Genomic DNA, 115,343 nt, shown 5'->3' with positions numbered 1-115,343 from the left:
ACTCCCGAAACCGTTAGGTTCGCCTTACCTCATCAGCCTAATCCGCCTCCGGGGCTTCCTGACCAGCGGGTACCCCCTCCGCACCCGGGGCGGCGACCGCCACGGGCCGCCAGGTCTCGGGAAGCCCCTCTCCCTCGGCCTTCCCGTTCCACCCCGGGGCCCACACGGCCGGAAGCCCGGCGGCGAAAAGGGGGTTGCGGTGGTCCATGAGCTGCACGCGTACCTGGGGCTCGGTGCACGCCCCCGAGTTGCCGCAGCGGGCCACCGGCTGGCCGGCCCGGACCCGGTCGCCGCGGCCCACCGCCAGGGACCCCCGCCGCAGGTGGCCCAACAGCACGTAGGCGCCCCCGCCCACGTCGATCACCAGGTGGTTGCCGAGGACCCCGGCCGGGCCGCGCAGCTCCCGCAGCGTGTTCTCCAGGACCGAGCCGAACAGCCAGGGCCAGGAGTTGCGGCTGCGGTGGTCGCGCTGGCGGCCGTGCGCGGCCACGACGGTCCCGTCGGCGGGGGCGTACACGGGCTGGCCGAAGGCCGGGAAGTCACCCGGCGGGCGGCTGAGCGGGCGCCAGCCGATGTCGGGCCGCGCGCCGCCCCCGGGTTCGGCGACCAGGCCCAGCGCGTAGGTCTGCCCGTAGGCGTGGCTGCCCTGGCTGGGCACGCCGTCCACGGGGCTGGTGAGCGCCATCCAGCGGCCCCGCACCGGCGGCCGCAGCACCCGGGGCGCGCGCCGCACGGTTCCCAGGCGCAGCTGTACCGCGAGCGCGAGGACCAGCAGAGCGCCGCCCACCCACCAGGACAGGCCGAGGTAACCGGCCAGGAGGGCGAGCGTGGCCGCCCACATCAGCGGCATACGGATCCGGGCGAGCAGGAGGGGCCATCGGGGCTCGGCCGGTTCGGGGGAGGCGGGGGGGCGGCGCGGGGTGGGAGAGGGCATCCTCCATTGTGGACGCCCCGCCCGCCCCGGCCGGACACGGGTCGCGCTACTTCCTGTCCTCCCGAGCGCGCTTGCGCAGGTACTCCGTGGCGGCTCCGGCACCCCGGTCGATCTTGTCGTCGTGGGCGCCGCCGGTGGCCTTCTTCGCGGCATCGGCGGCCTTGCCGACCAACCCCTGGGCCTTCCCGGCGTTGTCGTCGACGGCCTTCTTCAGCCGCTTGAACGCATCTCCGGTACCGGACATGGAATCCCCCCTCGATCCGTCCTGCTCCTGTCGCGATACCCGCTCCGCCCGCCGTTCATGCGGTCGCGGCACCCGCGAAAAAGGGAACCGAAGCGGCGTCTACCAGGTCAGATGCCCAGGATCAGGCGGGCGATGGAGAAGTAGATGAGCAGGCCGGTGGCGTCCACGAGGGTGGTCACCAGCGGTGAGGAGACCACCGCCGGGTCCACGCCCACCTTGCGGGCGAGCAGGGGCATGGAGGAACCGATGACGGCCGCCCACGTGCACACCGCGATCACCGAGCAGGACAGGACGAGGGCGATGTCGACGCCCACCAGCAGGAAGCCGATGGCCAGGGCCAGGGCGGCGAGAACGAAGCCCAGCAGGAGGCCGACCCTGGCCTCCTTCCAGATCACCGCGGGCAGGTCGCGCACCCGCACCTCACCGACGGCCAGGGCGCGCACGATCGCGGTGGCCGACTGGGCTCCGACGTTGCCGCCGGTGCCGATGAGCATGGGCACGAACACGGCCAGGGCGGTGACCTGCTCCAACGTCGCCTCGAAGGCCTGCATGACGTTGGCCGTCAGTGTGGCCGCCACGATGAGCAGCATGAGCCACACCGAGCGCGCCCCGACCAGGCGCAGCACGCCGACGGACACGTAGTGCTCGCCGACCGGGCTGGCACCGGACTGGCGGGCCATGTCCTCGGAGTCGGCCGCCTCGATGACCTCCAGGGCGTCGTCGAAGGTCAGCAGGCCCACGAAGCGGTCCTCGGAGTCGACCACCGCCAGGGAGACCAGGTTGGCCTCCTGCATGAGGCGGGCGGCGTCCTCGACCGGCTCCGAGGCGCGCACGCGCGGCGCGAACACGTCCACGATGTCCTTGAGCAGCCGGTCGTCGTCGCTGACCACGAGGTCGCGCAGGGTCACCGTCCCGACCATGCGGCGGCCGTCGCTGACCACCGGCAGGGTGTAGATGGTCTCGGCGTCGGCCCCCTTGGCGCGCACGACCTCCAGGGCGCGGCCCACGGTCAGGTCGCGGTGCAGGATGACCGTCTCGGGGGTCATGTACCGGCCGACGGAGTCCTCCGGGTAGCCCAGGAGGGCGGCGGTCATCTTGCGCTCGGCGGGGCTGAGTCCGGCCAGTGCCCGGGTGGCGATCTTGGCCGGTGCCTCGCCGATGAGACGGGCCCGGTCGTCGGGGTCCATCTCCTCCAGGATCTCGTGGAAGGCGGTGTCGCGCAGGCCCAGCAGGATGGCCTGCTGCTGGCCGGGGTCGAGTTCCTCGAAGACCTCCAGCTCGCGGTCCTTGTCCAGGAGCCGGAAGGGGATGATCGCCTCGCTGCCGTCCATGCGGGAGAGTTCGTCGGCGATCTCGTAGGGCCTGTGTTCGGCCAACCAGAGCCGGATACCGGTCAGGTCGTTGCTCTGGACCAGCTCGACCAGTTCTTCAGCGCGCTCGCCTTCTGACATGCGAAGCACCCCCTCGCCTTCTCCTACGCCCGCCGGGCAGCACCCGCGGACGGCACCAGTCCTCGCCACAAGCGGTGGGCCGGAGGTAGCGGCCCCGCTCCGGTCCCGTCGTCGCTGGCGTGGTGGACCGTGCGGGATCGCCCGGGGGCGGAGTAAGGACGGGCACGGCGGTCCGGACGTGTACGGACTGGCCGCCGTACGCGGGACGGGGAGCACCCCGACCCTACCCGTCGGGGCGGCCGGGCGTCGCATCGGCCGATCCCCGCCGGGGCCGGTCGCGCCCGCGCGCGGTGTCCGAATCCGTGGCGCGGGCGGCGGAGGGAGAGCGCGTGCGCCCGGAGAAGGTGCTGGCCAGCGCGGCGTCGGGGAGCGTCCGGCTCAGTCCCGCCACAGGACGACGAGGGCGCAGTCGTCGTTCTTGTCCTTGCTGAGGGTGTCCACGATCTCGTCGGCGCCGGTGGCGAAGCCGCGGGGCACGAGCTGTTCGGCGGCCCCGAGCAGGCGGTCGATGCCGGCGTCGAGGTCCTCCCCCGGGGTCTCGATGAGCCCGTCGGTGCAGAGCATGATGGCGTCGCCGTGGCGGAGCTTGCCGGTGACGGAGGCGTAGGTCATCTCGGGGATGACGCCGAGGACCACGCCCTTGGCCTCGGTGGTGCTCCAGACACCGCTGCCGCTGTCGTAGTGCAGCGCGGGCGGGTGTCCGGCGGAGGCGATCTGGTACTCGCCGGTGTCCAGGTCCACGCTCAGGTGGACGGCGGTCACGAAGCCCTCGCCACCGCTGTTGCGCATGAGGTAGTCGTTGCAGTGGGCGAGGAAGTCCCGGGTGGGCACCGCCCCGATGAGGCCGCTGAAGGCGCCGGAGAGCATGAGGGCGCGGGTCCCGGCGTCCACGCCCTTGCCGGAGACGTCCACGACGGCCACGTCCAGCCGGTTGTCCCGGCGGATGGAGACGACGAAGTCGCCGCCGAAGGAGGAGCCGCCCGCCTGGCGCAGGACGGCGGTGCGCCCCCAGCCCTCGGGCAGCCGGGGCATCCTGCCCTGGTGGCGGATGCGGTCGCGCAGGTCCAGGAGCATCATCTCGCCGCTGAGCCCCTGGACGCCGAGGCGCTCGCGGACCCCCGACAGGAGGTAGGACAGCACGGCGGTGACGCCGATGGTGACCAGCAGGCCGGGGCCCACCTGGCCGAAGTCGAGCATGAAGGCGACGAAGAGCAGGACCGCGGCGACCACGCCCAGAAGGAAGGCCAGGCTCTTGCGCTTGAGGAGCAGGCCGCCCGCCAGGACGGTGAGGATCGTGGAGCTGGGCGGGAACCAGCCGGTGGGGCCCCACACCGCGCCGACGCCGATGCCGACGGCCAGCACCACGAGGGTGATGAGGACCAGGCGGTAGCGGAAGAGCACCTTGCGCCGGAGCACCGCGATGAGCCGCTGCGCGGTGGAGCGCAGCAGCCGGGTGGTCTTGGCGGTCGGTGTGGGCTTCATGGATCCCCTGCGTTGCACACCCGCTCACCAGCGGGGGTCGGTTCTCGGACGGCACGGTCGGGTGGGCACGGGGGCCGCGTCGCCACCGGGCACGTGTACGGCGTGCGGGGGCGGTGGGGCACGCCCTGGCCGTGGTGGCGGAAGGCGCCGAGACGGGCGCCGCCACGGACGGCGGGGGCCCGCCACTGTGCACGAACTGTAGCGCGGGGGGTGTGGCCGTGGCACGTGCAACCAGCGGTGTTCTCCCCCCAAACCACGGATTTGGGTTCAGCCGATAACCGAGCGTGCGGAGTCGGGTACTACCCCGACACGGGGGAACGGCTCCGAATGCCGGGATGTTCCGTTCCCCGGGCACCGGCCCCCGGGGCCGAACGCCCCGGGAGAGCGGACCCGGTGGGACGGCCCGCGCCCCGGCGGCGCGGACCGCTCCAGGGTCTCACATGGGTTCGGCGCAGGCCAGGGACCCACGTCTCGGTAAGTGGGATAAGGCACAGGAGGAGAGAGCGCCCACAAACGGACACCGCACCCCAACGGTGCCGCCAGGGGAGCCAACGGGCGGGGGAACGCCGACGGCCCCGGCGCGGCGGCCGGAGGGCGCCGTGCGGGGCCGGGAGAAACGGACACCGGACCCGCGCGCTCGCGCGGATCCGCCAAGGACGGGAGGTCCCGGTCCCCCTCTAGGGGAGGGCCGGGAGGTCGCCGGTCTCCTCGTAGGAGGTCAGCATCGCGATGCGGCGGGTGTGCCGCTCCTCGTCGCTGTAGGGCGTGGAGAGGAAGACCTCCACGAACCGGGTGGCCTCCTCGCGGGAGTGCATCCGGGCGCCGATGCTGAGCACGTTGGCGTCGTTGTGCTCGCGCGCCAGGCGGGCGGTGTCCTCGTTCCAGGCCAGGGCGGCGCGCACCCCCCTGACCTTGTTGGCGGCGATCTGCTCGCCGTTGCCCGAGCCGCCGAGGACGATGCCCAGGGAGCCCTGGTCGGCGGCCACGCCCTCGGCCGCGCGCAGCACGAAGGGCGGGTAGTCGTCCACCGCGTCGTAGACGAGCGGCCCGGCGTCGACGACGTCGTGGCCGTGCTCCTTCAACCAGGAGGCGAGGTGTTCCTTGAGCTCGTAGCCCGCATGATCTGATCCGAGATAAACACGCACGGGACCAGTCTGGCAGGTCACGGCCGGAACGGGCACGGCGCCCCGCTCGCCGGGGCGAGACGGGGCGCCGTGGTGCGCGTGTCCCTCAGAGGGCGGCGGCGGAGGAGGCGGCGGCCGCGACGGCCAGTCCGATCGCGCCGAAGAGCACGATGGAGGCCACGGCGATCAGGTTGTACAGGACGATCGTCTTGATGTCCTTGCCAAGGGGACCGGCCTTGGAGACCGCGGGCTTGTTGCTCAACTCACACCTCTTCGGGTTCGACCAGGGATCATCCCATCCGAATTTTTCCACACCCCACAACGCGGTTGTCACCGGGGCCGATTCCCCGCGGGGACGTGCGCGGACCGTGAGTCCGGGCACACCCGGGCACGGGCCCCGCCGCCGGGCCGCGTCTGGACGGCGGGCTACATCTGGACGGCCTTGACCTCGCAGAACTCCTCCAGGCCCGCCAGCCCCCACTCGCGCCCGTTGCCCGAGCGCTTGTAGCCGCCGAAGGGCGCGCGCGGGTTGAGCGCGCCGCCGTTGAGCTCGATCTGCCCGGCGCGCAGGCGGCGGGCCACGGCCAGCCCCCGCTCGGGGTCTCCGGACCACACGGCCGCGTTGAGGCCGTACACGGTGTCGTTGGCGATCGCGACCGCCTCCTCCTCCGTGTCGTAGGGGATCATCACCAGCACGGGACCGAAGATCTCCTCCTGGGCGACCCGCATGTCGTTGCGCACGTCGGCGAAGACGGTGGGGCGGACGTAGTAGCCGCGCTCGCGCCCCTCGACCGGTCCGGGTCCGCCGGTGACCAGGCGGGCGCCCTCCTCCACGCCGAGCGCGATGTAGCCGCGCACCCGCTCCAGCTGGGCGGCGGAGACCAGCGGGCCCATCCGGGTGGCCTCGTCCTCGGGGTCGCCGGGAGTGTGTTTGGCGGCGGACTCCGCGGCCAGGGCGACCGCCTCCTCGTAGGAGTCGCGGTGCACCAGCATCCGGGTGAGCGCGTTGCAGCTCTGGCCGGTGTTGCGCATGACGTCGGCGACGCCGCGTTTGACCGCCTTGGCCAGGTCGGCGCCGGGCAGGATGACGTTGGGGGACTTGCCGCCCAGTTCCAGGGCGACCTTCTTGACGGTCTCGGCCGCGACCTGGCTGACCCGGGTCCCGGCGCGGGTGGAGCCGGTGAAGGACACCATGTCCACCCCCGGGTGGGCGGCGATGGCCTCCCCCACCACCGGGCCCGTGCCCGAGACGAGGTTGAACACGCCCGCGGGCAGCCCCGCGTCGTGCAGGACCCCGGTGAGGGCGTAGGCGCTGAGCGGGGCGACCTCGCTGGGCTTGAGGACGACGGTGTTGCCCGCCAGCAGGGCGGGGACGACCTTGAGCACGATCTGGTGGAGCGGGTAGTTCCACGGGGTGATGGCGCCCACGACCCCGACGGGCTCGCGCACGATGAGCGAGTTGCCCTCGCGTTCGCCGCCGAAGTAGCGCTCGCCGTGCTCCTTCACCAGGTCGAGGTAGGTCTGGAACATGAGGGCGGGCAGACCCGCCTGGACCTTGCGGGCGAACCCGGCGGGAGCGCCCATGTCGCGGGTGAGCTCCGCGGCGATGTCGTCGATGCGGGCGTTGAACAGTTCCAGGGCTTTGGCCAGGTGGGTGATGCGCTGCTCGGGAGTGAGCGCGGACCAGGCGGGAAGGGCCGCCGCGGCGGCCCCGACCGCGGCGTCGACGTCCTCGGCGGCCCCTGCCGGAACGGTGTCGATGACCTGCTCGGTCGCCGGGTTGACCACGTCCAGGGCCTCGCTGGAGACGGAGTCGCGCCAGGCGCCGTCGATGTAGAGGGATCGCATGACCCCACTGTCGCAGAACGGGATTCGGGTTGACCAGTCCGGGGTGCGGCGCCGGTGGTTTCCCCGATTCCCCGGAGCGCCGCCGCGACGCCCTGGGGCGTCGGCCCGCCCGGAGGAACCCGGCCCGGTGCGGCCGGTCAGTCCCAGTGCGGCGGGCGCTCGTCCAGCAGCCGCGCGATGGAGTCGTCCTCGGCGGAGTCGCCCCAGCCGGGGCCGCTCTCGTCGGTGGTGGTGTCGGGCAGGATGTCGAGGTCGTCGAAGAAGTCGACCCTGCGCTCGTCATCGGGTCCGGACACGGCTCACGTCCTTTCCTCACGGCGGGCTCCGACCCGCCTCCTGCGGTGTGGCGACTCCAGTGTGCACCGTCCGCGGCGGGTACGGTGCCGCCCGCCGCGCCGGAACCCGTCGGCACGGCGGGCGGCCCCGCGGCGACCGCGGATCAGTCGAAGACGGGGTTGCGGGTCCGGGTCCGCTTGAGCTCGAAGAACCCGTCGGTCCCGGCGACCATCAGCACGCCGTCCCACAGCTTCCCGGCGTCCTCACCCCGGGGGACGGGGCTGACCACCGGGCCGAAGAAGGCCGTGTCCGCGACCCGGACGACGGGGGTGCCCACGTCCTCCCCGACCAGCTTCATGGCCTCGCCGTGGGAGGCGCGCAGGGCCTCGTCGTAGTCGGCGGAGGCACCCGCCTCCGCCAGGTCCCCGGGCAGCCCGGCGTCGGCCAGGGCGGCACGGACGGTCTCGGTGGTGCGCGGCTCGGCGTTGTTGTGGAACCGGGTGCCCAGGGCCGTGTACAGGCCGCCAAGGACCTGCGGGCCGAAGCGCTGCTCGGCGGCCACGCACACCCGCACCGCCTCCCAGGACTGGTCGACGCTCCTGCGGTACTCCTCGGGGAGGTCGCGGCCCTCGTTGAGCACGCCCAGACTCATGACGTGCCAGTGCACTCTGACGGGCCGCACCCTCTCCACCTCCACCAGCCAGCGGGAGGTGATCCATGCCCAGGGGCAGGCGGGGTCGAACCACATGTCGGCGATCTGCTGCTCGCCCTCGGGGGCGGGGGTCTGCGTCATGGCTGTTTCCTCGCTTCACCGGAAAAAGGGGGCCGCCGCCCCCTGCTCGTAGGTGTGCAACCTTGTTCATCGGTTGCGCATTCCGGCCCGGCGCGTGGCAGGATCGTGGCGAGTGGAAGACGACCCGGCCCCGACGACGCTCCACCCAAGGCGGCGGACTCGCCGTGGTCGGCAACGATCCGGCCGGCGACGACGGCGGCCGTGGAGGGAGCGTGGCGTGGCGGGGAACCTGACACGGGACGAGGCTCGGGAGCGCGCGCGGATTCTGCGCGTGGACTCCTACGCCGTGGAGCTGGACCTGACCACCGGTGCCGAGACCTTCCGGTCCACCACCGTGGTCCGGTTCTCCTGCGCGGAGCCGGGGGCGCGGACCTTCGTCGAACTGGCCGCCCCCAGGGTGCTCTCGGCGACGCTGAACGGCGCCGAACTGGACCCGGCGGAGCTGTTCGACGGCGAGCGGCTCGTCCTGCCCGAGGTGGCCGCGGACAACGAGCTGACCGTGGTCGCCGACGCCGCGTACATGCGCACCGGCGAGGGCCTGCACCGGTTCGTGGACCCGGTCGACGACTCGGTGTACCTGTACACCCAGTTCGAGACGGCCGACGCGCACCGCATGTTCGCGTGCTTCGACCAGCCCGACCTGAAGGCCACCTTCGAGCTGACGGTGTTCGCGCCGCCCTCGTGGGAGGTCGTCTCCAACAGCGCCCCGGACGTGGAGCGCGAGGCGGCGGGCCGGGAGCGGGTGCGCTGGCACTTCCCGGCCACGCCGGTGATGTCCACCTACATCACCGCGCTGATCGCGGGCCCCTACCACGTGGTGCGCGACGAGCACGACGGCATCCCGCTGGGCCTGTACTGCCGCGCCTCCCTGGCCGAGCACCTGGACTCCGAAGCCCTGTTCGACGTCACCAAGAGGGGCTTCGACTTCTTCCACGGCCTGTTCGACCTGCGCTACCCGTTCGGCAAGTACGACCAGCTGTTCGTGCCCGAGTTCAACGCGGGCGCCATGGAGAACGCGGGCGCGGTCACGTTCCTGGAGGACTACGTCTTCCGGTCCCGGGTCACCGACGCGCGCTACGAGCGCCGCGCGGAGACCATCCTGCACGAGATGGCGCACATGTGGTTCGGCGACCTGGTCACCATGCGCTGGTGGGACGACCTGTGGCTGAACGAGTCGTTCGCGACCTACGCCAGCGTCTACTGCCAGGCCAACGCCACCAAGTGGACCGACGCCTGGACCACGTTCGCCAACGTGGAGAAGTCCTGGGCGCTGCGCCAGGACCAGCTGCCCTCCACCCACCCGATCGCCGCCGACATGGTCGACATCCAGGCGGTCGAGGTCAACTTCGACGGCATCACCTACGCCAAGGGCGCCTCGGTGCTCAAGCAGCTCGCGGCCTACGTGGGCGTGGACGCGTTCTTCGCGGGCGTGCGCGCCTACTTCAAGGAGAACGCCTTCGGCAACACCGAGCTGAAGGACCTGCTCAAGCACCTGGAGGCCGCCTCGGGCCGCGACCTGTCGGAGTGGTCGCGCGAGTGGCTGGAGACCACCGGCGTCAACACGATGCGCCCGGAGTTCGAGGTGGACGCCGAGGGCCGCTTCACCTCCTTCGCGGTGCGGCAGGAGGCCGCCGCCGAGCACCCGACGCTGCGCTCGCACCGCCTGGCGATCGGCCTGTACGACCGCACCGGTGAGGGGATCGTGCGCCGCGAGCGCGTGGAGCTGGACGTGCGCGGCGAGCGCACCGAGGTGCCCGACCTGGTCGGCACGGCCCAGCCGGACCTGGTGCTCATCAACGACGACGACCTCACCTTCACCAAGATCCGCCTGGACGAGCGCTCCCTGCGCACGCTGGTGGAGGGCGTCGGCGACATCCGCGAGTCCCTGCCCCGGGCGCTGGCCTTCGGCGCGGCCTGGGACATGACCCGCGACGGCGAGATGGCCGCCCGCGACTACGTCGCCCTGGTCATCTCCGGTATCAGCGGCGTGGGCGACGTCATGGTCGCGCAGACCCTGCTGCGCCAGGCCACCGCGGCCCTGCACATGTACGCCGACCCGGCCTGGCGCCCGCTCGGCTTCGAACAGCTCTCCGAGCGGCTGCGCGAGCTGCTGACCGACGCCGAGCCCGGCAGCGACCTGCAACTGGCCTACGTCAACGCGCTCGCGGGCACCGCGGTCGGCGACGCCCACCTGTCCCTGCTCCAAGGGCTGCTGGACGGCGCCATCACCGTGGACGGCCTGGTGGTGGACACCGACCTGCGCTGGACACTGCTGCGCCGCCTGGTCGCGGCGGGCAAGGCCGGTGAGGCGGAGATCGCCGCCGAGCTGAAGGCCGACCCGACGGCCACCGGCCAGCGCAACGCCGCCGGGGCCCGGGCCGCCATTCCCACCGCCGAGGCCAAGGCCGCCGCCTGGGAGCGGATCGTGGGCGAGGAGCTGGCCAACGCCGAGTTCCGCGCGGTGCTGCTGGGCCTCACCGAGCCGGGCCAGGCGGAGCTGTACCGGCCCTACGTGGACCGCTACTTCGCCCAGCTGGCCCCGGCCTGGGAGAAGTGGACCGGCGAGTTCGCGCAGACCTTCGCCGAGGCGGCCTACCCCGGCAACCTGGTGGAGGAGGCGACCCTGGAGCGCACGGACGCCTACATCGCCGAGGCCGACCCGGCTCCGGCCCTGCGCCGCCTGCTGGTCGAGGGCCGGGCGGGCGTGGAGCGCGCCCTGCGCGCCCGCGCCACCGACGCCGCCGCCGGCCGGCGCCGGGGGTAGTTCCGACCGGGCGCCCCGCCCCGCCGCCCGCGGGCGGTGCGGCGGGGCGTCAGAGCGTACGCCCCCGGCCCCTGCCGACCGGGCCGAGGGTGCGCCGGATGCGCGCCACCATGCGGGGGTCGGCGAGCAGTTCGTCCACGAGCACCGGCTCGCCCTCCCCGCTGGTGAGCGGGATCCGCCAGTTCGGGTACTCGTCGCGGGTGCCGGGCTGGTTCTGCATCCGCCGGTCCCCCACCACGTCGGTGAGCGCCACTCCGATCATCCGGGCCGGGGTGGCCACCAGGTAGGCGTGCATGGCAGCCACCACGGCGGCCGGGTCGGCCACCGGGTCGACGTCCTCGTCCAGCAGTCCGAGCTCCACCAGCGCCCGCCGCCACCGCTCCACCCGGGCCTCGGAGTCGGCGCGCTCCTCCTCCACCGGCCGGTTGAGCAGTCCGAGCCGGTCGCGCAGCTCCACGTGCTCGGCGGACAGGTACGAGGCCACGGGCGGCAGGTCGTGCGTGGCGACCGTGGCCAGGCAGTCCGTGCGCCACTGGCCGGGCGCGCGCGGCCGTCCGTCGGCGTCCTGCTCGAACCACAGCACGGAGGTGCCCAGGACCCCGCGGTCGGCCAGGTGGCCGCGCACCCACGGCTCCACGGTGCCCAGGTCCTCGCCGACCACGACGGCGTCGGCCCGCTGGGCGGCCAGGACGAGCGTGCCCACCATGCCCTCGTGGTCGAAGGTGACGTAGGTGCCCTCGGCGGCCGGGGCGCCCTCGGGTACGCACCACAGCCGGAACAGGCCCATGACGTGGTCCACGCGGATCCCGCCCGCGTGGCGCAGCGTGTGGGAGAGGACCTGGCGGAAGGGGGTGTAGCCCAGTTCGGCCAGGCGGCGGGGGTGCCAGGGCGGCTGGCCCCAGTCCTGCCCCTGTGGGTTGAACTCGTCGGGCGGCGCGCCCGCGTGCAGGCCGGGGACCAGGGCGCCGCCGTACATCCAGGCGTCCGCCCCGCCGGCCTGGACGCCGATCGCCAGGTCGTGCACGACGCCGACGCGCATCCCACCGGCCTCGGCGGTGGCCTGCGCCTGGGCGAGCTGCTCGTCGAGGATCCACTGGAGCCAGCGGTGGAACTCCACCCGCGTCCACCGGCGCAGCGCCTCCTCGCCGACCGCGCGCGAGCCGACGTCGCGCAGGGGTGCGGGCCAGGCGCGGTAGTCGGGCCCGTGCTCCTCGGCCAGGGCCGACCAGGTGGCGAACTCGACCAGCGGCTGGCCCTCGCCCTCCAGGAAGGCCCGCAGCGACGACTCCCGCCCCGGTGCCCGGGGCACCTCGAAGAGCACCTCCAGGGCGGCCCGCTTGGCCTTCCACACCGCGTCGCGGTCGAGCAGGTCGGCGGTGCGCCCCCGTTCGCGCAGCGGCCGGGCCAGGCGCTGGATGCCCTCGCGCTGGGCGGGGTCGAGCCGGGCGTACTCGGGGACGTCCTCGATCCGGATGTAGAGCGGGCTGGCGTAGCGGCGGCTGACGGGCAGGTAGGGGGAGGGTTCCACGGGGGTCAGCGGCTCGGTGGCGTGCACCGGGTTGATCAGGGTGAAGTCGGCGCCCAGGTCGCGCGCGCTCCAGTCGGCGAGTTCGGCGAGGTCGCGCAGGTCGCCGGTGCCCCAGGAGGCGCGCGAGCGCACGCTGTAGACCTGCGCCATGATCCCCCACAGGCGGGGGTTGTCGCGCAGCGCCCCGGAGTCGAGCCGGTCGGGGACCACGAGCAGGGGAGCGTCGTGCTCGGTCCCGTTGTCGGTGACGCGCAGGGTGTGCACCCCCAGCGGCAGGCCGGGGTCGAAGGGCAGCAGGGAGCCGTCGGAGGTCTCCACGACGCTGCGCGCCCCCTCTGGGAGTACCAGGTCGGGGGCCTTGCCCTCGCGGACGACCACCGCCGGGGGCAGCGGGCCCCGGACCGCGGGCACGGGCGCCTCCGGGTCCACGCCCAGTGCCGCCAGGACATGGCGGATGGTGTCGGGGCTGACCGGGACCCGCCGTCCCCGCCAGTCCTCGTAGGTCGTCGCCACTCCGTACTGCTCGGCCACACGTGCCAGCTGAACGTCCCTCACAGAATCCGATCATGCCCTACCGGGGTCGCCATACACCGGAGGCCGTACCGGCGTGGGGCCAGAACGTGCCCGAGGTCCTGGCCGATACCGGCCGACGGCCGGGCGCGGAGGGCGGCGCGGCGTCCGCGACCGGACCACGCGGCACGTACGGGCGGGTGACCTGCACAGGGCGTAAACCGATCGCTCCGGGTGCTGGGCGTCTGCATAATCAGGGTGTGCTCGCGAACTACCGGCGGCTCCTCGCCGTCCCCCACGTACCGTCCCTGCTGCTGTGGTCCCTGATCGCGCGCTTCTACGCCCCGGGGCTGATGATCGCGATCACGTTCCTGGTGGTGGAGTGGACCGGCTCCTACACCGTGGCCGGTCTGGTCGTGGGCGCCTTCACCCTGGGCATGGCCCTGGTGGGGCCGCTGCGCGGCCGGATGGCCGACCGGGGCGGCACCGACCGGCTGGTCGCGGTGTGCGGTGTGGTGTTCAGCGTGGGACTGCTGGGGCTGCTCCTGCTGCCGCAGGCGCTGTGGTGGCTGTCGCTTCCGCTGGCCCTGGGCACCGGGCTGTTCTCCTCCCCCGCCAACCAGGTCGTGCGCGCGCTGTGGCCCCGGTTGACGCGCGGACCCGAGCGGCAGGCGATCTACGCGGCCGAGGCCACCGCGCAGGAGCTCCTGTTCGTCTTCTCCCCCATCCTGACCGCCGGCACCGTGGCCCTCGCCGGTTCCCGCTGGGCGCTGCTGGTGCTGTCGGTGCTGGCGCTGCTGGGCGCGCTCGGTTTCGCCGGGTCCCTGCGCCGTGCCGGGGTGACCGGCCCCGCACCGCTCGACGAAGGTGAGGTCTCAGGCGACGCGCGCGGAGGCGGCTCCGGGGACGCCCGCGGGGGCCGGAGCCTGCTGCGCCACCCGGCGCTGACCGCGCTGTTCGCCATGTGCCTGCTCATGATCAGCGGGATCATCTCGGTGGACCTGGTCATCGTGGCGTGGGCCAACGAACTGGAGGCGCCGCAGTACGTGATGGTGCTGGCGTCGGTGTGGGCGCTGGGGTCGCTGGTGGGCGGCGCGGTCGCGGGCGGCCTGCGCGGACGCCCCCGGCTGGTGCGGCGCTCCTTCGGAGCGGTGCTGGGTGTGGCGGTCCTGGTGCCGTTCGTGCCGCCGGTCACCCACCTGCCGACCCCGCTGCTCGTCACGCCGCTGCTCTTCGTGTCGGGGCTGGCGCTGGCTCCGACCGTGGCCGCGGTGATGGGCCGCCTGGGCGACCTGGCCCCCGCCCGGCGGCGGGCCGAGGCCTTCGGGTGGATGTCCGCCGCGATGAGCGCGGGCGGCGCGGTGGCCGGTCCGCTGGCCGGTGCGCTGGTCGACCTCCTGGGCGTGGCGGGCGGTGTGCTGGGCGCGACGGTACTGCTGCTGGTGGCGGCGGTGCTGAGCGTGTTCGTACCGGAGCCGGAGGCGGAGGCCGCGACGGCTCCCGGGAGGGAACCGGAGCCGGCCGCGGAGCCCGCGGACTCCGCGGCCCCGTCCGATGGAGCCCGTTGACGGGACCGCCCCGGTCAGTCGTTCCAGCCGGGCGGTACCCGGTGGGCCCACGGACGGGCGCGTTCCAGCTGCGCCGACAGCGCCAGCAGGGTTCCCTCGCCGCCCATGCGGCCGGTGAGCATGACGCCGATCGGCAGCCCCCCGGGCGACCGGTGCAGGGGGACGTTGACCGAGGGCTGCCCGGAGACGTTGTAGACCGACGTGAAGGGCGTGAACTCGGTCATCAGCCGGAACTCCTCCTCCGGCCCGCCCCCGGTGAAGTGGCCGACGGGCACCGGGGGCAGGGCCAGCGTCGGGCAGAGCACCGCGTCGAGGGGCTCGGTGGCGGCGACCAGGGAGCGCACGCCGCGCTGCAGGCGAGCGCAGGCGGCGATGTAGTCGGGGACCGGGGTGGCCCGGGCGCGTTCGCGCAGCCACCGGTTGAGGGGGCCCAGCTCGGCCTCCCGGGCGGGGTCGACGGGGGTGGCCGAGGCCATCGCGGCCCAGACGACCTGGAAGTCCGTCATGAAGGCGCCGCCGAAGTGGGCGTCGACGGGTTCGGGGACCTCCTCCACGTGGTGGCCGAGGCCGGTGAGCAGGTATACGGCCTCCTCGTACGCGGCCAGGACCTCGGGGTGGACGGGGATGCCCGCGGAGCCGGTGGTGGCGTAGCAGCCGATGCGCAGCCGGCCGGGTCCGCGGTCCACGTGGTCGGTGAAGGTCCGGCCGGGGGGCGGGGCGGTGAAGTAGTCGCCGGGCCGCGCCAGGGCCATGGCGTCCAGGAGCAGGGCGGCGTCGCGGACGTTCCTGGTGAGGGGCCCGGAGGTGGACAGCCCGAGCAGGTCGGGTTTGAGCGGGGCACCGGAGATCCGGCCGCGGGTGGGCTTGAGTCCGAAGAGCCCGCACACGCTGGCGGGGATACGGATCGAGCCGCCGCCGTCACCTCCGTGGGCGACGGGGGCCAGTCCGGCGGCCACGGCCGCCGCCGCTCCCCCGCTGGAGCCGCCCGGGGACAGGTCGGTGTCCCAGGGGTTGCGGGAGGGCGGGGCGATCTCGTTCTCGGTGTAGCAGCTGGAGCCGAACTCGGGGGTGTTGGTCTTGCCGGTCAGGACCGCTCCCGCCCCGCGCAGGCGGGCGACCAGGTCGGAGTCGATCGGGGAGACGGCGTCGCCGAAGACCCGGGATCCGTGGGTGAGCCGGACCCCCGCCACCGGTTCGAGGTCCTTGATCGGCAGGGGGAGGCCCAGCAGGGGCGGAAGGTCTTCCGGAGTGTCGCTCATCACACGCTTCTGCGCGTAGCGGGCCTGTTTGAGAGCCTTTTCCGGAGTGACCGTAATGTACGCACCATAGCGGTGGTCGTACCGCTCGGTTCTCCTCAGACAGTGCTCAGTGATCTCAGTAGGGGACAGCTCACGACTGCGGACCATCTCCAGGAGGCGGTGGGCCGGAAGGTCATGGATCTGGGTCATGCCGACTCAGGTTAGCGGGCACGACACGGGGCACCACGGTGGGTGGAGACACCTCTCCAGAGAAGCTGGCCGAAAGGTCATCATTCCCCGTCCCCCGGGAGAGAACACGTATGCGGCCCGGGAAACAGGGGAAGAAAAGTGTGAGAAGTAATGCACTAGGACTCGGATATGGATCGAACTAACCTGTCCGACGTGGAATCGGCAACCAGAGTGAACGGCCATACCCCATCGTCCGAGGGCGAGGGCGGAAAAAAGCCTGAGTCCCTCTTTTTCCCCAACCAGGACAAGAAAAAGGACATTCCCACCGGAAGGGTCCTCTACGGTGCCCTCCGCGACAACCAGACCGCCCGCAAGTGGTCCCTGCGGGGCGGTGGCTCGGCCGTGGTCGCCCTCGTGGTCGGCCTGCTCACGACCGACTGGCGGATCGGCCTGACCTTCGGCATCCTCACGATGGTCGGACTGATGGTGTACTTCTCCCGGCGCGAGTCGGAGATCCCGCGCTGGCGCAAGCCCTCGGCCGCCCAGCGCAAGACCGAGGCGCAGCTGAAGGTGATGAAGCAGCTCGGCTACCGCGTGCTGCACGCCCGCGCCGTCCCCGGCGGCAACGGCCAGATCGACCACTTCATCGTGGGCCGGCGCGGCGCGTTCGCCATCGACTCCGAGTCGTGGGACAAGCGCCTGCCGCTGCGCAACAAGCTGGAGAAGCTCTACCACGGGCGGTTCAGCAAGAACGAGCGCATCGACGAGGCGCTGGAGGAGGCCAAGCGGGCCGAGGAGCTGATCAGCGCCGAACTGGGCCGCGAGATCAAGGTGCGCGCGTCGCTGGCCATCTACGGGCCCGGCATGCCCTGGGACAGCCACCGGCTGCGGGGCGTGGACATCATCACCGGCACCAAGGTCCGCAAGTGGCTGCGCAGCGGTCGCGACCGCCTCACCGAGGCCGAGATCGAGGAGATCTACCAGGCCGCCAAGAGGGCCCTGCCCCCAAGGTACTGACCCCACCCCACTCCGCTACCCCCGCGGGCCCGGGACACACCACAACGCCGTGGTACCCGGGCCTTCGCCGTCACCCGCACCCGCACCGAGCCGGGCGCGGCGCCGCGCCCGGGACCCCGGCCCCCTCCCCCACGTCTCACGATCCGGATGCCCCGTCTTCCACTTCGAGACCACACCGGTGTGCCGAACGACTACCATCGAGGGGAAACACCCGTAACGATGGGAGTCCACCCCATGCCAGCCCTACGCTCACGCACCGTCACCCACGGCAGGAACATGGCAGGCGCGCGCGCCCTCATGCGCGCCACCGGCGTGGAGCGCGAGGACTTCGGCAAGCCCATCGTGGCCGTGGCCAACAGCTTCACCGAGTTCGTCCCCGGCCACGTGCACCTGCGCGAGGTGGCCGAGGTGGTCGCCGACGCGATCCGCCGGGCGGGCGGCGTCCCCCGCGAGTTCAACTCCATCGCCGTGGACGACGGCATCGCCATGGGACACAGCGGCATGCTCTACTCGCTGCCCAGCCGTGAGCTGATCGCCGACTCGGTGGAGTACATGGTCAACGCGCACTGCGCCGACGCCCTGGTGTGCGTGTCCAACTGCGACAAGATCACGCCCGGCATGCTGCTGGCCGCACTGCGCCTGAACATCCCCACCGTGTTCGTCTCGGGCGGCCCCATGGAGGCGGGCAAGGTCACGGTGGTCGACGGCACCGCCACCACCGTCCGCAAGCTGGACCTGATCAACCCCATGATCGCCGCCGCGGACGAGAGCGTCTCCCAGGCCGAGCTGGACGAGATGGAGGAGGCCGCCTGCCCCACCTGCGGCTCCTGCTCGGGCATGTTCACCGCCAACTCGATGAACTGCCTCACCGAGGCGATGGGTCTGGCCCTGCCCGGCAACGGCACCGTGCTGGCCACCCACACCGCCCGCCGCGCCCTGTACGAGGACGCCGGACGCCTGGTCGTGGAGGCCGCCAAGCGCTACTACGAGGACGACGACGCCTCCGTCCTGCCGCTGTCCATCGCCACCCCGGCCGCCTTCGGCAACGCCATGGCGCTGGACGTGGCCATGGGCGGCTCCACCAACACCATCCTGCACCTGCTGGCCGCCGCCACCGAGGCGGGCGTCGACTTCGGCCTGACCGACATCGACGCGGTCTCCCGGCGGGTGCCGTGCCTGTGCAAGGTCGCGCCGAACACCGAGAAGTACCACATCGAGGACGTGCACCGCGCGGGCGGCATCCCCTCCATCCTCGGAGAGCTCGCCCGCGGCGGGCTGCTGGACACCTCCCTGCCCACTGTGCACGGCAGGACGGTCGGCGAGTTCATCGCCGACTGGGACATCGTCTCCGACACCGTCCTGCCCGAGGCGCTGGAGCTCTTCCACGCGGCCCCGGGCGGTCGGCGCACGACGAAGGCCTACTCGCAGAGCACCCGCTGGGACAGCCTGGACACCGACCGGGAGAAGGGCTGCATCCGCGCGGTCCGGCACGCCTACACCAAGGACGGCGGCCTGGCGGTGCTGTTCGGCAACCTCGCCCCGGACGGCGCGATCGTCAAGACCGCGGGCGTGGAGGAGGAGCTGTGGACCTTCTCCGGCCCGGCCAAGGTCTTCGAGTCCCAGGAGGACGCCGTGGACGGCATCCTCAACAAGCGGATCGAGCCCGGTGACGTGGTGGTCATCCGATACGAGGGGCCCAGGGGCGGCCCGGGCATGCAGGAGATGCTGTACCCGACGAGCTTCCTCAAGGGCCGCGGCCTGGGCAAGGCCTGCGCCCTGATCACCGACGGCCGCTTCTCCGGAGGGACCTCGGGCCTGTCCATCGGCCACGCCTCCCCCGAGGCCGCCGCGGGCGGCGACATCGCCCTGGTGGAGGACGGGGACGTGATCAGCATCGACATCCCCAACCGCAGCATCGTGCTGGAGGTCTCCGAGGACGAGCTGAACGCCCGCCGCGAGCGCCTGCTCAAGGAACTGGGCCGCTTCCAGCCGCGCGACCGCCAGCGCCCGTTGAGCGCCGCACTGCGCGCCTACGCGGCCATGGCGACCTCCGCCTCCACCGGCGCGGCGCGCGACGTGTCCCAGATCGAGCGGTAGGAAGGGGCGGCCCCGCGGGGCCGCCCCGCCTCAGGAGCAGCAGCCGCCCCCGCAGCACCCTCCGCCCGAGGGGGCGGGGGCGGCGGCCCGACCGCCCACCGCCACGGTGGAGAGCAGCCGGACCGTGTCCTGGTGCCCCTGCGGGCAGGCGGCCGGGTCCCCGGCCCGGGCCATCGGTCGGGAGAGCTCGAAGGTGTCGCCGCACTCGCGGCAGCGGAAGTCGTATCTGGGCATGAGACCAGAATACGACCGCCCCCCGGCCGGTGGCCGGAGGGCGGGGAGCCGCCGCGGGGACCGGATGGGACGCAGGGTCGCCGGTCCCGCCGGGTCAGGCCGCCAGGTGGGCCATGTACGGCTCCCACTGGGGGTCGCCGTGGAGGTCGCCGTTGATCAGGCGCCAGTGCGGTCCCTTGGGAACCTTGGGAGTCACGCGCAGCTCCCAGCCGAGTTCGTCCAGGAACTTGTCGGCCTTGCGGTGGTTGCACGGCTTGCACGCGGCCACGACGTTCTCCCACACGTGCGCGCCGCCGCGGCTGCGCGGGATGACGTGGTCGATGGTCTCGGCCTTCTTCCCGCAGTACCCGCAGGTGTGTCTGTCACGGCGCATGAGCGCCACCCGGGTGAGCGGCACTCTGCGGCTGTAGGGGACACTGATGTAGCGCCGGAGCCGGATCACCGACGGCACGTCGTAGGAACGCGTCGCCGAGTGCAGGATCGCCCCCGCGTCGTCCTGGTGGACGACCTCCGCCTTCTCCCGCAGCACGAGCAGGATCGCCCTGCGCAGCGGCAGTGTCGTCAGTGGTTCGAAGCTGGCGTTGAGCAGCAGCACGTGGCGGCGGGCGGTCCCTGTGCCACCCTCCCGGCTGCCCCGGGCGCTCATAGCGCCGCCCCGGCCGCCGTGCGCGGCCGTGTCTCTTCCCCGGCCAGCCGATCGGCCAGCCAGGAGACCTCCCTGTGCACCGATCCGAGGATCGGTGGTTCCGTACGCCTTGCCACACGGACCTCCCGGTGGTCCCGCCGAGTTGCGTCCCGCATTCAGTTTGCGTGGTCGGACCGCCCTGGCGCCACCCCAATTTCCGCCTGGCCGCCCGGAAACCGCCTGTCATCCCGTTTCCCTGTGCCCATTGTGCGCCGACCGCCGCCCCTTACACCCTGGCGCCGCGCCGGACACGCCGGGGTGGGCGCTCGTGGATAGAGTGCGAAGTATGCGTGAACTCCGCTACCCCCAGGCCGCACGGCTGGACATCATCGAGAACCTGCACGGCCACACGGTCGCCGACCCCTACCGGTGGTTGGAGGACGAGGAATCAGCGCAGACCAAGGAGTGGGCGACCGCGCAGGACGCCCTGTACTCCGAGGTCTCCTCGCGCTTCACCGCACGGGACTGGTTCGCCGGGCAGGTGCGCGCCCTGTTGGGTGCCGGAAGCGTCGGGGCGCCCGTGTGGCGGGGTGACCGCCGCTTCTTCGTCCGCCGGACCGCCGAACAGGAGCACGGCGTGCTCTACGTCCAGGACGGCGACGGCCCCGAGCGCGTCCTGGTGGACCCCGGAGCGCTCGACTCCCGGGGCCTGACCACCCTGGACTCCTGGCGGCCCGACCACTCCGGCCGTCTGCTCGCCTACCAGCTCTCCGAGGGCGGTGACGAGGAGTCCGTGCTGCGCGTCCTGGACGTGGACGGCGGAGCGCTGGTGGACGGTCCGATCGACCGCGCACGCTACACCCCGATCGCATGGCTGCCCGACTCCTCGGCCTTCTACTACGTGCGGCGCCTGCCGCCCGAGCAGGTCCCCGAGGGCGAGGAGAACTACCACCGCCGGGTCTACCTGCACCGCCTGGGCACCCCCACCGACCAGGACACCCTGGTCTTCGGCGAGGGCCGCGACAAGACCGAGTACTTCACCCCCGTCATGAGCCGTGACGGGCGCTGGCTGGTCCTGCTCGCCAACCGGGGCACCTCGGCCGCCACCGACGCCTGGATCGCCGACCTGTCCGAGGGCGACCCGGACCGTCCGCGCCTGGTCCCGTTCCAGGAGGGCGTGGACGCCTCCTTGTACCCGCACGTGGGGCGGGACGGACGGCTGTACCTGTTCACGGACCGGGACGCCCCGCGCGGGCGGCTGTGCGTGGCCGACCCCGCGGCGCCCGCCTACGGGAACTGGACCACCCTGGTTCCGGAGGACCCCGAGGCGGTCCTGGAGGGGTACGCGGTCCTGGACGGGATGGAGCGGCCCGAACTGCTGGTCGCCCACAGTCGCCACGCGATCAGCGAGATCACCCGGCACGACCTGACCACCGGGGAGCGCCTCGGCGGCCTGGACATGCCGGGGCTGGGCACCGTCGGCGGGCTCGTCGAGCGCCCCGAGGGCGGGCACGAGGCGTGGTTCGGCTACACCGACAACACCCACCCCTCCTCGGTGTACCGCTACGACGCGCTCACCGGGGAGGTTTCCCTGTGGGCCGACGCCCCCGGCGAGATCGACCTGCCCGATGTACGGGTGGAACAGGTCACCTACACCTCCCGGGACGGCACGGCCGTACGGATGCTGGTGGTCGCGCCCGACGCCCCCGCCGAGGGGCCGCGGCCGACCATCCTGTACGGGTACGGCGGTTTCCGCATCTCCCTCACCCCCGCCTACTCCGCGGTCGCGCTGGCCTGGGTGCGCGCGGGCGGCGTGTACGCCGTGGCCAACCTGCGCGGCGGCCTGGAAGAAGGAGAGGAGTGGCACCGGGCGGGGATGTTCGCCGACAAGCAGAACGTCTTCGACGACTGCGCAGCGGCGGCCGAGCACCTGGTCGCCACCGGCGTGACCGACCCCGAGCACCTCTCCGTCATGGGCGGCAGCAACGGCGGCCTGCTGGTGGGGGCCATGGTCACCCAGCGGCCGGACCTGTTCGCCGCCGCCGTGTGCTCGGCCCCGCTGCTGGACATGGTCCGCTACGAGCGGTTCGGGCTGGGCCAGCTGTGGAACGTCGAGTACGGCACGGCCGAGGACCCCGAGCAGCTGGGCTGGCTGCTGGGCTACTCGCCTTACCACAACGTGTGCGAGGGCACCCGCTATCCGGCGACCCTGTTCACCGTGTTCGACAACGACACCCGCGTGGACCCGCTGCACGCGCGCAAGCTGTGCGCGCAGATGCAGCACGCCACGTCGGCGGACCCCGACGAGCGGCCGGTGCTGCTGCGCCGGGAGTCGGAGGTGGGGCACAGCTCGCGCTCGGTGAGCCGCAGCGTGGCGCTCAACGCCGAGCAGCTGGCCTTCCTCGCGTTCCACCTGGGGCTCGACGTCGGCTGAGGCACCTCCCGGCGCCCGTGGCCTCCGCGGGCGCCAGGAGAGCAACGACACAGGAGCCGACAGCCCGTTTGCCCGGGAGCAATTGAGACAATCGGGATATTCCACCCAGGAGAACAGCACGAGAGGACCAAGGACGTGACACAGACCGAGGCCGGACCCGTCGGTACCGAGTCGGCGCCCCGGCGGCACGTGCACCTGGCCCAGGTCCGCTACGCCGACCTCGACCCGCAGCACCACGTGAACAACGTGCGGATGCTGACCTACCTGGAGGACGCGCGGATCTCGTTCCTGCGCTACGAGGGACTCGTGGACAAGAGCGAGGAGGTGTTCGGGGCCCTGGTGGTGGCCCGCCAGGAGGCCGACTACGTGGCGCCGCTGCTGCCCCGGTCCGAGCCGGTGCGCGTGGAGCTGTGGGTGAGCGGCGTGCGCAACGCCAGCTTCACCCTGTCCTACGAGATCCTGGACGACACCAAGGTCTACCTGCGGGCCAGGACGGTGCTGGTCGGCTTCGACGTGCCGACGCAGAGCGCCCGGCGGCTCAACGCCACCGAGCGCGCCTTCCTCGCCCAGTACTCCTGAGGTGGTGTCCCCCGGCGCGGCTCGGGCGGCCGGGAGGCGGGACCTCCGGTGTCTCCGCACCGTGCCTCTGCGGTCCTACCCGAGGGAGATGGTGACGGCCTCGCCGTCGTCGTCATCGCCGTCCTGGGAGGAGGCGACCGAGACCCGCGTGGGGTTGGCCACCTCCGGGGGCGCGGTCTCCTCGGGCACGTTCACCATGCTGTGCGCGGCCATGACCATGTACTCCCACAGCGGGCGCTCCAGCGCCTCGGGCAGGTCGAGGGAGTCCACGGCGTCGCGCATGTGCCTGAGCCACAGGTCCCGCTCGGTGGCACCGATGCGGAAGGGCACGTGCCGCATCCGCAGCCGGGGGTGCCCCCGCTGTTCGTTGTAGGTGCGCGGCCCGCCCCAGTACTGGATGAGGAACAGGCGCAGGCGCTCCTCGGCGGGGCCGAGGTCCTCCTCCGGGTACATCGGCCGCAGACCGGGGTCCCGGGCCACGCCCTCGTAGAAGCGGCGGACCAGGCGGGTGAAGGTCTCCTCACCGCCGACGGCCTCGTAGAACGTCATGCGCACGGGCTCGTCGCCCGCGCTCTGCTGGGAATCGCGCGCGGAAGTCATCGCCCCCAGGGTATGCGAACCGCCCGATCCCACAAGCGGTGCGGACGGGTGCGGGAACCCGTCCGCACGCGTCCGGGTCAGGTCCGCCCGGCCAGGACCCGCTCCTCCACGAAGTGGACCGCCTGGCCGAAGGATCCGTTCCTGAACGCCTGACGCGCCCCCTCACTCGCCCCTCGACGAGGATCTCCACGCCCGGGGCCGTGTGCTGCTGGGCGAAGGCGAGACAGCGCAGACCGGGTGGGGGCGCCGGGGGCTCGACCGTCTCGGTGCGGTCACCGGTGTTGGCGGCGACGGGCACCCCCTGAGCACTACCTCGTACCCGTCGGCCTGAGCACGACCGTGCCCCGGTCGGTGGAGCCAGCCGTGATCGCGGGGCTCGGCGGGGCGGTCGTCTACGACGCCCCGCACGACCCCCTCCCGGTCGGGATGCTCCTGCGCCTCGTGGACGGGGACGCCGTCGCCGGGTACCTGGTGTTCGGATTTGGCACCGACCGTAGAGGGGCCGGCACGTACGCCCCGGGAGGCCAGCCGCCAACGGTGGGTCCTCCTGGTCGTGATGACGGGAACCTTCGTCTCGATCACGGACTCCTTCATCGTCAACGTCGCCGTGCCCTCGATCCGGTCGGACCTCAACGCTAGTTTCGCGCAGGTTGAACTGGCGGTGGCCGGATACGTACTCGCCTACGGCCTCCTCCTCGTCACCGGGGGCAGGCTGGGGGACATCTTCGGTTACAAACGGCTGTTCCTGAGCGGAGTCGTCGTCTTCACCGTGGCATCGCTCGTCTGCGGCCTGGCCCCGGCCCCTCCACTCTCATCATGGCCCGTGTTCTACAGGCTGCGGGAGCCGCCATGTTCTATCCGCAGGTCCTGTCGATCATGCAGACCTCTTTCACGGGCGAGGCCAAGGCCAAGGCGTTCGCGATCTTCGGCGCGACGATCGGCGTCGCCTCCATCGCGGGCCAGCTCGTGGGCGGAGTGCTGATCAGCGCCGACCTCTTCGGTCTGTCCTGGCGGCCGATCTTCCTGATCAACCTGCCCATCGGCCTCCTGACCCTGATCGGCGCGCTCGTCTTCCTGCCCTCCACCCGCGGCACCGAGCGGCCCAAACTCGACCTGCGCGGTGTCGTGCTGCTCAGCTCCGCGCTGCTGCTGCTCACGGTTCCCCTGGTCGAAGGCCACACCAGCGGCTGGCCTCTGTGGCTGTGGGGTGTGCTCGCGGCTTCGGTGCCGGTGTTCGCTCTGTTCGTCCTCTGGGAGCGGCGTGTGAACCGGTCCGGGGGCGACCCGCTGGTTCCGCCCGGCCTGCTGCGGCTGCCCACGTTCGCCAGCGGCAACCTCCTGGCCCTGGCCTTCTTCGCGGGCAACGCCGGGCTGTTCTTCGTTCTCACGCTCTACCTCCAGAACGGCCTCGGTTACTCGCCCCTGATCGCCGGGCTGACGTTCACTCCCCTCGCGCTGGCCTTCGTCATCGCATCCCTCACGGCACCGCGTATGCAGAAGCGCGTCGGGCTGAGGGTGCTCACCCTCGGCTACACCGTCAACGCCCTGGGCACGGCCGCGCTCCTGGGGAGCGTGCTCGTGTTCGGCACCGACGTGAACGCCTGGATCCTCGTGCCCTCCCTGGCGGTCATCGGGTTCGGCGAAGGGCTGGGGGTGAGCCCTCTCTTCGGCGCCGTCCTGAAGGACGTCCCCGAGCGCGAGGCGGGAGCGGCCTCCGGCGTCGTGGAGACCACCACCCAGATCGGCATGTCCCGGGGAGTGACGCTGGTGGGGCTGGTCTTCCTCACCGTCCTGGGTACGGCGGAGGACCTGGCAATCCACACCTCCGCCTTCACCCTCGCCTTGGTGGTGAACCTCGTCCTGCCCTGACGGCCGTGATGCTCATGCCGCTCGTACTGCGAGCGCGGACCACCTCGGCCTGAGATCCGGGACCGTCGACGGTACGTTGCCCCGGCTGTCGCAAAGACCGTCAGGGTATTCTCAACCCCCAAGCGACTACCAGAAGTGACGAACGAGAACCGAGAGTCAGAATCGTGTCCGCTCCCCCGCGCGGGGAAACGTGTTGCTCTGGTCGCGCGAGTCTCCCGGAGCGCTGACAGATGGTCGACGCGGCCCCACCACAAGAATGCGGGGATATGGGATCCAACGCATCGAACACCTCCCGGACCGGCAGGAGGTGCGCGACCCGGGCGCACCCTCCGTCCCCGATCCCGCACCGTTGCCGACCGGACACCGGCGGGGGCCGTGCGGAGGCCGAACGCGACGCCACCGAGCACCGGTCGAAGTACGTGGTCGCCCGCTGCGAGCTCCCAGCGGGTCACAGCGGGGAACACCTGTCGTGGATCGACGGCGCCTCACCGTACCGGGGGGTGGAGACCTATCTCCTCTGGTCCGCCGCACACCCGTACCGGTGGCGGATCCAGCACATGCGGAGCTGTGAACGCACCGAGAGCGGCGAGGAGCAGTACCACCTCGGCCCCTGCCGTTTCCGAGGAGGCGCCGGACCCTTCCGGAGGCGGGTGATCGCGACGGGCGCTGGGAGCCACGCCCGTGGCACGGGCCCCTGGCGTCGGCCGCGCTCGCGCGTTCGGCCACCGGAGAGCCCACGCACCGGCGGGCCGTGCGTGCGCACGGTCCTCTCACCGGACCGCGCGCACGCACGGTGCTGAGCGCTCAGTCGCGGGTGAGCTTGCGGTGGGTCACGGCGTGCGGACGCGCGGCGTCCGGGCCCAGGCGCTCGATCTTGTTCTTCTCGTAGGACTCGAAGTTGCCCTCGAACCAGAACCAGGAGGCGTCTCCCTCCCAGGCCAGGATGTGCGTGGCGACGCGGTCCAGGAACCACCGGTCGTGGGAGGTGATCACGGCGCAGCCGGGGAAGTCCAGCAGCGCGTTCTCCAGCGAGCCGAGGGTCTCCACGTCCAGGTCGTTGGTGGGCTCGTCCAGGAGCAGCAGGTTGCCGCCCTGCTTGAGGGTGAGCGCGAGGTTGACGCGGTTGCGCTCGCCACCGGAGAGTACACCGGCGGGCTTCTGCTGGTCCGAGCCCTTGAAGCCGAAGGCGGCGACGTAGGCGCGGCTGGGGATCTCGACCTTGCCGACCTCGATGAAGGTCTCGCCGTCGGAGATGGTCTCCCAGACGTTCTTGCTGTCGTCGATACGACCCCGGTACTGGTCGACGTAGGAGATGTCGACCGTGTCGCCGACGTTGATGCTGCCCTCGTCAGGGGTCTCCTCACCGACGATCATCTTGAACAGCGTGGTCTTGCCGACACCGTTGGGGCCGATGACGCCGACGATGCCGTTGGGCGGCAGCGAGAAGCTGAGGTTCTCGATGAGCACGCGGTCGTCGAAGCCCTTGGTGAGGTTCTTGACCTCGACCACGGTGTTGCCCAGGCGCGGACCCGGGGGGATCTGGATCTCCTCGAAGTCCAGCTTGCGGGTCTTGTCGGCCTCGGCGGCCATCTCCTCGTAGCGCTGCAGACGGGCCTTGCTCTTGGTCTGACGGGCCTTGGCGTTGGAGCGCACCCACTCCAGCTCGTCCTTGAGGCGCTTGGCCTTCTTGGCGTCCTTCTGGCCCTCGACCTTCAGACGGGCCTGCTTGGTCTCCAGGTACGTGCTGTAGTTGCCCTCGTAGGGGTAGAACTGGCCGCGGTCCAGCTCCAGGATCCACGTGGCGACGTGGTCGAGGAAGTACCTGTCGTGGGTGATCGCGACGATGGTGCCGGGGTACTTGGCCAGGTGCTGCTCCAGCCAGTTCACGCTCTCGGCGTCCAGGTGGTTGGTGGGCTCGTCGAGCAGCAGCAGGTCGGGCTGTTCGAGCAGCAGCCGGCACAGGGCGACGCGGCGCTTCTCACCGCCGGACAGCTGGGTGACGGAGGCGTCGCCGGGCGGGCAGCGCAGCGCGTCCATGGCCTGGGCCAGCTGGCTGTCCAGGTCCCAGGCGTTGCGGTGGTCGAGCTGCTCCTGGAGCTTGCCCATCTCCTCGAGCAGGTCGTCGGAGTAGTCCGTCGCCATCTGCTCGGCGATCTCGTTGAAGCGGGTGAGCATCGCCTTGGTCTCGGCGACGCCGTCCTCGACGTTCTCCAGGACGTTCTTGTCCGGGTCGAGTTGGGGTTCCTGCGCGAGCAGGCCGACGGTGAAACCGGGCATGAGCCTCGCCTCGCCGTTGGACGGCTGCTCGATGCCGGCCATGATCTTCAGCAGCGTCGACTTACCCGCACCGTTGGGGCCCACGACGCCGATCTTGGCTCCGGGCAGGAACGACCCCGAAACGTTGTCCAGGACGACTTTGTCGCCGTGCGCCTTGCGCACGTTGTTCATGGTGTAGATGTACTCCGGCATGTCTCCAAGCCTAGGGCGTCGGGGCCAATGCCCCCGCCATCGCGAGGGCCTCCGCGCACCGGCGGGCGGGTGTCTCCGCGGCTCCGCCCCTGTCCGGGGACAGGGGCCCAGCGGTCCGGTCTCGCGCGCCTCACTCCTCGGGGCGGGCGCTCATGGTGTCCAGCCAGCGGGGCGTGAACTCACGCCAGCGCTCCACCGGCAGGCCCCAGGTCAGCGCCCGGCTCATCAGCAGGGCCATGGAGTAGCCCGGATCGGCGGTGAGGGCGGTGTCCAGCGCCGCGGCGGCCAGACGCTCGTCGCCGCGCTGCCAGGCCGCGACCGCCAGCAGGGAGGCGGGGGCGGCCCGCTGGTGCGGGGGCAGGTGGCGGGTCAGGCGGCCCCAGAGCTCCTGGTGCAGGGGGGCCGACCGGGCGGTGATGCGCGCCCACATCTCGTCGCGCACGCGGATCTGGGTCAGGTACACGCCCAGCCAGGCCATCTCCTCGGGATCGGCGCCGCCCCGCCCCTCCCGCTCGGCCCGCAGCGCGGCCAGGGCGGCGGTCAGCCCTCGGTCGGTGAGGGCGCCCCGCATGCCCTGTTCCAGCAGTCGCCGGGCGTACGCCTCGACCCGGCGGGCCGCGTCGTCCATGGCCACCCGGTCCGGGCCGTCCACGGGTTCGAGGACGGCCCGGACCCGTTCGGCCTCGGACGCGGTGGCGTGCAGGGGCTCCACCGGGACGATCCCGCGCAGGACCGCGCTGGCCGGGACGGGAGAGCTGTCGACGTTGACGGCCGTTCCCTCGGGCGGGCAGCAGTCGGGCCTGCGGCAGGTGTAGGACCAGTACCGGCCGCCGGTGACGCGCAGGGCGTCGATGACCGTCAGGGAGCGCTCGCGGGCGGCGGCCAGGATCCGGTCGACGTAGGGGGTGACCCGCGGGGGCGGCCCGTAGGCCACGACCATCACCGAGGTGCACTGCTCGGCCGCGGCGGCCTCGACGGGGGCGACGGCGCGGTCCAGCGGCCGGTCGGCCTCCTCCAGACGGTCCAGGTGGCCGCAGAATGCGGAGCGCACGCCCCTGCCCCGCACGGCGAGGACCACGAGTCCGGGGTCGGGGGGCTCACCCACCAGGTAGGGCAGGGTGGCGATGACGTCGGTCGGGTTGGTGAGGGTGAGGGCGGCCGCTGCGGGGCGGTCCGGCTCCCGCTGTGCGGGGACGGACCCTCCCGGCGGGGGCGGGCCGGCCGGGGGACGGTCGTGGGGGTCGGAGGAGTGCGGGGGGCGGTGCGGCTGTTCGGAGTGCATACCCTCACAGTCGGTGACGCGGGGGTCGCGGACAAGAGCCCGTCCGGGGCTGTGGACAACCCGGTCAGATCACGGAACCGACGGTCAGGGAAGCTCCGTGTGGTCGGTGGGGTCGATGTGCCCGCTGTGGCCGGGGATCTCACCGCCCCTGGGGCCGGGGATCTTGCCGCCCACCCCCGGGCGGCCGGCGGGCAGGCACACGCGGTTGCGACCGGTCTCCTTGGCCCGGTAGAGCGCGAGGTCGGCCGCGGTGAGCAGTTCCACCAGGTCGTTGCCGTGGTCACCGATGACGGCCACGCCGACGGAGATGGTGATGGACACCGGCACGTCGTCGACCGCGATCTCCATGCAGCCGACCTGGGAGCGCAGGCGCTCGGCGGCCCGCCAGGCCTCGGCGGTGTCCGAACCGGGAAGCAGCACCACGAACTCCTCGCCGCCGAACCGGCCGAGCAGGTCGGACTGGCGCAGCTGCTGGGAGATGGTGGTGGCCACGCCGAGCAGCACCTGGTCGCCGAACAGGTGCCCGTGGTTGTCGTTGACCCGCTTGAAGTGGTCGATGTCGATGATCAGCACCGCCGCCCGGCCCCGCGAGGAGCGGGCCCTGGCGATCTCCACCGACGCCTCCTGCTCCCAGGTCGGGGCGTTGAGCAGGCCCGTCTTGGGGTCGGTCCGGGCGGCCGTCTGCAGTTGGTTGTACAGCAGACTGCGCTGCAGCAGCAGCACGGGGGGAACCGCGATGACCAGCAGGAGGAGGGAGAGGTGGGCCAGGATCGCGACGGTGACGCCGACGCATAACTCGACGGCGTCCACGGTGAGGGCCTCACGGTCCCACATGGGCCGGAGGCGCTGGCCGGGGCCGCCGCTCATCCGCGCGGCCAGCACGACGATGAACGTGTTGAGGACCGTGTACCCGGTGCAGCACAGCAGCGCCATGAGCACCCCGGTGACGCTGCCCAGCGTCTCGTGTGCGTCCGAGGCCCCGCTCAGCCCGGCCATCAGGCCGCCGCCCTGGACGCCGTGCCAGGTCAGCGAGGCCAGGAAGCCGGACAGGGCGACGGCGGTCGCGTTGAACACCCTGCGGTGCACCAGCGCACGGCGGGAGCGCAGCTGCATCATCACGAAGACGGGGATCGGCAGGAGCAGGGCGTACAGGGGAGGGAGGAGGAGTATGGCGGGAAACCACCACGCGCCCAGCAGGTCGCGCGAGACGCCCGCGGGCAGGCCCAGCCTCCGGATGGCCTCCACCCCGAAGGCCGCGCAGACCACCAGGGCCGCGAACGTGACCGCATCCGGCCACGTGGGGGTGTACAGAGCGACGGCCACCCCGCACAGGAACAGGGTGACGGACAGGAGCAGCCCCATGTAGACGATCAGGCCGCGCGGTTGGTGCAGGAACGGCCAACGCGCCTGACTTCCGTGAGGTGGCGGCCCCGCGGTCCTCATCGGCCTCTCCGAGATACTCACTGCTGCACCCTCCCTCCCTGGTCACTCTCAGCCATCAGACTCTGACAACCGTCTCTGATGGGCCCCGCCCCGCGACGGTTCTCCCTTCGACGAGCCGGATTCGCCCCGCGTTCCCTTACGGTGCCACTCGGTCACGACCGTTGGGTAGCCGTGACCCCGAAAACTTGTTCGGCGTGTAGCACCGTCGTTACCGGAGCCAGTTTACATTACGTTGGGTAATATATTAATTGCTTATTGTATGGAACGCGTGGGCACGCAGGGACGCGCCCACGTCTGTGCCGGGGGCGCGAACTTGAGAGGGTTGGCGCCACAGGCGTTTTGGGGCATCCTTCCGTAGGGACCCGTGGCGGTAGCTGATCCATGGCACAGGGTGTCGACCGCCTGGCGCCCTGACCCGTCCCGGCCCTGACAGCACTCGACCCAAGGAGCACGGCATGGCCAAGCAAGTCACCTGGATCTGACCTATCGGTGCCCGGGGCGGGCGGCGACGCGCCGCCCGCCCCGGGCTGTCCGGCGGCGGGACGGCGATCCGACGCCGCCCGCCGGGAACGGCTCGCTCAGCCGCGTGTTCTGGCCACCTCGTAGGCCGCCCGGAACGCCCGGTACCTGGCCAGCTCGGCCTCCATCGGCTCCACCACCCGCAGTCCGGTGATCTCCCGGACCCGGGCCTGGGCCGTTCTCTCCACGTCCTCGCGCCGTTGGACCGCGGCCACCTCCACGAGGTTCCCGCAACCCACTCCGGTCAGCCAGCCCACCAGCAGGGCCGCGGCCACCACGACCCCGGAGTAGAGGGCGAACACCGGGTCGTCGAAGGCGCGCAGGCCGGTGATGCCGCCGCCGAGCCAGCTCACCAGGGCCACGACCGCCCAGGCCAGGCCCAGGCCGGCGGCGGCGAGCAGCGCGTACTGGGCCGTGCGGGCCATCCTCCACCACGACGGGCTCAGGTCGGGGTCCCCGACCGCGCCGGAGACCGCCTGTCCCAGCTCGGCCGGGAGCTCGGGCACCGCGCTGCGCGCGGCGGCGCGCATCCGGCGGCGCCACAGCCCGGGCATCCCCTCCGAGACGGCGTCGGCCGCCTCGCCCAGCGCGGTCTCCAGCTCGGCCTCGTGCGCGTCCACCGGACCGGCCACGCCGTTCTCGCTGTCACGGCGCAGGAAGTCCAGCTGGACCGCGGCGAGAGGGTCCTTGCGCAGGCGCACCGCCCGGCGGGCGACCGGCCAGCCGACCTGCCGCTTGCCGCGCCTGACATCGTTGGTCTCGGTGACGTCGGCGACCGCCGCCACACCGGCCGCGTTGGCCAGCCCCTCCTGGATCCGGGCCCGCACCTCGGCCGGAACGGTCTCGGGAATCTCGCCCTCGCCGTGGAACTCCCCGAAGGGCTCGATCACCTGGTCCAGGTCGGCGGCCAGCCGGTCGACCAGGGCCCGGCGCTCACGGACCGTCCCGGCGAGGAACTCGCGCAGCTCGCGGATGCCCTGACCGGTGACCGTGGAGGTGGTGAGCACCCGCGGGTGCACCCCCGACTCCGACTCCAGCAGGCGGCGCAGGTCGGTGAGCAGCTCCTCCAGCTCGTCGGGTTCGACCTTGTCGACCTGGTTGAGGACGGCGACGGTGACCGCGCCGTGCCCGGCCATCTGGGCCAGGTAGCGGTGGTGCACCGCGGCGTCGGCGTACTTCTGCGGGTCCAGCACCCACACGAGCAGGTCGACCGAGCCGATGAGGCGGTCGGCCTCGGCGGTGTGCATGCTGCGGACCGAGTCGTGGTCGGGGAGGTCGAGCAGGACCAGACCGGTCAGCTCGGAGTTGCCCGCGTCCAGGACGCTGGTGCGCGAGTGGCGGTAGCGGGTCGGGACGCCGAGCCAGCTGAGCAGGGCGTCGGCCCCCTCGTGCCCCCACACGCAGGCGTGCGCCTTGGAGGTGGTGGGGCGGGTGACGCCGGTCTGCGACAGCTGGAGTCCGCACAGGGCGTTGAACAGCGAGGACTTGCCGCTGCCGGTGCCCCCGGCGAGGGCGACGACGGTGTGGTCGCCGGACAGGCGCAGTCGCGCGCCCGCGTGGTCGAGCAGCTGCGCGGAGCGGGCGGTGAGCTCCTCGGGGAGGTCGTCGCGGCCCAGCTCGGTGAGGGTGGCCAGCGCGTCCAGGCGCTCGATCAGCTCGGCGCGGGTGGTGGTGCGGCCGGGTCGCCAGGTGTCGTGCGTGATGGGCCGGTACTCCTCGTCCTCCCCCGTGTCGTCGGCGGCCGCGTCCGGGCCCACGGCCCGGAAGGCGCCGGAGACCGCGGAGGGACCGGGGACCCGGCGGGGCAGCGGCTCGGGCTCCTCGGGACCGCTCCCGTCGGCCGGAGCGGCCGTCTCCGGAGAAGGCGCCGGTGCGGTCGCCGGGGCGGGAGCCCCGGTGTGCTCCGAGGCGGCGGGCCACTCCCCCGGCCCGCCGTCGGGGACGGGGCGGGCCGCGGCCCGCCCGTCCTCCCCCGACTCCGGGCCGGGGACCCACGTGGGCGCGCCGGGGCGGGCGCGTGCGGCGGAACCGTCGGAGGCGGCGGCCTCCCGCCCGGCGGACCCGTCCTCCTGGGGGGCCTGTTCCCGGGGGTCCTGCCGCTGTCCCACGATCGGGAAGGCACCGGTGGTGCGCCCGGCGATACGGGTGTCGTCGGCGGCCTCGGCGAGGCTTCCGACCCAGCCGGCGAGCCCGTCGGGGTCCTCCCGGTCGGCGTTCCCGGCCGGGTTCGCGTGCCCGGGCCGGGCCTGCCCCGCCGGTTCGGCGGTGTGCCGTGCGTGCCGCCCGGACCGCCGCTGCGCGGCCGGGGAGCCCTCCGGGTCACCCGGAGCGGCGCCCTCGCCGTCCGGCGTGTCCTCGTGGTGTCGAGGGGACTGACGGGGCGCGGAGGCACCGGAAGGGTCCGGGTAGCCCGCGATGCCGTCGTAGGCGGGTTCCTCGGCGGCCTCTCCGGGCAGGGCGTGCTCGGGGTGCTCGGGGACGGGCATGGTGTACCCGCGCCAGGGCCCCGCCTCGGACCGCGCCTCGCGCCGGGGGTGCTCGTCACCGTGGGCGCCGGGCTCGGGCCGCCCGTCGCCGTGGTCTTCGCCCCCGGCGCGCGCGCCGGTCTCGCGATCCGCCCGCGCGGGGTTCCACTGAGTCGTCATCGTGCTATCTCAAGGTTGTATGTGGCCTGGTAGAGCTGGACTGCGCTGTCCTCCGACGGAATCCCGGCCGAGGCCAGGGCGCTGTCGAAGGGAACGCGCTCGCGGTTGAGCAGCCCGAGGACACGCTCGCGCAGGTTGTCCCGTGCCGACGCGCCCATGCTACGCAGTGACTGGGCGCCGAACAGCCCCTTGAGCAGGCGCTGCGGGGACGGGCCGGAGGCTTCGGCCGCGTGGGCGCCGCCTCCGGAGCGGGACCGCTCGTAGCCGAGCAGGTCGATGATGAGGACGAGGGCGACGATGTCGTGGTCGAAGGTGACGAACCGGGCCACGGAGCGCTTGGTGGCACCGCTGGCGGTGGTCATCTCGGCGATCTCGCGCTGCCACTCGGCGATCTCCTGGCGGATCTGCTGCGCCAGCAGGCCCGTACCCGGCTGGTTGAGGGCCTTGGCGGCCAGGTCGCCTCCGCCGGGGATCTCCCGCCACCGCTGCTCGATCTCGTCGGTGGCGCGCTCGCAGCTGGAGACCACCAGTGCCTCCAGGGAGTCGCGGACGGCGCGCTCCAGGGCGCTCACCCGCTGGCCGCGCTCGGCGCGTTCGGCCCGGCCGCCGCGGCGCGCGCGCTTGCCGCGCAGGCGCAGGCTCCGGGCGAGTTCGCCCCCGGCGGTCACCTCCTGCCAGCGGGCCAGCAGGGATCCGCGCAGCAGGGAGCCGTCGCCCAGGCTGGTCTCGATCCGGTGGCGGGCGGTGGCGTAGGCGTCGTCCACCGCGGTGGTGAGCACGCGGCCGGTCTCGATCTGCGCCTCCACCTGGCGGGCGAGTTCGGGCACCCTCGACCGGAAGCTGTCGATGACCCCGATGAAGGTGCGCCGGGAGACGCGGTCGCGCTGTTCGGCCTCGCCCGCGACCTCGGCCAGGTAGTCACGGATGTGGTCGGCGACGTTGGAGGTGAAGCGCTCGCCCCGGATCTGGTCGGTCTCGGGGATGGCGAACCGGGCGGCCGCTCCGAGCCCGTTGGCCTCCAGCATCGCGCCGAAGTGGTCCAGCAGCTGGCGTCGGCCGCGGCGCGGCACCCGGGAGAGCACCACGGCGAGGGAGGTGTCGCGGTCCCGGGCCACCTGCAGGAACTCCCACACGCGGGCGTCGGCGTAACGCGTGCTGGTGGTGACGAACATCCACAGGTCGGCGGCGTCGAGGAACTTGGCCGCGAACTCGTGGTGCGCGGCGACCGCGGAGTCGACGTCGGGGGTGTCGAGGAGGGCCACGCCCTGGGGCATGGCCTCGGTGGCGGCGAGCACGAGCATGCCGTCCTTGCCCGGCATGGCCAGGCCCTGCTGGCGCACGCGCGGCAGGGACGGGATGAAGGAGGCCTCGCTGAACCAGTCGACGTCGGCGGGGTTGCAGGCCAGGACGGGGCTGTTGGTGGTGGGGCGGCGCACGCCGGTGGTGGTGACCTGCTGGCCGACCAGGCTGTTGACCAGGGTGGACTTGCCCGCACCGGTGGAGCCCGCGACCGCGATCAGCAGCGGGATGTCGGGGCGGCGCACCCGGGGCAGGACGTAGTCGGACAGCTGGGCCAGGACGTCTGCCTGAAGGGTCCGGCCCTCCTCCGCGTGGGGCAGCCCCTCGGCGAACTCCAGGTCCCGGATGTGTTTGCGCAGGTCCTCCAGGACCTGCTCGAAGCGGTTGTCGTCGGGTACGGGGGCACGGTGCTTGGCCGGTCCGGCGGGAACCGGCACGGTGGGCCCCCGGCGGGAACCGGCGTCCTCCTGGAACGCGGGCCCCGAACCCCGGGCGGGCTGGTCGGAGGTGGCGGCCGGTCCGGTTCCGAACCGGTCCGGGGCACCGGGTCCCGTGGTCCCCGGTGCTGCCGACGGCCGGGTCATGGTCGGTATGCCCTCCTCATCGGTGCTGACGGTCCCCCGCCGTGTACGCGGCGTACGCCCCGGACGGGTGTCTCACTGCATATCGCGCCCGGTCGCCAGTCGACGGGTCTCGAACTGGGTTCCCGTGTGCAGTATGTCAAGTTCCCGCGCTGTTTTGACCACTTCTCCGATGATCACCACCGCAGGGGGGCGCACTCCGGCCGCTCGGGCCGAAGCGGCGATGGTGGCCAGAGTACCCGTGATGGTCCGCTGCCCCGGCAGCGTCGCCTCCTGGACCACGGCGACGGGCGTGTCGGCCGGACGGCCGTGGGCGAGGAGGGCCTCGGCCACGGCCTCCAGGCGCTCGACCCCCATGAGGGCCACGACGGTGCCGTCGGAGCGGGCGATCCCGGCCCAGTCGACGGTGGAGCGCGGGTCGTCCGGCGCCACGTGCGCGGAGACGATGTGCACGTCCTGGGCCACGCCCCGGTGGGTGGCGGGGATGCCCGCGCTGGCGGGCGCGGCCAGGGCGCTGGTCACCCCGGGCACCACGGTGACGGGGATCCCGGCGGCCGCGCACGCGGCGGCCTCCTCCCCGCCCCGGCCGAACAGGAAGGAGTCGCCGCCCTTGAGACGCACCACGAACCTGCCCCGTCGCGCGCGGTCGACCAGGACGGCGTTGATCTCCTCCTGGCTCATGGAGCGGCCGTAGGGGATCTTGGCCGCGTCGACGATCTCGACGTCGGCGGGCAGGCGGTCCAGCAGGGAGGTGGGGGCGAGGCGGTCGACCACCACCACGTCGGCCTGCGAGAGGAGCTGTTGTCCCCGAACCGTGATCAGACCGGGATCACCGGGCCCGCCCCCCACCAGCGCGACGCCGCGCAGGCGCTCGCGGCCGCGGCGCGCGTCCAGGGTTCCGTCGGCGAGGCCGTCCACGACCGCGTCGCGCAGGCCGGCCGCACGGCGGGGGTCGCCGTCGGCCACGACGCCGACGGTGACGCCGCCCGCGGAGCCGCTGGCGGGGGTCCAGGCGGAGGAGGCGTGCCGGTCGTCGGCGCGCACGCACCACACGCGGGCGCCCTCGGCCTCCTCGGCGACGGCGGCGTTGACCCCCGGGTCGTCGGTGGCCGCGTGCACGAGCCAGTAGGCGGGGGCCTGGGGCCCGGCGACGTCGCCGGGCGCGTAGGGGCGCCGGTGCCAGGTCAGGTGCCCGGACGAGGCGAGGTCCTCCAGGGCCGCGGACACCTCGGGGGAGACGAGGGTGACCCGGGCGCCGGCGTCGAGGAGCACGGGTACCCGGCGTTGGGCGACCCTGCCCCCGCCGACGACGAGAACGTCACGGTCCTGCATGCGCAGGCCAAGGAGATAGGTCACGGATCGCGCCCCTTCGGTCGTCCGTACCGGCCCCCGGCGACAACGGCGGGGTGCTGGCGGCAAACGACACGCCAGCCGCCGGTGATGTCGGCGATTGCTCCAGATTACGTTGTCAGGCGGGTGTTGCACGGACGTAAACAGAGCCCTGTGGACAGTGTGAGTCCGCACGCACCCGGGACACGCACCGGAAACACGTGTGCGGTGGCCCCGCCCGCACCGGAACCGGCGCGGGCGGGGTCCGGATGGGTCAGTGGGCGGTGGACACGCCCGCGTCGTCGAACGTGGCGACGTCGCGCAGGGCGCGGGCCGCCCCCTGGACCAGGGGCAGGGCGAGCAGCGCGCCCGAGCCCTCCCCCAGGCGCATCTCCAGGTCGACCAGGGGGCGCAGGCCCAGGTGCTCCAGGGCCAGGCTGTGCCCGGGCTCGCTGGAGCGGTGTCCGGCGAAGCAGGCGATGACCGACTCCGGGGAGATCGCCGCGGCGGCGAGGGCGGCCGAACCCGCGATGACCCCGTCCAGCAGGACGGGGACGCGCAGGGCCGCGCCGCCGAGCACGAACCCGGCCAGGGCGGCGTGCTCCAGGCCGCCCAGCGCCGCGAGGGTGCCGATGGGGTCGGCCGGGTCGACGGGGTTGGCGGCGAGGGCGCGGCGCACCACGTCGACCTTGTGCTCGAACATGGCGTCGTCCACCCCGGTGCCGCGGCCGGTGGCCCGCGCGGGGTCGGCTCCGGTGAAGGCGCACACCAGCGCGGCCGCCGGGGTGGTGTTGGCGATGCCCATGTCCCCGGTGACCAGGCACCGGTTGCCCGCCGAGACCAGCTCGCGGGCGACCTCGATCCCGCCCTCCAGGGCCCGCAGGGCCTGCTCCCGGGTGAGCGCGGGGCCCTGGGTGAAGTCGGCGGTGCCGCGCGCGACCTTGCGGTTGAGCAGGCCCGCGGCGGGGGGCAGGTCCCCGACCACGCCCACGTCCACCACGGTCACCTCGGCGCCGACCTGGGCGGCGAAGGCGTTGACGACCGCGCCGCCGCCCAGGAAGTTGTGCACCATCTGGGCGGTGACCTCCTGGGGCCAGGCGGTCACCCCCTGGGCGTGGACCCCGTGGTCCCCGGCGAAGACGGCGACGGCCGCGGGCTGGGGCAGGGGCGGAGGGCACTCTCCCGCGAGTCCGGCGAGCTGGACCGCGACCTCCTCCAGGACGCCGAGGGAGCCCGGCGGCTTGGTCATCCGGTTCTGCCGGTCCCTGGCCTCCTCCATCGCGCGGGCGTCCAGCGCTCCGATGGCGGTGATGGTCTCCTCCAGAAGACTCGTGGGCTCCTGGCCGGGCAGCCCGCGGCGGCCGTAGCGGTCGTGGTGCACGGCCCAGGACAGGGGTCGCCCGGGGGCACGGGGGCCGGACTCCGGTGCGGTGGGGAACTCCTCGACGTAGCCCACGCACAGGTAGGCGACCACGTCCAGGTACGGGGGGAGGTCGAGGGCGCGGGCGAGTTCGCGCTCGTCGACGTGCGTGACCCAGCCGACCCCGAGCCCCTCGGCGCGTGCGGCGATCCAGAGGTTGTCCACGGCGAGCGCCGCGGCGGCGGAGGCGGTCGCGGGCCTGGCGTGGCGGCCGGGCGCGTGCGGCACGCCGCGGGCGGGGTCGACGGTGACGGCGATGTTGAGCGGCGCGTCGAGGACGGCGCGCGCTCCAGGGCCGGGCAGGACGCGGGCCCGCGTGCCGGGCGCGTGCTCCTCCCCCGCCGCGGCGAGGTCGCTGACGCGGGTGCGCAGACCCGGGTCGTCGACGACGAGGAAGTCCCAGGGCTGGGAGTGGCCGACGCTGGGCGCCTGGTGGGCGGCCTCCAGGACCCGGGTGAGGACGTCGTGGGGCACCGGGTCGGGGCGGAAGCCCGTCGGGACGTCGCGGCTCTCGCGGATGGCCCGGTAGACCGCGGCGCGCTCGGCTTCGCCGTAGGCGTGGTCCGGCCGTTCCCCGGACCGGGTCACGGGCGCCGGGGCCGTTTCGGGGGCGGGACGGGCCGCCTCGGGGGCGGGGCGGACCGGCGGGCCGGTGGGCTGCGGCTCGGGCGGAGGCGCGGCTGGTTCGTGTGCGTGCATGTTCTGCTCTGGTTCGGTGGTCGCGGGGCGCTGCTCCGCGTGTGCGGGGTCCGTGGCGGGCGCGGCGGGTTCGGTCCGCCCGCCGGCCTTCGAGGGGTGCCCGGCGGGGCCCGGCGGGGCGGGCGGCTCGGGCTCCGCCTCGGCGGGGCGTTCGCCGCCGCGGAAGGGGATGACGTTGGGACGCGTGCCGGACGGGGGCGGAGGGGGCGCGCCCGGATCCGGCTCCTCGGGGGCGGCCGGCCGGGCCGGGACCGGGTCCAGGGGGAGGGCTCCGTAGGCGGAGGCGGGGTCGGGCGCGGGTTCGGGGGGAGGCGCGGCCCGCTGGCGGAAGGGGTTGGCCGGAGCGCTCTGGGCTCCGCGCCCGGTCTCGGGCAGACCGTCCAGGAGGCCGCCAAGGCGGGGGCCCGCTCCTGGCGCGGATCCGCCGCCGCGCGGACGGGACGGGTCCTGTCCGCCCTCCTCGCCGCGCCGGGCGTCCTCGCGGTCATCCTTGGTCATGATCGCTCCCCGAAAGAGGTGTGTCGACGGCCCGTTTGATCCGGCATTGACCGGTAAGCGTAGTCTGCGGCTTTTACACCGTTACAGCGGGTCCCCCCGGGCCCCGGGTCACCGGTCCCGGTGCGGCCACCGGGCCCCGGGTTCCCACCAACTGTGCCAGAGTCCGTGTGAGCACGCGCGGCTCGCGGACCGGACCCGCCTCTCCGCCCCGGCCCGGAGCGGGCGTGTTCCTCCCCCGGCCAACGGACCCGGGCACGGGGCCGGCGGCTCACACGGGGAGCAGCCCCTCCAGGGCCCGGACGAGCACGCCGTGGGCCCGGGGCTCGCGGACCGCCACCCGCAGCCACTGCGGGCCCAGGCCGGGAAAGGTGTCGCCGCGCCGCACGGCCAGGCCCCGCTCCCGCAGGCGTTCGCGCAGGCGGTCCGCCCCCGGGGCGCGGACCAGCAGGAAGGAGGCGCGGGCGCCGGGCACCACGTGCAGTCCCAGCCCGCGCAGCCCGTCGGTGAGGTGGTCGCGGTACCCGGCCAGGCGGACCGCCCAGGCCTCGGCCTCGGCGACCGCCTCGGGTGAGCAGCACGCCTCCACCGCGACCAGGGCCGGGGTGGACACCGACCACAGGGGCTGGGCCGCCGCCAGGAGACCGACCAGCTCGGGCGGCGCGAGCAGATAGCCCGCGCGCAGGCCCGCCAGGGACCAGGTCTTGGTGAGGCTGCGCACCACCACCAGCCCCGGCAGGTCGTTCCGGGCGGCCAGCGACTCGGGCTCGCCGGGAACGCAGTCGGCGAAGGCCTCGTCCACGACCAGGACGCGGCCGGGTCGGGCCAGCCGGGCCAGGGCGCCGCCGGAGTGGAGCACGGAGGTGGGGTTGGTCGGGTTGCCCACCACCACCAGGTCGGCGTCCTCGGGGACCAGTCCGGGGTCCAGGGTGAAGTCCGGCCGCAGCAGCACCCGGTCGACGTCGTGCCCGGCGGCGCGCAACGCGGCCTCGGGTTCGGTGAACTGGGGGTGCACGACCACCGCGCGGCGCGGGTTCAGCGCCCGGGCCAGCAGGACGAAGGCCTCGGCGGCCCCGGCGGTGAGCAGGACCTCCCCGACTTCGCGGCCGTGCCGCCGGGCGACGGCCCGCCCGGCCCGGGAGGGGTCGGGGTAGGCGCCCAGGCCGGCCAGGGAGTCGGCGATCCGCCGCCGCAGCCAGTCCGGCGGGGCCTCGCCCCGCACGTTGACGGCGAAGTCGAGCAGCCCGCCCCCGAGCTCGGCGTCACCGTGATGGCGCAGGTCGTGGCCCGTGTCCATGTGCTCCCCCGCATCCCCGCTCTCCGCGAAACCACCGCACACTACGACATCACCGACCTGCCGCCGCCAGGGGGTCCGTCCCCCGCGGCGAATCCGGTCGTACCACCGGTGGCGTGGACCACCTTCCTGTGCGAGGGTGTCGAAGGCCCCGGCCTCAGCCGGCCGCCGCACCCCGGCGAGCCGCCGGACCCCCGGTGACCGGTCGGCCTCCACCCGGTCGAACGGAACCCGGACCGGGGACCGGGCACGGAAGGAGAACGGACACAGATGGACAGGCGCACGCTCCTGACCGGTGCCGGTGCCGCCGTCGGCCTGGCCGCGCTGGCCGCCGGCCCGGCCGGCCCCCGCTCCGCCCTGGCCGTCGAGGGCACGGAGCGGACCGTGCCCCGGGTCCTGGCCGAGCCCTCGCCTACGGGCGCACTCGTCCGTCCCGCCCTGCGGATGGACGCGGTCGCCGTCACCGCGCCGCCGGACGGGACCGGTACCGCGATCCGCTTCGAGACCGCCGAGGGGCTGGGCGCGTGGCGGCCGCTGCACCAGCACACCGGTGGCCGTGACGACCGGGAGCCGGTCGCGGCCGCGCTGGTACGCGCGCCGCGGGGGGCCATCGGGTACGAGGTGCGCTCCGAGGGGGAGGCGGCGGCGGTGAACCTGTACGACGGAGAGCGGTTGCGCCTCGGCGGCCCCGAACGCGCCTGGCTGGCGCCGAGCTCCGCGCACGGACCGGGCGTTCCGGCCGCGCTGCCCCTGCGCACCCGCGCGGGCTGGGGCGCCGACGAGTCCTGGCGCTTCGACGAGGAGGGCAACGACCTGTGGGCGCCGGTGTTCCACCCGGTGCAGGCGCTGACCGTGCACCACACCGCCATGGCGGCCGGGGACGACCACGCGGCGGACGTGCGGGCGGTGTACCACCTGCACGCCGTCCGGCAGGCCTGGGGCGACATCGGCTACCACCTGCTCATCGATCCCGACGGGGTGGTCTACGAGGGCCGCCACTCGGGCGGGGACGGGGTCCCGGTCTTCTCCGGTCCCCCGGCTCCGGGCCGGGCCCGGGCGGTGACCGCGGGGCACGTGTACGGCCACAACCACGGCAACATCGGCGTGTGCCTGCTGGGGGACTTCACCGAGGAACTCCCCACCCGCGCCGCCCTGGACTCCCTCGTGGCGGTGCTGCGCCTGCTGTGCGCGGTGACCGGCGTGGACCCGGCCGCGAGCGTGGAGTACGTGAACCCGGACACGGGTGCGGTCAGCCCGGGCGACGCCCTGGCACGGCACCGCGACTGGCTGGCCACCGGGTGTCCGGGCGACGCGTTCGCCGAGGTGTTCGACACCGTGGTCCGCCAGCGCGTCATCGCAGGCCGGGGGTAGTCCCGGCCCGGCCGGACGGGGGCGCCCGGCCCCGGGGGAAGGGGGACGCGGCACCCCGGAACGGCGCGTAGGGTGAGCGCACCGTGAACCGAGGGGGAGCACCGGCGTGACCACCGCCCAGAGCAGACCGATCCTGCCGTCCGTCATCCTGGAGACCGAGCACCTGCGGCTGCGCGCGTTCGTCGAGGAGGACATCGACGACGTGCACGCCTCCTGTGTGGACTCCGAACTGCAGCGGTGGATCCCGATCCCCCGGCCCGGCTCGCCCTACACCCGGGAGGACGCCGAGGCGTGGTGCCGCGAGGTGGCGCCCGGCATGCGCACCGGCGGCGAGGGCCAGCAGTGGGCCATGGTGGAGCGGCGGACCGGTCGGCTCGTGGGCGCGGTGGGTCTGGTGCGCACCCTGTGGGCGGCGATGACCACCGAGGTCGGCTACTGGGTCTCGCCCTGGGGTCGCGGCCACGGCTACGCGACCGAGGCGGCGGTGGCCGTCTCCCGGTGGGCGGTCGACCAGGGGTTCCAGCGGGTGGAGATCAAGGCGGCCACCGCCAACACCGCGTCGCGCCGGGTGGCGGAGCGGTCCGGTTTCACCTTCGAGGGCGTCGAGCGCAGCGCGATGCCGCTGCACGAGGGCCGGACCGACCTGGCCGTGTACAGCCTCCTGCCCGGCGACCTGGCCTGATCCGGGGCGCGCCGCGCGCGGCGGCACACGCGGCGGCGGGTCCGGGGTGGCCTATCCCCACACCCGGGAGAGCAGCCACGTACCGGTGGCCGTGTCGTGGCGCAGTTCGTACACCCCCTGCGACTGCGCCGTACCGGCCTCCACCCTCCAGTGCCTGCGTTCGGGCACCTGGGACTCGTGCGCGGGCGACCAGTCCATGCGCAGGGTGACCCAGTGCTCGAGGATCCTGCGCACCCCGTAGACCCTGCCGTCCCACGTGAACCGGGCCGGGCGCCCGTCGTCCTCGACGACGGACACCTCCGCCCCGTAGTACCGTCCCACGACACTTCCCCTCAGCATCATCGCCTCCTGAACAGCCCGGGAACACGTCGTCGGAACGCCCGCCCGTGGGGAAGACCCGAACCAGCATTCGAACGTGTGTTCTAAGACTAGCGAAAGCGCGGGCCCCCGGGGAACCATTTCGGCACGGGCCGCATCCCCACAGGTGACCGCGGGGACGCCCGGACCCGGGCGTCCACCGCCCGCCGGTACCCCGGGCGGCCCCGCCTCCGCACCCGGAGGTCCGCGGGGCCCGTCCGATCCGCGGGCACCGGCGTCCCGGCATCGGTACGCTGTCAGGCGCGAACCCCACCCTTCCTGTGAGGAACCCCCAACGTGACGTCGAACGGGAACCAGAGCGGCAAACCCCTGCGCGCGGGCGACCCGCGCGAACTCGACGGTTACCGCATCGTCAGCCGCCTGGGCCGGGGCGGCATGGGCACCGTCTACCTCGCCAGGGACGCCGCCGACCGCCCCGTGGCCGTCAAGCTCATCCACTCCGACCTGGCCGACGACGAGTCCTTCCGGCTCCGCTTCGCCCGCGAGGTCCAGGCGGCCCGGCGGGTGGCCCGCTTCTCCACCGCGGCGGTGATCGACGCACGGCTGGACGGCGACCCCCTCTTCATCGTCTCGGAGTACGTGCCGGGACCGAACCTGGACGAGGCCGTACGCGCGAGCGGCCCGATGGGCGGGGGCACCCTGGAGGGCCTGGCCATGGGCGTGGCCGCCGCGCTCACCGCGATCCACGGCTCCGGGGTGATCCACCGCGACCTCAAACCCGCCAACGTCCTCCTCTCCCAGGTCGGCCCCAAGGTCATCGACTTCGGCATCGCCCGGGCCCTGGACGAGAGCGACGCGGTCACCCGTTCCAGCCAGCTCATGGGCACCCCCGCCTACACGGCGCCGGAGCTGATCCTGGGCGAGCGGCCCGGCGCGTCCGCCGACATCTTCGCCTGGGGCTGCCTGGTGGCCTTCGCCGGAACCGGGACGGCCCCCTTCGAGGCCCCCACCGTGCCCGCCGTGCTGCACAACATCACCTCGGCGCCGCCGCGCCTGGAGGGCCTGGAACCGAACCTGCGCGACCTGGTCGCCGCGGCCCTGGACAAGGATCCGCGCAACCGCCCCACCTCCCAGCAGCTCCTGGCCAGGCTGACCGGGCAGGAGGCCCCGGAGGAGGTGGAGGTGAGCCGTAGCATCAGCACGGCGTGGGCTCCGCCGAGCAGTGCCCCGGTCCCCGGCCGGCCGCCGCTCACAGCGCAGCACACCCGGGCGGCCGGGGCGGAACAGGCCCAGCCGCCCGGCGCGGGGCAGCCTCCGGCTGTGGAGCAGCCCCCGGGTGCGGACCAGCGCCCGGGCGGGCCGGGCCCGCACCCGTCGGGCCCCCAGCAGGGGGTGCGCCACACCGGCCGCCCGGGCGGGGGCCAACCGCTTCCTCCGGCGCGGTTCGCCGCCCGGAACGGCCCCTCCGGCCCGTATCCGCCGCCGGGGCAGCCCGCGTACGGCGGGTACTCGCCGCCGGGAGGCCAGCAGACCTTCGCCGCCCGCTCCGGTCCCGGAGTGTCCGGGGACCCGGGCGGGCCCGGTGGGCGCGAAGCCGCCGGAGGACCCGGACAGCCGGCCGCGGTGCCCGGCGGCGCCCCGGCCGGCAGGGGCCGCGGCCGGATGCTCGTCCTGGGCGCCGCCGCGCTCGCGGTGGTCGGGCTGGCCGGGGCGGGCGCGGTGGTCCTGCTGGACCGGCCTCCCTCGGTTCCGGAGAACGTGGTCTCCATCTACGACACCGACTTCAGCACCAACGACGAGTGGAGCCGCGACGTCTACCAGCCCGGGGAGTCCGACGGCTACTGGGCCGAGCAGCGCGGCCTCCTGGTCCGGCTCGACCCGTCCACCCACGAGAGCCGCGGCGAGATGCCGCCGCTGGAGCAGGGCGTCCTGCTGCACGACAGCGTCCTGGTGAGCACCACCGCCTACGTGGTCGAGGGCCCCGAACAGGCGATGTTCGGCGTGCGGTGCTGGGACACCGAGGGCGAGGAGCACCGCACGCAGTACGAGGCCCTGCTGCGCTCCGACGGTCGGCGCGCGGAGATCCGCCGCATGCACGAGGCGGAGGGCGACCGCACCCTCGCCCAGAGCACGGACGTGGCCGGCTTCGAGCCCTATCCCCTCTTCGAGGAGTCCGCCCGGCCCCGGGGCTACGAGCCGGGCACGCCCTACCGGTTCGTCTCCGAGGAGGTGCCGCTCAACACCGTCACCCTGCTGTGCGCTCTCCGGGAGGACCGGGGCGGGGACCCGAGCATGGAGCTGTCCCTGTGGGTCAACGGGGAGCACGTGCTGACGACGGTGGACGACTCCCCCCTTCCCGGCGGCGGGGCACCGGGCGCGGACGGCTCCCCCGGAGGCGGGGACGACGCCGCGGAGGAGCTGGAGGACCACAGCCGGGTCGGCGTCGTCACCCGGCGCGGACCGGGCAACGAACAGGTCGGGGTGCTCTTCACCGAGTTCACGGTGTCCTACGTCCCGGAGGAGGAGTAGGCCCCGGGGCGGAGCCGCGGTCCGGACTGGCATGATGCCGGAAACGGACCCGGAAGGAGCAGTGGAGCCATGCGCGCCATCGTGATCGAGGAGAGCGGCGGACCCGAGGTGCTGCGGTTGGCCGACAGGGACGACCCCGTGCCCGGCCCCGGAGAGGTGCTGGTGGACGTCCGGGCCCGCGGGGTCAACTTCATCGACATCTACCAGCGCAGCGGCCTGTACGACGTCCCCCTCCCCTTCGTTCCGGGGATGGAGGCCTCCGGTGAGGTCGCCGCCGTGGGAGAGGGCGTCACCGACCTGTCGGTGGGCCAGCGGGTGGGCTGGGCGATGGCCCCCGGCGCCTACGCCGAGCGGGCCGTGGTCAGCGCCTCCCTGGTCGTGCCCGTTCCGGACGGGGTCTCCGACGACCAGGCCGCGGCCCTGCTGCTGCAGGGCATGACCGCCCACTACCTCGTCCGCTCGGTCCACCCGGTGGCCGAGGGGGACACGGTGCTGGTGCACGCCGCGGCGGGCGGCACCGGGCTGCTGATCACCCAGTTGGCCAAGGAGCGCGGCGCGCGGGTGATCGGCACCGTGTCCACCGAGGAGAAGGAGCGCGTGGCCCGGGAGGCGGGCGCGGACGAGGTCGTGCGCTACACCGAGACCCCCGTGGCGGAGGCGGTGCGCGAGCTGACCGGCGGCCGGGGCGTGGCGGCGGTCTACGACGGGGTGGGGCGGGACACCTTCGACGCCAGCCTGGCCTCGCTGCGCTCCCGCGGTGTGCTGGCGCTGTTCGGGCAGTCCTCGGGCGCGGTGGCGCCGGTGGACCCGCAGCGGCTCAACTCCGCTGGTTCGGTGTACCTGACCCGTCCCTCCCTGGCCCACTTCGTGGCCGACCGCGCGGAACTGCTGGGCCGGGCCGGCGACCTGTTCTCCCTGGTGGAGGCTGGTCGGCTGGACGTGCGCGTCGGCGGGCGCTACCCGCTGGCCGACGCGGGCCGCGCCCAGAGCGACCTGGCCTCGCGCCGGACCACCGGCAAGCTGCTGCTGGTCTGAGCCGGGCGCCGGGCGCTCCTCGCGGACCGCGGCGGGGGCGCGACGCGGTCCGCTCGCGGGGCCCGCAGGAGCCCGGGGCCGGCTGGTCTGGGCCCGGGGCCGAACGGAACGGACGGGGAGGGCCAGCGCCCTCCCCGTCCGTTCACGTCCCTCCGCGCGGCGGGGTCACCCCTCCTCGCGCGGGCCCGGCATGCCTCCGCCGAGACGGGCCCCGGCCCGGCGCACGTCGTCGCGCGCGTCGGCCACCGCGCGCTCGGCGGCCTCGGCGGCGTCCACCGCGGCCTGCTCGGAGGAGGACTTGGCCGTGTCCGGACCGGCGATCTGCGCGGGACCGCGCGCGCCCCCTTCGTCCCCCTTCTCCGTGGAGGGCGCCGACTGCTCTGTGCTGCCGGAGAAGGCGTGCGTGACGTTCTTGACGGCCTCGGTGAGCTCACCGGGGATGACCCAGAACGTGTTGCCCTCGCCCGCGGCCAGGCTGGGGAGGGTCTCCAGGTACTTGTAGGCGAGGAGCTTGGCGTCGGCGTTGTTGGCGTGCACCGCCTGGAAGACGCGCTCGACGGCCTTGGCCTCGCCGTCGGCCCGCAGGATGGCCGCCTGCTGCTCGCCCTGGGCCTCCAGGATGGCCTGCTGGCGGGCGCCCTCGGCCTTGAGGATGCGGGCCTGGCGCTCACCCTCGGCGTGCAGGATGGCCGCGCGCTTGTCGCGGTCGGCCCGCATCTGCTTCTCCATCGCCTCCTTGATGGTGGGCGGCGGGTCGATCGCCTTGATCTCGACGCGGTTGACGCGGATGCCCCACTTGCCGGTGGTCTCGTCCAGCACCCCGCGCAGCCGGGTGTTGATCTCCTCGCGTGAGGTGAGCGTGCGCTCCAGGTCCATGGAGCCGATGACGTTGCGCAGGGTGGTGACGGTGAGCTGGTCGATGGCCTGGATGTAGTTGGCGACCTCGTAGGCCGCGGCCTTGGGCGCGGTGATCTGGTAGTAGAGGACGGTGTCGATGTTGACGACCAGGTTGTCCTCGGTGATCACCGGTTGGGGGCGCGAGGTGAACACGTGCTCGCGCAGGTCGAACTTGGTGTTGACGCGGTCCACGCCCGGGATGAGGAAGTTCAGGCCCGGACCGAGGGTGCGTGTGTAGCGGCCGAAGCGTTCGATGTTGTACGCCCGGGCCTGGGGAACGATGCGGATCGAGGACAGGGCGGCCGCCACGACGATGACCGCGAGGATGACGAGGGCGATAGTGGGTTCCATGCTGTGGCACCTGGCCTAGGTCTGGGGACGTGGCTGTTCTCCGGGCAGCGCCTCACGCGGGTAGACCACGGCCGTCGCTCCGTCGATCTCCATGACGTCGACGCGCGTGCCCACCGGGATCACCAGGTCTTCGTCGATACAGCGTGCGGACCACTCCTCTCCCGAGAGCTTGACCCTGCCCTGGTCCCCGGAGATCTCCCGCAGGACTACGGCGGAGCGCCCGACGAGGGCCTCGGCGCCGGACCTGGCGGCGGGACCGCCGAGCATCTGGCGCTGCATGATCGGCCGGACGAGGTAGATTCCGGCCGCCGCGGTGGCGGTGAAGCCGATGATCTGCACGGCGACCGGCAGCCCGATGGCGCCGAGGAGGGCGGCGACCAGCGCCGCGACCGCGAGGAGGCCCAGCACGAAGGTGAGTGTGAAGACCTCCGCGACTCCCAGGCCGATGGCGATGATGAGCCAGACCAACCAGGCGTCCATGTCTGCGCGACCCTCCCGTGTGTTCGGGTATTCCTTACGCTACCCATACAAGCCCGGCGAAGCACGCGTTCCTTCGCGGCGTTCCCGGCACGTGACGCGCGGACGCGGTCCCCGGAGGGGACGGGGACGCGGCCCCCGGTGGTACCCGCTCAGGACCACCGCGGGCCGCGTCCGCCCCGCCCGTTCTACCGTCCGCCGGAGAACTGGTAGACGAGCTGGTAGGTGGGCCGGTTCTGCCAGGCGATCGGCCACATGCCGATGCCGCCGACCGCCTGGTGGATCACCGTGTCGGCGCACAGCTGGTCGCCGACGGGGCAGTGTTCGTCCCCCGGGTAGACCTCCCCCGCCGGGGTCCGGGCGGCCTGGGCGAGGGTGTCCAGCAGGACCGTACGGCAGGCCTCCAGGTCCCCTCCGCCGCAGTGGGTCCGCCCCAGCTCCCCCTCGACCGGCTGGCCGAGCACGGAGCGCAGGTCCTTGTGCGCGTAGGACCACCAGCCGTACTGGAACGCCGAACCGCGGTGGGGCTGGCCCTGGTTCACGCTGCCGGGCGCGCCTCCGCCGATGGAGCCCGAGGGCGACTCGTCGATCTGGACGGCCCGGGTGAGCCGGGTGTACAGGTCCTCGCCCAGCTCCGGTTCGAACTGGGCCCGCACCAGCAGCGGCCACCAGGCGTCGAGGGCGCGGACGGCGTTGGCGTAGGAGTAGTACCCGGCGTCACGGAAGGGCTCGCGGCGCAGCGAGCCGGCCTCGTGCCACAGCCGCAGCTCCTCCACGACCGGGGCCAGCTCGGGGTCCTCCACGGGCGCGGTGTCGATGACCTCCAGCAGCAGCGGCAGGACTTCCTGGGCGCGCAGGTCGGCGACCCCCGCCTCCATCATCACCCGGGTGAGGCTGGCGGTGGTGAAGCGGTGCCCGTCGTCGATGAGCGCGGACACCCGGCCGTCGAGCAGGTCGCCGCGGTGCACCGGGCCGGTCGACCAGCCGGAGGTGTAGCCGTGGGCGGGCTTGTTGTTCCAGTTGACGATGTAGTCCGGGTTGACCGCCTGGGGGTGGTCCTCCAGCGGGTGGTAGTCGGCGCCGTTGGCGTCCGGGTCCCAGCCGGACCAGCCCGCTCCGGAGTAGGGGTCGATGGGCAGGTTGGGGTTGGTGCCCTCGGTCCGGACCGGGTTGGCGCCGGAGTTGACGAAGGCGATGTCCTCGTCGTCCACGTAGTGCCAGTTGAAGGCGTAGCCGATGTCCGCGGAGGCCCCGGTGAAGGCCTCGGCGGAGGTGATCTCGTCGGGGTCGTTGAAGCGCTGGAAGCCGAGGATCGAGTCGACCTCGCGCATGTAGGTGGAGCGCAGCGTCGTGAACGCCACGGGCTCGCCGCCCACCGTCGCGAAGGAGTCCACCAGGCCGAACTCCGAGCGCAGGGAGGTCAGCGTGTAACCGCCCGCCGGGGTGCCGTCGGCGACCGTGGGCGACCACGCGTTGGTGACGCTCAGCTCCTCGAAGGGCACGCAGGTCCCCGAGGTGTCCACGTAGGCCCGCGAGGAGGTGGTGGGCTCCGAGCCGTCGGTCTCGCACAGGCTGACCGCGAAGGTGTCGGTGACGTCCTGGCCCGCGGAGGTGGCGCTCCAGGCGTAGTCGACGCCGCGGCCCATCTGGACGTAGAAGCTCACCCCCGCGAAGGAGGCGCCGCGCGCGTGGATGCCCGGGCCCCGCAGTTCCTGGAGCATGAGCAGCTGCGGGGAGAAGTAGCCGGTCTGGGGTCCCATCACGGCGACGGGGTTGCCGCTCTCGGTGTGCCTGCCCGAGACCAGCAGGGCGTTGGACATGCCGCGGGGGTCCGTGAGGCCCTCGGGCAGCACCCCGTCCTCGAACACGCCCTCGGCCGGGGACAGGTCCCCCTCCTCCACCATCTGTTCCAGCTCGTCACGCTGTTCCCGGGGCAGCTCCTCGACGGTGGGCGCCTCCTCCTCCGTCTCCGGCGCGGTCGCGGCCGGCGGCGCGGGCTCCTCGGCGGTGCCGGCGTCCAGCGCGGAGCCGTGCGCGTCGTGGACGATGTCGTAGGGCTCGACCGAGCCGGGGTCGGGCAGGACCTCGCCGACCGGGTCCTCGGGGGTTCCGGCGTAGGGGAACTCGCCCGGCACGCTGACCAGGGCCTCGGGGTCGTTCTCCGTGCGCCAGGCGGCGTAGAGCTCGGCTCCCTCCTCCGCGCCGTAGCGGTCCTGGAAGCCCGCCAGGGCCAGGGCGGCCCGGACCTCGCCCCCGCCTCCCCCGCCGAAGATGCCGCCGACCATGGCGGCGATGCCGACCACGTCGGTGGCGGTGAAGGGTTCGATCTCCCCCGCGTTGGTGACGGCGTCCTTGTGCCCGGTCAGGACGTACTCGCCGGGGAAGGAGCGGTTCCGGTCGGCCCGTGCGATGTAGGCGTTGACGCCCTCGAGGTAGGCGTCCACGTCGGCCAGGGCGCGCGCGCCGCGTTCACCGCTGGCCGCGACGCGGTCGATCTGGGCCTGCTTGTCCTCCTCGGTGTAGGGGGCGTTGCGCCACAGGTCCTGTTCCAGCCCGCGGTTGCCCTCGGCGCCCCCGGCGAAGGAGGTGAGCTCGCCCCGGCCGACCCTGCGAAGCACGTCCATGAGGAAGAGGCGGTCCTCGGCGGCGGCGTACCCGGCGCCGAACATGGTCCCCTCCCTCGTGGTGCCGTGGACGTGCGGGATGCCGTGGTCTGCGTCCCGGGTGATGGTGACGTCCTCGCGCGGCTGGTAGCGGCGCCCCACGTCGTCGGGGTCGACGCCGAACGTGGCGTCGAGGAAGAAGTCGTCCAGCCGCTCCTCGGTGAGGCCGTCGTAGTGGTGGACGAGGTTGTCGTACATGTCCAACTGGCTGGACGAGTGGCGGGGCCGGGTGCCGAAGACCTGGTGGCCGAGGATCTCGACGAGGGTGGCGCTGCCGTTCTGCCCGGGGGGCAGGACGTCCAGGCAGCCCGCGGGCGCGCAGTAGTCGGCGGGGTGCTCGGGGGCCGCCTGGGCGGCGGAGGCCGAGAGGAGTGTCGCGGTCACCGTCAGTGCGGCACCCGTGGCTCCGGCGCGCAGCCGTCGTGGAAGGGAGGGGAACAAGAGCTGTCACCACCTGGGGGTGCGGGCGATGGATCAGCGGCATGTTACGTACGGGTAGAAAATCGCGAAAGAGTTTCATATTTGATCGCAGCCCCGAGGGCCCCTACCAGAGGAGCCGCGCGTTTGGAGTGGCCTTCACCACACGCAGCGCAAACGAATCGGGTACTCCCGGAAAAGGCGGGAGCCGGGAACTCCGGAGTGGCCACATCCGGCCAGGACTTCCTCCGCCGCACCCGCCGAGCTGGGGCGCACCGGGCGCACAGGTGCGCCGGCCCCGCGGAACCGGCCCTCCCCCTCCAGGCGCTTTGACACAATCGCGGCATGAACCAGTACTCGAACCCCCACCCGGGCCAGGGCGAGCCGTGGCACCACTCCGGCGGCGAGACCCCCGGGTGGGGCCTTCCCCCCGAGCAGCAGGGCGGGGCGATGGTGCCCTACGACGCCCCGGGCGGCGGCTACCAGCCCGCGGTCCCCCAGCCCCCGGTCGACGACACCCCCCTCGGCACCATCGGCGAGATCGCGTTCTCCCAGCACACCGTGATCACCCCCGTCGGGCGCTTCCCCATCCGGGGGACGGTGTGGACGGTCAACGACATGAGCCGCACCGAGCGGTCGACCCCGACCTGGGCCGTGATCACGGCGATCCTGGTCTTCTGGTGGACCTGCCTGCTCGGGCTGCTCTTCCTCCTGGTCAAGGAGCAGAGGACCACCGGGCACGTCCAGGTCACCGTGCAGGGCCACGACAAGCACTACAGCACATCGATCATGGTGACCCACCCGGCCGTGGTGGGCCAGATCCACCAGCAGGTGAACTACGCGCGCAACCTGGCCTGAACCCGGGCGTTCACCTGGCCACCGCCGCGGCGACGGCCGCGGCCCCCAGGTGGACGGTCCTGGCCAGGAGCACGGCGCGGCGGATGTCGAGGGCGCCGGGGCGCGGCCCCTCCCCCATGGTGGGGCGGCGCTCCTCGCGTTCACCGTAGGTGTTGGCCCCGCCCAGGGTCCTGCCGAGCGCGCCCGCGAACGCGGCCTCACACTGTCCGGCGTTCGGGCTGGGGTGGTCGCCGCCGTTCCGGCGCCAGACGCGCCAGGCCGTGCGCACGTCGCCGCCCACCACCGGCGCGGCCAGCACGGCCAGGAGCGCGGTCAGCCGCGCCGGCCCCCATCCGGCGACGTCGTCCAGCCGCGCCGAGGCCGCGCCGAACCGCCCGTAGCGCTCGTTGCGGTGGCCGACCATGGCGTCGAGGGTGTTGACCGCGCGAAAGCCCGCCAGGCCCGCCACGCCGCCCAGGGCACCCCAGACCAGGGGGCCGACCACGGCGTCGGAGGTGTTCTCGGCGACCGACTCCACGACCGCCCGGGCGATTCCGGCCTCGTCCAGTCCCGAGGGGTCCCTGCCGCACAGGTTGGGCAGCAGCTCCCGGGCCCGCTCCAGGTCACCGCCCGTCAGCGCGTCGGCGACCCGCTCGGCCTCCCGGCACAGCATGCTGCCGCCGAGCACGGCCCACGTGGTCGCGGCCGTGGCCGCGGTGCCCCTGAACAGGGAACCCGCCGCCACCACGGGAAGCACGGCTCCGGCCGCGAAGAGGCCGCCGCGCGCCCGGGAGTCGCGGTAGACGCGCCTCTCCCACCACCCCGCGGCGCGCCCGTACAGGGCCACGGGGTGCCCCTTGCGCGGGTCGGGCACCACGCCGTCGAGCAGGAAACCCGACACCAGTCCTAGAGTTCGCACGCGAACACGTTAGTCGGGTCAACAAACCACCAAGCCCGAGCCGGGAAGGTTTATCACTCTCCGTAGCAACTAATACAGAGAGTAATCAACATCCACCCGTGGAGGTCCCATGCAGGTCACGATGGTCGCCCTACTGGTCCTCGCAGGTCAGTGGTGGGTCTTCTGATCCGGAGCAGCCAGGACTTCGCGAAACGCCAGCGGCGCAGCGCCGCACCACGAGTTAATCACCGGTAACGTGGAGAGGGAGGCCCATAGCGACCGGTTTGGTGGAGCGCGCGTGGTAACGAGAGGCAACTACGAATCACCGTAGTTAGTGAGGCTTTGCCCGCCCGTGGGCGACATCGGACGAATACCCTAGAATGTCTGCCCGGGACGCCACAGGCGCCACGCCACGGGGCTTACCCGACCGTAGGCACCCCCGCGGAGCCCCACCCCGCCCCGGCGCGCAGCACCCTCCAGCGACCACGGGTAACAGCGTGGTCACGACACGCCGTGGCGGGCGACAATTGAATCAGGCACCCGTAGCTCAGTGGATAGAGCACCGGACTTCTAATCCGATGGTCGCAGGTTCGAATCCTGCCGGGTGCGCCACAAAACCCCAGGTCAAACGGTATGAGCGAGGAACTCAAGCGAAGTCCTCGCCGTGTTTTCGAGGCTTGTGTGCTCCTGGTGTGCTCCCCAGTACAAGGTCAGTACAGGTGGGGGCGCACCTCGCGGAGCATTTTGCCGTTCCTTGCCCCCGGGGGCCTGGGCCCGTGTCCACCCGCCAGCGCCCATCCGGCGGGCGGATACGGCCCTGTACCGCCGTACCCGCCCCCGAGCTGCCCGCCAAGCCAGTCTGTCGGCCGTCCAGAGGCCCCGACACGGGCTGGATCACGGGCGGTGCCTCGCCCAGATCCAGGTATCGGTGCGCCCGCACACAGCCTGCGATGGTGGTCAACTGCTGTGTCGCTGCCCGGCGGTGGAGGAACCTCCGGGATGCAGATGAGCCATGAGAGCATGGAAACGCTCCTGGGAGGCGGCTTCGGTGCCGTCACCGATCCGGTACCAGACCGAGTGGGTCAGGGGCGGGCCGAACGTGATCGGGGGCACCGGAGCGGACAGGGTCCGTTCGGAGCCGATTGAGGACACACCCTCCACTCCGATGCCCAGCCCGACTGGAAGGGCCGGGCCCGACCAGCGGGCGTCGTGCCCGAGGTCCGCTCGTCCGGTACGCCGGTGCACACTGATCGTCTGAAGGACGCCCTGTGAGGTGAACTCCTTGACCAGCGTGGACAGGATCGACAGGTCCGGCTCCTCAGTCGGGGAGTGTCCAACCGCGAGTGTGATGCTCTCCTTCACCCCTTCGGGAACGCGGGTGACCAGCAGGGTTCCGGTGAACGGCCGAACCCGACCGGAGCGGAGACCGTCCGGCGGGCCGGTGAAGAGCAACCACGAGCTCGCTGGTGCGCGTTTGCGGGCCAACGCGGTCAGGTCCCGGGTGTCCCAGGCCAGCGTCGCGGGCTCCCCGGTTCCCCACAGAGCCGGCGCAGAGCCTCCCAGGGTCTGGGAGAGGAACTCCACCGAGCGCCCCAGCTGGAGCCCGGCGTCAGCAGGGTGCAGAACCTTCAGGTCGACCAGGAGCTGGGTTCCCCACTTCTGGTGCGTGTCCTGGAAGGCCGGATGCGGAACGTCTTCGGAGGCCGCGGTTGTATCGCGGACGAAACCGGCAGCCTTGTGCCAGGCCAGCGGAACCCCGGAGAACCCGTCGTAGTACCGGCCATCCGGTGCCTGGGCCACCCAGCGGGCCATGGGATTTCCCAGGACCGAACACAAGGCATGAGTGATCCGTGAACACGACGGGGTCACCAGTTGGAAGCCCCTCCCGGCCCTGCCGTGTTCGGCGATGGCGTCCACCAGCCATGTGGTGAGTGGAACCACCGGTCGGTCCTGGACGGCCACTGCGACCTTGTCCGTGGCAAGGGTGATGGCGGGGTGGTCGGTGGCACCGACCAACAAGGGGTCGTCACGGACCAGGCGGGACTCGGGCTCCCAGACGAGTCCTCCGAACTGGGACACGAGGGCGTCTGCGAAGCGACGGACCATCCCGGCGGTGTCCGCGTCCGTTGGACCCGTCTCGGCGCCGCGTGCCTCCACCCACCAGGGCTGGGCCGGTAGGTCGTCGGTGATTCCCTCGGTGAGCAGACGGTCGGCCTCAGCTGACAACGCAAGCTGTTGAGCGGCTTGGACGGCCGCGACCATCCGTCCCGACTCGTCGCGAAGCTGGATGAGCGCCCCGTCAGCGACAGAGCGCACGCGCAGCTTCGGTCCCGCCTGGACCAGAGCCTGGGTCATACCGCGCAGAGTGGGTGGCCTCTCGAGCAGGGCGACCACGTCATGTGTCATCTGAGTCCTCGGGCTAGAGACGGTCTGTTACATCGAGGCCCCTGTCGGCCGAGCCACCACGAGGCGCCGCCACACCGTAAGCGAAGGCCGTGCCGAAGTAGGTGGGCTCACCGGTCTCGGTCTCGACCCCCAAAGCCGTTTCGAGGTCTCTCAGCCCCTGCGCCAGACGTGGGGCATTGCCGTTATGGACCTCAGGATGGGGACGACCGAAGAAATCGTTCTCCGCCCAGATGTCGTGGTAGACACTCAGCTCGACCATCGTGTCCTCGGTCGCGACATCGACGGAGACACTGACCAGTTCGGGTTCACCTCTCTTACGTCCGTCGGGCGCGATCCAGTTTCCGGGGCCGAGGAGAACCAGCGTCTCCGGGTAGGCTTCCGGTCGACCCGTCGGCCGTGAGTCGCGAACCCGACCCGCCAAGGCAGCGGCCGTGAGGTCGCGGCAGTAAAGGATCCTGGACCGGTAACCGGTGTGCCCGACACCGTACTGGAACCAGTCCACGTCGACACTGTCGAGGTACAGCAGGTCCCGGTTCTGGAGAATTTCCGCTACTGATACCGCTGTGGTGCAGCCCACCTCAAGCCCATCCGAGCCCTCGTCGTGCTCGACCACCCACGTCCACGTGGCGGTGGCCTTCGGTGACCTCATCAACAGGGACATGATTCCTCTAATCGTCATTGACTGGCGGGTAGATCTGCGCATCATCTGGGAAGGTCATCACACCATCAGAAAAGTACACCCTGAAGGACGTGTCGAAGCGACGCGCGTTGGAAAGGATCCGATTCATCGCCTTTTCGGAGAGTTCGATCATGGGAGCGTTCACCTCCAAGATCCCGACCGTCCTCGTACCTTCCATGTCCGGGGGCAGCGTGCGCAGTTGCTTCCCGATCTTCTGGGTGTTGTTGACGATGGCACTTTCACGGATGGTCCCGTCTGTGACGTCGAGCCGTTTGATCTGGTAGGCGTACTGGCCAGACAATCCGTCTGACCTGATCAGAGCGTCGATATCGAAGTTCTGAGAGCTATCCGCGGTAGCTTGCTGGTCTTTCTTCTCCGCGAACTCGAGCCGCTCAGGTGCGTACCCATTCTGCAGGAGATTGTCCATGAAACGGAGTTCCGTACCTGCTGCGGGCACCATGTTCTGATTCGCGAAATCGGAGACGAACTCGTCAAATCTTCGAACCTGGCTCACCCGACCTTCCAGAAGAATGTCCGCGACCTGCTGCCCCAGGGTGGTGCCGTCGTTCTTGAGGGTCGTAATGATGTCGTCGACCTTCTGCCCATTGAGCCCCGCCGAGTCGAGAATGTCCCTAACACCATCCACCTGGCTGTCCAACATCGGACCAGTGGGCTTCTCGGCTGTGGGTGTGCTGGGCTCTGGCGGATTAGGGCCGTCAGGTCCGGCGGGACCCGGCGGCCGAGGCGGCTCAGGCGGTCCTCCGCCGGACGTTCCGCCAGTCGACGGTCCTCCGCTGGACTGTTCTGCCTGATTCGGCGTCTGATCCTCATGAATGGTGACCGGATCGCTGGAGTCATCACTTCGAGCGCCGCCGTCGTTGACGTTGTTCTCGACGTTGTGGTCGGCACGCGCCTCCATACCGTCCGGAGTGACCAGAACCGGGGAGTCGACATCCGGGTCTTGACCGTGATCACGCCCGTGGGAGTCCGAATTCTCTAGAGCGCTGATGGTCCACCGCTCCTCACCGTCGAGCCCGGCCATCTGGCCGTTGTCGGCGCGGTCCATGGAGTCGGCGACGTCCTCGTTGCGCCGCGCGATCTCAGCGAAGGCGGCGTCGATCTCCTCCGTGGTCGGATCGGGCCGTGCGCCCTCGTCCGCACGCTGACCAGGCGTGTCAGCGTTCGGTGAATCTGCTTCCTGCGGGGTGGTGGTGCCCTCCCCCGCAGGTCCGTCCGACGAACTCGACCTCTGAGGAGTGTCGCTGCCTGGTGTGGCGGGCTCTGGTGAGGCAGAGGATTCGGGTACAGGATCGGACCTGTGTTCCGGAGTCGGGCTCGGCTCCGTTTGAGGCCCCTGGTTCTGATAGGACTCCAGCTCACGCAGAGTCTCGTTCATGTCGCCTATACCGGCCGGGGCGTCGGAGCTGTCAGCCTCGATGCGGTCCGGTGCCGTCGGGGCGTCCGGATGGGTGCCGTCCGGCCGGAGAGGGGAGGTGGACATGTTGTTACCGGTGTTCGAAGAGCCATTCGGCCCCTCGGTGCCGCCTGCGTCGATTCCCCCGCTGATCGGGCCGTCACCGGTTCCGGCACCGCCCAGGATGCGCGATACCCGGGCGGCGATCATCGGCACGCCCACCACGGCTCCGACACCGGTGGCGCTCAGTGCCGCACCAGCCGCGATCATGCCGACGTTGGTGAGCACGGTGCCGAACACGTACCCGGGACGCTCGCCCAGTTCGGTCCACGGGAAGAAACCGTGGATCGCGTCCCCCCACGCGCCCCGGGCGGTGTCCCACCATTCTCCGGGGCTGTTCACCATCGCACCGGTCTGCGGGTTGTAGAAGCCGGTCATGGCTCCGAGCCCCGTCAGCGAGTCGCCCCAGTACGAGCTGAAGTTGTTCCACCAGCCGCCGTCCCACCAGCCCTCGGAGCCGTGGGCGCCGACCGCGCCTCCCATGTCCTCCGCACTGCCCTTGATGACGTCCCAGCCCCCGTGGACCGCGTCCACGTGCCACATGTGGTCGGTGCTTTGGGGTGTGCCCCAGGGGGTTTCGACGTCCTCGGGCGCCTCCTCGAAACCGTAGACGGCCTCACCGGCACCGGGTTGGGTCGTGCCCTCGGCATTGCCAGCGATGAAGGTGGTACCGCCGAACAGCGCGGTGATGGCGTTGGCGCACTCCCGTTCGGCCTCCTGGTACTGCTGGTGAAGCGAGTTCACGTGGTTGAGCAGGTTGTTGTGCTCCTCGACCTTCTCGCTCTCGCCGCCGAAGAAGCCACCCTCGTCCCAGTCGTCGTCGCTTCGGATCTCCGCGACGAGGTCTCGGGCGTCCTGACGGGCCTGGATCAGCTTGGAACGCAGTTCCCGTGCTGTCTCAGCGAAGGCCTCCAGGGCGGTGGCTGCCTTATCGAAGTCGGTTTCCACCTCGTCGCCTGTTGTGGCGACGGGGTTGACCGCCGCATACAGGGTTGAGGCCTCGGGTGCGCTGTAGACCTCCTGGAGCCCGGCCCATGAGGTCTTGATGCTCTGTCCTGATTCGGCGATGTTCTCGCCGTCTGTCCTGATGCCCCTGGCCGCGCTCTCCAGGAGCACGGTGTTCACGATGGGAACGGGGATCTCGTCTGGATTGATCAGGTCGTCACTCACTGAGCATTCACTGTCCGTGTTTGGTGGTGCCTTCAGTGGTCGCTGGGCCAGGGCCGGTCCGTATACCGCTTTCGGGAAGGAGTCGTCCCGTGTCCGTTATGTGGGACGGCAGCGTAGCGGAAAGTGTTCTTGGGAATGCCATACGGGTCCGGAGGAGGTTGTGTTACCAGGCATACCGATACCGAGGTGTGGTGTATGTCATTCCGTGCGCGACGGCTGCGTCCCGGGGCAAGGGGCGGCTACGGGATTTCTCCCGCGTTCGCCTGGGCTTCCTCGGCCATTTGGAGGTTGCCGTTGACGTAGTGCATGGTGGCCTCACCGGCACCCTCCACCGCACTGGCGCTCTTTGCCACCATGTCGCCGACTTCGGTGAAGTAGTGCTCGGCGAACTCTGAGAGGGCCACACCAACAGGGTCGCTGTTGGCCGCGCTGTTGGCCTCGTTCAGGTGTGTTTCCAGTGATGTCATGTGGCCGGTGAGCCCGTAGGTGCCGTCCTCGTCACCTATGTGTTCGGAGACACCAGAGAGTACACCGAACACCTGTTGCGGGTGGATGTTCCATGCTGTCACGTGGGTCTCCCTCCAAGCATTGATTGTGGGGGTAGTGGGTTCGGCTCTGGTTGCGATGCAGACTCTAGCGCCCTGGTTTCAACCCGTACATAACAGTTTCCAACCACCGGCCGTGCGATTTCGTCCGGCCCAGCGGTGGACAGCCCTGCACTGGTCGGATGTGGGGCACCGGATGCACCCCATACATGAATGGCGCTGGCCAGGAGACCTTTGATCCGATGGACTACCGGACCCGGGCATGAGGAAACCCCAGGCCAGCCGGGGTGAACCCGTGCGCTGGCCTGGGGTCGGTGGTTCCGTGTGGCTCCTGGTGTGCTCGCCGGTTCGGCTACCCGACCCTCACCGGAGCCGGGCCACGCAGCAGCGCAGCGGTGGCCTCGGCCGCCGCCTTGGCCACGTCCGGGAACACCGACTGGTAGGTGTCCTGGGTGAAGTGCGTGGTCGCGTGCCCCAGCTCGCTGGACACGATCTTCACGTCCGTTCCTGCCGCGAGCGCCAGTGAGGCCGCTCCGTGGCGGAGCCCGTGCAACGTAATCGGTGGCAGTCCAGCGGCCCTGGCGATGCGCAGGAACCAGTCACTGACCTGCCCCGGATGCCACCCCGAACCATCCTGACGGGTGAAGGCCAGACCGCTGTCCACCCACGCCGCCCCTGCTTTGAGGCGGGCTTCGTTCTGGAACCGCTTCCAGGCCCGCAGCACTTTGATGGTGTCCGTATCCAGAGTGATGGTGCGCTGGCCCGCCGCGCTCTTCGGGGTGGAGGTGATCGTCTCCCACGCGAGTTGCACGACCTGGACGCGGATGTCGACCTGCCCGTCCGTCAACCTCGTGTTGGCCCAAGGCAACCCGACCGCTTCTCCTCGCCGTAGGCCCTTAACCGCGATCAGGTGGAACATCGGGTACAGCCACGGGTACTTCCTCGCGTGCACCAGGAAGGCGCGGGTCTGTTCCGGGGTCCACACCATGACCTCTCCTGGCACGGTCCCGTCCTTGGCCCATTGGCGCACCCGGTCCGGTGTCCACACCAGCGGGCGCTTCCTCGGACACGAGGGCAACCGCACGTGTGAGGCGATGTTCACCGACACCGGCAGGTCCGGGCGGCGCACCGCCTCCGACAACGCACTCCGGAGAGTGGCGCGGATCCGGTGCTTGGTGGACAGCGAAATCACCCGGCGCCCCCTGACCGAGGCCCGCACCTGGGGGTCGTCGGATTCGCGGCACTCCAGGATGTGGCTGTTGGTTTCCTCGATGGCCGCGAACATGGCTTCGACGTGGCGGGCCTGGAGCTTGTCCAGCTGGAGCCGGCCCAGGTGTGGGGCGAGGTAGGTGCGGATGTGCCCGGCGTAGGAGGCCCGGGTTCCCGCGGCCAGATCGGGTTTGCCCGCCAACCACTCCCCCAGCCAGGCGGCGAGGGTGGGTGGTTCGGTGCGCACGTCCACCGCCATCGCCACCCGCTTGCGCACCTCCTCCAGATCGGGGAGTGGGCGGCGCTGCTTCAACGCCGCCTGGACCAAGTCAGCAATCTGCACCTCCACCACCGGCTCCCTCTCGGCCAAGGCAATGAGCGCCTTGACGTGCTCCAACCCCGCACGGGCCTGTTCCTGGGAAGCCAGACCGACCCGTCGGGCCTGGCGGCGCCCACCCTCACTGGTCGGGGGAAGCTCGTACTGGAACGCCCACGCCCCATGAGAGGGGTTCCAGCCCCCGTTCCGGCGCTTGAGCTGCGGACATCTCACTCCCAGTGCCCTGCCGGTGTTCTCGTCGCGGCATCCGCACCGTTTGAACGTGGATCCCTCACGCGCGGCCATGCACGACCTCACTTTCGTCTCGATCACCACGCACACCACATCCGCCCACCACCGGCAGCGAGCCGACCTCGACCGCCGTGTCCGGAGTACTCACACCCACTCGGCCCACCTCAAAACCACCTCTGAACTGCGCGAATACGGCGTACGGTCCCGCGTGTGGCGGGACACCACGCATCCACGCTCGACCTCGTAGAGGTGGTCAAGCGGATTCGGCACAACCGTGATCCGATGGGCACACGCCCCCGTCCAGCCGTCCGATACGCAGGATTTCGTCCGGTTCCTGCCGCCGCCCCGTTCTGGGCCGAGCCGGGAGCCAGCGACGCGGGCCCCACCGAGCCCGCCACGCGGCCCGTCCACGCCGACCGTCCCGCCCCAGGACACCTGGGGCACCGCCGCGCGGTGGGGCCGACGTCGGGGCGCTGACAGCCCCACGCCACCCGCCCACGGCTCAGGGCCGCACCATGGGCCTGGAACCCACCGCGAACCGCCCCGTTCCCGAGCAGAGCTTCTCCTCACCAGCACGCCACGGCCCTCCCCCGACGTCGTCTTGGGCCTCTTCGCCCCGATGAACCCCTATGAAGACGCACCCAACGAAGATGCGACATCCGACCTCAGGGCCTCACAGGGCTCGGCCTCCGCCACCGCGTACCGCTGACAGGAGAGGTTGTGCGAAACACGACGCGTGACAACAAAAAACACGTGGCAGGAGTCAACAGGGAACGCTGTGACGCAGCGCCCGGAGCTGGACGATCTTGGGCTCTGCGCAGGAGCAGGGGATTAAATTCTTCTCTCACAATGAAACCAAAAGACTTTCACTGAGAAAAAGGCGAAGAAAGAAGGGACGCCACACGAGCAGAGCGCTCGTGGAAGCGGGCGGGGCGGGCGCGCTCGCCCGTGAGCGAGGGCGCCCCGCCCGCCTACGTGAGGAGAACTACCCACTGGGGTATAAGTCTGGACGCCCGTTGGCCCACCCACAGGGGCGTTGACCTGCGTAGCAGCATGGTTAGGGGTGGGCCAGCTAAGAGTGGCCCACCCGCTGGCCCAGTCGGTGGCCCATGGGCTGGCCCGGGGTTCACTTCGGGTTCAGTGGAGGTTCACACCCCACCTTCCCACTTCCAAGGAAGCCGCAGGGAAAGCGCGCATGCGCTTCTCACAGGCACAGGAAATCGCGCTTTGCCACTCGATAGGCGAGAGCGCTCCGACCACCTCGACCGCACCAGACCCACTCTTTATGGGAAGGGATCGCGAATTCCACCTGAGAGGAGAAAAGTCTTTCTTCCATGGCTTCTTGGCCAGAGGAAGCTTGCACGTGGCAGGTGACAGAACTTGCACGCTCCTGGTCTGGTGAGAGGAAGAGAGGGGCAGACCAAGCCGTCAAGAAGGAGGAACAGCGGAGGGATGGGACAGGCACAGGTGGGCGAGGGCCACGGTAGACGCAGGCGGGCGGGTCCGCCCCCGCTTGCCGGGGCGGACCCGCCCGCCTACGTGAAGAGGACTATCCACTGGATATAAGTCTGGCTTTCCAACGGCCCACCCAAAGGGCCTCTGACCTGCACTGATAACGCCCGCGAGGTGGGCCGATCAAAGCGGCCCACCTACAGGCGGAGGCACAGGCGGAGTCACAGGCCCCTCAACGGCCCTCGCCCTGACACAAGGTTCTTCTGGCCTCCGCCACGTGAGGCCGGGGCGGCGCCAACCCGTAACCACGGTCAGCACCACCCCGGCGTGGGTTCTTACTTCTCAGGTCGCGATCGCCTGCCAGCGCCGCACCAGATGAGCCAGCTCAGCGAACTCGCCCTTACCATCGCCCCCAGGGCCAGAAGGCGGTGGTACCGCCGGGCCTCGAACACCCGCCGTTTCCTCACCTCGGTTCGCCTGCACGCCTCCCCTGCTGTGCGTGCGGACGACGCGGTCCTCGTGCCGAGCGAGGTAGGGACGCACCCCGCGCACCCCGTCGTCGTCCTCACACCACCCACGAGGTCCCGTATACGGAGTCCGCTGCGGCGGCACCCGCACCGGAGCCTCCCTCGCCTGTTCCTCTCCAGGCCGAGGCCGAGGCCGAGGAACATCCGTACGCCCCTTGGCCACAGCCCGTACCGAGGCTGGTTCGCGGTCCTTTCGCGCACTCCGCGAGCGCAGCGGTGGGCGGACCTCGGCCGCCGGTCGCGTACTCGGGCCGGTGGGGCCGCAGAACAGTGCGGCGAGCACCACCCCGAGGACCCAGCACACCTGTTCTCCCCAACCCTGACGGCGCCTGCGGTGCCGCCCGCTATGCTTCTCCACGGTTTCCTCCTGCTGTATCCAGGTGGGAATCACGCCCCGGGCCGGTGTTGCCTCACCGGTTCGGGGCACCCTTTTGTTTTGTCAGCGGCCTTGCGAACGAGGCCGTTTCTTCCTGTGTAGTCGCGGGTGAGTGTCAATGGCCCCGAGGTCGTACGCCCCCGAAACTGCGCTTCTCACCCACAAACCCACACAATGATGCGCAAAGCACCCCAAAGCCCAGCGAATAGGTGCCCTTTTCGCTGAGGGTGGTCGATGTTCCCTTGGATGAGCGAGAACCTTCAACCCCGCCGATCGAAATAGTCACCGTGTTCTACTGGGCAGCTACGTTCCTGTTCAGAGGTGGTCCGCGTCGATCCGGGAGAACACCAGGTCGCTCATCTCTGCGACCGGTTGCTCCCACCTCTGCGGCGGGATGGGCCTCCTGATCGCGGTGGGATAGGTAGTCGCGTCGTACTCGTTGGCGATGCGGTAGGTGTGAAATCCCGCTTCCCTCAGCGGTCCAATCACGGCGCCCGGGTCGAGTCCCTGCTTCGCCAGAGCTCGCGGAGTGATCTCGATGATCAGTTCGGCGTCGGACCGCAGCGTTCCGAGCGCGGGCAGGAGGCTCCGCACCGCTGCGACTTCGGCCCCCTCGACGTCGATCTTGATCAGCCGTGCGTTCCGGACCTCGGCAGGGTCGAGGATTCCCGTGAGCGGCGCGGCACTGGTGTGGAAGGATTCGTGCACGACACACGGCCGGACCGTGGAAGTGCCGCCGAGGTTGCCTGGGTCGGCCAGGAACATCTCCACACATCCGGGTTCCGCCGCGACGGCCTGGGCAACGGTTCGGACGTTGCGCGCACCGTTGAGCAGGATGGTCGCCCGCAGGTGCTGGTGAAAGCGCGGAACGGGTTCGATCGCGGCGACGTGCCCGGTGAGGCCGACGAGGTGGGAGGCGAGCATCGTGTAGTAGCCGATGTTCGCGCCCGCGTCCACGAAGGTGTCCCCGGGTTTGAGGCGGCGGGTGATCCACGCGGTCAGGTGGGGTTCCCAGGTGCCGAAGGTGTAGAGGTAGCGCTGGATGATGTCGCTGGTGGTGACGGGGAACCGGCCTCCGAACCGTGTCTGGGCGAGGGTGGTGACAGGCCTGTGCGTGAGTTCGTGGTCCAGCCACCGGATGGCCCGTGGGGAGATGAGCTCGGGCGTGTGTCGGATCGTTGTTCGTAGGGTTGCTCGGGTGAAGCGGTGCATCGGCTGCTCCGGGAGGGAGGGCGTGTGGAACGGGTTCCTGTGGTGTTCCTGCTGGTCGGCTTGACCGGCTCGGGGAAGACCACCTACGCGCGGACCGTGCTGGAGCTGCGCGGTGTGGTGCGGCTGTCGGTGGACGAGGAGGTCCACCGGCGGCACGGCCGGTACGGGGTGGACTATCCGGAGTGGGAGTACTTCGAGCGCCAGGCCCCGGTCGTGGAGTGGGTGCGCGAACGTCTGGTCTCGCTGGTGTCCCAGGGGCGTGACGTGGTGGTGGACCACGGTCTGTGGCGGTGTGCTGAGCGGGCCGAGTGGAAGAAGCTGGTGGAGTCGGCGGGGGCGCGGTGGAGGTTGCTGTACTTCCCCGTGGAACACGAGGAGTTGCTGCGGCGGTTGTCAGAGCGCAACCGCCGCCAGGACGCCAACGCGTTGACGGTCACGCCAGAGACGTTGGCGGACTTCGTGGCCAGGTTCGACCCGCCGGAGGATGAGGGCGAGGAGGTCATCGCTCCGGGTTCGTTCCCGCGTGGGCCGGCCGCCAGCGGGTGAGGATCCGGTGGGCTTCGCCCTGCCAGCCGGGCGGGGTGCGGTCGAGGGTGACGGGACGGAATCGGAGCACGGGGTCGGTGGTGTCGATCCGTCCGCCGTTCTGACGCAGGTGTTCCAGGAGTCGGGCTGCCTCGTGGCGGACGGCCGGGCTGGTCTCGGTCCAGGTGCCAGAGGCGAAGCGGTCGATCCGGCGCCGAAGGTCGGCGTCGATTCCGTGCCGCCATTTGAAGTGGTGGACCACCGCGACCGGTCCGTGGGCGGGGTGGTGGCCAGGAGCGCGGTGGTTGCCCGAGGAGACGGTGACGCCGGAGCGGGCCAGGACGATCTTGCGGGGGTCCGCCAGCAGTAGGCGGTGGGTGAGCCAGCCGCCCAGGGGGTAGGCGGCATCCAACCGTGCTCGCGGGTCCTCCCCCGTGGTCTCCGCTTCGGGCGGGCGCCATCCGTTCAGGTGTCCGGTGCGGGTGACGCGGTCGAGCATCAGACCGCGCACCACCGTGTGTCCCGCGGTTTCCGCTGCTGTCACGGTGTCGTCGAGGCTGGTGGCGAAGGTGTGGAACTCGTCGCTGTCGGCGATCAGGTGCCACTCGGCGTCGGCGTGGACCCGAAGGCGGTCGCGCAGGCTGGCGTTGGTGGTCTCGTGCCAGGGACCGTGCTCGACCAGTACCGGGGTGACGCCCAAGCGGTCGAGCGTCTCCCGTAGGCGCTGTTCGCTTCCCTGCGGTGCGTGCTCGGGCAGGTGGAGTGCGAGGTGGAAGTCGCGGACTCCGAGCGCCCGGTAGTGGTCGACCCAGGCGTGGAGCAGGTGTGTCTCGACGGGTCCGATGACGGCGATCAGTGGTGGGGGCATGGCTGTTCCTCCTCGGTGGTTAGGCTCTGGAGAAGCGCGAGCATCCGGGCCGGTGTGCGCAGCCCGAGGTCCTCAGCCGCTGTCGGCGGGGGTGCCAACGGCGGGTGCGTCGCGGCTTCATCGATGGCGTGGGCGAGCGCGACGGGGTCTTGGGGCGGGACGACGGTGGCCCAGGTTCGGACGCGCCCGGTCAGGTCGGGATCGTGGTCGGAGAGCAGGAGCGGGACGCCGAAGCGGGCGCAGTCGGCGACCAGCCCGGACTCCTTGCCCACTCCTGGGCACCGGATGACGGCGGTGAAGCTGCTGGCGGCGTAGACCTGCCGGATGTCCGCGGGGTTCAGTGGGCCGGGTAGCGCGCGGAGGTCGACGCCGGGTGCTCTGGCCATACGGTCGAGCAGGTCCGGATCGGTGGGGCTGCCCGCGACGAGGACGTGAAGGGGCTGGGTGAGGTGTTCCAGAGCGGTGGTCACGGTCGCCATGTCCTTGTGCGGCCACCATCCGCCCACCAGGCACAGGACGGCTTCCCTCTCCGGTAGGCCGAGGGTCTGTCGTGCGCGGGTGCGTTCGCTCGGGCTGATGCGCTCGTCGGGGTTGGCGAGGGCGAAGGGGTGGACCGCGGTCCTGAGTGCGGGGAAGCGTTCGCGTACCTCGTCCTCCACGGACCGCGTCGGGCACAGGGCGAGGACCCCCCTGGGCGGGGTAAGACGTCCGAGTGCTCGCACGATGCGGTCCTCGGTGGTGTTGACCTCGTGGACCACGCGCAGGTGCGGTGTCTGGGACAATGCGCGGGCCAGGCTGTGGAGGGCCTCGCTGGCGGTGAGGATCACGGCGGTCTCGGGGGTGCGGCCCAGCAGGTGGCGTGCGGTGTGCAGGGAGGCGGCTTCGGTCAGGCATCGGGCGACCAGAGTGATCTGGTGCGGGAGTCGCCGGTGTGGCAGCAGGTGCCGTGCCCTCGCGGCGGAGCGCTGCGCGCCCTTCCCCAGGGCGAGGAGAAGGCGGGCTTTGACGCCCTCCGGTCGTGTGGCCACTCGGACGCCGTGCTCCTGGAGCAGGGTGTGCACGTGGACGGGCATGCCGTTGAGAGTGATCACCGCGACCTGGTGGCCTGCGGTGGCGGCGGCACGGGCGAGGTGGGTGAGGGCGTGCTGCCAGTGCCCCGCGTGTTCGGTGGCCGGTTCGACCAGCGCCACGGCCCGCCTCACGACCGCTCCTGGGCGCAGGCCACGTCGAACCGGGCACGCAGCCACACGGGATCGTTCAGACGCTGCCAGGCGGGGGCGTCGTCGGGTGTGCTGCGGGCGAAGGCGGTGCCGTCGCGTGCACCGCGTTGGACCCAACGGGTGAAGCGGCCTCCGGCCGGGGCAGACCAGGCGCGGAGCTGCTCGCGCGTGGTGTCGGTGTCGGCCCCGTACTCGCAGCCGCGGGTGAGCATCGCGACCTCCCGGAAGGCGGCCTTCCAGGCGTGGTAGGGGCTCTGGTCGAAACGGGTGGTGCCCGCCACCTGGTCGAGGAACTCCACCCGCCCGGGGAGGGCGGCGAGGACGTCGACGGCCTCGCCCAGGTGTCGGAGGGCGTCGCGGCTGATGAGCTTCATCCCGCCGTAGCCGTAGGCGCGGCCGGTGACGGGGTTGGCGGCCTTCCACACCCGCATGGCCACGTCCTCGCCCAGGGCATCGGGTTCGAGGGTGAAGGTGGTGTGGATGTGGAAGTCGCCGTCAGCGAGGAGGAAGGCGTCGGTGTCGACCAGTTCGGCGGCGAGCTGGTAGGCGCGGCGCATGCCGACCACGCCGTGCAGGCGTTTGACCGGGCGCTCCAGGACACGTTCCAGGCGGGTGTGCAGGTCGTTGGCGAGGGGTTCGTCGAAGGAGAGCATCACCGCGTCGGGGCGGGGGTTCACGCGATCGCCTCCAGGTAGCGGGCGGCCACGCGTTCGGGGGCCAGGTGGCGGGTGGAGTCGTGGGCGTGGCGGCTGTGGGCGTCCCAAAAGGCGGGGTCCTGGACCAGGCGGTCGGCGAGCTTGACGGCTCCGTCGAGATCGTGGGGGTCGAAGAGCAGGTCCTGGTGGACGGCCTCGGCCATCCACGCCATCCGGGGCGCGATGACGGGAACGCCCATGGCGTGCAGGTCGATGATCGACATGGACCAGGTGCAGCCGGGGCGCAGGGGTGCGAACCCGAGGGTGCTCTCGGCGAGGAAGGAGCGGTAGCGTTCGCGGTCGCCGCCATCGGTGCAGACGGTGACTCCGGGGGTCGCGGAGAGTCGGGCGAGGGCGTGTTCGGGGCTGGGGTCCAGGGCGATGCGGCTGGGGTCGCGGCGGCCGAAGAGGTCCATGACGCGGAGAGCGAGGCCGTTGGCGGTGACCCGCTGGGCGATGTCGACGAAGTGGCCGGTGCCGTAGTGGCGGTAGAGCCGGTGGTTGTACAGACCTGTCGGGTGCTCGGGAGCGGTGGCGTCGGAGCGGACCAGGCGGGGATCGCGGGGAGGCGGCACGATGTGGACCCGGTCGTCGATGCCGACCCGGTAGGTGGCCGAGGCTTGGAGGACCCAGTCCCGTGCGGTGCGGGAGTGGACGAGGAGTCGGTCGCAGGCGGCCAGGCCGCTGGCGAAGGCCAGGCGGAGGGGGACTTCGAGGCCGCCGTCGCTGAGGGAGGCGTCCTTGACCAGGTGCCCGTGTTCGTCGACGGAGAAGGGCAGGTAGTGGCAGTAGCCGACGACCTGGGCGTCGATGCCCGCGTCGAGCATCGCAGTGCGGACGGCGGGGGCGGCCTCGATCTGGTTGACCACGACGGTGTCCGGGTGGGTGGCGCGCAGGAGCTGGGCGAGGTAGCCGACGTCGTGTACGAGGCGCACGCGGTACTTGCTGGTGGCCGCGGGCGGGGGCACCATGTGGCGGACGCGGGTGTCGGTGACCGGGATGGGGCACACCAGCGTGACGTCGTATCCGGCGTCGGTGAGTGCCGGGGTGAGGATGTCGGCGTAGATCCACCCGGAGTCAGCGCTGAGCCGGGAGGCGTTGGAGACGTTGAGCAGGTAGAGCATGGACCTGGACATGAGGGTGCTTTCTTGGTCGTCGGGGGTCAGGGTCAGCGGGTGAGGAAGGTGCTCGCGGCCAGCAGTGCGTCCACCTCGTGCTTGAGGAAGCGGCGATGGCCACCGGGGGTTCGGAAGCTGGTGATCCGGCCTTCCTTGGCCCACCGGGAGACGGTTCTGGCGTCCACGCGGAAGGTCTGGGCGACCTCTCCTGGCGTGAGTACGCGGAGGGTTCGGAGAGCGGGTGTCGTCGGGCTAGGGGGCAGAGCCAACAGGGGTTCCTCTCTGAAGGCGTGAGGTGCGCGGGGGTACGGCCTGTGCGGCTGGACCTCGCGTTCCTCGGCGGAAAGCCTTAAGGCGCCGGACAGGGCGTGTGGTGTTCCGCCGGGGGTGAGTGCGATCAGCGGGCACGCGTGCTCGGGGCCGTGGAAGCGGACGCAGAGGGCTCGTCGGCACGGTGGCCGGGCGGTGGTCCGCCCGCGCTGAAGGGCGCGGGCGGTTTCGTCGTGCTCGGGGCCGTGGCGGACGTCCCAGGCCGCGGCGCGGCTGCTATCGCGTGGGCGGGATGTGGCGGTCGAAGATCCCCCACACGGTGACGGGTCCTCCGGCGCAGCCGTCCCACTCCCAGTACAGGGCGAGCTCGGCCAGGCGTCGTAGTCCGCTCCCCTGCCATTCGGGGCACCCTTCGGCGGAAGGGGCCTCGGTGGGAACGGGGAAGGTCAACGGTGTTCCCGGACGGGGTCCGTCGTCGGTCACCGCCAGCTTGAAGGAGAAAGGCTGTTTCTCCAGCCTGATCCGCACGCTCCCGCCCGGCAGACCGGAGGCGGTGTGCGCCAGGGCGTTGCGGTGGAGGATCGCCACAGCCTCGAGCAGTCGTTTGCGCTGGCTCGCGGGCGAGCTACAGCGCGGAAACAGCCAGCGGGCGGCCGTGCGGATGTGGTGCGGTTCGTGTCCGAACTCGGCGATCCACGTGTTGGGGTCGGCGCAGCGAATGCGGCGAGGCAGCCGCGGCAAGGCTCCGGAAGGGCTGGGGGCGTTACCCCGGCTTGTCCCGAGCTGGGTACTCTCCTGCATGTTGTCACCTGGAGTGTCGAGAACGCATGGGTGAGGCCGTGTCCCGGGGCTGCTGTAACAGTCGCCGGGACTTTCTCGTCTGAGGTGGCCTGCGAGCCTCGCCTTCTCTCGATGCGCCACGGCCCTCTGGCCGCATGTATGGCACGCGGGCGCAGTGGTATCGGGTACGAGCTGAGAGGCTCGGTCCACCTTGACTCTTCAAGCATGACTAGGGATTCCCAAATGTCAAGGGGAATCCATGATCCCACTGGGAAGGTTAGGATCAGTGTCATGAGACGGATACCGCGCACCCACAGTCCCAGCGTGCGTCGACGGCGGTTGTCCGCCGAGCTGCGCCGCCTACGCTCCCAACACAAGCTGACGTTGGAGCAGGCCGCGCAAAGCACCCGCATCCCGAAGAGCCGCCTGGGCCGGATCGAGACCAGCGATCTGAAGACCGTCAAGGCCACCGACCTGGACGCCTTGTTGGACCTGTACGAGATCACCGACGCGGGAACCCGTGAGGCCATGCACTCCTTGGCGCGTGAGGCGGGAGAGCGGGGCTGGTGGTCGCGGTACCGCGACGTGTTCGGCACGCACGCGCTTCCGGACTTCGAGACGGAAGCCTCGGTGATCCGCACCTACGAATGCCAGGTCGTTCCCGGGCTGCTACAGACCCCGCGCTACGCGGACGCGCTCGCCCGGGGCACCGCGGCCTTGGACGACGCCGAGATCAAACGGCACGTGGACGCCCGGATGGAGCGGCAGCAGATCCTGACCCGGTTCTATCCACCGGAGTACTACGCGGTGGTCGACGAGGCCGCCCTGCGCCGCCAACCCCAGGACCTGGACATCATGCGGGAGCAGCTCGAGCACCTGGTGGAGGTGTCGACCCGACCGAACATCCACATCCACGTCCTGCCGTTCAGCGCGGGGCTGCACGCCGCGACGCTGGGAAGCTTCGTCATCATGGACTTCCCGGAGCCTCTGGACCCTTCGATCGGGTTCGCCGAGACTCCCACGGATAGTCTGTTCGTAGAGACCGATCCTGAGCTGGCACGGTATAACGCGACATGGCACGCGGTACACAACGCGGCGTCCACTCCAGCTCAGTCACGTGAGTTCCTCCAGGGTGTCCTGGCGGCGTTAGAGAGCGAACACTGATGCAGAACCTGTCATGGCGCAAGTCCTCCTACAGCGGAGGTGGGGGCCAGAACTGCGTCGAGGTGGCGGAGCTGCCGACCGGTTCCGCCGTCCGCGACTCCCAGCACCCCGACGACGCTCAGTTGGCCTTCCCCTCTCCCGAGTGGAGCACCTTCCTCCGTCAGGTGAAGGTTCAAGGCCGCTAACCTTCTTGCGTCACGTCGGCCCCCGGAACTCAAGCACCCACCGGGGGCCGACGTGTGTCCAGCTCGCTGCCCGAGCGTTCCAGGACAGGTGACGGGAAACGAGCCCAGTGTTCAGAGAAGGTTCAGTAGATACTGTTCAGTCCTGAAGTTCCGCGTTTCGCACTCGTCTTGGGCTTCCAGGTGCCAGTATGTCTTCATGTTCACTTTGCTACCTCTTATAACCGCCGCCCTGAGCATGGGTGTTGTCCTCGCCGGCGTCCTGAAGAAGGCCTCCTCGCTAGCCGGGATCGTGGCTGACCTCTGGCAAAAGCTCACGGATATCCGCCAGTGGCGTGACGCACGTTCATCCACAAGCGATGAACAAGTCGAACAGGCACTTTCCTACCTCATGAGGGGGGTGCGGGAAAGAGTGGAGGCAGGGAAGAACACCCTAACGGCCGATGAGGCTCGTCTTGTCAAGACGTCCTGGAGCCTCGCCTCTGAAATCATGGACCATCCGGAGCATGCTTTGAAAGACACGGAAGATTTCGTTGTGAACACCTCCGAGTCTCAAATGCTCGCAGATTTCCTTCTAAACAGAACAAGGCACCATCGGCTGGCGATTATTGGCGCCAGTGGCATCGGGAAAACCACGTTTGCTCTGGGCCTCTGTGAGGCTATACTCACGAAGATAGAGGAAGATTTTTCAGCGCCGGTTCCGGTTTTGGTTAACGCCTCTAGTTGGTGTCTAGAAGGTGATGGACGGACGATCGACCAGGCTGACCGGAGCGTCCAACGTGAGTATCCGGATCTACGCATTAAAAGGGCAAAATACGGGGCGACTCCAGTACGTGAACTACTGTTGCGGAAACAGATCATTCTGATCGTCGACGGCGCAGACGAACTCGGTCGCCACTGGTGCGCAAGATTCCTAGATCAGGTCAACGCTGATGCTGAGCGCCCCTTCGTTCTGCTATGCCGTCCGGACGAGTACCACGAAGCGCTCCCTCCCAGGGGTGTGGTGGCCAACATGGCGGTACTGAAAGCGGCTCCTCTCGACGCAGAGGAGCGTGTCCGGAGCATCAGGGCCATCCTCAGTCCGTCCCAGCTGAAGGAGTCAGGCTGGCAGTCGTTCCTTGATGAGGTGGCCGACACCCCCCAGGGAGCGCTGGCTCAGGCACTCGACACGCCTCTCAAAATCTGGTTACTACGGGTCAATTACATCGACTCAGGAGAGAACCCCTCTGCGCTGCTGGATCGAGATAGGTTTCCGACAGAAGTGGACCTTCGCTCCCATCTCATTGGCGGCCTAATTCCAGCCCTAATGAAGCGTTCCATGAAGGATAGTCACCAAAGGCTCAAATTCACCAATCCTCAGGAAGCGAAGGAGTGGTTGGGGTACATCGCCCACTTGATGTGGCGCGCAAAGACAAGCGCCTTCGAATGGTGGAGATTGCCCACTCTTGTCGGGCGCAGACAATCGGATCTTGCTTTCGCGACCGTGGTTTGCAGTGGTTCTTTTGCATTCCTCTTTCTCTCCTTTGTTGGAATTTTCATTCAAGAGGCCCCCTCTGGCATTAACCGCGATCTCTCTTCTTTGGCTGTTCAGACCCTGCTGATCGCAATGCTGTTTTCCCTCTTCTTCCTCGCCGTGTACAGGGGAGGAACCGAGAGCGCACTTGGCGCTAAACCTCGAATTGGGCGATCAGAACCACGCATCCCTAGCGATGTCCTCCGCGGGGAAATGAGATCCTTCCTTCTAACTCCACTGAAGCTAGCTTTCCTGATGTGGTTTATCTTCCTAGCAGTATTCTTGACGCTTGGCCTATGGGGAGTGAATCGAATGATCGAACACGAGCCGGGTTTTGATATCATGATATCCACTGGCTATGCGACACGATCAGAGATCGTCGAACTCCTTCTCCCCGACGTGATCACTGCCTCTGCGTTCATGGCACTAGCACCCGTTTTCATTATTCTTATATTCAGTTTTTTTAGGGGCCTGGAAAGAAGTACGGGCCTGCTGTGCCTCATCGTTTCCTTGACTCTTTCTGTCGCCGGTCGACTGCCTTTCCGTTGGCTGGTTTTCCTTCAGGAGATGCACAGCCAGGGTGTGATGCGTGTCTGTGGGGCGTCCTACCAGTTCCGTCACGCTGAACTGCTCGAGCACTTGGCGTGGTGGCACCGAACACAGCACGTAGGGAGACGACGGATAGGTCTCTATGACGCGGGGCGTCGGCTCGCCGTGGGGACAGCGACGGCCTTTGCCGTGGGCGGGGTGCTCTATACCATCGTCACCTGAAGGGGGTTAGGTGGTCGTCGTAGTCCAAGCACGCGACTCCCAGGGGCACCTTCTAATCCGATGGTCGCAGGTTCGAATCCTGCCGGGTGCGCCACAAAACCCCAGTTCATAGCCTTGTTTGGTGAGAACCTGAGGGGGTTGTCCTGCCGGTGGGTCCAGGGTGGGGCCCGGGTGGGACCAACACCAGGCCCCGTCGACCACGCCGCTTTCTCGTATGCCGACCGGTCCTCCCGGCGTCCCGCAACACCAGCCACGCGGTTCGCTCCGCCGCCTCCCGCGCCACCTCCGGGAGGACACTGGCATAGGTGTCCGCGGTCAACACGATGCTCGCGTGCCCCAGCATCGCCTGCACCACCTTCAACTCCACCCCCGCCGCCAACGCCAACGTCGCCGCCCCATGGCGCAGATCGTGCAACCGCACCGGCGGCAACCCACTGGCGGTGTTCACCTTCCGAAACAAACGTGACAACCGCTCCGGAGCCAACACACCGCCACCCACCGCCGTGAACACGTAACCGCCCCGATCCCACACCCGGCCGTAGTCCTCGGCCTCTTTCTGCTGACGCCACCGGTGACGGCGCAACACACCCACCGTGGTGTGGTCCACCATCAACGTGCGCCGACTCGCCGCGCTCTTGGGCGCCACCTCCACCAACCCCCGGCCCTGGTGGGCCTGGAGCTGGCGCACCACCCGCACCGTCCCACGATCCAGGTCGACGTCGACCCACCGCAGCCCCACCACCTCGCCCCGGCGCAGCCCGGTCATCACCGCAAGGTGAAACAGCGCGTACAACCGGTCCTCGGCTACGTGGTCCAGGAAAGCGCGGGTCTGCTCCACCGTCCACACCATGGGCCGCGCGCTCTGACCGGCCTCCAACCGCAGCCCGTTGGCCGGGTTGGAGGGCAGCAACCGCTACGCACCGCGGTGTTCAACGCCGCCCGCAACGTGGACCGCACCCGCTGCACCGTCGCCACAGCCACCGGCCTGCCCCTGGGCGTGATGTGTTCGGCGATGCCCTCGAAGGCCCGCTGTACCCGGGCGGGCGTCAACTCCTCCAGGACTACTTCACCCAGGTGCGGGACGAGGTAGCGGTCGATGTGCTCGGCGTAACTGACCCGGGTGCGCGCACGCAACCGGGTCCGCCCCTCCAGCCAGTGCCGAAGCCACGCGGCCACCGTCCACACCACCGGCTCCGCACCCTGCTCATCGCCCCGGGCCCTGCGCAGGGCCACGCGCGCGGCCTCACGGGAAGCGAACCCTCCCCTACGCACCCGACACCGACCACCCGGGGTCTGGGCTGACTCGAGCGAGAAGTACCAGCTTCCATGCCTACGGGAGCGCAACCGCGGACAACCACTCCCGAGCCTCCTCGACGTACCGGCCACCCGACACCCGCACCTCTTGAACACCGAACCAGGCCCCAACATCACCACCACCTCCAACCCCGGTCTCACCCTGAGGACCAGGGAAGACGAGTGGCAGAAAGCGATCCCCCTGCGGAAGTCTCCACCGCAGGGAAGGTCCAGATCCGGTATCGGCCTCACCTGATCAGTGGCTGCCCTCCACCCACAGCCCTGGACATAGGACACGAGATGGTCCGCTCATCGGACATCACGAGTTCAGCCCAAGCAACTTGACGAATTTGACCCCCGTTGATGTTTGGCAGGGGTAGCATGACCGACATTCCTCGTTTCCCTTCCCTCCCCCCGTCGTGCGCTGGTTGCCCTGTACACCCGCCCATCTCGCCCTGTGAAGGTGCCCATGCGGATCAAGACCGTTCGAGTCGAAAACTTCCGGCGTCTGCGCCAGGTCAAGATCGACCTGAACGAAAGCGCGACGGTGTGTGTCGGGGCGAACAACAGTGGCAAGACCTCGATCACACACATCTTCCGTTCCTTCTTCGTGGAGAAGGCGCGGGACCTGACGTTCTACGACTTCAATTCCGGATGTTGGGACGACTTCGCCCACATCGACGAGGGTGCGGATTTCCCGGTGATCCGGCTGGACCTGCTCCTGGAGGTGGAGAAGGAGGACTGGTACCGCGTCATCGAGATGATGTCGTTCCAGGATCTGGACGAGGATATCGGCCAGGTGGCGCTGCGAGTGGAGTTCGGTCCGAAGGACGGCCCCGGTGGGCTCCTGGCGGACTTCCGGGAGGCCCGGCGGAAGGCGAGGCACACCACGCGGAAGGCGAAGTCGGAGAAGAGGTGGCGGAAGGGGGTGTATTCTCCTTGGCCCGAGGACATGCGTGACTATCTCGACAAGACGTTGCGAGATTCCTACGCGCTGAGCTACCACGTGATCGATCCGAGGAGCTTCGACCGTGACGAGTGCCGACCCGAGGACGTCGTCGGTCCACTCACCGACAACCCCACCGCGGCACAGCGCTTCCTCAACAGCCTCGTCCGCGTGGATATGGTCGATGCCCAGCGCTTCCTATCGGACGACCCCACCTCCAAAGGGCTCGACCTGTCACGGCACGTGTCCAAGTTCCTGCGGCGCAACATCGACTCAAGTGAGGTCAACCACGCCGCACTGCAGGCGATGCGGATATCGGAGCAGGGGGCCGAGGGTTATCTCCAGGAGAAGCTCAAGGACACCTTCGACGAACTGCACGACAGTTCCGACGATCGGATGGACAACCTGCGCCTGGTCGTGCGCAGCCGCGTCGACAACGACGGTCTCATCATGGACAGCGCGTCGATCCACGTGTCCTCCACGAGCATCGACGGCAGGCAGCTCGAACTGCCCGAACGCTACAACGGGCTCGGCTACAAGAACTACCTCTACATGATCCTCGAGATCATCGGTATGCACCGGGCTTGGACCAGGGCCGAGGAAGACAGGTCGCTCATCCACCTGGTGGTGATCGAGGAGCCCGAAGCACACATGCACCCGCAGTTGCAGCAGGCGTTCCTGAATGTCGTCAAGGCTTGCGTACAAAAGAACGCGACGACGGGCTTCCACACTCAGATCATCGTGACCACGCACTCGCCCAACATCATCTACGACACTTCCTTCGACCCCATCAGGTATTTCCGGCGTATCACCGAGACGGCGGGGGCTCCCGCGACCCAGGTACGTGACCTGTCCCGGTTGAACGTGGAGAACGATGAGACGAACTTCCTGCGCCGCTTCCTGAAGTTGACCAACTGCCACCTGTTCTTCGCCGACGCGGTCGTGCTCGTGGAAGGTGATGCGGAGCGGATCCTGCTGCCGCTGATGATCGAGAACCATGCGCCGAACCTGTCCCGTCTGACCCGCGCGCACATCTCCTACCTCGAGGTCGGCGGATCCCACGCATTCAGGTTCAAGAACCTGGTGGAATTCCTTGGGCTGCCGGCCCTGATCATCACCGACCTGGACAGCGTAGACCCAGCCCAGAACAGGAGAGCGTGTACCGCCGCTACGGACGGTGCCGTCACGAGCAACAAGACCCTCATCGACTGGCTACCGAGGAAGGAAAGCGTGCAGGAGCTACGGACGGCCACCGTGGACGAGAAAATCGGCGTCTACGGTGTGGGAGAGAGCTCGTCGGCGGTGCGGGTGGCCTACCAGACGCCTCAGGCCTTCATGTGGCAGGGAGTGCCGGGCACGGCGAGTGGGCGGACTCTCGAGGACGCCATGCTTCTGGAGAACCTCGCATGGGTGGAGAAGAACGGCAAGGACGAGATTCCACTCAAGCTCGACAGCGACATGTCGCATGGTGAAGTAGTCGACAAGGTACATACGTTCGTCCGTGAACTTCCCGGTGGCAAGGCCAATCTGGCACTGACGTTCTTCGACTTGTTCACCAAGGAGAAGTGGACGACTCCCCACTACATCGACGAAGGTCTGGCGTGGCTCAACGCCCGTCTCGACCGGGGGGCGGACCTGTGAGCGGGCGCCTGCACCAGAAGGACACCCGCACCGACATCGAGATCCGCGAGGTGCTGGACTCCTCGGCCAAGGGCGGCTTCGTGGTCATCGCCGGAGCCGGTTCTGGAAAAACGACATCGCTGGTTAAGGCACTCGGGCACATCAGCCGCGTCCACGGCCCCGATCTGCGTGCCCGGAGTCGCAAGATCGCCTGCATCACCTACACGAACATCGCCGTGGAGGAGATCCGCAAGGACGTCGGCCATGACAGTCTCTTCTTCGTTTCGACCATCCACAGCTTCCTGTGGGAGATCGCCCGGCCCTTCCAGCGCGCGATAGCACAGTGGGTTCGCCAGGAGATCACCCGACGTATGAGCAAGAATCCCTCCGATGACCTCCAGGAGGCCTTGAAACGGCTGGACACCCCGCATGCGCGATTCACCTATGAATCGGGACGGAACTTCGCCCGGGGCGTACTCGGCCACAGCGACATCGTCCAACTGGTGCCCTGGCTGATCAAGGAGTACCCACGCCTCGCCACCATGACCGCGCAGTCCTTCCCCTACATTCTTGTCGACGAGAGTCAGGACACCACACGCGATGTGGTCGAGGCGCTCAAGACCATCGAACGGCTCGAGCGCGGGAACGTCTGCCTCGGGTTCTTCGGGGACCCGATGCAGCAGATCTACACGGGCGGAGCCGGGATCATCGAGGGGGACAAGGGAGCTGGCTGGATCACCATCAGGAAGAAGGAGAACTGGCGCTGCCCGGATCGGGTCCTGCACGTCATCAACAGCATCCGCGCGGCCTCGCCGCGTGACGGTGGGCTTCAACAGGTACTGGGTCGGAAACCGGGAGTGAAACCGCATCCGGGTTTCGTGGACCTGTTCGTCCTCCCTTCGGATGGGGACGACGACGCGCAGGTGGCCAGAGTCCGCCAATTCCTCGCGCGGAGTCAGCAGGACGATGAGTGGCGGGCCGGAACCGAAGGCAAGGATCTCAGGATCCTCGTGCTGGAGCACCGGCTGGCCGCCGAACGGATGGGATTCGCCGATCTCCACGAGGCCTTCGCCCGGGGAAAGAGCGCGGAGGTCAAAGAAGGTTTCCGCGAGGGAACCCACTGGAGCCTCGCGCCGTTCATGAAGCGGGTCCTCCCCCTGGTCGAGGCGGTGGAAGGGGACGAAGGAATGGCAGCGCTCGCGATTCTGCGCGAGTCCGCTCCCCGGCTCCGAGCCTTTCTGGACGGGAAGGATTCGGTGGAGGCGCTTGCCGAAGTGAAGCGCGACACCGACGAACTCGTCTCGCTCATGAAGCCCGGTAGCGGGAAGACCACCGGGCAGGTCCTGAGCCATGCGGTGCGCACCGGGCTCATCCCGTTCGATCCGCGGCTGCGTTCCCACCTGCTGCGCGCGGTCGACTCCGAAGGGCTGGATCGGGTGTCCGTGGAAGAAGAGGGGTCTGACACGGAAGCACCGACACGGGAGAAACATGAGGTCATGCGCGCGGTGATGGACGCCTACCTCGCCAGCCCGGTCGATCAGGTCAGGACATACCGCGACTACATCACCGGCCAGTCGCCATACGAGACCCAGCAGGGAGTGAAGGGAGCCGAGTTCGAGCGGGTCATGGTCCTGGTGGACGCTGAGCGGAGCCGACACCCCGACTTCTCCTACGCAAAGTTCTTCGGCTTGCGCGACCTCAGCGACACGGACCGCAAGAACGAGGAGGCGGGCAAGGACTACGCCGTCGACCGGACCCGACGGCTCTTCTACGTGGGCTGCTCGCGGGCGACCCGGTCGCTGGCCGTGGTGCTGTTCACCAAGGAGCCGGAGAAGGCGCTCGATCTGCTGAGGCGGGACGACAGGAGTCCCTTTCCCTCCGACAGCGTGCATGGAATCGGTGATCTGGAGACACAGGAGGTCTGATGGCGGATGAGGTGCGGATGACGGAGGGGCCGTGCCGGTCAGCCCGTTGCCCGACGGCGTCCGTGCCGTGGTTCGTTATCCCGAGGACGGTGAGCGACCCACGAAGCGCGGGCGCTTGGACGTCTCCACGGTGTTCCTGGTCGCCGCAGAACCATCCCGAGGACTTCACACCCCCGGATGATATCGACCCCGGGGACATCGCCTGGGTACTGGAGAAACCCGCCCGCAGGTTGAAGAGCGCGCGGGACCGGTGGGGCGCTCGCGCCGACGAACTCCTGACAGCGTGGATACCCGGCTGAGCCCTGGCACAGGGTTCTGTCCCTGTCCGGAGACCGGACTCGGGCTGTCAGAGCTACGGGATAGCTTCGCCACGCAATCGATTCTTCTCTGCATGAAGGGGCCTGAGTATGGAGTTCCACGCCCCAGGGCGTCCTGAAGACCTGCCTCCGTTCGACGCCCTCTGGGTCCGGTCCGCCGCACTGGCCGCTCTGGAAGCGGGCGGCAGCGAGAACCAGCACCGCTACGCGGACGCGGTCGTGCACCACAACGACGGAGGCGGCAACGAGTGGCGGCTTGCTCGGATCGAGGGCGGACGCGGGGTACTCGTCGGCGCCGACCACGAATGCGACGACTACATGGACGTCGAGGGCTACGACCCCTACGCCGGTCCCGAATGGCTGCCTTGGACCTGGTTCACCGCGTTGGAGAACGACCGTGAACAGGGCTTCGCCTACTGGTGGGACGGAGCCGCGTGGGACCGCATCGACTACCCCGAACTCATCGACAACGACGGACTGAACCTGCTGCTTCCCCACGTGTCCACCGCGGAGAAGGCGGTCGAGAAGGTCCTGAACTTTCTCGACCTGCGTACTTTCACGGACGCGTGGGACGAAGGATCCCCCCTCATACACCGCGTCCTAGACCTGGCCGAGAACGGCACCGGAACCGAAGAGGAGTGGCGCGAGGCCCTGGACGCCGCCCTCACTTTCGCCGCCCGCCAAGACTCGCAATACGTGAGGCGTCGCAGGGACGAGTTCAACGTAGCCCCAGCCCTGGCCGTGGCCCGGGCGACCGGCCTGGTCAAGGACTCCAAAGCCGAGACCAAACCCGCCGAGAACGGACGCCCCGAGGGCTGGGTTCCGAGCCTGGATAGACCCGAACCGAACACTCCAGGAGCGCACTCCGAAGCAAACGAGTGGTCGCTCCGAGGACCTCGCGAGGTGCCATCGGACGCCGTCAGGGGCCGGTGTGTGCTCCGTTTGTGCTCCGCGGTTTTGGACTGGGGCGACACCACACGGCATGACACGGCACCCGACGGCACGGCGGATCGGGTGGGGTGGCATGAAACGGTACGTAGGGACACGTGACGGTACGCAACCATGGCACTTCTAATCCGATGGTCGCAGGTTCGAATCCTGCCGGGTGCGCTATAAAACTCCAGGTCAGATGGGGTGTACGAATCGAGCAGACGAGGAGCGCGGCCCGAATCCGGGCCGTTTGTGCTCCATACGTGCTCCCCAGTTGAACCTCAGTACACGCTACCCCCATCGGACTAAGATCCACCGCCCCTGCGGGGCAACCCCGCGCCCCGACCGCCGCACCGAAACGGCACTGGGGCGGACACCGCCCTGTGCCGCCACGTCCGCCCCGAACACCCCATACCCCTACCCCAGGGGCCGTCCAGGCGTATCAACCGCCCACACGCCCCATTACGGGGTGCCGTCAACAAACGTGTCACCAGCCGCAAACGAGGACTGTCGCCGTGGCCGCTCCCTCAGATGGTGTCGCGTCGGCCTGTCCCATCACTCGGCAACGGTCACCAGGTTCACCGATTACGGGCCAGCCCGCTGCGGCCGCGCCAGGTCAGTGCCGAAAGTGTGGCGTAGCACGTACCGATCGAACGGTTCACCATCGTCGTTAAAGCCAGATCCCGGCCACAGCCCTCGCTCACACACCACCGCGTTCATCGCCCGCGTGGACAGATCCCCGCCGTCGCGGTTGCGCACCAGCAGCCCCAAGGCTGGGCCACTAGATGAGTAATTCCAAGGGGTCAGTGGTCGTAGGCCGTCAGGGAGCGTAGGACCAGCTGGCCGGTGCGGTCGTTGTGCCAGATCGCGGCGGTCAGCGCCAGGATCCGCTGGAGCACCCGGGCAATCACCCCGCCCGGAGTGCGCCCGCCGTGCCGCTCCAGGTCCAACTGGCCCCTGAAGGTCTGGTTGATCGACTCGATGACCTGCCGCAACGGCCGAAACAACCCGACCTGGCCCGTGAGGACCCGCCCTTGCGGGCCGGACGCAGCAAAGACAGACCCGCTTGGGCCAGACAGCGTTCGAAGTCGCACCCGTAGTAGTTCTTGTCCGCGATCAGCGTCTGTCCTGGGCGCTGAGCGACCAGGCCGGGATCGTTCTCGAACATCCCCACCAGGGTGGTGCGCTCGTAGGCCTTGGCTCCGGTGAGCGCGAAGGCGACCGGGAGGCCGCTCAGGGTGCACACCAGGTGCAGGCGCAGCCCCCAGAAGAACCGGGAGTGGGAGGCGCAGTACCCATAGGCGGCCCATCCGGCCAGGTCGGAGCGCTTAACGGTCTCGCGGGAGCGTGCGCACTCGATGGGGGTGGAGTCCACCACCCAGGTGTCGTCGGTCCAGGCGCTGGTATCGGTGGCCAGGTGGCGGATGAGGGTGCGGATCAACCCGGTGGCTTTGCGCAGGCGTTTGTTGTAGCCGCTTTGCTGGGGCAGGTAGGGGAAGCGTGCGGACAGATAGGTGCGGGTATAGCGCAGCCATCGGGCCTCGCTGGTGTGGCCGGTCAGGGCCTGCATCAGGGCCAGGGTGACCAGGTCGGCGTCGGACAGGCGTGGCTGGAAGCCGATTGCGGGGCGCCAGGGAGCCAGGTCGGGGTGGGCTTTGAGGAGGGCCTCGGTACGGGCGTAGAGTGCACAGGCGAGGGAGTTCAGGTCTTGCGTCACAACATGACCCTGGACTCCCTCGCCTCATGCTCAGACCAAGCACCCCTTGGAATTACTCATCTAGGGACGCGCGTGCCTCGGGATTCAGCGGCACCACAGCGCCCAGAGCGGTTCGGCTCCGGACCGGTCCTGAATACTCGCAGAGCTCAAAACGCCTTCCCGGTAGTCACCAGTAGATAAAGCTTTGGTCTGTGGTTCAGAACTTGCCGGATGGGCGATCAGACTTGATCGCATCAAGGCCCCCACCCCCGGGCGGCAAGGAGCCGACACCCTGCTAGCACCCGAGCAGGAACGCAAGCTGACCTGCGCGGACAGGATCGGACTCACCACCGCCCTGTCCCACGTCCTACCCTCCAGCACTGCCGACGGATGGCGCAACCGGGCCCTCGCCCTGATCACCCTGGCCGGAGCGATCGTCACCGGAGCCACCAACCTCCTGGAAGCCCCCGCCTCAGACTTCACCCTGTGGCGCACCCTGACCGCTCTCGATGAGATGACGCACACCGCCATCGCCAAGTCCAGAGCCAAGACCCACCGCCACGTGTGGACCCTCCTGCACCTACGCCCCAGCGGGTTCGCTGGATCACCATCGCGGACAAGCTACTGCGAGAGTGGATCCTCATCGACGTGGACGCCACCATCGTCACCGCCGCCTCGAACAGGGAAGGCGCCACCGGCACCTTCAAACGCACCTACGGACGCCACCCCCTCGCGGCCTGGTGCGCCAACACCAGCGAGTCCCTGGCCACCCTGCTCAGGAAGGGCAACGCCGGCTCCAACACCGTGGCCGACCACATCACCGTGATCCGTGCGGCCTTGGCCCAGATCCCCGGGCAGGTCGGCGCCAAACTCCTGGTCCGTATCGACAGGGCCGGAGCCACCCACGACCTGCTCACCTATCTCGAAGGGCTGACCACCACCCGCCGCACCGTGGGCTGGGCCATCACCGGCGCGGATGAGGAAGCGATCGCCCACCTGCCCGAGGACGCCTGAGAAGCGGGCCTGGGCCCTGACGGCAGCGTCCGTGAGGACACCGGAGTCGCAGAACTGGCCGGGCTGAACACCCGCCCTGGCTGGCCGAAAGGGCTGCGGCTAGTCGTGCGCCGCACCCGCCCCTCGGGCAGGCAGGCCAAGAACCTCACCGCGTTGGAGAAGCGCACCGGGTGGCGCTACACCGTCACCGCCACCAACATCACCCGCATGCACCGGGTGGCGGGCTCGCACCACCCCCAGTGGCTGGACGTGATCCACCGCTGTCACGCCGTGGTCGAGGACCGGGTGCGCACCCACAAGGTCATGGGCCTGGGCAACCTGCCCTCATCGTCGTGGGACGTCAACCAAGGATAGGTGCTGGCGGCCTCAATGGCCGTGGACCTGGACCCGCCAGCTGGGCTGCCACGACGAGACCGAACTGGTGCGGGCCGAGCCGGTCACGATGCGCCACCGGCTCTACCACGTGCCCACCACGCTGGACCGCCACGCCCGCCGCCTCTGGTGCGCATCGATCGGACCTGGCCCTACAAGGATGCGTTCACTACCTGCTGGGATCGGTTGCAGGCCCTGCCCGCACCCGCCTGAGGAGCATTCCCCACCCCGACGAGCATGTGAGAGAGGGAGCGTTCGGCTTCCGGGTCCGCGGATCCCGGCGCAGTCCGCGGCCACACGCGGTGGCCCCGCTCCCGCACCTGCGGGACAAACCGGGGCGAGCCCACGACCCGGTCAGGCAACGATCACCCCTGAAGAATCGAGGCTGGAACGCGTGCTCCGATCGCGCCTGCGGTCGGCCCAGAGACGCCCGGGACTGCTGCGGGGATTCATCCGATCGGCGGGGCTCGATCTCACCCCCTTCCAGTCAACCGCCTGATCAAAGGTCAAAAAAGGCTCGACACAGGCCTGTGACCTGCTCATTCATGTTTAGAAGACTCACCGCACGGCCTTAGTCAAGAGCGTCAGAGCGAAAGGGCTACCTGAAAACCACCCTTGCGTGTGTCAAGCATCACATAAAGCAAGGAGTTCATGGTTCGCCAAATCTTTGCGCAGTTCAGAGGGTCCAGCCGTGACACAAGCACCAAGAGACCCAGCTCTTGACTGTGTTTCGACCATCACTGTAAGTTCATGAACATCTCGAAAGAAAGCGAGGTGATTAGAATGTCGAAGCGCGACCTGACTGGCCACGTCTAATTCATTCTGGGGGTGGGGCGTATGCCCCACCCCCTCGTGCAGTAATGAGATTTGGATTTGGAGATCCTTGAGGAGAATGAGCGGAGAGATTGAGAGGGTATCGCCTCTATCCTTCGGGCAGATTTCGATCCTGAGAAGCCTTGAAACGATAGCTAAGGGTCGGGAAGAATACGCCAACGTCTGGCAGACCTGGTCTCTTCCACCGGGGACAAAAACCTCGGATGTCCAAGAGTCTCTCACTGCCCTCGTGCGTCGGCACGAGTCTTTGCGCTGTGTCTACGATTTTTCCCAACCTGATGAGCCACAACAGATCGTTCAGACTGCCCCCCAAGGTAACCTGTACCTTGTCGAAACGACTCTGGAAAACTCTCCAGGTCAAGCTAAAAAAATAGCCGAGGAGGAACGACGCAAGGCATTCGACATCACAGTGGTTCAGCCGTGGAAGTTCTGGATACTCCACGCGGCGGAAGAAGCTCAACATGTCGTTCTGGTGATGCATCACATCGCCGTCGACGCCACCGCACTGGATATCTTAAAAAGGGATTTCTATAGCTTTCTCGGCGGATCTGATATGCCAAAGGTCGAGTACTCTCCAACCCGTCTTGCGATGGATCAACATTCGGAGGCATGGAAGAACCGTAGAATTCGGTCGTCATCATACCTTCAACGGGTGATGAAAAGAGTGGGCGAGAATTATCCACCTGATCCAGCTGATGAGAAGAGCGCTGTCGCCGGTACCTTCATATCGCGTTCCCTCAAGAATGCGGTCAAGATACGTGCAGAGGAAGCAAAGGTTTCCGAAAGTAATGTACTGCTAGCCGCATACAGCCTTGCTGTCCACCAGCAGCTTCGCCCCACGAACGTTCCGCTCAACATCGCGAGCGCCAACCGGCACTTCGAAAAAACCACCGATCTTGTCGGAAGCCTCAATCAATGGACTCCGCTAATATGCGATCCCGTTCCCTCGGAGGGCCTCGAATCCTACGCAAAGCGGATCCAGAAGAAGACCTTCGCGGCCTATCAGAATGGTTGTTATCATCCTACAGACCTCTTAGCTGCATTCGATGGCTCCAGGTTTTCAGGAAATGCACTGCTCCCCGGCTATTATTTCAACTACATCGAGCGTGTCCCAGAGAACAGCCCCGTACGAAAGTTTGACGCCCAGAGCAACGAAATCGTGCTCCACCGGCCGTCAAACCTCATCGGACCATCCTTCTACCTGGTGGCCGAGAACGGAAGCGAACTCTTTCTCGCCCTCCGAGTGATGTGGAACGAGTTCGACTCATCATCGGCGCGCGAGCTTCTTCGGAATATAATCAATGCCATTGAAGGTAACAAAATCATCTAGCAGGTTGAATTGATCGGAATGAGTGCCGACGACTGGCTGAAAGAAATGCAGATGTCACGCCGGGCGCCCGGACGGCAGGACGATATTCCACCGAATGATTTTTATTCCATCCTCCGCCTGTTCGAGCAAGGGCTCATGCGGTACGGCCAAGGCAACTCCCTCAACGCTCCGTCGGCAGGAGGAATCCATCCATACGATGCGATCGTGTTTTCTTGGGAGAGCCGAGACAGAGGCGATACCTACCTGGTCGCCAGAAGGCTGAACCTTCATCGGCGCTCCTACCGCGTTCTTCCGGTGGACCAAGAAGCTCTCAGAGTCTACTTCCCGCTTGTGGAGGTTGGGCCCAAGAGAGCTCGGGTCTCCTACATTCTTGTCCTGTCGAGACCATGGCTCTCCATGCGAAAATACGGCAAACGGGGCTACCTCTATGCACAGTTAGACGTGGGGCACGCGGCGACAGCTCTTCTGGGTACGGCCCAGGAAGTCGGCATGGCCAGATTGAGCATCCACATCCCCCGCCCTGAGCTGCGGAAAATCCTGGCTGACTTCATTCCTCACCGAGAGATGCACTCCGTGCTCTCCGTGTGCGTACCAAGCCAGGGCAAAGCGGAGAAACAGTGGTCCTCCGAAGAAGAACAGTCAATATTCAACCAAGGTACTGTCGAAAATGAACTAGAATCATACAGTTGGGATTTCATCTCCCAATATCTCCTTCCGGAAGACACGGGCGACGGCAGCACCCTCGGGGAGGAAGCGGCGTTTGGCTCTGTCTCCGACATGCTCCACGAAGGTCCGCCCCTACGTGATTGGCGGAAGCTGTCCAGCATCAGGCGCTCCTGCACGGGCTTTGCCGATGGAGATCTTCCTCACGAGAAGATCGAAACCCTTCTTTCGGTTCTCTCGGTGAACGCGGAGAGCGATATCCGGGAGGATGCTAAACCTGAGTTGGGTATGGCTGTCGTCATGCCGTCCGGTCTCATACCCGCCGCACGGCCACTGAGCGTACCGGATGAAGTCAGTTCTGTAGTCCAAAGTGACTTCATAAAGGATGAACATGCACTCACCCGCGCGTGCAACGGTCAGGTGCACCTGAAAAAAGCGCAGGTGTTCTTAATTTTCTATGTCAACCATGGTGAAAAAAGAGCTCTTACGTGGCATGGAACACGAAGCTGTGTGTATAAGGCTTCCACAAAAGCACACTTTGTCTACCTGAAAGCAGCGAAGGAATCAGTTGGCGTCACCGCAGTAGGCGGCTACGACGAACGTGTCTGGCGTGAGGTTGTCGGACTTTCGCAAGAAGAAGATATCATATATCTGCTCGCGCTCGGGGTCGACTCCGGAGAGGGAGAAGAGAAGCGCGACCGCAGTGTCAATGCGTATGCGCATGGAGAATAAGGAGAGACGAAAGAGCTACCATGGGTGTTCTCGTAGAAGTCGTCAATGAGAGCATATGGCGCCACGCAGAGCTCTCGGCTGTTAATGATGGACGGGTAGCTGTCGCATACCACGAACTGGACGCCGCAGCAGACCGCGTGGCCTCTTCTTTCGACCAACTTTGGCATCAGATCAACAGGGAAGGCTCGGTATTAGGCTCTGGGCGCACGCCACGGGTCGCGATCTATGCCTCGAACTCTGTGGACTACGTCATCATCTACATCGGACTGCTTCGCAGCGGCGCAGTCCCATTCTTGGTGGACCCGTCTTTCGGCGAATACGAACTCAATTTCATTTCCTCGTCATGCTCCGTCGACGTCTTCCTACATGACCGCAGTCTCCCAGTGGCCGAGGGCAAATCGACGTCGCATTTTTTCAACCGGTTCCACGCAACCAGTATTCTCGAAGCCGCGCCTGGCCGGAAGCAACGCTTCGAACTGCTCCCCGAAACCGAGGTGTGCCGATTCAGCTCGGGTTCCACAGGCGCGCCCAGCTGCATCGAGTACTCGGGAGACGCAGTCCACCGCGCGGCCCTCGCCTGGTGCGAGGGGACCAGGATGTCTACTGCTGAACGGCTCCTCTGCTTCGCAGGACTGTTCAACGGACTGTCTTTCAACACTTCGCTCCTCCCGTCCTTTTTGACAGGATCGGAGCTGTGGTTGTCGTCCGGTCTCCCCACGGCCGGTCGGGTAGCACGTTATCTGAAAGCTGCCCGCCCCACCCGGTTGACAGCATTTCCTCCCTTGTATGAGTCGTTGCTCCTCTGGGAAGAGTCGTTGCCAGGGCTGGAGAATCTCAGAGTTTCACTTTCCTCCGCAGCTCCCCTCAGCACCGAAGTCGCCCAAGACCTCTTCTCCCGACACGGCATCAAGATCCACAACTACTACGGGATTGCGGAGACAGGGCCTCTCACCTTCGATCCGTCCCCCTCCGCAGAAGGAGGCGTGGGCTACCCGTTGCCCGGTGTTTCGATCAAAACTAGTGACACTGGGCGCGGGCCGGGGGAGATCCGTGTCCGAAGCAGTTCCATGGGAAGCCGCTACCTGAATTTTCCAGGAGAGCTGGAGCAGAAAATCGATTCCTCGGGCTACTTTATGAGCGGCGACGAGGGCATCATCCGCAACGGATCCCTGTTTTTCACTGGAAAGCTCGGGAAAGGGATCAACATCGCTGGCAGAAAAATCGATCCTACCGAGGTGTCGAACATCCTGTCAGAATTCGGCGTTGCCCAGTCTTTCATCTTCGCGGCGGAGCAGGAGGGGCGAGACCCGGATCTGGCCGCTGTGTTCACTAGTCCAGAGAAGGTGGACACAAATGCGCTTCGTAAACACTGTCTCACTCGCCTCTCCCAGTACAAGGTTCCACAGATCCTTGTGCAAGTCGACGAGATTCCCAAGAGCCAGCTAGGTAAGCCCAGGCTTAGACTCATGCAGGATCTGGTCGCTAAGAAGACGGGAGGTCGACGCTGATACCCCCGACGCCGGATACAAAGGGATCCCCAGGTCACCTCCTCCCATTTGCAGCCCCCACGAGAACTTCCCTGACACGAGAACGAAAGAGCATGAAAGATTCCGCAACTATGCTGATCGAGCGTGTGGCCAAACAGGTGGAAAACGTCACGAACGGAAAGGTCTCCTCGGCGGTGGCGATAGCGAATAGTGATCGTAAGCTCGTAGAGATGGGACTCTCCTCCCTCAACTACCTCAGGCTTGTGAACGCTCTGGAAATTGAGTTCGGGGTCTTCTTCGATTTCGAGGACGACACGGAACCCCCGCTCACGGTCAAGGAAATCTCCGACTATCTGGCCAATGCTGGGGCGGGCGTTGAATAAAAAGCTTGCGATTGGCATTGTTGGAGCTACGGGGAAGTTCGGATCCGTGCTCCAGCAGGAGTTGGAGAAGGAAGGATTTGATGTTGTTCTGACTGTTTCGAGACGGTCACGCACGGAAACAGGGAGTCCCGATGTCATCGTGGACGCCAGCCATCCTTCCGCACTAGCGGACACGATAAGACTGTGTCAGCACCATGGGAGTGCACTCCTTGTGTGCACATCTGGGCTCAGTGCGTTTCACCACGCTGCTCTGGAAGCACTGGCTGAGGAAGTCACCGTGGTGCGAGCTCCCAACCTCTCCCTAGGGTACTGGATTTTGACAGGAGCCCTCCAGCTGGCCCTCCGGAGAGTCGGCGGGATGGGAATGAATCCCGAGACTGTCGTCCACGATCGGCACCCGAAGACGAAGAAAGACGCTCCGAGCGCCACCGCTCTGTCCTTGGCCGCCACCGTAGAAACAGAGACAGGGAAGAATCCACTGGAGATAACTTTCGACCGACAGGGTGAACCTGTGAACGACCACGCTGTGAATATTTTCCTCGACGGAGAATACCTCTCCTTGAAACACGGTGTCGAAGAGATCCAAGCGATGGCGCGCGGAGCGGTGATGGCTGTCAGATGGATCGTCAAAACACCACCAGCCCTGGTGACGATCACTGACGTGTACGACGAACTACTGCTTCGGAGGCTCGGATGAGCGAATCCACAGAGGGAAGGAAGGACTCCTCCCAGAAGAAGACCGCGGCAACCTTGGCCGCAGCGGCCCGATCCCTGTCGCTGGGCGGACACGACGACTTCAACCAGGGCCAGGTCTCGCTACGTCTGCCGGGGCGAGCGCATATGTTTATCAAAGGGGCGATGAAGGGTTTCGACGAGTGCGTCCCGACTGACATCGTCACCACTCCTCTCGACCCGGCAGACGAGCCCGACCCATTGGCACCTCCAGAGCTACCCCTGCACCAGGCCATCTACAAGTCCCGTCCTGACGTCAACGCCATCGTCCACAGTCACGCCCCCAACGGCCTCATCTTCGGTGCGACTGATCTCCCCCTGCGTCCCGTATCCCATGATGGCGCATACTTTCAGGGCCGATTGCCCAAGTTCACCGAGACGAGCAACACCGTTCTGAACCTGGAAACCGCGAATCTGGTCGCCAAGGCCCTAGGGGATAATCCGGCCTTGCTCCTGCGCAACCACGGATCGGTGGTCGTCGGGAAGACGATCCAACATGCCGTGGTATTCGCGCACATGTTGGAACGTGCGTGCAAGCTCCAGCTCGCAGCCGAACAGCTGAACGTGGACTATCACTGGTCTGGACGAGGAGACGTGGCCAAGAAGCGCGACTTCGTGCACTCGGACCTGTCCGTTCGATCATATTGGACCTACTGTCTGAGCCAGGTACGACGTAGGTGGCCCGAGGTGAACGGTTGGAAGCGCCCATGAAATCCAACGAATCTCTTCATCACCTTCATGATGGTGCTCGCCCATGACCAGAGACTTCCTCGTATACGGCACCGCACTGTACCCGAAGGCGGCTCCTGAGAAGGTCAGGTCACTGTTGCCGAAAATCGTCGGCTATGCCGAGAAGCACGGGTTCGACGGACTCCTGTCCTTCTACAACCACCACGACCTCGACCCTTGGATGGTCGGGGGGAACATCCTTACCCACTCGTCCACGGTCTCCCCCTTGATCGCCCTGCAACCCTATTCAGTTCCTCCATTTACCGCCGCCAAGATGATCCATTCACTGACGTTCCTCCATCAGCGAAGAGTTGATGTTAACCTCATCACCGGTGCGGCGGATCACGAACTAGTGGAGGTGGGAGACGCACTCGGCCATGATGATCGGTACGAGCGTGCCGCAGAATACATCTCGGTGGTGCGCTCCTTGCTCTCCTCTGAACAGCCTCTCTCCCACAGCGGGCGCTACTACGACCTACAAGGGATCAACACGAATTCCTTCATCCCCGCTCCGCTCCGTCCACGTGTGTTCATGGCGGGTTCGTCCGCCGCCAACCGGAAAACCGCTGACAGTGTGGCGGACTTCGCAATCACCCATCCTGAGCCCGTGTCGATGTTCGCCGACACCTTCGCCGACCGAAGCGGCACGAAGGTCGGCATTGGTGTCAGATTGGGGATCATCGCGCGTACGAGCTCTAAGGAAGCTTGGTCAGTTGCTCGCTCACAGTTCGTCCCGAACCGCGAGACCAGGCTCAAAGCACGGATACGCAGGAGATCGTCGTCCGACTGGAGCCGGAGAATTGCGAACCTGGCGACTGACTCGGAGGTCTACGACGGTGTCTACTGGACCGGAGCGTACCTGAGCGACAAGGGATCAATGCCGATTCTCGTGGGATCATACGAGGAAGTGAGTGACTACCTCGCCCGATACCTTGACGTGGGAGTCGGAGCGCTATTGCTCGGCGGGGTCTTCTCGAGAGAAGATTTCCATCACGCAGGTGTCGTGCTGGACCGCGTTCGGTCGAGAAAGGTTGCGTAGACATGAGGCCACGCCTTCCTTCTCGTTGCGGACCTGAGTGGAAAGGAAAGCTGACCTGGGGGCAGCGGGCATTCCTCAATGGGATGGAAAGGTATTCACAGCACGCCAGATATCTGAATATCGTTCGGGCTGTTGATCTTCCACCCTTGTGCTCGGGGAAGAGCGTGACGGAGGCGGTTACGACGATACTGGCGAAATACGATAGTTTGCGGACGACGTACTCTCTTGCTGGAGAAGAACCGCTGCAGGTGGTGACTGGCGGTTGCGAAGCTAATATCCGGTTCGTCGAAGTGACCGAAGACATCGCATCCGCAACCAGAGATCTGTCCAACGAGATGCGCAGGATTCCGCTTGGCGCCGATGGTGGACTTCCTTGTTCCACTATTGTCCTCACCCTGGATGGTCGGTCAGCCCGTGCTCTGCTGGCCTTCTCCCACACAGTCGTTGATGCTTCGAGTGCGCAGATCATCGTCGGTGAGATCACCCGCTTGCTTATGTCCGGCTCAGTAGACAACGGTGCGGGAACTCAACCAAGAGAGCGTGCGTTCCTGGAGAGCGGGGAACGGTTCTGGGCGCAAAACGAGCGTTCGGTCAACACGTGGATCAAACGCTTGTCTGATGTATCGGGCCCCTTCAGATCTCCTCGACCACAGGAGCGGGAACCGCAGAACGGATGTGCGCAGGCTGTCGTGCGCGTGCCCCTGGCTGCTGACCGCCTCCGCCGGCTGGAGGAGAAATACCAGTTGGCGTCATCTGCCGTGTTGGTATCCCTGACCGCACTCACCTTGGCAGCTGTCACCGATCTGCGCCGGATCCCACTCCAGGTGCTCTCCTCGAACCGCTACGCCACTGACAGCGAGGGATATGTGGGTCTACTCGCCCAAGTCGGCCCCCTCATCGTGGACACCGGGGTCTCTGGCCTGGCTCTCCGCTCCTTCGTCGACAGGGTCGGGAAACAGCTGTGGGGAAGCTACAAGGCGGCTTTATGGTCACCTGATGACTTGGACGCCGCCCTTCAGGACAAGGGGCTCACCTTCGCTGACCTGGCGGGCTGGCCCACCTACAACGACGTCCGAGGGGTGGCCCCGTCGTTCGAGGGACCTCACAGGCCGGTTCCAGAGGGAGTGGTCGAGTGGATGAAGGGGTGGCCCTACCAGGACGGCCGCTTCTCGATCGCGGTCACCAGCAGCTCCCACACTCTCTGTCTGGCGGTCCGCGCGGATACCGCGTACGTCAGCCCGGAACTCATACTCCGTTTCCTTCGACTTTTTTCTAAAAATTTAGAAGCTGTTACATCCGCTCAAGAAATGCTTCAGGCGGATGCGATCCGCCTTCTCGAAGATGGGCAGTATCGTGATTTTTGAGTTGAGTGAGTTGAGGTTCCTCCTGGGCTCTAGTTCCTTCAATCGGTGGGCGGATTACTTGTGAATCACGCGGAACGCGCAAGAGTGGACGCGACAGAGGATTCGCAGAAGTACATCAGTAGCGTGCAGCGAAGGACCATCGTCACGCTCTTTGTGGTCTATATTGTCGCTGGCTGCGGGGGAACCGCTCTACTGTCGGTTGCAGCCATCTCGGCGGACGAACTCACCAACTCAGAATCCTTGGCAGGGCTTGCGACGACGATGTCAACCCTCGGTGGCGCGGTACTCGCTCTGCCTCTGGCGAAGCTAGCAGCCTTCCGTGGACGCAGGATCTCTCTTTCCTTGGGTTGGGGCTCAGCCGCTCTGGGAAGTCTGACCGCTCTGGCTGGAGCGCACGTCGGCAGTTTTCCCGGCTTTCTGTTGGGAATGGCGCTGTTCGGCGCTGGAACAGCAGCAGCTGCTCAGGCAAAGTATGCCGCCATCGACCTTGCGGATGATCGGAACCGTGGCCGCACCATATCGATTGTCTTCTTCGGCACGACTTTTGGTGTGGTGATCGGACCAAATCTCACCGTCCCGGGCGCGGAAATCGCCGGTTACCTGGGTGTGCAGGAGCATCTTGGGGTCTTCCTGATCTCGTCCGCCCTCTGCTCCTTAGCTGCCATAATCATAGTGTTATTCCTACGGCCGGATCCCCTGCTGTTGTCTCGCGTTTCCCTTGCTTCCGCAGGCGCGGATGAGCCGAAGGTGAGGCGGAAGGGATATTTTTTCAAGGGGTTGAAAGGTGTGGCGCGAAGCCCCAGGGCAACCGCTGCCCTGGTTTCGTTCCTTGCGGCTCATGCCGCAATGACCGGTGTCATGACCATGACCCCTGTTCACATGATGCATGGGGGGTCGTCCCTCAGCCTCGTGGGTTTCACCATCAGCATCCATGTCGCGGGAATGTACGTCCTGTCCCCGCTCGTAGGAGTACTCGCTGACTGGATCGGCCGTGGCAGAACGATCGCCTGCGGCAGTAGCATTCTTCTGGTCGCCCTGCTGATCAGTGCCCTCGCAGGACACGACAGTCACCTCATCATGGTGTCTCTTACCCTCCTCGGCATTGGATGGTCCTTCAATGTCGTTGCCGGGACCACATTCTTTACTGAATCGCTGGATCCTTCGGACCGGCCAGCTGGGCAGGGCGTCGCGGACTTGTTGATGAGCCTTGTCGGAGCATCTGCGGCGGCACTGTCCGGGGTTGTCCTCTCGATCTTCGGTTTTGCGGCGCTCAGCGTCGTATCCTTGCTTTACTTGGTTCCAGTTGCGGTTGTCTGGCTTCTCTATGGCGTCAAGGGATCGGGCTCCCCGCCAAACGCCTCCAGTTCGGAGGGTGACCGCTGATACGATACCATCGCAAGGCCTTGATGTTATCTTCGAGAGGACTCCATGTCGATGGAATCAGATCTGTTCAACAACAGCCTGCAGTTGGTCAGCGAGGTGGATCCCCGCATCTCCAGCGCGATATCGAAAGAGCTTGACGACCAGCGTTCCAAGCTCAAACTGATCGCAAGTGAAAACTATGCTTCCCCCGCCGTTCTTGCGGCTATGGGGAACTGGATGAGCGACAAGTATGCTGAAGGAACGATCAACCACCGGTTCTATGCCAGCTGCCAGAACGTCGACACCGTCGAGTCCATCGCTGCCGAACATGCCAAAGCTCTTTTCGGGGCGGCGCATGCCTATGTGCAGCCGCACTCGGGGATCGATGCGAACCTGGTGGCCTTCTGGTCCATCCTCTCACAACGGGTGGAAATGCCGACCCTTAGGGAACTCGGTGCCAAGAACCTTAACGATATCTCTGAAGAGGATTGGCGCAAACTTCGCCTTCGCCTGGGCAGCCAGCGGATGCTGGGAATGGCGCTCGACGCTGGCGGTCACCTGACTCATGGTTTCCGGCCGAACATTTCTGGCAAGATGTTCGAGCAGCAGAGCTACGGTGTCGACTCGGAAACCGATTTGCTGGACTATGGTGCGGTTCGGGACAAAGCTCGCGAGTTCCGCCCGCTCATTCTCGTGGCCGGTTACTCTGCCTATCCCAGGCTCGTGAATTTTAGGGTGATGCGTGAGATCGCTGACGAGGTGGGTGCCACCCTGATGGTGGATATGGCACACTTTGCCGGTCTTGTGGCTGGAAAAGTTCTTACTGGGGACTATGACCCGGTTCCGCACGCACAGATCGTGACGACGACCACCCACAAGTCTCTGCGCGGGCCACGTGGCGGCCTGGTTCTGTGCGACGAGGAACTGGCCGAGCACGTCGATCGAGGTTGCCCCATGGTCCTCGGCGGCCCCCTGCCCCATGTCATGGCAGCCAAGGCCGTTGCCTTGGCCGAGGCCCGGCGCCCGAGCTTCCGAGACTATGCGCGCTCGATCGTCGAGAACGCGTCCGCACTGGCCGAAGGGCTGGCACGGCGCGGTTCTAAGCTCGTCACTGGAGGCACAGACAATCATCTGGTCCTGGTCGACGTGTCTCCTTACGGCGTGACCGGGCGTCAGGCAGAGAACGCGCTTCTGGAGGCAGGCATCGTCACCAACCGGAATGCCGTTCCTCGGGATGCGAACGGATACTGGTTCACTTCCGGTATCCGACTCGGCGTCCCCGCACTCACGACACGCGGATTCGGACCAGACGACATGGACGTGGTCGCTGAATTGATCACCACTGTCCTCGCGTCTGCACGTCCCGCCATGAGGCCGTCGGGAGAGAAGTCCAGGGCGAAGCACGAGTTGGACAGCGCGGTCAGGGACAAGGCGGCAACGCGGGTTGCCGACCTGCTGTCGGGCCACCCGCTCTACCCCAGCATCGACCTTTCCCCCAACTCATAGGGAAGGTGTCTGCGCGAGACAGAGGTTCATCGCGCGGGGCGACTACCCCATAGCAGGAATCGCGAACACACCAGCGGCCGATGCCACCCACGTCCCAGTCACGAGACCACAAAGCGACCAGGTCCTCGGCTTGGCGCTTCTCCTCCATTGGTCCCGCTGAGTTGTGGACGTCGTTCGGCATCGGACGTCGCGGGCACAGCCGCTCGGTGTGCGCGGGCGTCGACCCGGGCCGTGCCCCGGGTCGAATCGTCCAACGTCAGCGCAAGGAAGGCGACGACCGAACGCCGAGAACCTCCCCACCTTCTGGGTTTCGGGTCCAGGCAACACTGGGGCCTTCTTCCTCCTGGCGGTAAGGCTCATACCGAATCCAGGGGACCTTTGATCCGATCGGTTACTGGCCTCGGGCATGAGGAAACCCCAGGCCAGCAGGGATGAACCCGTGCGCCAGCCTGGGGTTGATGGTGCCGTGTGGCTCCTGGTGTGCTCGCCGGTCCGGCTACCCGACCGGTACCGCAGCCGGTCCGCGTAGCAGCGCGGCGGTGGCCTCGGCCGCTGCCTTCGCGACGTCCGGGAACACTGACTGGTAGGTGTCCTGGGTGAAGTGGGTGGTCGCGTGCCCGAGTTCGCTGGACACGATCTTCACGTCCGTGCCCGCGGCCAACGCCAGCGAGGCGGCCCCGTGGCGCAGCCCGTGCAGCGTGATCGGCGGCAGCCCCGCCGCGCGGGCGACGCGGAGAAACCAGTCACTGACCTGCCCCGGATGCCACCCCGACCCGTCCTCGCGGGTGAACACCAGGCCGCTGTCCACCCACCCCGCTCCGGTTTGGAGCCGGGCCTCGTTCTGGAACCGCTTCCAGGCCCGCAGCACCTTCACTGTGTCCGTATCCAGGGTGATGGTGCGCTGTCCCGCCGCGCTCTTCGGCGTGGAGGTCACGGTCTCCCACGCCAACTGCACCACCTGGACACGGATGTCAATCTGCCCGTCCGTCAACCGCGTGTTGGACCAGGGCAACCCCACAGCTTCGCCCCGGCGCAGGCCCTTGACCGCGATCAGGTGGAACATCGCATACAGCCACGTATACCTCTTCGCGTGGCCCAGGAAGGTACGGGTCTGCTCCGGGGTCCACACCATCACCTCCCCCGGCACGGTGCCGTCCGCCTTCCACTGGCGCACCCGGTCCGGCGTCCACACCAGCGGGCGCTTCCTCGGGCAGGAGGGCAGGCGCACGTGCGAGGCGATGTTCACCAACACCGGCAGGTCCGAGCGGCGCACCGCCTCCGAGAGCGCGCTGCGCAACGTGGCCCGGATCCGGTGCTTGGTCGACAGCGAGATCACCCGCCGCCCCCGCACCGAGGCCCGCACCTGGGGGTCCTCGGACTCACGGCACTCCAGGATGTGGGTATTGGCCTCCTCGATCGAGGCGAACATCGCCTCCACATGGCGGGACTGGAGCTTGTCCACCCGCAGCCGACCCAGGTGCGGAACGAGGTATGTGCGGATGTGCCCTTCGTAGGAGACCCGGGTACCGGCGGCCAAGTCGGGTTTGCCCGCCAACCACTCGGCCAGCCACGCGGCGAGGGTAGGCGGTTCAGTGCGCACGTCCACCGCCATCGCCACCCGCCTACGCACCTCTTCCAGGTCCGGGAGCGGTCGGCGCTGCTTCAACGCCGCCTGGATGAGGTCGGCGATGTGGACCTCGACCGCCGGATCCTTCTCCGCCAGGGCGATCAACGCCCTGACATGCTCCAACCCCGCACGGGCCTGCTCCTGGGAAGCCAGGCCGAGGCGGCGGGCCTGGCGGCGCCTGCCCGCAGCGGTGGGAGGGAGTTCGTACTGGAACGCCCACGCCCCATGGGCCGGATTCCATCCTCCGGTTTTGCGCTTCAGTTGCGGGCACCGGGATCCCAGCGGTTTGCCGGTGTGGGTGTCGCGGCACCCGCACCGTTTGAACGTGGACCCTTCACGAGAAGCCATCTACTTCTCACCTTCCGTGTGGTCACCGCGCGCACCGCACCCGCACCCGCCCTGTGGTGGGAAGGCCAGGCGGTCCAGGCCGAGGTGGGCCAGGACCCCGGCGGTCGGGATGACCCAGGCCTTGCCCGCCCGGTGCGCGGGCACCGGGAAGTCACCTTCCCGCAGGAGCCGGTAGGTGGTGGTACGGCCCAGACCGAGCATCCGCCCGGCCGTCACCGCGTCCAGCACCACCGGCAACGAGTCGACCTCGGCCACTATGATCGGAAGGTTCACTGCCACCTCATCCACCTCCTCATCGCTGCTGACATGCACGGATGCGCTGCGCGGCCCCGCGTGGTGCGGGGCACCACGCATCCACGCTCGACCTCGTCGAGAAGCGCAAGCGGATTCAGCGAGTCCCCCATCCGATGGGCGGAGAACCTCGCCAGCACGCCCGATATGCACAGGTTCGCACCATTCCCGCCACCAGCCACCCCAGGGACATTCCAAGGGCCAGCGACGCGCACACCGGGGTTGGCCAGGGCGGAGCCGCCAAACGGCCCCACCGCCCCGATCAGCGCGCCGTGGGGTGATGACCCGCCCCGGGCAGTGGGCCCGACGTCGGGGCGCTGGCCGCCCCACGAACCCCCGCGCAGAACCCCCAGAGGACCCCGATTCGTGGGACTGTTCCCTAGCCGTGGTCGCGGTGCCAAATGAAGGTGGTGAGGCCTCACCATCGGCTGCCCCTTCCTCATGTCGTCATCTCACCCTGATAACCCCTGAAGAAGACGTCCCCACAGCAAATGCGACATCGAGTCCGCAGCGTCACGAGGTTCGACGACCGGCGCCCGTCTGGTCTCGCGCGAGACCAGACGGGCGCCGGTGAGATCGGTCAGGTGTTGTTGCTGTGAGACGTGCGGGCAGGCCCGGGCACACGGGCAGCCGGGCCACTGCACGAGGTCGCATACCAGCGGCGGTAACGGCAGGGCGATCACAGTCGCGAGGTGGTCCAGGGGCAGACCGTGGCAGCACCGGCCGGTGTCCGCGTCGTGCACCGACAAGTGGTGACCGCACCAGCACACGACCTGGGCGGACAGGTCGCGGTAATGGGCGAGACCCGGCCAGCCGCCGTCCACGTAGTAGCGCTGGACCAGGCACCCGAGCCGGTTGATCACACCGACTACGGCCGTCATCAAGGTCAGCGCGGCCAAGGCCAGCGCGTACTCCCATTCCACGTAGCCAGGTTCGATTCCGCGCAGTACGGGACCGAACATAATACCCCTCAGGGGTATAAAGGAGACGGGGGTATGGGCTGGCGTGTGCCCACACCCCCAGGGGTGGGTGTTAGTTGGTGTTCGGGGGCGTGCTCTGGGTGGTGCGATAGCGGCGAGGCCGCTCGCAGGTCAGTTCGGCCGACCCCTCGGTCACCAGGCGGGCGAGGTTGTTCTGGATAGCTCCGATCGATCGCCCCCGGAGGAGGTGGCTGATCTGGGTAGGCCCGAACTCCTGGGCGGGGTCGCTGTCGAGGATGGCCTGGACCATCAGCTTCAGCTCACCGGGAGCGAGCCGGTTCATGCCGCTCACCGGGTTGACCGGCCTGGACTCACCTTCACCAAGTCGGTGAGTGGCCACCGGTGCAACCGCGGGCCACTGGGGCGAGACCGGTACGGGTGCCCCCGCTTCGAGCGTTACCGGGGCCGTGGAGGTGACCGGAGCCCTGCAGGCATCGACCCCGTTGGAATTGGCGTCGCTCTCCTGGTGGCCGCCCTCGGACTCAGCGTCCAAAGGCAGATCAGCGGTCGTGGTGGTCATCACCCAGTGGTCGGGCAGACGGCGCCTGCCCTCCCGCCCGCCCGGGATCCGGATCGCGGCGCCTTCCTTCTCCAGGGTGTTGAGGTGCTTGGTGATGGTCGAGCGGCCCATCTCGACGGCGTCGGCCAGTTCGATGACGGCGACCGGTTCGGTGAACATGCCCAAGGCGGCGAGGATGCGCTCGCGGGTTTGGGTAGCCGAGCGGTGCGAGGTCATAACGGCAGTCCTTAAGGTTGTGGATGTTGACTCGGGCCCCTCCCGGAAGCGGGATGGCTTGTCGCGACAGGGCTGGGCACGAGCGGCTGTGAGTTCGGCCCTGGGGAGGTGGCGGTGTTCGCGCACCGCTCTCCCCCGGGCCGGGCTAGAGCTTCGTCTGGTCGAGGCCCGTGCAGGTGCGGTGGGTGTGGGGGTTGAGCGGCCCGTTCCCGCGTCGGCCGTGGTGACGGGCAGGCGCCCACCTGTCCATGCCGCCAATAGCGCGCATAGTACGCATGGAATAACTCCTTATTTTTTTCCGGATTCCTCTTCGGTGGTCCGAGGTTCACTTGGGAGTTGTGTTTTTGTCAACCCGCCGCGTCAACCCGTTTTCCGACCGCCTCGAAATCGATCCTTCGGTTCGGGAGCGGTCCAAGAGGAACTTGGTTGAGGTGAGTTTGTCAAACCGCGTCGCGAAGTTTTTTTCCGTGCTGTTCGCATGCGTTGGGAGCGCGCGTATGCGCACTGGGGGAGGCTGGACGAAGCACGCCGTTCACGGGACCAAGACGGGTGATCATCTTTTCCGCGAATGACGTGGTTCTGGACAACCACCGAAGTTCATCAAAAGGATGATGTGGATATCCTTCACGCATGGGACCGGTGAGGGGTCAGAGGGAGGGAAGGGAGCCGACCGGGCATCGGGGCGGAAGAGCAGGGGGCGGAGCGGCGAGAGTCCGCCTGGGGCAGGGGACCGCCCGCCCCCTACGTGAGATGACGACCTACTGGGTGTTCAGTCGGGACACCCATAGGAGTAGGTGAAAACGCCTCGACCTGCGGCGAGAGCGGGGTGGGGGTACTCCGCTCTGAGGGGAGTAGGCCGCGGAGCACTCTCATCACCCCCGCTCACAGCATGACCAGCACCTCAGAAGGGTTCCCGAAGGTATGCACGACGAACGCTGATGCGCGCGCTGCTACGGGCGGCCACCAGCCAACGCGAGTCCTTCGTAAATGAGCAAAACCGAAAGGCTCACACTGAAACGGGAGGCCTGGCGGAGCGATATAGAATCCATGAAATTATCTCTACCCATTCGCATGAACCTCCTTTCAGATCATTTCTGATCATCTTTCGAGCTCTTCGTCTAGTACAATCTTCCAGGCACACAAGGACCACTAGCGGTCTTACATGAACAGCTTCACGGATCCCCGAAAAGAAACCATTGAAATGGAGAACTCAGGGAGCTCACTGCATTTTTCTGCCCCAGGGATCATCTATCGGATGTATGTGACCACCGAGTGGAGCTCGCTTACGGGAACGGCCACCGTGGAGGTGGTGATCAGCGGGTCCAGTTCACCGCCTCCCCCTACTGGAGGGGGACCAGGGCACCTCCCACCCACCAGGCCGCGGTGAGGCCAACGGGCGCTCCCGCACCGCCTGGTGGGAGGGTCGTGTAAGTGTGCCCGCAGTCCGGAGACCCCTCCTCTCGGAAAGCGGCGCACGAAGAGTGTGGGGAAAACCGCCCGGTTTCCGTGCCGCGCTTCTGACCTGTGGCAACACCCGTAGAAAGCACCGAGTACAGCGGGGCGGCGCCACCGCGCGTGCGGTGACACCACCCCGAGAAGTAGACGTGCGGTCAGCCGGTCATGGCCTGCCACTGGCGGACCAGACGGGCCAGGTCATCGAACTCCCCTGCTTCTCCCTTCTCACTGCCGGAGCCAGCCGGAGCAGGTGCCATCCGGTGGCGGCCACCGCCCCTGGGCTCCCCGTGAACCGTCTGCACTGACGCTCGCTCGCGCACGCGGGTCATGTGCTCCTCGTGCCTGACCAGGTAGGGGCGCACCGCCCTGATCCCGGCGTCGTCCACACACCAACCCCGCTCAACGTCCCCGGGACTACGGGGCGGAGGCACCACTCCCGCCTCCGGGCGCGCGTTGAAGGCGTTCGCCCATGAGATGGAGTGCTGGCTGCTCGCCGTGCGGTAGTTCGATGCCCATCCCGACTCCTCAACCACCCTGCCCCGGGCGGGAGGGTGCGTAGAGGGTCCCCTCCCGGCCGCACGCGCCCGGCCAGGGCGCTGAGAGCGTGTGTCGCGAGGTACTTGCGCCTCGATCCGCCGACGGACCACCTGAGAGCGAGACTGCATGAGGGACAGGAGCGCGGTGAGCCACCGCCGCACCCGGCCACCCCTCCCCCGTCGACGCCTGCGGTGCCTTCCAATAGAATCGGCCACGGTTGCCTCCTGAATAGCGCAGGTGGAAATCACGCCCCGGACTGGTGTTCGCCGCACCAGCCGGGGCACTTTTCTTTACAGGTCATTTCCTGAAGGTCGGGCTTCCTGTTCGCCTCGCCCTGAACGGGATGCGATGGGTGTCAATGGCCCCGGATGAGCACCCACCCGGAACTGCGCTTCCTCATCCCGACCGCCGCAGGAGTCGGCGTTCGTTCAACCCGCCTCCAGGCAGGTCACCTCAGGTGGATCGAACTACCGACACCGGTGCTGGAGCCTGCTCCCCGACCGCCCGAGAGGTCGACACCGGACAGGGAAAAGAACGACAAAATAGCCATTTCAGACATAGGAAAAACTCCGGATTCTCTATCACACAGACACGGAAGAATTGCCGACGCGCGGGGCAGTGCCGATGGTTTCCCATGGGAACGAGAATCTTCAACCGGAATCCGTCAGAACAGTCACGGAACCACGAAAAACTTCAGAAACGGCTGTGAGCCGCCTGCCCCACGTACGACGGCGGCCGCCCGTCCAGGAAGACCCCGGGCGGACGGCCGCCACTGAACCGGGTCAGTCGATCGGGTGGCGCTCGGCGACCTGCATGAGCGTCAACCGGTTCTGGCTATGCGCGGATCTCCACACCGCGGCCGCCGGTCCCGGGCCGGAGAGATCGGCGTACGTGGCCAGGTACGCTCCCGCCCTGCTACCGCTCCTCGGTGCGAGCACTCCGGCCAGGTTGGCCTCCCTGACCCGCGAGCGCACGACGAACAGCACCACGGACGGAAAGCGCGTCGCCCGCGCGAGGTCGGCGTAGCCGGTCATCTTGTCCCGCACCATCGCCAGGGTCTCGGAGCCGGTGTCATACTCCACGAACACATGCGCCTGCGTCCCCTGTTCCTCCCACCGCACGTACCCGTCGGGGCGCACGTAGCGGCCCCAACGCTGGGTGCACCCGGCCTCGGTCAACCACTGCACCAGTTCCGCTCCCGGTTCCTTGCGGGCCGCGACGGTGAAGGCGACCAGGCAGTCGACCAAGCCGAGCATGTGCCCCAGGCGGGGCGAGTCCGCGACCCCCGCCGCGCGTTCGAAGCGGTAGGAGACCGCCTCTGCGCCCCGCTCCCGGGCGAGCAACCGTGCGCCCGCTGAGCCGAGCACCCAGTGGTGAGGGCTGCTGCCACGGAGTGAGAGCGGCCGGAAGCGGTCCAGCAACCCGTAGCCGTGGAGTCTGAGCAACCGGTGCCGTACCGAACGCTCGCCCACACCGGGAAAGTACAGGCGGTGCAGGTGCTCGGTGGTCATCACCTTGTGGTCGTGCACACCCCCCACGACCTGAAGGTCCCGGGGCATGATCCGTCCCCGGGCCAGCGACGAGGGGCGCGTAGGAGTGCGCTCTACGTGGTCCTTCGCCTGCCGCTTCATGTGCGCCTCCCCCTACGGGTGTCGGCCACCGTGAAAGGCCGCTGGAACAACGGCCTGTCCGGGGAAGGGTTCACTCCCGGGGCAGAGCGCTGTGCAGCAGCTTCCGGGGCGTGGCGTCGCGCTGCCTTGCGCACTTGCGTCGCCCTTCCCGTCACTCCCGGAGGGAGCGGACGGGTGCGCACCGTGGCCGCCCCCTGCTCCTTGGCACCCACCAGCGGGCGCACCGCCGCCTGGTAGGCGCCGAGGTGGGTCAGGTCGTAGGCACCCAGAGCCGGAAGCGTGTGCTGTTGCAGGCTCACCGCGTCATCCGGGGAAGCGGTGAAGTACACCTTCGTTCGGGCGTTCGCCGACAACGCCTTGCGCAGGTCCCCGGGGAGCTGACCCAGCTCCTGGTGCGCGAGCGTCAACCCGAGGCGGTAGCCGCGGGCCTCGGCCAGCATGTCCTCCAGGGACCCCGGCAGGTTCAGGAAGTTCTGGGCCTCGTCGATGTAGGCGCACAGGTCCCTGCGATCCTTCTCCGGAACGTGGATACGCGCGGTGACGGCCTGCCAGGTCGCCGCCAACGCGAACGACCCGATCAGGCTTGAGGTGTCCTCGCCCAGGCGGCCCTTCGGCAACCGCAGCAACACCAGGTGGCCGGTGTCGAACAGCGACGGAAGGTCGACGGTGGACGGTCCGGAGGCCACCACCTGGCGCACCCACTTACGCAGCAGCGCCGTCCGCAGCTTGTTCAGCACGGGGCCCGTCACCGCCGACCGGGCCGAGGCCGTCAGGCCCGCGTACCAGCCCCAGAAGTCCTCCAACGCCTCGTCATCCCCCGTGCGGGCAGTGACCTTCCGCATGACCTCCCGGCGCAGCCCGTCGTCAGCGAGCAGGCGCGGAATGTGCCCCAAGGTCAGCTCGGGGTCCGCCGCACGCGTCAGTGTCAACGTGGCGGCACGCAGGATGTCGTCGGTCCGAGGCCCCCAGTACTGGTCGTAGATCCTGCGGAAGATCCCCACCACCGTGTCGGAGACGAAGTCCGGATCCCCGCCCTGCAACAGGTTCAACCTCGGTGGCGGCGCGTTGTCGTCGGGATCGAACAACACCACCCGGTTGACCGCCGCCTCGGGAAGCCGTGAGAGGACGTCCGTCACCAGGTCCCCACGCGGGTCGATCACTAGTCCTGCCCGGCCCGCCTCGGCGTCCTGCAACACCATGTTCGCGAGCAGGGTGGACTTCCCCGATCCGGTCTTGCCGAGGATGTGCGTGTGCTGGCGGGCTTCGACCACGCCCAAGGCGACCGGCCGCCGTGTGCCGGCGTCACTGTCCCCCACCACCCGGACGTCCTCGCCGCCGCGCGGGACGGCCGGGGCCGGAGCCACCGGACGTGCCCCGGCACGGGACAGCCCCGGGACAGTGGTGTCGGTGGGCAGATGCGCCAAGCCCGCCAGCTCCTGTGTGGAGAGCAGGTATCCGTTGCCGAGGTACCGGTTGGACAGCCACCAGGTCGGTTTGAGCATGAAATGGCGGTCCAGGTGGTTGGCGCCGCCCGCGAACGCCGCGAAGCTGGCGGCGATTCCGTGAGCGCGGCCCCGCAGGCGTTCCCGGGCCGTCTCGCCCTCGTGGGTGGTGGTGAGGACGTAGGCGATGTCGCAGGCCAGTCTCGGACTGGATGCCTTGGTCAGGATCGCGCGGACATCATCCCCCGTCCCGGGAAGGACCGGCGCGCGCCTGATCCGGGAGGTACTGGTGACGGTGGGGTCGATCGCGTCCAGGAGCATCGTCCCGAGCCCGGTGTGCCCATGCAGGCGTGCTGCCGCCCGCCGGGCACGGGCCAGGCGCAACCCCGTCGCGGGGCGTGCGCTGATCCGCACCAGCGCGTGTTCGCCCTCGGCGAGGTCCTCGAAGGCGCCCAGCAGAGGACGCAGCGGGTCGTCGTCGAACTTCGTTCGCAGAGGGAACGCCTCACTGCGACCCAGGCGGACCAATCCACCGGTGGTGTAGACCCCTTCCGGAAGCGGTGACTCCTTCGGGCCCAGGTGCCGGGTGGAGGTGGTGGCACCGGGCCAGGCCGAGGTGATCGCTCGCTCCACCGTGCCTGGCGGCACCAGACGCGGAACCCATACCTGGAACCGCACGCCCGACGCCGAGGCCACCAGCTCCAGGGACAGGTGGGGCTGGATCAGCCACCGCGACCAACGGGGCTTGAGCAACCCCATGGTGTGGTTCCAGAAGGCCTGCGCGTTGGCCAGGTTGGCCTCCGGTGGCGGGAGGACCTGCACCACGCGCGCCTCGCCGGACAGGTGAACGTGTCGGGCAAAGCGTGTCCCCAGTACCGCCGCGCACACCACCACACCGATCAGCGGGATCAACGCGATGACGACGAACACTCCGCCGTTGAGAAGGAAGGCGCCCATCAGACCACCGCCCCGGGACCAGACCTCCGCGCGCCGGTGCCGAGCGCGGTCGGCACGGGTCCCGGTCGCCGCCGCCACCAGTCCCCTGTCCCAGGGACAACTACTGTTCTCATCCGCTACCCCCATGCGTCGCGTCCCCGTTCAGGGACGATCGAGCTATGGAGCCCGCTGAGAGGAGCACCGTGTGGGCCTTCGGCAGTGCTGCTCTCTTCAGCTCCCCTAACGCTCCCTTAAGAAGTCCTGCGCGGGCCGAATGCGACAGGGGGAGCCAAGATCGGGCTTCAAACGGCCGCTGACAAGGGATTCATACAGGTCCGCACCGGTAAGGCAACGATGTCCGCCCGGTGGTCAATCGGAAACCGCGGACCCACACAGTCCTGACACCGGGAAAGCCCCGCCCTACTCTGGAGGGGCGACCGACCAGAGGAGCGGAACCGATGCCTCAGCCCACCCCCACCCCTGATGACACGGAGCTGACGTTCGGACAACGCCTCAAACTCCAACGCACCCGACGCGGTATGACCCGCGAGGTCCTCGCCGGACTCGTCGGCAAGTCAGCGTCATGGGTGAAGGCAGTCGAGGTCGGGCGACTGCACACCCCGAAGCTCGCGATGCTGCTCCGTCTCGCCGAAGCCCTACGCGTGCGGGACCTGGCCCAGCTCACCGGCGACCAGTCCATGCCCATCAGCTTGTTCACAGGCCCCGGTCACGCCCGCCTTCCCGCTGTCCGGGCGGCGATCAACGCCATGCCCGCCCTCACACAACGCCAAGCCCCGCCCGTCGCGCACCTGCGTGCCCGTCTCAGCCAGGCGTGGGCCGCGCGGCACTCATCTCCCCACCACCGGGAGGTGTTGGGACAACTGCTCCCCGCACTGATCGAGGACGCCCAACTCGCCGCCCACCAGGCTGAGGACCGGAACCACCGCCGCGCGGCCCAGGCCGTCCTCGCGGAGGTCTACGCCCTCTCCCAGTTCTTCATCGCCTACCAGCCCGCCCAGGACCTGCTGTGGCGGGTGGCCGAACGCGGCATGGTCGCCGCCCAGGACTCCGGTGACCTGCACGCCATCGGCGTGGCTTCGTGGCTGATGTCCCAGGCGCACCGGGACTCCGGGGACTGGGACGCCGCCGACGTGGTGACCTCACAAACCCTGGACCTCCTCGACCGCCACAGCGACGGCACGACGGACGACGTGGCGGCGATGCGGGGGGCCACCCTGTTCGAGGACGGGTACACGGCCGCGCGACGCGGCGAGACCGGCACCGCCTGGCGGCGCTGGGACCAGGCCCAAAGCATCGCCGACCAGCTCCCCGGCACCTACTACCACCCGGTCACGAGCTTCTCGCGGGCGATCATGGGCGCCCACGCCCTCACCCTCGCCGTGGAACTGCGCGCGGGCGGCGAGTCGGTCAGGCAGGCCGTCCGGGCTCCCTCGGCAGTGATCCCCTCCCGGCCGCGCCGCGCACGCCACGAGATCGAACAGGCGCGCGCCTACTACTTGGACGCCCAGCCGGAAGCCGCCCTGCGGGTGCTGGAAGCCGCGCACGAGGCCGCGCCGGAGACGATCCGCTACAACGGCTACGCCCGACGCATCCTGCTTGAGGAGCTGGACGAGCGGGACGGGCGCCGCCAGCACCGTGCGTCGGTCCTCGCGGAGAAGCTGGGGCTTCTCACCGTGTGAGGAAGGGGGCACAAACTGTGCCCTCCCCCGCCGGGCGGCGCTTCTACGGTCGGGGCATGACGACTTCACCCAGGGGTGCAACTCCCCAGGCACGCGGAGAATCGCCCACCCCCGACCCTCTGGTCACCGCCATCGCCAACGGCTCCCTTACCGGCTCCCAACGGCGCGCGCTCGCCGACCTGGTGCAGTTCCTCGTCTCGGAGATGGGCCGCGACAGCATCGCCCGTCCTGGAAACCTGATGGAACAGACCATCGACCAGGCGGGAAGCTGGGGGACGCTGCGGTCCCTGTGGCGGACCGCCCACCGCGACCTCTACCCCGAAGGGGTGAGGGCGTGACCTTCGAGGAGTTCGCGCGGCTGTCCGCTCCGCGCACCACCCCCGACGCCAAGCTCGTCGACAACGGAGGCCCGCTTCCGAGGCGTAGGTCCACCCAGGAGTCCCTCCTCTCCGCAGGTCTTCTGATGACTCCCCGAGAGGTCGCCCGAGTGCTCCGCGTCGACACCAAGACGGTCACCCGCTGGGCCGATGAGGGCAGGTTGACCCCGGTCCGCACCCCGGGCGGGCACCGCCGCTTCAGCAGGGCCGAAGTCCGCGCCGTGCTCACGGGCCGGACGTCATCACCCGCGCGAAGCCCCACGTCGTCCCAGCACTGAGCCGAACGCTTCCCCTTGCCTGCGCTGGGAAACGTGCCGTCGAGACGCCGGGGCCCGTGATCACGGGCGGAAGGAACCGCTGACGCTGCCGGAGCCGATGATCCCCGCACCCCCTGGGGGACTTGGCCCAGCACCCCGGCGGCCACGCCGCACTGAGCACGGGCCGCCGGTGAGGAAACCGGTGGCCCCGACACGAAGGCGCGACCAGCCGTCCGACCGGCCCCGCACTGCCTCACACAACGGCCCGGTTTCCCTACGGGGCTGGGATAGTAGCAGCCCGTCACCGGACACGAAGGGCTTCTCATGCACCTGATCTGCGAACACCCGGGGTGGAGGACCACCACGACCGCGCGACACCGCACGGTACGCACCACCGCTGACACCTGGCAGGCGGTCGCCGGGCAGGCCATCACCACCACGCGGGTGGGCACGGGCACTGATCCGGCACCAGTGGTGGACGCCTACTCCCCCACGGACCTGAGCACGCGCACGCCCGGCACCCTGCGGGACGCCCTGGAGGCCCAGGGCCCGGTGTCGCGCCTGCGCAACCCGGACCTGTGGGACGCGCTGGCCACAGGCATCATCCGGCAGGTGATCCGCGCCGACCAGGCCCGGTTGATGTACCACCGGTTCTGCACCGCCCACGGCACACCGCTTCCCGTGGCCGGGCCGCCCGCCTTCCCGCGCCCCGAGACGGTTCTCGCTCTGGACGAGAACGACTTCGCCGATCTCGGGATGAAGTTCAAGCACCTGCCCCTGGTCGCGGCCGCCACCGCCTTCGCCGAACTGGGGGCCAAGTGGATGGACTTGTCGCCGGAGGCCCTGGTCGCCGAGGTGCAGACCGTTCCCCGGATCGGGCCCTGGACGGCCGGGGCCGCGGTCGCCGACTACACGGGCGACTTCTCCCTCTATCCGTACGGCGACATGGCCGTGCGCAAGTACGCCGCACAGGCCGCCCCCGACCTGCACTGGCCCAGCACCGAATCCGCCTTCGCCCACCGGTGGCGCACCTTCGCCGCCACGTCCGCAGAGCTCTCCATCCTGACCGTGCTCACCCTCGCACTGGGAGGACACCGTGCCCAGGACCGCACCCCCTCATGAACTGATCAGCGGCCACGACCCCGGTCGCAGCCTCGACCTGCTCCTCGTCAACGCGCCCCTGCGTGACTACGCCAAGCGCCCCCGCGTCAACGACTTCACCCTGCCCGTGCTCGGCATGGGCTACATCGCCACCTACGCCGCCCAGCGTGGCGGGTTCAACGTCGGTGTGCTCGACGCCGAAGCGCTCGGGCTGCCGGTCGCCGACGTCGTCCGGGTGGTCAACGAGGCCACGCCGCGCTGGGTCGGCATGAACCTGTTGGCTCCCACCTACGAGGTCTCCGCGGCCATCACCGCGGACCTTGCCCCAGACATCAAGGTCATGCTCGGCGGGCACCAGGCCAAAGCCATGCCGACGGAGATCCTCGCCGACCCGCGCATGGCCCGGTGTGAGGCGCTCGTCATCGGTGAGGGCGAGACCCGCACGGTGGAGCTGCTCAAGGACCACCGCAACCGCGGGGACCTGCCCGGAGTCATGTGGACTGATCCCCTGCTCAAGGCCCCGGTCGCCGGGGGCCGCCCCGGCCAGGGCCACCACCTGTCCCCCGACATCAACGGACTGTGAGGATGTGTAGTGGCTTCTCCGACGGGTCTGACCCACCGACTGACCGACACCGCGAGGTTGTCCTTTACGGGATTCGTCGGCCCGCTCGGGGAAGCCACCGCACGCGACCGGACGGGTGTTCGTGACCTCATAGGAGCTTGGTCCAAAAGCCCCGCCACAGTCTTGTCCGCCCGCCCGGCCGGCGCGTGCCGCCCCACCGGGATCAGCGAGAGGACGGCCGTGACCAGCATGACGCATCAGCCCCTGGAAGTCACAGCGGGCGTGGACACCCACGGCGAGACCCACCACGCCGCCGTCATCGACCGGCTCGGCCGCCACCTGGCCGACCGCGAGTTCCCCGCCACCGGGCAGGGCTACCGGGACCTGACGGCCTGGCTGTCCTGCCACGGCACCGTGACCGCGGTCGGGGTGGAGGGCACCGGCGCCTACGGCGCCGAACTCGCCCGCCACCTGACCCGCCAGGGCCTGAGAGTGGTCGAGGTGGACCGCCCCGATCGCAAGACGCGCCGGATGAAGGGCAAGTCCGACCCCATCGACGCCTACGCCGCCGCCACCGCGGTGGCCTCGAACCGGGCCACCGGCACCCCCAAGACCCGTGACGGCATCGTCGAGGCGATCCGTTCCCTGCGGGTGGCCCGCCGGGGAGCGGTCAAGGCCCGCACCCAGGCCATGAACCAGCTCCGCCAGCTGCTCATCACCGGGGAAGCGGACCTGCGCGCCCGGTTGCGTGATCTGTCGGCCGACGCGCTCATCGCCGCGTGCGCGCGCCTGCGCCCGGGCCCGGACCTGTCCGACCCCGCCCAGGCCCTCAAGTTCGCGCTGCGCCGCCTGGCCCGTCGCCACCAGTACCTGGGCGAGGAGATCGCCGGTCTGGACGCCGAGTTGAAAGCGCTCACCGCGCGGGCGGCCCCAGCCCTGTTGGAGCTCAAGGGCGTGGGCTCGGATGTGGCCGGGCAGCTGTTGGCCACGGTGGGTGACAACCCCGATCGGCTCAGATCGGAGGCGGCGTTCGCGCACCTGTGCGGGGTCGCGCCGATCCCGGCGTCCTCGGGGCGCAGGGACCGGCACCGGCTCAACCGGGGCGGGGACCGGGCCGCCAACCACGCGTTGCACACCGTGGTGCTGTGTCGGATGCGCCATGAAGAGCGCACACGCGCCTACGTGGAGCGGCGCACCTCCGACGGACTGGCCAAGAAGGACATCATGCGCTGCTTGAAACGCTACGTCGTCCGTGAGGTCTACCAGGTGCTGACCTCGAAGAACACTCCCACATCACTGCGCCGAGACGGCTTCACCGAAGCCGCTTGACATCCATAGGAGCATCCCGTTCGTGGACCGGCGCTTCCTCACCCAGGATCCGCACTTCGAGGCCGGGCGCTGGGAGGCCAACATGGTCGGTGCGCGGGGCTGCCCCTACGACTGCTCGTTCTGCGGAGCCGCTGTCTCCGCCAACCCCGACGTGACCATCCGGGTCCGGCGCCCCGGGAACGTGGTCGCGGAGATGGAGTACCTGCGCGACTCGCTCGGGGTCACCGCGTTCCGGTTCGTCGACGACCTCTTCCTCGGGGCCAAGCGGGTCATCACCTCCATGATGACCGGGTTCTCCCGGGCACACGTGGGTGACTGGGCGGTCTGGGACGCAACCGGGCGGATCAACGTGCTCCACCGCGTCGACGACACCACCCTTGACCTGCTGGTGGCCAACGGGCTGCGCGAGGTCGCGTTGGGCATCGAGTCCGGCTCCGAGCGTGTGCTCGCCTACATCGACAAGAGGATCACCCAGGACATGATCCGCTCCGTCGTACGGCGCCTGGTCACACGCGGCATCAACGTCAAGGGCTACTTCATCGTCGGGTTCCCCACCGAGACCCGCGCCGAGATGGCCCAGACGGTCGACCTGGTGCGGCAGCTGTGGGATCTCACCGACAGCGCTCCCGGACGTTTCCGGTCCTCGGTGTTCGAGTTCCGCCCCTACCCGGGCACACCGGAGTGGGGGCGGCTTCTGGCCACCGGCCTCTACACGCCCGAGCAGCTCCTGGACTACACAGCGGTGGACCTCACTGACCAGGGTGTCGACGAGGGCATGCGTCAGCGCGACGAGTTCAACTTCTCCTCCAACATCCAGTTCGGCGAGGCCAGTGTGGACGAGGTTCGCGCGGCCCTGGTCACCTTGTCCCATGGTGAGCACGAGCGGAGGGTCGCGGCGTGAACCGGGGTCTGTTCGTCGCCTTCGACGGCCCGGGCGGATCCGGGAAGTCCACCACTGTCGCAGCGCTCGGCCAGCGGCTCGCGGTGCAGGGCCTGCCGGTGATGGCCACGGCCCAGCCCTCGCGCGCCGCCCTCGGCCAGCTCGCACGTGCGAACACCCACGCCTACTCCGGTCTCACCCTGGCCTGCCTGGTGGCCGCGGACCGCTACCACCACCTGGAATCCCGGGTTCGCCCCGCGCTGGCCGAGGGGCGTCTGGTGTTGTGTGACCGCTACACGGCTTCCTCACTCGTGCTCCAGGCCGGACTGGACGAGGTTCCCGAGAGCTTCGTGCGCGAGCTCAACCGGTTCGCCGAACCGCCAGACCTGCAGGTCATCCTCACCGCGCCGGACGCGATCCTGCGTGAGCGGCTGTCGATACGCGGTTCGCACGGCCGGTTCGAGGACGACCCCACCACGGCGGCGCGTGAGGTGGCCCTGTACGAACGGGTGGCGGCGCAACTGTCGCGGGAGGGCGTGGTAACCGAGGTCGTGGACACCTCCCCTGGTACGGAAGAAACCGTGTCCCACCTCATGGGCATCATCAGGGCGCTATGGTCACAGGAACGAACCGTCGCCTGACCAAGGACCCAGCCATGCCGCCCTACACCAGCGTCGTCGACGTCCACGTCATCCTGCACAGGGACGGGCAGATCGTGCTGCTGGAGCGGCAGGGCACCGGATATTGCGACGGTATGCTGCACCTGCCCTCGGGGCACCTGGAGGAGGGCGAGCCCCTGCACGTCGGCGCTGCCCGTGAAGCCGAGGAGGAGGTCGGGGTCCTCATCGACCCCGGCCACCTCGCCCTGGCCGCCGTGGTCCACCACCGGCAGGAACCCGGCCACGCCCGGATCGGGGTGTTCTTCTCAGCCCAGCGGTGGGAGGGTGAGCCCCACAACGCCGAACCGGACGAGTGCGGCAAGCTCGTGTGGGCCGACCCCCGCATGCTGCCGTCGAACACCATCCCCTACCCGGCCGCGGGCATCCGCGCCTGGCTCAACGGAGGCGGGTTCGCACCTCACGGGTGGTGAACCTGGTTCAGATCGCGGAGGCCGCGTGGACAAGGGTGTCGTAAGTGTCCGTAGTGCGTTCGAGTTCCACGCCGAGCCCTCGTGCCCAGGCGTCCAGGTCTGCCTGGACGGCCACGCCGTCGCGGTCGTCGTCCACGGTCATCTCCAACTCCAGGAACGCGCCCACGTGCTCAACCACGTCCACGCAGACCAGGATCTCGCCTGCGGCCCCCACACGACGGTGCTTGACGATCCGCACGCTGGGGATATAGCCCATCTGGAGGACAGCGGCGTGCATCTGCTCCCGGTCGGAGACGACTGACTCGAACTCGGTGCACTCCATCGTGTTCGCCAATGGGGTCTTGGTGGTGAACACGTGCAGGCCGTCCTGGGTGCGCAGACGGCAGAAGGTCCGACCGGCCTTGGGCATACCCGGCTCCCAACCAGCGGGCGCGTACGCCTGGTCATCCTGGAAGACCGTCTCACCCAGGTCCACCCCGGCTTCCTTGAGAGCAATCAGAAGCGCGTCGAGGTCCCCGACTCGGTACTTGGTCTCAATCTCCCGCATCAGACGCCCCTCAGCTCTCGGTCCCACCGTGCCCCAGGAGCGTACCGAGGTTCACAAGCCAGGCACGGCTGTTTCACCCGAGGCTGACAGAGAGGAGAGGCTCGGGTCCCTTGCGTGCCCTCTCCTGTGAATCCTGTCTGACCTCGGCAGAGCATCCTTCTACGGGTGCCCCTCAGATGACGGGAGGCGACCCCGGCACGCGTCCGGGCTTCCATCACACCCGGAACGAAGCAGACAGTCTCCGGAAACGAGGATCTCGCGAGGTACCATCGGATGCTTCCGCCCGGTTGTGTGCTCCGTTTGTGCTCCGTAGTTGTGGACCGGGGCGGCACCACACGGCATGGCACGGCACCGGATGGCACGGTGGATCGGGTGGGGTGGCATGAAACGGTACGTAGCGACACGTGACGGTACGCAACCAGGGCACTTCTAATCCGATGGTCGCAGGTTCGAATCCTGCCGGGTGCGCCACAAAACCCCAGTTCAGGCGGGGTGCGCGAGTCGAACAGGCGAGGCGCCGGGCCCGGACCGGGGCCTGACATGCTCCTTGTGTGCTCCGCAGTACGAGGTCAGTACAGGTGGAGGGCCACCTCGCGGAGCACTTTGCCTGCGCGTGACCCAGCGGCCCCACCCCGGGACTCCCCCGTGTCCGCCCACCAGCGCCCTACAACCGCCCCGGCATCCCTGCCGTGGGGCACCACGGGCCCCGGGCATCCACTGCTGCCTCACTGGGCTGTGTGCGGCCGGTCCAGCCGGACCTCTATACCCCTTACCCCTTAGGGGTTCCATGCCGCGATCGGTTCGCATAAATAGGGTGAAACGAATCTGGACAGCAACGGCAAGCGTCACAGTCACAGCCGGATGGTGGTGCACTGCAGCAGTCGCACCAAACATGAGGGGTGGATAGCATCCTCGTGGGTGGCGGACTGAACCTGCCCGAATCTATCAGTTCCGCGCCACCGACAACGTGGAGAAGAGCGTCGAACAGCAGCACGATCTCACTGAGCCTACGCTGTCTCTCCAGTCACGCGATCTCGTTGTCGGCGACACGTGAATACTGACCCCGTAGCGTCGTCCGAAATCTGACCCCCTCTGCTGATGATCAGGAAGGTGATCACTGTGGAGGACTGGGCGGAGATCCGCCGTTTGCACCGATCAGAGCAGA

At 68.9% G+C, this 115,343-nt stretch carries 90 protein-coding genes, 1 tRNA gene and 1 pseudogene; 42 read left to right on the top strand and 50 right to left on the bottom strand.

The features are described from left to right. Positions 1 to 37: 37 nt before the first annotated feature. The 9 genes from FYW95_RS19135 to FYW95_RS19100 form a co-directional block, all read right to left on the bottom strand. Complete coding sequence (locus tag FYW95_RS19135) at positions 38 to 934, bottom strand: M23 family metallopeptidase (protein WP_159944563.1); 897 nt, start codon at positions 932 to 934, stop codon at positions 38 to 40. 46 nt (positions 935 to 980) lie between these two features. Then, entirely contained in the window at positions 981 to 1,178 is a 198-nt protein-coding gene (locus tag FYW95_RS19130) for an Rv0909 family putative TA system antitoxin (RefSeq protein ID WP_159944564.1), read from the bottom strand. A 107-nt stretch (positions 1,179 to 1,285) separates the two neighbouring features. Then, positions 1,286 to 2,629 (bottom strand): magnesium transporter, encoded by a 1,344-nt coding sequence (gene mgtE, locus FYW95_RS19125; protein ID WP_159944565.1) that lies wholly within the window; start codon positions 2,627 to 2,629, stop codon positions 1,286 to 1,288. Between the two features lie 378 nt (positions 2,630 to 3,007). Further along, a complete protein-coding gene (locus FYW95_RS19120; RefSeq protein ID WP_159944566.1) occupies positions 3,008 to 4,111 on the bottom strand; it encodes a PP2C family protein-serine/threonine phosphatase in 1,104 nt (367 codons plus the stop codon). 677 nt (positions 4,112 to 4,788) lie between these two features. Next, the gene (locus tag FYW95_RS19115; protein ID WP_159944567.1) at positions 4,789 to 5,256 is read right to left on the bottom strand and encodes a ribose-5-phosphate isomerase; all 468 of its coding nucleotides are present in this window, start codon (positions 5,254 to 5,256) and stop codon (positions 4,789 to 4,791) included. A gap of 85 nt (positions 5,257 to 5,341) precedes the next feature. Further along, entirely contained in the window at positions 5,342 to 5,497 is a 156-nt protein-coding gene (locus tag FYW95_RS19110; protein WP_159944568.1) for a hypothetical protein, read from the bottom strand. Positions 5,498 to 5,661: 164 nt separating this feature from the next. Continuing rightward, the gene (locus tag FYW95_RS19105; protein ID WP_160050619.1) at positions 5,662 to 7,083 is read right to left on the bottom strand and encodes an aldehyde dehydrogenase family protein; all 1,422 of its coding nucleotides are present in this window, start codon (positions 7,081 to 7,083) and stop codon (positions 5,662 to 5,664) included. Positions 7,084 to 7,220: 137 nt separating this feature from the next. Continuing rightward, on the bottom strand, positions 7,221 to 7,379 hold the full coding sequence (locus tag FYW95_RS27785) for a hypothetical protein (RefSeq protein ID WP_201294933.1): 159 nt from the start codon (positions 7,377 to 7,379) through the stop codon (positions 7,221 to 7,223). A 143-nt stretch (positions 7,380 to 7,522) separates the two neighbouring features. Continuing rightward, positions 7,523 to 8,152, bottom strand: a complete 630-nt coding sequence (locus tag FYW95_RS19100) for a mycothiol-dependent nitroreductase Rv2466c family protein (protein WP_159944570.1) — start codon at positions 8,150 to 8,152, stop codon at positions 7,523 to 7,525. Between the two features lie 217 nt (positions 8,153 to 8,369). On the opposite strand from FYW95_RS19100, the gene pepN reads away from it, so the two are divergent. Beyond that, positions 8,370 to 10,916, top strand: a complete 2,547-nt coding sequence (gene pepN / locus FYW95_RS19095) for an aminopeptidase N (protein WP_159944571.1) — start codon at positions 8,370 to 8,372, stop codon at positions 10,914 to 10,916. Between the two features lie 49 nt (positions 10,917 to 10,965). On the opposite strand, the gene malQ is transcribed toward pepN, so the two are convergent. Beyond that, positions 10,966 to 12,999: a 4-alpha-glucanotransferase gene (malQ, locus tag FYW95_RS19090; RefSeq protein WP_159944572.1), complete on the bottom strand. Its 2,034-nt coding sequence runs from the start codon at positions 12,997 to 12,999 to the stop codon at positions 10,966 to 10,968. A 215-nt stretch (positions 13,000 to 13,214) separates the two neighbouring features. On the opposite strand from malQ, the gene FYW95_RS19085 reads away from it, so the two are divergent. Further along, positions 13,215 to 14,522 carry an MFS transporter gene (locus FYW95_RS19085; RefSeq protein WP_159944573.1) on the top strand — a complete coding sequence of 436 codons (1,308 nt, stop codon included), beginning with the start codon at positions 13,215 to 13,217 and terminating at the stop codon, positions 14,520 to 14,522. Between the two features lie 14 nt (positions 14,523 to 14,536). On the opposite strand, the gene FYW95_RS19080 is transcribed toward FYW95_RS19085, so the two are convergent. After that, positions 14,537 to 15,970 (bottom strand): amidase, encoded by a 1,434-nt coding sequence (locus FYW95_RS19080; RefSeq protein ID WP_160050618.1) that lies wholly within the window; start codon positions 15,968 to 15,970, stop codon positions 14,537 to 14,539. A 210-nt stretch (positions 15,971 to 16,180) separates the two neighbouring features. Here FYW95_RS19080 and FYW95_RS19075 point away from each other — a divergent pair, with 210 nt between their 5' ends. After that, a complete protein-coding gene (locus FYW95_RS19075; protein WP_160050623.1) occupies positions 16,181 to 16,966 on the top strand; it encodes a nuclease-related domain-containing protein in 786 nt (261 codons plus the stop codon). A gap of 234 nt (positions 16,967 to 17,200) precedes the next feature. Continuing rightward, a complete protein-coding gene (gene ilvD, locus FYW95_RS19070) occupies positions 17,201 to 19,063 on the top strand; it encodes a dihydroxy-acid dehydratase (protein WP_159944575.1) in 1,863 nt (620 codons plus the stop codon). Positions 19,064 to 19,093: 30 nt separating this feature from the next. Here ilvD and FYW95_RS19065 read toward each other — a convergent pair whose 3' ends face one another. Together FYW95_RS19065 and FYW95_RS19060 are read right to left on the bottom strand one after the other, a co-directional pair. Then, entirely contained in the window at positions 19,094 to 19,297 is a 204-nt protein-coding gene (locus FYW95_RS19065; protein WP_159944576.1) for an FmdB family zinc ribbon protein, read from the bottom strand. Positions 19,298 to 19,391: 94 nt separating this feature from the next. Beyond that, positions 19,392 to 19,892 (bottom strand): HNH endonuclease, encoded by a 501-nt coding sequence (locus FYW95_RS19060; RefSeq protein WP_159944627.1) that lies wholly within the window; start codon positions 19,890 to 19,892, stop codon positions 19,392 to 19,394. A 376-nt stretch (positions 19,893 to 20,268) separates the two neighbouring features. On the opposite strand from FYW95_RS19060, the gene FYW95_RS19055 reads away from it, so the two are divergent. Together FYW95_RS19055 and FYW95_RS19050 are read left to right on the top strand one after the other, a co-directional pair. Continuing rightward, positions 20,269 to 22,356, top strand: a complete 2,088-nt coding sequence (locus FYW95_RS19055; protein ID WP_159944577.1) for a prolyl oligopeptidase family serine peptidase — start codon at positions 20,269 to 20,271, stop codon at positions 22,354 to 22,356. A gap of 135 nt (positions 22,357 to 22,491) precedes the next feature. Further along, a complete protein-coding gene (locus tag FYW95_RS19050) occupies positions 22,492 to 22,935 on the top strand; it encodes an acyl-CoA thioesterase (RefSeq protein WP_159944578.1) in 444 nt (147 codons plus the stop codon). A 75-nt stretch (positions 22,936 to 23,010) separates the two neighbouring features. Here FYW95_RS19050 and FYW95_RS19045 read toward each other — a convergent pair whose 3' ends face one another. Continuing rightward, entirely contained in the window at positions 23,011 to 23,535 is a 525-nt protein-coding gene (locus FYW95_RS19045) for a globin (RefSeq protein ID WP_159944579.1), read from the bottom strand. Between the two features lie 237 nt (positions 23,536 to 23,772). Between FYW95_RS19045 and FYW95_RS28965 the strand changes: the two genes are divergently transcribed. Both FYW95_RS28965 and FYW95_RS19035 read left to right on the top strand, forming a co-directional pair. After that, positions 23,773 to 24,174, top strand: coding sequence for a maltokinase N-terminal cap-like domain-containing protein (locus FYW95_RS28965; protein ID WP_159944580.1), 402 nt, complete (start codon positions 23,773 to 23,775; stop codon positions 24,172 to 24,174). After that, a pseudogene (locus FYW95_RS19035) lies at positions 24,092 to 25,404 on the top strand (MFS transporter). Before FYW95_RS28965 ends, FYW95_RS19035 begins: the two are co-directional and overlap by 83 nt. Before the next feature lie 804 nt (positions 25,405 to 26,208). Here the strand turns inward: FYW95_RS19035 and ettA are convergent. The 8 genes from ettA to cobC form a co-directional block, all read right to left on the bottom strand. Continuing rightward, entirely contained in the window at positions 26,209 to 27,873 is a 1,665-nt protein-coding gene (gene ettA / locus FYW95_RS19030; protein WP_159944581.1) for an energy-dependent translational throttle protein EttA, read from the bottom strand. Positions 27,874 to 28,003: 130 nt separating this feature from the next. After that, positions 28,004 to 29,155: a DUF4192 domain-containing protein gene (locus tag FYW95_RS19025; protein WP_159944582.1), complete on the bottom strand. Its 1,152-nt coding sequence runs from the start codon at positions 29,153 to 29,155 to the stop codon at positions 28,004 to 28,006. A gap of 84 nt (positions 29,156 to 29,239) precedes the next feature. After that, complete coding sequence (locus FYW95_RS19020; RefSeq protein WP_159944583.1) at positions 29,240 to 30,619, bottom strand: GGDEF domain-containing protein; 1,380 nt, start codon at positions 30,617 to 30,619, stop codon at positions 29,240 to 29,242. Positions 30,620 to 31,176: 557 nt separating this feature from the next. After that, positions 31,177 to 33,762: a GTPase gene (locus tag FYW95_RS19015; RefSeq protein WP_159944584.1), complete on the bottom strand. Its 2,586-nt coding sequence runs from the start codon at positions 33,760 to 33,762 to the stop codon at positions 31,177 to 31,179. Further along, a complete protein-coding gene (locus FYW95_RS19010; protein ID WP_159944585.1) occupies positions 33,759 to 35,645 on the bottom strand; it encodes a dynamin family protein in 1,887 nt (628 codons plus the stop codon). Before FYW95_RS19010 ends, FYW95_RS19015 begins: the two co-directional genes overlap by 4 nt. Positions 35,646 to 35,717: 72 nt before the next feature. Then, a complete protein-coding gene (gene cobA / locus FYW95_RS19005; protein WP_159944586.1) occupies positions 35,718 to 36,998 on the bottom strand; it encodes a uroporphyrinogen-III C-methyltransferase in 1,281 nt (426 codons plus the stop codon). A gap of 247 nt (positions 36,999 to 37,245) precedes the next feature. Next, positions 37,246 to 39,588, bottom strand: coding sequence for a nicotinate-nucleotide--dimethylbenzimidazole phosphoribosyltransferase (gene cobT, locus FYW95_RS19000; protein ID WP_159944587.1), 2,343 nt, complete (start codon positions 39,586 to 39,588; stop codon positions 37,246 to 37,248). A gap of 268 nt (positions 39,589 to 39,856) precedes the next feature. Beyond that, the gene (gene cobC / locus FYW95_RS18995) at positions 39,857 to 40,882 is read right to left on the bottom strand and encodes an Rv2231c family histidinol phosphate aminotransferase CobC (protein ID WP_159944588.1); all 1,026 of its coding nucleotides are present in this window, start codon (positions 40,880 to 40,882) and stop codon (positions 39,857 to 39,859) included. A gap of 267 nt (positions 40,883 to 41,149) precedes the next feature. On the opposite strand from cobC, the gene FYW95_RS18990 reads away from it, so the two are divergent. Continuing rightward, the gene (locus tag FYW95_RS18990) at positions 41,150 to 42,250 is read left to right on the top strand and encodes a peptidoglycan recognition protein family protein (protein WP_159944589.1); all 1,101 of its coding nucleotides are present in this window, start codon (positions 41,150 to 41,152) and stop codon (positions 42,248 to 42,250) included. Between the two features lie 106 nt (positions 42,251 to 42,356). After that, entirely contained in the window at positions 42,357 to 42,932 is a 576-nt protein-coding gene (locus FYW95_RS18985) for a GNAT family N-acetyltransferase (protein WP_159944590.1), read from the top strand. Between the two features lie 51 nt (positions 42,933 to 42,983). On the opposite strand, the gene FYW95_RS18980 is transcribed toward FYW95_RS18985, so the two are convergent. Beyond that, positions 42,984 to 43,274: a DUF6504 family protein gene (locus FYW95_RS18980; protein WP_159944591.1), complete on the bottom strand. Its 291-nt coding sequence runs from the start codon at positions 43,272 to 43,274 to the stop codon at positions 42,984 to 42,986. 312 nt (positions 43,275 to 43,586) lie between these two features. On the opposite strand from FYW95_RS18980, the gene FYW95_RS18975 reads away from it, so the two are divergent. Together FYW95_RS18975 and FYW95_RS18970 are read left to right on the top strand one after the other, a co-directional pair. Beyond that, positions 43,587 to 45,779, top strand: coding sequence for a serine/threonine-protein kinase (locus tag FYW95_RS18975; RefSeq protein ID WP_160050617.1), 2,193 nt, complete (start codon positions 43,587 to 43,589; stop codon positions 45,777 to 45,779). A 69-nt stretch (positions 45,780 to 45,848) separates the two neighbouring features. Then, the gene (locus FYW95_RS18970) at positions 45,849 to 46,814 is read left to right on the top strand and encodes a quinone oxidoreductase family protein (protein ID WP_159944593.1); all 966 of its coding nucleotides are present in this window, start codon (positions 45,849 to 45,851) and stop codon (positions 46,812 to 46,814) included. A 165-nt stretch (positions 46,815 to 46,979) separates the two neighbouring features. Here FYW95_RS18970 and FYW95_RS18965 read toward each other — a convergent pair whose 3' ends face one another. The 3 genes from FYW95_RS18965 to FYW95_RS18955 all read right to left on the bottom strand — a co-directional run bounded on the left by FYW95_RS18965 (position 46,980) and on the right by FYW95_RS18955 (position 51,643). Beyond that, positions 46,980 to 48,062, bottom strand: coding sequence for an SPFH domain-containing protein (locus tag FYW95_RS18965; RefSeq protein WP_159944594.1), 1,083 nt, complete (start codon positions 48,060 to 48,062; stop codon positions 46,980 to 46,982). Positions 48,063 to 48,077: 15 nt separating this feature from the next. After that, positions 48,078 to 48,542, bottom strand: a complete 465-nt coding sequence (locus FYW95_RS18960) for an NfeD family protein (RefSeq protein ID WP_159944595.1) — start codon at positions 48,540 to 48,542, stop codon at positions 48,078 to 48,080. A gap of 185 nt (positions 48,543 to 48,727) precedes the next feature. Beyond that, entirely contained in the window at positions 48,728 to 51,643 is a 2,916-nt protein-coding gene (locus FYW95_RS18955) for a penicillin acylase family protein (RefSeq protein ID WP_160050616.1), read from the bottom strand. A gap of 321 nt (positions 51,644 to 51,964) precedes the next feature. Here FYW95_RS18955 and FYW95_RS18950 point away from each other — a divergent pair, with 321 nt between their 5' ends. Next, a complete protein-coding gene (locus FYW95_RS18950) occupies positions 51,965 to 52,477 on the top strand; it encodes a hypothetical protein (RefSeq protein WP_159944597.1) in 513 nt (170 codons plus the stop codon). Between the two features lie 10 nt (positions 52,478 to 52,487). On the opposite strand, the gene FYW95_RS18945 is transcribed toward FYW95_RS18950, so the two are convergent. Then, on the bottom strand, positions 52,488 to 53,375 hold the full coding sequence (locus FYW95_RS18945; protein WP_159944598.1) for a cobalamin biosynthesis protein: 888 nt from the start codon (positions 53,373 to 53,375) through the stop codon (positions 52,488 to 52,490). A gap of 515 nt (positions 53,376 to 53,890) precedes the next feature. Between FYW95_RS18945 and FYW95_RS18940 the strand changes: the two genes are divergently transcribed. After that, positions 53,891 to 53,966, top strand: a tRNA-Arg gene (locus tag FYW95_RS18940). 345 nt (positions 53,967 to 54,311) lie between these two features. On the opposite strand, the gene FYW95_RS18935 is transcribed toward FYW95_RS18940, so the two are convergent. The 6 genes from FYW95_RS18935 to FYW95_RS18910 all read right to left on the bottom strand — a co-directional run bounded on the left by FYW95_RS18935 (position 54,312) and on the right by FYW95_RS18910 (position 64,972). Next, a complete protein-coding gene (locus FYW95_RS18935; protein WP_236572247.1) occupies positions 54,312 to 55,709 on the bottom strand; it encodes a DUF6177 family protein in 1,398 nt (465 codons plus the stop codon). A gap of 64 nt (positions 55,710 to 55,773) precedes the next feature. After that, on the bottom strand, positions 55,774 to 56,421 hold the full coding sequence (locus tag FYW95_RS18930; protein ID WP_160050614.1) for a hypothetical protein: 648 nt from the start codon (positions 56,419 to 56,421) through the stop codon (positions 55,774 to 55,776). Between the two features lie 7 nt (positions 56,422 to 56,428). Then, entirely contained in the window at positions 56,429 to 59,083 is a 2,655-nt protein-coding gene (locus FYW95_RS18925; RefSeq protein WP_160050613.1) for a hypothetical protein, read from the bottom strand. A 239-nt stretch (positions 59,084 to 59,322) separates the two neighbouring features. Continuing rightward, the gene (locus FYW95_RS18920; RefSeq protein ID WP_160050612.1) at positions 59,323 to 59,652 is read right to left on the bottom strand and encodes a DUF6507 family protein; all 330 of its coding nucleotides are present in this window, start codon (positions 59,650 to 59,652) and stop codon (positions 59,323 to 59,325) included. A gap of 328 nt (positions 59,653 to 59,980) precedes the next feature. Then, positions 59,981 to 61,459: a tyrosine-type recombinase/integrase gene (locus tag FYW95_RS18915; protein ID WP_160050622.1), complete on the bottom strand. Its 1,479-nt coding sequence runs from the start codon at positions 61,457 to 61,459 to the stop codon at positions 59,981 to 59,983. A 2,616-nt stretch (positions 61,460 to 64,075) separates the two neighbouring features. Continuing rightward, positions 64,076 to 64,972 (bottom strand): FkbM family methyltransferase, encoded by an 897-nt coding sequence (locus FYW95_RS18910; RefSeq protein WP_160050611.1) that lies wholly within the window; start codon positions 64,970 to 64,972, stop codon positions 64,076 to 64,078. A 24-nt stretch (positions 64,973 to 64,996) separates the two neighbouring features. Between FYW95_RS18910 and FYW95_RS18905 the strand changes: the two genes are divergently transcribed. Further along, positions 64,997 to 65,518, top strand: coding sequence for a P-loop nucleotide/nucleoside kinase family protein (locus FYW95_RS18905; RefSeq protein WP_236572243.1), 522 nt, complete (start codon positions 64,997 to 64,999; stop codon positions 65,516 to 65,518). Here FYW95_RS18905 and FYW95_RS18900 read toward each other — a convergent pair. The 6 genes from FYW95_RS18900 to FYW95_RS18875 all read right to left on the bottom strand — a co-directional run bounded on the left by FYW95_RS18900 (position 65,472) and on the right by FYW95_RS18875 (position 70,256). Further along, entirely contained in the window at positions 65,472 to 66,365 is an 894-nt protein-coding gene (locus tag FYW95_RS18900) for a glycosyltransferase family 2 protein (RefSeq protein ID WP_160050610.1), read from the bottom strand. The genes FYW95_RS18905 and FYW95_RS18900 overlap by 47 nt on opposite strands. After that, complete coding sequence (locus tag FYW95_RS18895) at positions 66,350 to 67,567, bottom strand: glycosyltransferase family protein (RefSeq protein WP_160050609.1); 1,218 nt, start codon at positions 67,565 to 67,567, stop codon at positions 66,350 to 66,352. The genes FYW95_RS18900 and FYW95_RS18895 overlap by 16 nt, the downstream gene beginning before the upstream one ends. Continuing rightward, positions 67,564 to 68,262 (bottom strand): hypothetical protein, encoded by a 699-nt coding sequence (locus tag FYW95_RS18890; protein ID WP_160050608.1) that lies wholly within the window; start codon positions 68,260 to 68,262, stop codon positions 67,564 to 67,566. The genes FYW95_RS18895 and FYW95_RS18890 overlap by 4 nt, the downstream gene beginning before the upstream one ends. Continuing rightward, on the bottom strand, positions 68,259 to 69,416 hold the full coding sequence (locus tag FYW95_RS18885; RefSeq protein WP_160050607.1) for a glycosyltransferase: 1,158 nt from the start codon (positions 69,414 to 69,416) through the stop codon (positions 68,259 to 68,261). The genes FYW95_RS18890 and FYW95_RS18885 overlap by 4 nt, the downstream gene beginning before the upstream one ends. A 32-nt stretch (positions 69,417 to 69,448) precedes the next feature. Next, on the bottom strand, positions 69,449 to 69,661 hold the full coding sequence (locus FYW95_RS18880; protein WP_160050620.1) for a BldC family transcriptional regulator: 213 nt from the start codon (positions 69,659 to 69,661) through the stop codon (positions 69,449 to 69,451). 283 nt (positions 69,662 to 69,944) lie between these two features. Then, positions 69,945 to 70,256 (bottom strand): ATP-binding protein, encoded by a 312-nt coding sequence (locus FYW95_RS18875; protein ID WP_236572242.1) that lies wholly within the window; start codon positions 70,254 to 70,256, stop codon positions 69,945 to 69,947. Positions 70,257 to 70,739: 483 nt separating this feature from the next. Between FYW95_RS18875 and FYW95_RS18870 the strand changes: the two genes are divergently transcribed. The 3 genes from FYW95_RS18870 to FYW95_RS18860 all read left to right on the top strand — a co-directional run bounded on the left by FYW95_RS18870 (position 70,740) and on the right by FYW95_RS18860 (position 74,078). Then, entirely contained in the window at positions 70,740 to 71,612 is an 873-nt protein-coding gene (locus tag FYW95_RS18870; RefSeq protein WP_051104417.1) for a helix-turn-helix domain-containing protein, read from the top strand. Further along, the gene (locus FYW95_RS18865; RefSeq protein ID WP_150255402.1) at positions 71,612 to 71,797 is read left to right on the top strand and encodes a DUF397 domain-containing protein; all 186 of its coding nucleotides are present in this window, start codon (positions 71,612 to 71,614) and stop codon (positions 71,795 to 71,797) included. The genes FYW95_RS18870 and FYW95_RS18865 overlap by 1 nt, the downstream gene beginning before the upstream one ends. Positions 71,798 to 71,993: 196 nt before the next feature. Further along, the gene (locus FYW95_RS18860) at positions 71,994 to 74,078 is read left to right on the top strand and encodes a hypothetical protein (RefSeq protein ID WP_160050605.1); all 2,085 of its coding nucleotides are present in this window, start codon (positions 71,994 to 71,996) and stop codon (positions 74,076 to 74,078) included. A gap of 106 nt (positions 74,079 to 74,184) precedes the next feature. Here FYW95_RS18860 and FYW95_RS18855 read toward each other — a convergent pair whose 3' ends face one another. Then, a complete protein-coding gene (locus FYW95_RS18855; protein ID WP_236572241.1) occupies positions 74,185 to 74,988 on the bottom strand; it encodes a site-specific integrase in 804 nt (267 codons plus the stop codon). Next, complete coding sequence (locus tag FYW95_RS28355; RefSeq protein ID WP_236572249.1) at positions 74,883 to 75,506, bottom strand: tyrosine-type recombinase/integrase; 624 nt, start codon at positions 75,504 to 75,506, stop codon at positions 74,883 to 74,885. The genes FYW95_RS18855 and FYW95_RS28355 overlap by 106 nt, the downstream gene beginning before the upstream one ends. Positions 75,507 to 75,840: 334 nt before the next feature. On the opposite strand from FYW95_RS28355, the gene FYW95_RS18850 reads away from it, so the two are divergent. The 3 genes from FYW95_RS18850 to FYW95_RS18840 all read left to right on the top strand — a co-directional run bounded on the left by FYW95_RS18850 (position 75,841) and on the right by FYW95_RS18840 (position 81,229). Beyond that, positions 75,841 to 77,958: an AAA family ATPase gene (locus FYW95_RS18850; RefSeq protein ID WP_160050604.1), complete on the top strand. Its 2,118-nt coding sequence runs from the start codon at positions 75,841 to 75,843 to the stop codon at positions 77,956 to 77,958. Further along, positions 77,955 to 79,862 carry a UvrD-helicase domain-containing protein gene (locus FYW95_RS18845; protein ID WP_160050603.1) on the top strand — a complete coding sequence of 636 codons (1,908 nt, stop codon included), beginning with the start codon at positions 77,955 to 77,957 and terminating at the stop codon, positions 79,860 to 79,862. Before FYW95_RS18850 ends, FYW95_RS18845 begins: the two co-directional genes overlap by 4 nt. 407 nt (positions 79,863 to 80,269) lie before the next feature. Then, positions 80,270 to 81,229: a hypothetical protein gene (locus FYW95_RS18840; protein ID WP_236572240.1), complete on the top strand. Its 960-nt coding sequence runs from the start codon at positions 80,270 to 80,272 to the stop codon at positions 81,227 to 81,229. Between the two features lie 787 nt (positions 81,230 to 82,016). Here FYW95_RS18840 and FYW95_RS18835 read toward each other — a convergent pair. Further along, positions 82,017 to 82,826: an IS982 family transposase gene (locus FYW95_RS18835; protein WP_236568008.1), complete on the bottom strand. Its 810-nt coding sequence runs from the start codon at positions 82,824 to 82,826 to the stop codon at positions 82,017 to 82,019. Positions 82,827 to 83,369: 543 nt separating this feature from the next. Between FYW95_RS18835 and FYW95_RS28350 the strand changes: the two genes are divergently transcribed. From FYW95_RS28350 to FYW95_RS18780, 12 genes are all read left to right on the top strand, one after another. Beyond that, positions 83,370 to 83,819 carry a transposase gene (locus FYW95_RS28350; protein ID WP_236568007.1) on the top strand — a complete coding sequence of 150 codons (450 nt, stop codon included), beginning with the start codon at positions 83,370 to 83,372 and terminating at the stop codon, positions 83,817 to 83,819. Between the two features lie 105 nt (positions 83,820 to 83,924). Continuing rightward, positions 83,925 to 84,173 carry a hypothetical protein gene (locus FYW95_RS28345; RefSeq protein ID WP_236568006.1) on the top strand — a complete coding sequence of 83 codons (249 nt, stop codon included), beginning with the start codon at positions 83,925 to 83,927 and terminating at the stop codon, positions 84,171 to 84,173. 910 nt (positions 84,174 to 85,083) lie between these two features. Next, positions 85,084 to 86,355: a condensation domain-containing protein gene (locus FYW95_RS18825; protein ID WP_160050602.1), complete on the top strand. Its 1,272-nt coding sequence runs from the start codon at positions 85,084 to 85,086 to the stop codon at positions 86,353 to 86,355. Between the two features lie 18 nt (positions 86,356 to 86,373). Further along, complete coding sequence (locus tag FYW95_RS18820) at positions 86,374 to 87,750, top strand: nitroreductase family protein (protein WP_160050601.1); 1,377 nt, start codon at positions 86,374 to 86,376, stop codon at positions 87,748 to 87,750. A 20-nt stretch (positions 87,751 to 87,770) separates the two neighbouring features. Continuing rightward, a complete protein-coding gene (locus FYW95_RS18815; protein WP_159944667.1) occupies positions 87,771 to 89,258 on the top strand; it encodes a class I adenylate-forming enzyme family protein in 1,488 nt (495 codons plus the stop codon). 110 nt (positions 89,259 to 89,368) lie between these two features. After that, positions 89,369 to 89,620 carry a hypothetical protein gene (locus FYW95_RS18810; protein ID WP_159944666.1) on the top strand — a complete coding sequence of 84 codons (252 nt, stop codon included), beginning with the start codon at positions 89,369 to 89,371 and terminating at the stop codon, positions 89,618 to 89,620. After that, positions 89,598 to 90,317, top strand: coding sequence for a dihydrodipicolinate reductase C-terminal domain-containing protein (locus FYW95_RS18805; protein WP_255459376.1), 720 nt, complete (start codon positions 89,598 to 89,600; stop codon positions 90,315 to 90,317). The genes FYW95_RS18810 and FYW95_RS18805 overlap by 23 nt, the downstream gene beginning before the upstream one ends. Continuing rightward, a complete protein-coding gene (locus FYW95_RS18800; protein WP_159944664.1) occupies positions 90,314 to 91,063 on the top strand; it encodes a class II aldolase/adducin family protein in 750 nt (249 codons plus the stop codon). The genes FYW95_RS18805 and FYW95_RS18800 overlap by 4 nt, the downstream gene beginning before the upstream one ends. Positions 91,064 to 91,106: 43 nt before the next feature. Beyond that, positions 91,107 to 92,120, top strand: coding sequence for an LLM class flavin-dependent oxidoreductase (locus tag FYW95_RS18795; protein WP_159944663.1), 1,014 nt, complete (start codon positions 91,107 to 91,109; stop codon positions 92,118 to 92,120). 2 nt (positions 92,121 to 92,122) lie between these two features. Continuing rightward, a complete protein-coding gene (locus FYW95_RS18790) occupies positions 92,123 to 93,484 on the top strand; it encodes a condensation domain-containing protein (protein ID WP_370462427.1) in 1,362 nt (453 codons plus the stop codon). Between the two features lie 84 nt (positions 93,485 to 93,568). Continuing rightward, positions 93,569 to 94,867 carry an MFS transporter gene (locus FYW95_RS18785; protein WP_159944661.1) on the top strand — a complete coding sequence of 433 codons (1,299 nt, stop codon included), beginning with the start codon at positions 93,569 to 93,571 and terminating at the stop codon, positions 94,865 to 94,867. A 45-nt stretch (positions 94,868 to 94,912) separates the two neighbouring features. After that, on the top strand, positions 94,913 to 96,352 hold the full coding sequence (locus tag FYW95_RS18780) for a glycine hydroxymethyltransferase (RefSeq protein ID WP_159944660.1): 1,440 nt from the start codon (positions 94,913 to 94,915) through the stop codon (positions 96,350 to 96,352). A gap of 496 nt (positions 96,353 to 96,848) precedes the next feature. Here FYW95_RS18780 and FYW95_RS18775 read toward each other — a convergent pair whose 3' ends face one another. The 7 genes from FYW95_RS18775 to FYW95_RS18745 all read right to left on the bottom strand — a co-directional run bounded on the left by FYW95_RS18775 (position 96,849) and on the right by FYW95_RS18745 (position 106,356). Beyond that, positions 96,849 to 98,327 (bottom strand): tyrosine-type recombinase/integrase, encoded by a 1,479-nt coding sequence (locus tag FYW95_RS18775; RefSeq protein ID WP_160050600.1) that lies wholly within the window; start codon positions 98,325 to 98,327, stop codon positions 96,849 to 96,851. Next, positions 98,328 to 98,600, bottom strand: coding sequence for a helix-turn-helix domain-containing protein (locus tag FYW95_RS18770; RefSeq protein WP_236572239.1), 273 nt, complete (start codon positions 98,598 to 98,600; stop codon positions 98,328 to 98,330). 470 nt (positions 98,601 to 99,070) lie between these two features. After that, entirely contained in the window at positions 99,071 to 99,541 is a 471-nt protein-coding gene (locus FYW95_RS18765; RefSeq protein ID WP_201294930.1) for a hypothetical protein, read from the bottom strand. Between the two features lie 109 nt (positions 99,542 to 99,650). Then, complete coding sequence (locus FYW95_RS18760) at positions 99,651 to 100,334, bottom strand: ArsR family transcriptional regulator (protein ID WP_159944658.1); 684 nt, start codon at positions 100,332 to 100,334, stop codon at positions 99,651 to 99,653. Between the two features lie 1,610 nt (positions 100,335 to 101,944). Further along, positions 101,945 to 102,175 (bottom strand): hypothetical protein, encoded by a 231-nt coding sequence (locus FYW95_RS18755; RefSeq protein ID WP_159944657.1) that lies wholly within the window; start codon positions 102,173 to 102,175, stop codon positions 101,945 to 101,947. Between the two features lie 933 nt (positions 102,176 to 103,108). Then, positions 103,109 to 103,957, bottom strand: a complete 849-nt coding sequence (locus tag FYW95_RS18750; protein WP_159944656.1) for a replication-relaxation family protein — start codon at positions 103,955 to 103,957, stop codon at positions 103,109 to 103,111. Then, the gene (locus FYW95_RS18745; protein WP_159944655.1) at positions 103,954 to 106,356 is read right to left on the bottom strand and encodes a type IV secretory system conjugative DNA transfer family protein; all 2,403 of its coding nucleotides are present in this window, start codon (positions 106,354 to 106,356) and stop codon (positions 103,954 to 103,956) included. The genes FYW95_RS18750 and FYW95_RS18745 overlap by 4 nt, the downstream gene beginning before the upstream one ends. A 437-nt stretch (positions 106,357 to 106,793) precedes the next feature. On the opposite strand from FYW95_RS18745, the gene FYW95_RS18740 reads away from it, so the two are divergent. The 9 genes from FYW95_RS18740 to FYW95_RS18700 all read left to right on the top strand — a co-directional run bounded on the left by FYW95_RS18740 (position 106,794) and on the right by FYW95_RS18700 (position 113,631). Then, a complete protein-coding gene (locus tag FYW95_RS18740) occupies positions 106,794 to 108,035 on the top strand; it encodes a helix-turn-helix domain-containing protein (protein WP_159944654.1) in 1,242 nt (413 codons plus the stop codon). 56 nt (positions 108,036 to 108,091) lie between these two features. Then, entirely contained in the window at positions 108,092 to 108,373 is a 282-nt protein-coding gene (locus tag FYW95_RS18735; RefSeq protein ID WP_159944653.1) for a hypothetical protein, read from the top strand. Positions 108,374 to 108,498: 125 nt separating this feature from the next. Further along, on the top strand, positions 108,499 to 108,690 hold the full coding sequence (locus tag FYW95_RS18730) for a BldC family transcriptional regulator (protein WP_159944701.1): 192 nt from the start codon (positions 108,499 to 108,501) through the stop codon (positions 108,688 to 108,690). A 303-nt stretch (positions 108,691 to 108,993) separates the two neighbouring features. Continuing rightward, a complete protein-coding gene (locus tag FYW95_RS18725; RefSeq protein ID WP_201294929.1) occupies positions 108,994 to 109,791 on the top strand; it encodes a DNA glycosylase family protein in 798 nt (265 codons plus the stop codon). Continuing rightward, on the top strand, positions 109,766 to 110,353 hold the full coding sequence (locus FYW95_RS18720) for a cobalamin-dependent protein (protein WP_159944652.1): 588 nt from the start codon (positions 109,766 to 109,768) through the stop codon (positions 110,351 to 110,353). The genes FYW95_RS18725 and FYW95_RS18720 overlap by 26 nt, the downstream gene beginning before the upstream one ends. 228 nt (positions 110,354 to 110,581) lie before the next feature. Further along, a complete protein-coding gene (locus tag FYW95_RS18715) occupies positions 110,582 to 111,661 on the top strand; it encodes an IS110 family RNA-guided transposase (protein WP_201294934.1) in 1,080 nt (359 codons plus the stop codon). Between the two features lie 22 nt (positions 111,662 to 111,683). Beyond that, positions 111,684 to 112,562 carry a B12-binding domain-containing radical SAM protein gene (locus tag FYW95_RS18710; RefSeq protein WP_236568003.1) on the top strand — a complete coding sequence of 293 codons (879 nt, stop codon included), beginning with the start codon at positions 111,684 to 111,686 and terminating at the stop codon, positions 112,560 to 112,562. Beyond that, on the top strand, positions 112,559 to 113,182 hold the full coding sequence (gene tmk, locus FYW95_RS18705; protein WP_159944650.1) for a dTMP kinase: 624 nt from the start codon (positions 112,559 to 112,561) through the stop codon (positions 113,180 to 113,182). Before FYW95_RS18710 ends, tmk begins: the two co-directional genes overlap by 4 nt. A gap of 14 nt (positions 113,183 to 113,196) precedes the next feature. Next, entirely contained in the window at positions 113,197 to 113,631 is a 435-nt protein-coding gene (locus tag FYW95_RS18700; protein WP_159944649.1) for an NUDIX hydrolase, read from the top strand. Positions 113,632 to 113,638: 7 nt separating this feature from the next. On the opposite strand, the gene FYW95_RS18695 is transcribed toward FYW95_RS18700, so the two are convergent. Further along, positions 113,639 to 114,178 carry a class IV adenylate cyclase gene (locus tag FYW95_RS18695; RefSeq protein WP_159944648.1) on the bottom strand — a complete coding sequence of 180 codons (540 nt, stop codon included), beginning with the start codon at positions 114,176 to 114,178 and terminating at the stop codon, positions 113,639 to 113,641. Positions 114,179 to 115,343: the final 1,165 nt, after the last annotated feature.

This window comes from Nocardiopsis sp. FR4 (assembly GCF_009830945.1).
Taxonomy (GTDB): Bacteria; Actinomycetota; Actinomycetes; order Streptosporangiales; family Streptosporangiaceae; genus Nocardiopsis.
Note: the sequence above shows the minus strand (reverse complement) of the source record. Positions and strands in the feature narration are given on the sequence as shown.

Coding starts and splice junctions, on each gene's coding strand:
- FYW95_RS19135 (WP_159944563.1), bottom strand. CDS start 934: ATGCCCTCTCCCACCCCGCGCCGCCCCCCCGCCTCCCCCGAACCGGCC.
- FYW95_RS19130 (WP_159944564.1), bottom strand. CDS start 1,178: ATGTCCGGTACCGGAGATGCGTTCAAGCGGCTGAAGAAGGCCGTCGAC.
- mgtE (WP_159944565.1), bottom strand. CDS start 2,629: ATGTCAGAAGGCGAGCGCGCTGAAGAACTGGTCGAGCTGGTCCAGAGC.
- FYW95_RS19120 (WP_159944566.1), bottom strand. CDS start 4,111: ATGAAGCCCACACCGACCGCCAAGACCACCCGGCTGCTGCGCTCCACC.
- FYW95_RS19105 (WP_160050619.1), bottom strand. CDS start 7,083: ATGCGATCCCTCTACATCGACGGCGCCTGGCGCGACTCCGTCTCCAGC.
- FYW95_RS19100 (WP_159944570.1), bottom strand. CDS start 8,152: ATGACGCAGACCCCCGCCCCCGAGGGCGAGCAGCAGATCGCCGACATG.
- FYW95_RS19080 (WP_160050618.1), bottom strand. CDS start 15,970: ATGACCCAGATCCATGACCTTCCGGCCCACCGCCTCCTGGAGATGGTC.
- ilvD (WP_159944575.1), top strand. CDS start 17,201: ATGCCAGCCCTACGCTCACGCACCGTCACCCACGGCAGGAACATGGCA.
- FYW95_RS19065 (WP_159944576.1), bottom strand. CDS start 19,297: ATGCCCAGATACGACTTCCGCTGCCGCGAGTGCGGCGACACCTTCGAG.
- FYW95_RS19055 (WP_159944577.1), top strand. CDS start 20,269: ATGCGTGAACTCCGCTACCCCCAGGCCGCACGGCTGGACATCATCGAG.
- FYW95_RS19045 (WP_159944579.1), bottom strand. CDS start 23,535: ATGACTTCCGCGCGCGATTCCCAGCAGAGCGCGGGCGACGAGCCCGTG.
- ettA (WP_159944581.1), bottom strand. CDS start 27,873: ATGCCGGAGTACATCTACACCATGAACAACGTGCGCAAGGCGCACGGC.
- FYW95_RS19025 (WP_159944582.1), bottom strand. CDS start 29,155: ATGCACTCCGAACAGCCGCACCGCCCCCCGCACTCCTCCGACCCCCAC.
- FYW95_RS19015 (WP_159944584.1), bottom strand. CDS start 33,762: ATGACGACTCAGTGGAACCCCGCGCGGGCGGATCGCGAGACCGGCGCG.
- FYW95_RS19010 (WP_159944585.1), bottom strand. CDS start 35,645: ATGACCCGGCCGTCGGCAGCACCGGGGACCACGGGACCCGGTGCCCCG.
- cobT (WP_159944587.1), bottom strand. CDS start 39,588: ATGACCAAGGATGACCGCGAGGACGCCCGGCGCGGCGAGGAGGGCGGA.
- cobC (WP_159944588.1), bottom strand. CDS start 40,882: ATGGACACGGGCCACGACCTGCGCCATCACGGTGACGCCGAGCTCGGG.
- FYW95_RS18990 (WP_159944589.1), top strand. CDS start 41,150: ATGGACAGGCGCACGCTCCTGACCGGTGCCGGTGCCGCCGTCGGCCTG.
- FYW95_RS18980 (WP_159944591.1), bottom strand. CDS start 43,274: ATGATGCTGAGGGGAAGTGTCGTGGGACGGTACTACGGGGCGGAGGTG.
- FYW95_RS18970 (WP_159944593.1), top strand. CDS start 45,849: ATGCGCGCCATCGTGATCGAGGAGAGCGGCGGACCCGAGGTGCTGCGG.
- FYW95_RS18965 (WP_159944594.1), bottom strand. CDS start 48,062: ATGGAACCCACTATCGCCCTCGTCATCCTCGCGGTCATCGTCGTGGCG.
- FYW95_RS18960 (WP_159944595.1), bottom strand. CDS start 48,542: ATGGACGCCTGGTTGGTCTGGCTCATCATCGCCATCGGCCTGGGAGTC.
- FYW95_RS18950 (WP_159944597.1), top strand. CDS start 51,965: ATGAACCAGTACTCGAACCCCCACCCGGGCCAGGGCGAGCCGTGGCAC.
- FYW95_RS18935 (WP_236572247.1), bottom strand. CDS start 55,709: ATGACCCAGGCTCTGGTCCAGGCGGGACCGAAGCTGCGCGTGCGCTCT.
- FYW95_RS18930 (WP_160050614.1), bottom strand. CDS start 56,421: ATGTCCCTGTTGATGAGGTCACCGAAGGCCACCGCCACGTGGACGTGG.
- FYW95_RS18915 (WP_160050622.1), bottom strand. CDS start 61,459: ATGGCCGCGCGTGAGGGATCCACGTTCAAACGGTGCGGATGCCGCGAC.
- FYW95_RS18910 (WP_160050611.1), bottom strand. CDS start 64,972: ATGCACCGCTTCACCCGAGCAACCCTACGAACAACGATCCGACACACG.
- FYW95_RS18900 (WP_160050610.1), bottom strand. CDS start 66,365: ATGCCCCCACCACTGATCGCCGTCATCGGACCCGTCGAGACACACCTG.
- FYW95_RS18885 (WP_160050607.1), bottom strand. CDS start 69,416: ATGTCCAGGTCCATGCTCTACCTGCTCAACGTCTCCAACGCCTCCCGG.
- FYW95_RS18870 (WP_051104417.1), top strand. CDS start 70,740: ATGAGACGGATACCGCGCACCCACAGTCCCAGCGTGCGTCGACGGCGG.
- FYW95_RS18865 (WP_150255402.1), top strand. CDS start 71,612: ATGCAGAACCTGTCATGGCGCAAGTCCTCCTACAGCGGAGGTGGGGGC.
- FYW95_RS18860 (WP_160050605.1), top strand. CDS start 71,994: ATGTTCACTTTGCTACCTCTTATAACCGCCGCCCTGAGCATGGGTGTT.
- FYW95_RS28355 (WP_236572249.1), bottom strand. CDS start 75,506: ATGTTGGGGCCTGGTTCGGTGTTCAAGAGGTGCGGGTGTCGGGTGGCC.
- FYW95_RS18850 (WP_160050604.1), top strand. CDS start 75,841: ATGCGGATCAAGACCGTTCGAGTCGAAAACTTCCGGCGTCTGCGCCAG.
- FYW95_RS18840 (WP_236572240.1), top strand. CDS start 80,270: ATGGAGTTCCACGCCCCAGGGCGTCCTGAAGACCTGCCTCCGTTCGAC.
- FYW95_RS18825 (WP_160050602.1), top strand. CDS start 85,084: ATGAGCGGAGAGATTGAGAGGGTATCGCCTCTATCCTTCGGGCAGATT.
- FYW95_RS18820 (WP_160050601.1), top strand. CDS start 86,374: ATGAGTGCCGACGACTGGCTGAAAGAAATGCAGATGTCACGCCGGGCG.
- FYW95_RS18815 (WP_159944667.1), top strand. CDS start 87,771: ATGGGTGTTCTCGTAGAAGTCGTCAATGAGAGCATATGGCGCCACGCA.
- FYW95_RS18810 (WP_159944666.1), top strand. CDS start 89,369: ATGCTGATCGAGCGTGTGGCCAAACAGGTGGAAAACGTCACGAACGGA.
- FYW95_RS18805 (WP_255459376.1), top strand. CDS start 89,598: ATGCTGGGGCGGGCGTTGAATAAAAAGCTTGCGATTGGCATTGTTGGA.
- FYW95_RS18800 (WP_159944664.1), top strand. CDS start 90,314: ATGAGCGAATCCACAGAGGGAAGGAAGGACTCCTCCCAGAAGAAGACC.
- FYW95_RS18795 (WP_159944663.1), top strand. CDS start 91,107: ATGACCAGAGACTTCCTCGTATACGGCACCGCACTGTACCCGAAGGCG.
- FYW95_RS18790 (WP_370462427.1), top strand. CDS start 92,123: ATGAGGCCACGCCTTCCTTCTCGTTGCGGACCTGAGTGGAAAGGAAAG.
- FYW95_RS18780 (WP_159944660.1), top strand. CDS start 94,913: ATGTCGATGGAATCAGATCTGTTCAACAACAGCCTGCAGTTGGTCAGC.
- FYW95_RS18775 (WP_160050600.1), bottom strand. CDS start 98,327: ATGGCTTCTCGTGAAGGGTCCACGTTCAAACGGTGCGGGTGCCGCGAC.
- FYW95_RS18760 (WP_159944658.1), bottom strand. CDS start 100,334: ATGACCTCGCACCGCTCGGCTACCCAAACCCGCGAGCGCATCCTCGCC.
- FYW95_RS18750 (WP_159944656.1), bottom strand. CDS start 103,957: ATGAAGCGGCAGGCGAAGGACCACGTAGAGCGCACTCCTACGCGCCCC.
- FYW95_RS18745 (WP_159944655.1), bottom strand. CDS start 106,356: ATGGGCGCCTTCCTTCTCAACGGCGGAGTGTTCGTCGTCATCGCGTTG.
- FYW95_RS18740 (WP_159944654.1), top strand. CDS start 106,794: ATGCCTCAGCCCACCCCCACCCCTGATGACACGGAGCTGACGTTCGGA.
- FYW95_RS18735 (WP_159944653.1), top strand. CDS start 108,092: ATGACGACTTCACCCAGGGGTGCAACTCCCCAGGCACGCGGAGAATCG.
- FYW95_RS18730 (WP_159944701.1), top strand. CDS start 108,499: ATGACTCCCCGAGAGGTCGCCCGAGTGCTCCGCGTCGACACCAAGACG.
- FYW95_RS18725 (WP_201294929.1), top strand. CDS start 108,994: ATGCACCTGATCTGCGAACACCCGGGGTGGAGGACCACCACGACCGCG.
- FYW95_RS18715 (WP_201294934.1), top strand. CDS start 110,582: ATGACGCATCAGCCCCTGGAAGTCACAGCGGGCGTGGACACCCACGGC.
- FYW95_RS18700 (WP_159944649.1), top strand. CDS start 113,197: ATGCCGCCCTACACCAGCGTCGTCGACGTCCACGTCATCCTGCACAGG.
- FYW95_RS18695 (WP_159944648.1), bottom strand. CDS start 114,178: ATGCGGGAGATTGAGACCAAGTACCGAGTCGGGGACCTCGACGCGCTT.